A 115343-nucleotide genomic window follows, 5' to 3' on the forward strand; every position below is an offset into this window, starting at 1 on the left:
GGCATAAAAAGGGGACTCAAGAGACCGAGGCGCTTGGCCGATCGCGCGGCGGTTTCACAACCAGGCTCCATGCCCGGTGCGATGCGAAAGGCCGACCGCTCGGCTTTGTCCTGACGCCCGGACAAACGCATGACACCCAAGGCTTCGCGCCTTTGTTCCGGATGATCTCCGACCGGATCGAGGCGTTCCTCGCCGACAAGGGGTACGACGCTGACGCCATTCGCGAAGAGATCGCCCGCGCCGATATCGAGGCCGTCATTCCGACAAAGAGCAACAGACGCCAACCAATCCCGCACGACAAAGCCAAATACAAATGGCGCAATCAGATCGAGCGCCTCTTCAACAAGCTCAAGAACTGGCGACGGGTCGCAACCCGATACGACAAGACCAAGGAATCCTACCTCGGTTTCGTCGCAATCGCTGCAGTCAAACTATGGATACCCTTTGTCCACGAGCGCTAGCCAGTTTTGCGTTCGAGAACATGGAAATTGCTTCATATACTATACTGATCGCGGCTGCCCGGAGACTAAATGAAGAAGATATTGTGCAGGCGTGCGAGCAGAGCCTACAGGAAGAGATCGCCATGGCCGATTGGCTCAAGGCTCACCTCGATGCGACGACCGAGCAGTTTCTGGAGAGAACGTTTGCGGAAAGCGATGCGGCAAAGCGTTAAGATCTACTGAGCTTGTACTAGCTTGTCTGGCAACATCCAAGTTGGCCCATAAAAACAACGTCCGGATAAAACGCACCGCAAACTGCAATGACAATTCGTCCCCAATGGGTTGTTATGTGGATAAACTGGTTTTGCCAGGTGCCTGAGCCTGGCAGGTGATTTTTGTGATCCAATCCTCGCAGCCTTGAGGAGTTTACCATTGCGACGCTGCGGCTAAGATTGTTTTTCCGACACAGTATAAGTGTGGCGGGCTAAGACCCAGGTCGACTTACATAAGGGCTTTGGGAAAGCCAAAACCTTAGTTGCTGATCTTTCGCGAATCTTATCCCGATGCGTTCACCGCATTCTATCCGAAACTCGTGACAACGAGGTTCGAGCGAAAACGGCTCCTCCGCAAGTGAGGCCCCGTCCAGTTTACCGGTTAGGGCCAAGGCAATAGAGAGTTTACCAGGTCCAGAACACAAATCAGAGATACGGTTGGTGTTTCTTCGCTTTTCCATCAGTTCTATTCCCTTCAGCGGAGCAATCGCACGAAGAAGCACGGCGGAAGCATTGGCACAAACGAAATTCATGCACCAGTATAAGCCGTAGATTCGATAGATATATGACCTTCCGTGAGTACCAAACATCGATTTGTTTTTGAGACCCGGGCCTTTGAAGCTATGAGAAGCAGGATCGTGTCGGCCATAGGCTTCGGTTTCGACAATCATGCCTCCTACCCCGTCAACGAAAAACTTCCACCCAATAAGTTCCGGTGCAACGTATTTTGCGTCTCTGTCAAAAAAATCTTGCAACATTTAGCGTCTCGATCCAGAAGTATCTTAGGTCTTTTTACTGCGCGAAATCAGTTCGGCGGATCGGTCTGCAGGGAATGCGGTGAGTTTTGCTCGCTAATCGAATTCCGGTCGATTCCGCGCAACAACGCCACTGCCATCAACAGGACCATTATGCCCAGAAAAACCCAAAGCAGGAGTTTCATTAGTATCTCCAATCCGGAATGCAGTTAGCGTTCTTTGTCCATGTGTCCCACTTTGCCAGCCTGATCCCGTTTGGTAACAGTTCCATCGAGAGTCTCGAGAAGGCTAACAAGTTCTGGCTCATCGATCAGAAGCCGAGCTTCATCCGGGAACAGCCATTTACGATAACGTTCCTTGTCTTCCCGCCAGTTGGCGAATTCCCTCCTTACATATAGCGGAAAAACCCTTACTTTGACGGGGACAAACACTTTTTGTAGACGCTTCCAATAGAAGAAATGACCGATTGGGTCGGTGGAGAGATCACCTTCAAGCCCTGCTTCTTCCCGCGCTTCTATGCTTGCTGCTTCACCAAGGCTTTTCTTTTTCATTGGCCAACCCTTAGGCAAGGTAAACCTCCGGGTACGGCGGGTTGTCAGGAGCAAAATCTCCAGCCGCCCGTTATCGAAGCGATAAGGAAGTGCGGCGACCTGCTCAAGCTCTGTACCCGCTTTTGCCTTCCGGAGACGACTTTTCCATTTTCCCGAGCTCATATTGAATGTCCTCGTCAAAGGCACCCAACTTTTATTTCAGTCGCCGGTTCCATTTCCAGTGCAAATCCCGAGGGGGCCATTACTTTTAGACTATCTGGCGATTACCGACTGCAGCCCGCTTCTTAAAGGCGGAACAATCTTGAACTGTTACAGTTAAGAGATGTACACGCATCAATCATCGGACGCCGGCCTTGTTGCCTGATCTACGTCCGTCTTGCCGGCAACGTGGCAACCATATGGGTGCTCGGTACAAAGTTGCATTTGTTTGCCCGCGCTCTGAGCCACCGGCTCAAACACGAATGCAGAGACGGCTGCGAGCGCAAGAATGGGAGTTATCTTGAAATGGGTATCCGCGATATGGTTGGAGAAACGATGGAAGCAAAGGCCGCAAACGCCGTCATCGAAGAGCTCGAACGGCAAGCCGCTGAGACACACTTCGCCTCAGCGTGCAGCGGCAAGAGGACCAGGTGGCCGTCAAGGGTTTAATCGACGTCGATTCAATTGTTTTGGTCGTTGTCGGCGCAATGGCTGGCGGACCATGAAGTTTTCTCAAGGGTGAACATCACGTACCAGGCGTTTATTGAGCGATTAAACTCTCCATGTCGTCATCCATGGAGACGAATAGCAGTATTCAGATTTCTGATCAGCCATCTGGTTTCTGCTCCGGATCCAGGCGTTTCGACTTCCGGGCAGCGTTCTGAAATAGTGACAGTGGAGCTCATGTATGTGCCTCCCCTCAGCGCTTACTCTCACAATAGACTGAGGAACCGACCAAGTTTTCGCAAGTTAGAGGTGCGATTACATTTCGTATTAAGGAGCCGATCGTGACAGCTCAATCACACAATGCCTCCGACGTTCTCGTCGAGACCCTTATAGAGTGGGGAGTGAAAGTCGTTTTTGGCCTGCCGGGTGACGGGATCAACGGGATTATGGAGGCGCTTCGCATCCGACAACATAGAATCCAGTTCGTGCAGGTACGCCATGAGGCGTCTGCAGCCTTCATGGCCTCCGGCTATGCCCGTGCAACGGGTCGACTGGGTGTCTGCCTTGCGACCTCTGGACCAGGCGGTACAAATCTTCTGACAGGCCTTTACGATGCCAAGCTTGACCAATTGCCGGTACTTGCCATCACCGGCATGCAGTTTCATGATCTCCAGCATACCTTCACTCAGCAGGATGTCGATCTAGTCCAGATCTTCAGGGATGTCTCGCTATATAACGTAGCTGTCCAGGATGCGGCCCATATGCAGAATGTCGCGAGCTTGGCCTGTCGTTCTGCCCTTTCAAAGCGCGGTGTCGCGCATCTTTCCATCGCCAGCGACGTGCAGGAGGTAACACTTGCGGAAAGCAAGCGATCACGCCGTAATCGCCCCAGTCATGTACCGAACGTGACGTTTTCCGGGCTCCCAGTACCTGATCCGGACGAGCTTGATCGTGCCGTTGAAATCTTAAACAGTTCCGAACGAGTGGCGATCCTCGTGGGACGTGGCGCTATCGGCGCTCGTGAGGAACTCCAGTGCACTGCCGATCTGCTCGCTGCTCCGGTCGCCAAGGCGCTGCTCGGTAAGACGGTGATGGCGGATGCGCATCCGCACTGCACCGGCGGCATCGGTATTTTGGGAACCGAACCTTCGCAGGCAATCATGAAACGTTGCGACGCGTTGCTGATCGTCGGGTCGACCTTCCCCTACATTGAATACTATCCCGATCCGGACGAAGCTCGCGCAGTGCAGATCGACGTCGACGGACAGCGCTTGGGGTTGCGTTATCCCATTGAAGCCGGCCTCGTCGGAGACGCAAAAGCGACGCTTTGCAAGCTTAACAAACGGTTGCATCGAAAAGAAGAACGCACATTTCTGAACGAGTCTCAACATAGAATGCGCGATTGGCGCGACAAGCTCATCCAGATAGAGGAGCATGCCGGCACAACGCTCAAGCCTGCGGCTGTCGTAAAAGCCTTCGGTCAGCGCATTGCAGATAACGGTATACTCGTGGCCGATTCCGGCCAGAACACGGAACTTGCCGCGCGACATATACATCTCAGTCTCGACAATGATTTTGCCGTCTCGGGCGCACTTGCCTCGATGGCCTCTGCCATCCCATTTGCGATCGCCGCGGGCATCGCTTATCCGAACAGGCCGCTTTACGGTGTAGTGGGCGATGGCGGTTTCGCTATGCAGATGGGTGAGTTTTCGACCGCCGTCCGCCACGGACTGTCACTCAAGCTATTGGTTATCAACAATGGGATGCTCAATCAGATAGCTTGGGAACAAATGATGTTTCTTGGCAACCCGCAATTCGCATGTGAACTGGCGCCTATTGATTTTGCGAACGCCGCGGTATCCATGGGTGCCCGGGGTTTCACCATCGAAACATATGAACAAATCGAAGCCGTGCTGGACGAGGCGTTTGCAATCAACGGGCCTGTAGTCATAGAGGCAAAGGTCGACCGGTACGTGCCGATGCTGCCGCCGGTATTGCCCACAGATTACGCCCGCAATCTAGCGAAAGCGCTGCCGAATACACCCGGTAGCACACGCATTCGCGAGAATATCGAAAACAGCCCGTTGGTGCGTAAAGGGCAGCTCGCACTGGCGGCTGATGAAAAGCAGTAATACCGGCGGCTTACTCCAATTATTCATCGCCGCCAGTTTGCTTCAGAAATCGTGCCGCGACTGGGCGGTACGCTATTGAAGCTAAGTAGCTGGTTCTGGTGGAAACGACATCCAACCGCGACAGCTATCTTGATGGCGAGCAGCCAGTTCTAAAATCGCCCGTGTCGGAGAGACGAAGCTACCCAGACTATTAACGCTCGAAAGCGGCTGATCCGATTTTGATCTAGAACCCAATATGCTCCTTTTCTCGATGATGTCGAACTCGGCCCCACCATTGCTGTGGTCCGTGACTACAGCGATGTAGCCGAGCGTCGCTGAAACAATATCATTCACCGAGTAGCCAGATGCAGCGGCCACGTCGTATTCAGCATCAGCGCCATCGGCGCAGACAAGTCCCGAACCCGTCTAAAATCCGGATGGACTGCACCACCCTTAACGCTTGCTAACGTGTACACCCAAGTTGCGTTGTATACTTCTCGCCTGGCAAACGACCGCTTTTGAAGGAAGTTTTAGTATGGCACACATGCACAAAAGCCAGTTCCCTGTTTTGCATGCGAGCCACCTGTATTTCAGATCGACGCGCCTAGCTTGCCCATGCAAGTATATTATTTAGGAAACAGAAATGTGACGCTGGTCCGAAACCCCCATCCATCAGCCCCATTGTCAGGCGATTTCGCCCAATAACGCGCACCCACTTGTAGGTTGACCGGCTGTTCGCCAAACTTGACAAGTTTCGCTACAGTGAAGTTGACGGGAACGCTCCACTCGTTCTGTTCCCAGTCATAGGTACTCTCGGTATTCAATGCGAACGTCCAGGCATCCTTTGTAGTGTACGAGACGAAAGGCTGGAGGAATGTCGAACTAACGTTGGCTCGTTCATCGTCACCAGCAACAGACCAGATGTGGTTTGCCAGTGCACCATATGTCCACGGCCCGTGTTGTTTTAAAGCAACAGCCGTCGGGCCGATGCCGAATTTTTCGCTTCCCAGCAGTTCGTTAGTACCCGTGGGCAAGAGAAAGGCAGGACCGGCGCCCCAGATTACCCCGTTCGGGCCGGGTTTCTTTGGAGAAAAGAAGAAACTCTGCATCGTATCACCCAGGCCAAACTGATAGCCTGAATCTCCAGCTACGTCGGATTGCCACACCACCGGAACGACAGTACGAGAAATCAGGTTCCAATCTTCGTTCAGGGATATCGGGATTACCGGCTGGATATTAAGAGTGGTCCGGTGACCGTCAGAGGGACCGATCCCACTGTCATAGTTCAACTGCATCGGAACACTGATAAGCGATGCTATCGGATTTGAAAGTTGTTTGGCCAGATCCGCATCCTGCGCGTGAGTCTGAACGGGAACAATCAGAAGGGTTGTAGTAGCCACCAGTATGCGATTCCAGTTCCCCACTTCCTTTTCTCCATGTTACGAGCCGACTGAGCCGGGTCCATCTGAACAATTCAGGTTCACCCATTCTGCGTCGGTGCCGTTTCCACCGATCCACAGGTACCGTCAAGCACGACCATTCGGTCAAACAACATCAACCCGTCGATCGTCATCTGCTGGCATGTCCTGGTGATTTGATGCCCCGGCAGAGTCCGGCGCGAGTATCGACAAACTCGATAATAAATTTTCATTCACATCAAAACTCTCCCTGAAAACGTAAGCGCAATTAACGTCCAGCGTCACGCTCGAAGCAACAAAGCTCTGGACCTCGGACAGGCTGAGGCATAGATACCGCTCAGGGAAGTACGTAACGGTAAATTCCGGCCCAACCCTGCTGAGAAACCTAGGGCTGTCGGATAAATCTGGGCCTGACGTGCTAAAAAACCCACCTGTCAGTTCGAGCAGCACCCCTTTCTGGACATCGGCTCCGACCGCCTCCTTGCCTTCCGTGGGCTTACCCAATAACTCGACCTCAGCGGTATCTTTGCGCGCTACGGATAATCCTACGTTCGCCGCATCAGTTGATTCCACGCCCATTTGGATCCTGCTCACATAGGGTTGCGACCGAATGACGACTTTCGGACATTGATTTGCAAAAGACGCCATTCGAGGTCGCCGTCGTTTACAGTACGGGACGATTTGAAGGCTGAGTTTCCTCTATTCAGCGGGCGCTACTGAATATACGTTGCCGGCACTTGCCCGGGCAATGACTGCCAAGGCGAGTGCCACAAACGACAAGATCGCACCCGCCCAATTCGGAGAGGCTAAACCAAATCCAGCTGCAATAGTCGCCCCACCCGCCCATGCACCGATCGCATTGCCCAGATTGAACATACCGATATTCACTGACGCTGCCATCGTGGGCGCACCCGCACGGCTGGCGCGGTCCATCACAAGTTTCTGGATCGGCGAAACTGTGGCAAAACCGAACGCTGCCATCAGGAAGACTGACACGAAGGCCAAGATACCACTGGTGACGCCAAGCCATAATATCAGCAGGATCACTGCCTGAGCCGCCAGAGTCACGAATAATGTACCGAATAAAGATTTATCAGCGAAGCGACCGCCGATCCAGTTACCAACAGCCAGCCCGAGACCAAAGGCCACCATCAGCCACGCGATACCGGTGTCTGAAAACCCGGCTTCTTCGACCATCATAGGAGCGATGTATGTGATGGAAGTGAAAAAGGCCGCGGGACCGAAGATTGTGATGCCCATGGCAAGCAAAACCTGCGGATCAACAAAAGCACTTAGTTCAGCCTTGATGGCGACGGCTTTGCCAGCTTCGATACGTGGCACGAGCAGCGCGATGCTGAAAACTGTGACAAGTCCAATCAGAGCGATCACCCAGAATACCAATCGCCAATTATAAACCTGGGCAAGCCACGTGCCCACAGGTACACCAAATAGGTTGGCCAATGTCAGGCCTGAGAACATGAAGGCGATTGCGCTTGCTTGTCTGTCCTTGCTAACCAAGGAGGCTGCAATGAGGGAACCGATGCCGAAAAATGTGCCATGATTGAATGCCGTCAAAATGCGGCCCGCCAGTGCGATAGGAAAGGTTGGCGCAAGCGCGGTCAGAACATTGCCAAGAGTGAAAATAAGCGCAAGGCCGATTAACATCGCCTTGCGCGGTATTCTAGCGCCTAAAGCCGTTAGAACCGGAGCGCCGACAAAGACGCCCAAAGCGTAAGTCGTGGCCATCAAACCGGCAGTTGGAATATCGACGCCGAAATCATTGGCGATCTGCGGCAGTATGCCGGCGATGACGAATTCGGTCAGGCCAATGCCGAACGCGCCAATCGCCAGCGCGAATAGCGCGGCTGGCATGGGAAGTCTCCGTAAATCATTTCATTCCGAACGATGTTCGGCTATTATGCCCATATGAGACATTTCATTCGGAGGTAAACCTCTTTTGCCCACATCACATAAAGAAACAGATATTGTTCGGCAAAAGCGACACCGTCCGGTCGAACTTGATATAACCGACCGAAAAATATTAGGGCTTCTCGCTGAAGATGCTTCTCGAAGCTATGCCGAACTTAGCAAGATCGTAAACCTTTCCGCTCCCGCTATTCACGATCGAGTCAAGCGCTTGAAGCGCGATGGTGTAATCAAGAATACAGTAGCTATTCTCGACGGCTGCAAGCTCGGACGGACCCTCCTCACCTTTCTTGTCGTCGATACGAGTAGCTACAACGCCACCCGCCAACTGTTGGCTTTCGTCGACAAACCCCAAGTTGAGGAACTTCACACGGTTGCTGGAGACGGTTGTGTGCTGGTTAAGGTTCGGGCAGAAGATACGGAATCCCTTGAGAACTTCCTTATGGAAATTCAACGCCTCGACGGTGTCCGGTCCGTGAGAAGCTATATAGCTCTCTCCACTTTTCTCGAAAGAGGACCATCTCCGGACTGATTGTGGACCGATGGCACGGAGATAGAACCAAGGAAGTTCCGCTCTAGACCCGCTCTATTGTCGCGAATGGCAAGCAGTATGTGAGATTTCAGCAACAAAATGCGCGTAAGGGATAAGCGACCTCTCGTCCGCACGTTGGCAGCGTCTTACGTGATGCGGAGAAATCAGAGCCATATGAATTTGCAAAAGCGAACTGCGTGGGTTAGTTAACTTCATCCACAAGGACCCGGTGAAATTCCGGGTGGCTCTTCTGGCCGCCGATCCGCCAGACAACACAGCAACGCAACCTCTTCCAATTTCGTGGACCGGGCTTTGCCCGGCCCGTTGCATCAACTGTGAAAAATCTCAAATGCGAACTCTTTCAAACTACCGTCAGGAATGGTTCTCCAACATCCGTGGCGATGTACTCTCGGGCATCGTTGTCGCTCTAGCGCTTATCCCAGAAGCGATTGGCTTCTCAGTGATCGCGGGCGTCGATCCCAAGGTCGGTCTCTACGCATCCTTCGCAATTGCCTGTGTGGCGGCCTTTGTTGGCGGTCGGCCGGGCATGATCTCTGCCGCCACGGCCGCAACCGCGGTTGTAATGGTTACATTGGTTAAGGAGCACGGCCTTCAGTATCTGTTTGCCGCAACTATTCTGATGGGCATCATTCAGATCGTCGCGGGTTGGCTCAAGCTCGGCCGCGTTATGCGCTTCGTCTCCCGATCAGTCATTACGGGCTTCGTCAACGCACTTGCGATCCTGATCTTCATGGCCCAGTTGCCCGAACTCATTGGAGTTCCGACGCTGACCTACGCGATGATCGCGTGCGGCCTCGCCATCATCTACCTCTTCCCCTACTTGACCAGGGCTATTCCATCGCCGCTCGTGGCCATCGCAGTCCTTACGACCGCGGCGTGGTGGTTTGGCATGGACCTGCGCACCGTCGGCAACCTCGGTGAACTTCCGTCTTCGATCCCCTTCCTCATGCTTCCTCAGGTACCGCTGACCTTGGAGACGCTGCAGATCATCTTCCCATATTCGGTCACGCTCGCCGCTGTCGGTCTGCTGGAATCGCTGCTCACCGCGCAGATCGTCGACGATATGACTGACACGCCGAGCAACAAGAGCCAGGAATGTGTTGGTCAGGGCGCCGGAAATATTGCATCGGCATTGATAGGTGGCATGGGCGGCTGTGCCATGATTGGCCAGTCAGTCATCAACGTGACATCAGGTGGCCGCGGACGGCTTTCGACGTTTGTGGCAGGCGCCTTCCTGCTCTTCCTGATCGTCGTTCTCAACGACCTCGTCCGGATCATTCCGATGGCCGCGCTTGTTGCAGTCATGATTATGGTTTCCATTGGTACGTTCTCCTGGCAGTCGATCCTCGACCTGAGACGCCACCCGCTTCCGTCCTCCGTTGTGATGCTGGCGACAGTCACCACTGTCGTCGCAACACATGATCTGGCAAAGGGCGTGATCGTCGGCGTCCTGCTGTCTGGCATTTTTTTTGCTGGCAAGGTGGCACGACTGTTCAGGGTCACGCGGAAGGAGGACGCAAAACAAAACAGTGTCAACTATGTCGTTGAGGGGCAGGTCTTTTTTGCATCGGCAGAAGCTTTCATCCATGCGTTCGAATTCACAGAGAAGGGTAAGCGGATCATCATAGATCTCACAAAAGCCCATCTCTGGGACATCACTGCAGTTGGCGCGTTGGACAAGATCGTATTGAAGTTCCGTCAGGGGGGTGACGAGGTCGAGGTCCTCGGCTTCAACGAAGCGAGTGCTGACATGATCGACCGCTTCGCACTACACAACAAGGATGAACGGCTTGCAGCAAGCACCTCACTGCACTGAACAACGGGGCTGCGTACATTCGTGCGCAGCCATCGGCTGTGTCGCAAATTTTCGGTCAGTTAAAAGCGTGTTGATCCTTGCGCACACTGACGCGGCGAGCTCTGCATGTGGCGGTGAAGCAGGCAATCCAACTCGCCGCCATTGGGTTCGACGCGGTCAAACATCTGAACCTGTGCCGGCTGGAGCATCGATCGCCACGTCAATATCCTTGAAATGAACAGCAACAGCCGCGCCGGAAAGGCTGGCTAAAATTCACCTCAAAAAATCGTCGCGCGCGTGTGAGCCTCCGCTTGGACTGCGCCCTCCCGGCGGTCTCATACCCGCGCAGCGTGACCAATTTTTGCGTCGCCGCATGGTCGGTTTAGACGAACTCAATCGCGACTTAGCGCGAATTGATGGTCCAGAAATCCTGCCAATCCTGAAGCTTTGAATAGTCGCTTTCAGCGGTCTCGGAATGTGGAACATAGAGCTGGTCGATGACTTTCACGATGCCAGACACCTCGCTTTCTGGAATCTTCGCGTCCTTGTTCGACGAAATCTTTCCGTCTGCCAACTGCGGAGCCATGCCCTCTTCCGTCATCATGTAATGCACGAAGAGCTTCGACGCATTCGGGCTTTTCGTACCCGATGCGATAACGGCAACGCGTGGAGTAAGCTGTCCGGCCCAGGGTTTCATGCCTGTACAAATGCCCATCGAGTAGCCATTCTTCTTGGCATCACGGAAAATCGAGGTGCTGAGGAAGCCCATAAATGGCTTTTCCTGCCCCTTTGCACCGATGATCGGACCGACTTCCGTATCGCTCCGCGTAACGCTCGGGCGGTTCTTTGCGAAGCGCTTGACCCACTCAGCAGTCGCGCTTGCTTCGTCAGTTTTCAGAGGCTCACCGAAGAACTCTTCATATGCCTTGCGCATGGCTTCATCATCATGCTCGGCAATCTGATTGAACCAGAACATGGTTTCGTTGCGCAGTAGCGGATCAGGGATAGCAATGCGGCCCTTCCATTCTTCCGTGGTCAATGCCCAGATATTGTCGATCGGACACTTATCGCCATGGACATCCGAGTTATAGGCCCACACCCATGGGTTAAGGCTGGTGATTGCCGGGTTCTGATATTCCACGGGCACCTGACCCTTGAGATCGACGGGAAGCCAGCTGAGACCTGCGCCCTGAACGATGATTTCCGACGTAACTGACGGCAGATTGCTCATGTTGAAGACGTCCGTGCGAACATTGTTCGCAGCCGCTTCGCGCAGAATGACCTGCTCCTGGTTCTGGCCGTTCATCTTCACGCCTGTAGCCTTCACACCGTATTTTGCGGTGAAGGCTTCAGCCATGGTGACGATCTTGCCAGTGGCATCCACAACGGTAATGCCAGGCTCTTTCCTGGCCGCTTCAATCAGTGCTTCGAGCGAATAATCCGCATCCTTGATACCGATTTCAGCGACAGGCTCTGCGAAGGCAGCCGTGCTTGCCAGAAGTGCGGCGCTCAATGAAAGGGCCGCACATTTGCGAATGGTTGAACTCATTATTTCCTCCAACGTTGATGATTATTGTTTGAAAGTGAAAGCATCGACGCGCATTCGATGCGCCTCTTTTCAGTCGCTGATGCGCTTGCCTTCTTTGCAGAACACATGGACGTGGCTCCGTTCGACATGGAACCAGATTTCATCGCCAGCCTTCCGGGCTGGAGCATCTGCAGCGATTGCAAAATACTGCTCGCCATGAATTGACATTTCGACGATCCAGCTACCACCGGTGGGCACGATATCGACCACTTTGGCCACACATCCGTGCTCGACAGGCTTATGGCTGAGACGAACGGATTCCGGCCGAATACCGACGGAACCGACATTGCTTGCCGCAATGCCCTGCGCCTTGAGGTAATCGCGTGCCCATGTCGCCAGCGCACCGTTATTGCTGTCGTTAAGCTCGATGATATTGATCGGCAGATTGCCGATGAATTCGGCCACAAAGCGATTGGCCGGGCGCTCGTAAATGTCGTCAGGCGTGCCAAGCTGTTGCAACTCGCCTTCGCTCATCACCGCAATCGTGGTTGCCAATGTCATGGCCTCCCATTGATCGTGGGTTACGAATACGACCGTCGAGCCCATTTCCTGATGAATACGCTTGAGTTCCGCGCGCATTTCAAGACGCAGCTTCGCATCGAGATTGGAAAGTGGTTCGTCGAGCAGAATAATATCGGGCTTAAGCGCCAGCATACGCGCAAGCGCTACGCGCTGCTGCTGACCGCCAGACATCTGTGCTGGCAAACGGTCGTGATAACGCTCGATGCCAAGCTTCTGCAGAACGTCGTTGACAATACGCTGACGCTCAGCCTTGGCGACCTTATGCAGCTTCAAACCGAACTCGACATTTTGTTCAACCGTCATATGCGGCCAAAGGGCATAGTTCTGGAACACCAGCCCCATGCCACGCTTTTCTGGCGGCACATAAATGCCGTCATCGACCGACACGATCTTCTGACCATCAACGAGGATCTGACCTTCGGTTGGGTATTCAAGACCTGCAATCATGCGCAGCGTCGTCGTCTTGCCGCAGCCAGAAGGTCCAAGCAGGCAGAGAAACTCCGACTTTGGAATTTCGAGTGAAAGCTTTTCAACTGCGGCGCGGGCGGCTTTGCCGTAGCTCTTTCTGACATCGCGAATTGTAATGCTCGACATTATTTGCCTCCCAATCCGTCAGACAATTTGCTGTTGGTGAGTTTTTGAACGATGACCGTGCCGCCAAAGGCGATGACGCAGATCATCAGAACGACTGCATTTGCGGCCTGGCTGTAGCTGTAATCCACGAGGCGCAATGCATAAGTGGTGAGAACATCCGTGCCCGGCACAGCCAGCACGACAACGAGGCTCAAGCCTTTGATGCCAGAGATAAACGGCAACAGAATACCTGAAACCAGTGAGCCTTTCTGGATCGGCGCTACAATCGAAACCAGACGACGCCAGAAACCGGCACCCACGATCTGGGCCGCTTCTTCAGGCGCTTTGCCAAGCTGCATCATCGCCGAGATACCCGCACGCGATGCGAATGGCATCTGATCGGCAAGGATCGCGAGGACCAACAGGATCGGCGTTCCGTAAAGGGCTGGAAGCGGACCACGCTGCACTGCAAACATCGTGAGATAGGCTGCAGCAAATGCAATGCCCGGAACCAGATAAGGCAGGAATGTCACCTGACGCAGAAACGTGCCGACAAGCGAAACCGGCGTGCGAGCCACGACATAACCGACCAGAAGACCCAGCAGCCCCGCACCCAAGGCAGCCGAGCCGACGATCCAGAGCGTGTTCCAGGTCGCTTTCCAGAACTCCCCGGTCAGGAGGATGCCATTGCTCATCGCAGTGGTGTTAAGATCGGTGCCGATCCAGAAATCCAGCGTGAAATTATCAAGTGTGAAAACGCCGGGCACGCGCATAACCGTCGTCAGCAGAAGCGCCATTAGCGGAATGAACGCGCTGACAACGAACATGAGTGCGGCAAAGCTGAACGCAGGCACACGGAAGCGTCTGAGGTCTGTCTGACGATTCATAGAACCCTTGTTGCCAATAGTGACGAAACGGCGCGCTTCCTTGAGCAGATACATATCGAGGAAGATCGAAATGCTCCCGAGCACGACAATGGTTGCCGCAAGAACGGCACTCATGCCGGCCTGACTGGTCGAAATTGCGCGGAAGAGAGACGTCGCCAGCACGTCAAAGCCAACCGGCACGCCAAGAATATAGGCGACACCGAAGTCACCGAGACATTTGGCGAAGATCAGCGTTGAAGCCGACACAAGCGAGGGCAGCATCAATGGAAGAATGATGCGACGCGCGATCAGCAATTTGCCTGCGCCCATGACACGGGCTGAATCTTCAAGCGTGGAATCAAACTGCCGCAACGCATTGCCGAAAAGCAGGATCACGAATGGCGTATAGTGCATGGCCAGAATGAGTGTGATTGGCAACATGCCGTAAGCAAGCCAATCAGGTGGCGAGAAGCCCAAAGCTTCCATCCAGCTTGGCTGACCACCGGTGGTGCGATTTTTAAACAGCGTCAGCCAAGCCAACGCGAAGGTCCACGACGGCAGCATGTAAGGAACGATCAATGCTGTCGAGAACCACTTCTTGCCCGGTAAGTTTGTGCGGCTCAAAAGCCATGCCAGCGGAATGCCCGTGACAAGCGCAAAGGCAATCGAACCAAGTGCGATGATTGCTGTGTTCCAAAGCGGACGCCAGAACACATCCGTCGAAATCGCTGAGAAGAACGCACGGTTGAGATAATAGAAGGTCACTTCACCAATCTGCTGGCCCGAGCGTGCCCGATCAGCAAATTGGACAATCATTGCATCTGACAAAAGCAGCACGATTGGCGCTGCAATCAGATAAGCAAAAGCGATTGCCAGAATAATCCCGATCAGTGTCGTGGGGTCGGCATTATAGACCTTGTATTTGTAGGTTAGTTGCTTGTAAAAGCTCATTATTTTATCCACTTTGAGCCGAAGTGACCCCACCGTAACCCAATCGGGTTGCAGTTGACTGTGTTCTGGCTTGCTGCGGGAGCTGGCACTCAGAGACATGCCATGCGAATTGGTCGCTTGCTGTGAAGCGAATTATGGAGGCGGTGCGCCAGCCTTCTCGCTCACCTCGCGCACCAGGGACCACGCGGCTGCGTAATCTATGGGAATAAAGTGATCGTCACCCTGAAACTCGGCTCTCATTTCAGGCGTGAATGTGAAGTTGAAGAAGCAGCGCTTCATCTCCGCCACGAGATACGGCGCAAGATTGTGAGCATAGGCAAATGAGGAGGTTGGAAACAGGTCGCTCTGATAAATCAGACGAACCGCATCACGCTTCACAAGCCCCCGCTCGATCATGCGTTCAAGCACATCGGAGGCTACAGCCGCCATATCGTAATCACCGGCGACAACGCCGAGGATCGATTTATCGTGCCCGCCTGACATGATAGGCGGATAGTCTTGCCCCGGCGTGAGGCCTTCTTTTGGGAAGAGTGCGCGTGGCGCGACATTGCCAGAATTCGAGAACAATGATGCATGGGCGACGCGATGTCCTTTAATATCACCCAGCTTTTGATAGGGCGAGTCCGCGCGCACGACCGCGACCAGCCGATAGCCGCGCATCTGATCACCAGTGCCTTTGGCGGCAAAAGGAACAGCACCCGCGCGATTGACTGCCTCAATTGTCGGTCCTGTAGAGAATCCGGCAAAATGCAAGCGTCCTGAACGCATCGCCTCAACTTCATCAGCACTGGACTGAATCGGATAATAAATGATCTGCCGTCCAAGGCAGGCTTCAAGATGCTGGGTGAACGGCTTGAAGAGCCGCGCATAAACCGCCGGGTCTTCGATGGGCGAATAAGCCCATACGAGTGTTTGCGGATCACGCCACTGGGAAGCGTCTTTGGGAGTATCTGCGACAAGGTCGCGGTTCTCGTCGCAATAGCGCTCGTCCAGCGCACCACGATAAGCACAAGCAGCATCAGTGGCATTCGCATAAGCGATGCACAGCTGAAGCCCAAACAAGGTCATGCCGATACGACATGCCAACCCGCACCAAAACATTTTTTCCTCCCTGGACACTTGCTATGATACAAGCGCCACAGCCTCATCCCGTATTGTCTCAGATACTAGCAATTTTAACTGTCAGAATCCTGTCGTCCCGAAAACCTTGAATAGAATCGTCGAACACCACATGCGTATCCTTCTTGTAGAAGACACAATCGATATTGCGTTTGCTATTGCTTCAAAGCTTGAAAAAGAAGGCCACTCTGTCACGACTGTCTATGATGGCATACAGGGGGAAGATCTGGCTGTGAATGGCTCCTTTGATCTGGTCGTACTCGACATCAACCTTCCCGGACGTGACGGTTTTGCCATCCTGCGCAGTATGCGAGAACAATCCTTGTCATGCCCGGTATTGGTAATCACAGCGCGCAATCAGATTGCCGACAAGATCGATCTTCTCGAGCTTGGCGCTGATGATTATCTGGTCAAACCCTTCGATCTCAGGGAGCTTGTTGCCCGTATCAGAGCAGTCGCACGACGGCATATGGGCGTGGCGCAACCAGTTTTGCGGATCGGCGAATTATCGATCAACCTGACACAAAGGTCAGTGATGCAGGGGGACGATCCACTGGATTTCGGGCGGCGGGAATTCGACGTTCTGGAAATGCTTGCCACCCGTTTCAATGTCACGGTTCCAAAAGATATGCTGGTTCTGAAACTGTTTGGCCATGAAGATACCGGCACACCCAATGCTATCGAACTGCTGGTTTCACGCGTGCGGAAGAAGCTCGAGAACAGCAAAGTTGAGATTGTTACACAACGCGGCGTGGGTTATTTGCTCCGGCTTAAAGCGCCGCAACTCTGATGGTCAAAGGAGCCGCAAACAGGGAATATTCGATCCAGCGCCGCATTTTGGTGGGCAGTGGATTGACGCTGCTTGCCGTCACCGTTCTGCTCTTCTTTCTTGGCCGCTGGTATGCGCATCGTGCAGCCGATGAAGCATTTGACCGTGTTCTTGGGGCGGCGGCCCTATCGATCGCAGACACGATAACTCTGCAGGATGGTGCGCTCAGCGTCGATCTTCCACACTCGGCCTTTTCCATTTTGGGCACTTCGCGCCTCAATCGCATTTTCTATCGTGTCGTGGCACCCGATGGCAGCCTCCTGACCGGTTCGCCTACTCTCGGGCTCGAAATTCCGCATGGCAACAATAGCCGCGTTCGCCTCAGTGACAGTGTTTATCGCGGTGAAAAAATACGAATTGCCGCAGTCGCACGCTATCACAGCGACGCAAGAGGCGGCGGCTGGGTCGATGTTCTGGTGGGTGAAACGCGCGAAGCGCGGAGGCAGCTAACCTTGCAACTAAGCCTCAACACTCTCTTGCCTGCGCTTGGAGTGGCTTTGCTCGCACTGGTCCTTATCTGGCTCGCAATCCGGTTTGCATTCAGACCGCTGCGGACGGTTGAGTCTGATCTGCGCCAGCGCTCCTCATCCGACCTTAACCCGGTTGCTGGTCCTATTCCCAAGGAAGTCAGCGCACTTGTCACAGCGCTCAATGATTTCATGGGGCGGCTGAACGATGTGCTTGCCGGATTAAAGCTGGTCACAGCCGATGCAGCTCATCAGATGCGGACCCCACTTACCGCCTTGCGTGCCCTGACCGAACTGTCGCTCGAAGAAACTGATCCAGACCGGCAAAAAGAAATCCTTGCCCGTGTCCATGCCAATTCCATAAGCGCAAGTCTTCTTGCAAATCAGCTTTTATCTGAGGCGACTACACTACACAGTATTCAGTCACGGAGACTCGAAACGCTCGATCTGCGGCAGGTTACACAGGAAGCAGTCCGAAGACTGCGCGCTGAAGGCAGTTATTTCGATTTGCAACAAACCATCAGCTTTGATATGCCCGATGAGCCGCTCTATGTGAATGGCGAAACCATCAGCCTCAGAGAAATGATCCGCAATATCGTCGAAAACGCACTTATTCATGCGCGCGGCCCTGTTACTATCAGCCTTAGCCAGAATGGAGCTACGATCACCCTTGGTGTTCATGACAGAGGCGCAGGGCTTGCGACCGACATGAAAGACCGTGTCTTCGAGCGTTTCGTCCGAGCGGATCAATCAAAGCCCGGTTCCGGCCTTGGTTTGTCGATAGCAAAAATGGTTACGGAAGCGTTGGGCGGCCAGATTAAACTGCGTGACCGCGAAGGTGGTGGAACAAGCGTGCTGGTGACATTGCCCGCAACGACACCGGAGCAGCGCGCATGAAACGCATTATCCTGCAATTCTGTGCCGTTCTGATATTGATTGTTCCTTCATGGCATAACACGCATGCGCAAAATGACCCGGTTTCAAAACCCGAATTTCAGATTGTCGGCGACATCGCACCCGAAACCATAGCCCCCGTACAGGCTGGTCTTGCGCGTCAACTGCCCGGTGTGAACATTGCTTATCGGCAGATCAGACCGGGTGAATGGACTTCGCGGCTTCTTGCTGGCGCTGAAGAAGCGAGCACCGCCGATCTCGTTATCCTTTCGACGCCCGATCTTGCGGTGCTCATCGCCAATGAAGGCGGCGCGCAACCAAGAAATGGAATTGTTCGCAATGCAGGTTTAACACCACAAGCTCATTGGCGTAGCGAATTGTTCAGCATCGGTTTCGATCCAGCGGTGAGCGTTGTCAGGCGTCGCGCGCTCGACAATGAACTGCCAACGACACGCATTGAACTTGCACGATTGTTGGAGCAAAACGCACCGCGTTTTCAACGCCGTGTCGGGGTCGTCAATATTGGCATTGATAATGTCAGTTACACACTGGCAGCTCAGGATTCGATCCGATCACCGCTGTTCTGGCGTATCGTCCGCGCCTTCGGCGCATCACAAGCGCGAATTTTCGATACGAGTGAAGAACTGTTACAAGCGTTGTCAGCTGGCAGCATCGATCTTGCCTATAACGTGTCGTTGTCAGACGTGAGCAAATGGCAATATGACGCACGAAATTTTACAGTGATCATACCACAGGATTACGTTGTCGCTCTACCCTGGACCGCGCTCATCCCGGATCGAAGTAGACACGCAAACATCGCGGAACAGGCGATCACATTTCTTCTGTCTTCTAACGGTCAAGCGATCCTTCAAGAAACTGGCCTTGTATCGGAAACAAGCCCTACCGACGTTGCATCATTGCAACCTGTCGAGCTTGGGCCGGAGCTTCTGGTTTATCTGGATGGATTAAAGCGAAGCCGTTTTTTGGATACATGGTTCCAACTTATTGTACATGAATGATATTTCATATCACGATATGCAATCGCATAACTTGATGGAGCGATAGGCAGCAACAGCGTTATAGCTGATTTCCAGTTCAGGTGACATCGGAATGTCAAGGTCGCAAAACGTTCGCTGCTCAAACATGAGCCCGATGCTGCACTAAAACGTCTATGCACAACACACAAACTTCGCGACCAGTTCGGGTTGTGGAAGAAGCATGGCGTCGCCGGTGACGATCCGGCATCCCCGCTTCGAGGCAATTTCCAGTAGAGGCGTCATTTTCGGATGGATGATGACTTCGGCAACTGTAGTTTCCTCCCTCAATCCGGCAAGATCGAGCGGCAATGGTTCGCCCGCGTGCATGCCGAGAGAGGTCGCATTGATGAGAAGGTCGAGATCATCGAATTTATCTTTTGCATTGACCGCCACTGCGTGCGCAGAAGCATGAGGAATGGCTTTCACAATGTCCGCTGCCAGTTCCTGCGCCTTTTCATGGGTGCGGTTGGCGATGAGCAGCTCCGCAACGCCTGCCTCTACCAAGGCGAAAGCAATGGCACGACCGACACCGCCCGTGCCGACCATCATGGCCTTCTTGCCCTCCGGCAAAAAGCCATTCTTCCGCAAACCGCAAATGAAGCCCTCGCCATCTATGTTGTGTCCAGTAAACGTTCCATCTGCGTTCCGGCGTACAAAATTTACCGCGCCTAGACGGCGAGCCGTATCGGTCAGTTCGTCCATCAGCGAAACCGCCGCGATCTTATGGGGAATAGTAATGCCCAGACCAACAACATTCTTGATGCGACTGATCATATGCAAACTTGCAGACAAGTCCTCCGGCGCGACGTGTAGCGGAACAATCGCCACATCCAATCCCATCTTATCAAAATGATCGTTGATGAGGGCCGATCCCCGTATATGGCCCACCGGGTCAGCCAACATCAGCATTATCTGCGTCTTGCCAGTAATTTCCATCATTACACCTTCAAGCTCATCTTGCGCGTGGAAGCACAAACCCGCCTGAGAAGAAACGGCAAAGGCGATTGTGCTTAAAATTATGCGGTCGAGGTTTCCTGGTACTGACGGGGAAACGATCAGGTAACCGGTTCCGGTGTCATAAGTCCCGCGGTTTCCCCGCCATCTACGCTCATGACAACTCCATTGACATAAGAAGAGGCGTCCGAAAGTAGCCATGCCACAACTTCCGCGACCTCCCGCGGTTGACCAACACGGCCTGCTGGAATGCGCTGTTCGAGCTGGCGCTTGCGGAGAGGATTGGACAGAACCTTCTGCATCATACGCGTTGCAATCTGTCCCGGACAGATAGCGTTAAAGCGGATCTCGTCGCCGAATTCCAGCGCGAGTGCTTGCGTTAACCCGATGACTGCCGCTTTCGACGCACAGTATATGGCGAGGCCTTCCTCGCCCTGCTTACCCGCGACGCTGGCAATGTTGACGACAGAACCACGTGCCTTTCTCAATCCTTCCAGCGCATGGCGTGTAAAGAGGAAGGCGCTACGGGCATTGATGCTCATCACTTCGTCCCAATCAGCACTACCTGCGGCGCCAAACGGCATCCGGCGCCCGACACCTGCATTGTTGACGAGCCCGGTAATGCTTCCATCGCCAAGACAAAGCGCTTCTTCAACGACGCGGCGGCAATCATTCTCGCATCCGACGTCGCCTTGTATGAAACTGATCATTTCACTGGAAGCCGCCAGTTGTTCGCCTGCCTCGGCATCTCGCCCGGTTGCCAGGACACGATGCCCCCGGCCAACCAGCAGCTCCGCGCAAGCTCGGCCAATACCATGCGTTGCGCCGGTAACGATAATCATTCTAGCTCCTCCCACAGCCATCATGGCGATTCTGGTCAGTATGGTGCCGTTCGAACCGCACCATCCATTTGCTTTCAGGCGCATCTTTTCGATAACCGCTTCGAAAATTCCGCGGTGCGCTCTTTACCCACGAGCACGCTCCGTCCACTTGCGCCCCGGAATATGGACAGCGCTTCTGCATGAAGGCTCCTTTACTCTTTGGTGAGAGCCGGATGAGGTGTCCGGGTCATTGCCCGAATAATTGCGCCGTCAGATTGCTCTGCCTAGAATTATGATATATCATATATTTAAATGTCGGACGCAAGCGCTATTTCGTGGTCATGTGAATTCCAGTAACAACGCTGCGGTACTCATCTCCCTCGGCTGGGGATATTCCAGAAAAAGGAGAATTGTCCTCACAACGGGAAATACGCCAGAGTAAATAGTTGGAGCTTCTGCCTGCTCACTTTTCATAGGACCAACCTGAACCGGATCGCCTTGGTATTCCAACGCATACCTCCGTACTCGGCACAGGAGATTGCCTTTTTAGATTAACGTGGGCGGCGCCTCATCTATATGATATGCGGAAACTGAATGATTTGAACCGAGATTGAATGATGAGCGATATTGAACAGCCGTCCGGTGAGAACGAAAAGGGGGTTGGGCCTGTTGCCCGAGACAGCCTGACCGGGCTGGTTTACAACAACCTTCGGCAAGCGCTGATGGAAGGGCGTTTTTGGCCCGGTCACCGGTTCAAGATCCGGGAACTGGCAGCAGCAATGAGTGTTTCAGAGACACCAATACGCGAAGCCTTGATGCAGCTCGTGCGGGGTCGCGCGCTGGAAATGCAAGCTGGCAAGTCCATCATCGTCGCCCACATGACGGCCAAACAGTATATCGAGCTTCGCACGGTGCGACTTTTTCTGGAAGGGCTTGCGGCAGAACATGCCACAACGCGAATTTCCGAATCTGCTATTGATCGGATTGAGGTCGTCCATGAAGAGTTGATCCGCGCTGAGCAAGAGCGGCGTTGGTCGGACGCTGTCAAGGCGAACTGGCAGTTTCATCGAGGTTTGTACGACGCCTCCGAACTGCCCGAAGTGCTGGCCATTCTCGATGATATATGGATGCGCAACGGCCCTCTTTTGAACTTTCATTATCCAGATGCCCCGCCAACATACCCGGCGGAACATCAGCATTTGGCGGTTTTGAAATATCTTCGACAACGCCGATCGGACAAGGTGCGGGAATCCATTCAGGCCGATATGATGGAAGGCGGCCAGAACCTCGTGCGCCTTCTCGAAAAGTCCGGAGGTACACGCTTCATGCCCCGGCGCGAAGAATGAATAGCGAAACGGGATTTGCGGTCTCCAATGACCTCAATGCCAATCCATGATAACTTTACCAGAGTTGCCAGAACGCATTGCTTCAAACCCGTCGCGAAATTCAGTGACAGGAATGCGATGGGTAATGACTGGCGCCAGATCAAGCCCGCCCTGGACAAATGCAATCATTTTGTACCATGTCTCGAACATTTCACGGCCATAGATGCCTTTCAACGTCAGCATCTTGAATATGACTTTGTTCCAGTCGATCTCGAAACCGGCCGCGGGAATACCAAGAATGGCAATTTTGCCGCCGTTGTTCATCTTGTCGATCATATCTCTGAAAGCGGAAGCGGCGCCCGACATTTCCAACCCAACATCAAAACCTTCCGACATGCCAATTGATTTCATCACATCGGCAAGATTGTCTTTTGAAGCATCAACCACATGATCAATACCGATCTTACGGGCCAGTTCTAGCCTTATCGGATTAATATCGGTGATCACCACCTTGCGGGCACCGGAACGCTTGGCAACCATGGCACCCATGATACCGATCGGCCCCGCACCAGTGACCAGCACATCCTCACCGATCATGTCAAAGGAAAGCGCTGTATGAACCGCATTGCCAAAGGGATCGAAAATGGCGGCGACTTCATCTGGCACATCTTCGGGAATAGCGACAACGTTATATTCAGGCAGGCAGAAAAACTCACCAAAGGAACCCGGTCGATTAACCCCAACTCCCAACGTATTACGGCACAAATGCCCCCGACCGGCACGGCAATTGCGACATTTGCCGCACACAATATGGCCCTCACCTGAAACGCGCTCACCAACCTTATACTTCGTGACCGCCGATCCGATCTCGACAATCTCACCCATGAACTCATGACCGACTACCATTGGGACGGGAATGGTCTTCTGCGCCCATTGATCCCAGTTCCAAATATGCACATCAGTACCGCAGATCGCCGATTTCTTGACTTTGATCAGCACATCATTGGGGCCGATCTCGGGAACCGGCACATGCTCCATCCAAAGGCCAGGTTCCGGCCTGGCCTTCACCAGTGCTTTCATCATATTGGTCATATCAGGCTCCCTGGATAATACCGAGATCGCGGCCGACCTGTTCAAACACTGCAATGGCCTGGCGCACATCCTGCTCTGAGTGGGCAGCCGACATCTGCGTACGAATACGCGCCTGCCCCTTCGGCACAACCGGAAAAGAAAAACCTATGACATAAACGCCCTTGTCCAGCATCCGTGCGGCCATTTCCTGCGCAAGCACCGCGTCGCCCAGCATTACCGGAATGATGGGGTGATCTCCCCCTGCCAAAGTGAAACCCAGCCTGGTCATTTCTCGACGAAACAGTTCGGCATTAGCCTTGAGCCGGTTACGCAAATCTCCGCCCTGTTCGATCAGATCAAAGACCTTCAATGAAGCGGCCGCAATGACAGGCGCAAGCGTATTGGAGAACAGATAGGGACGTGAGCGTTGACGCAGCCAGTCGACGACTTCCGCCTTGGCCGAGGTATAACCGCCCGACGCACCGCCCAGCGCCTTGCCAAGTGTGCCGGTGATAATTCCGACCCGTCCCTCTACCCCGCAATATTCCGCTGAACCGCGACCGTTTTCGCCGACAAAACCGACGGCGTGGCTGTCATCTACCATGACTATGGCACCATACTTGTCCGCCAGATCACAAACGCCCTGCAGGTTGGCAATGATGCCGTCCATGGAAAAAACACCATCAGTGGCAATCAGCTTGAAGCGCGATCCCTCGGCTTTTTTCAACTCTTGCTCAAGTGATGCCATATCATTATTGGCATAACGGAAGCGTTTAGCTTTGGACAACCGGACACCGTCAATGATCGATGCATGATTGAGTGCATCCGAAATGATGGCGTCATCTTCACCCAGTAAAGTTTCGAACAAGCCCCCATTGGCATCGAAACAGGAGGAATACAGGATGGTATCTTCCATTCCGAGGAAGGACGAAATTCGAGCCTCCAGCTGTTTGTGTTCTTCCTGGGTCCCGCAGATAAAGCGCACCGATGCCATGCCAAAGCCATAGCGGTCGAGCGCTTGTTTGGCGGCTGCAGTCAATTCCTCATTATCAGCCAACCCGAGATAATTATTGGCGCAAAAATTAAGCACCCGCTCTCCAGAGGCCACTTCAATGGTGCCCGACTGTTTTGACGTAATGACGCGTTCCGACTTGTAGAGGCCATCGGATTTCAAACCGTCAAGCTCGCGACGGAAATGCTGAAGAAAATCCTGGTTCAATTTCGCAACTCTCACCTTGATGTGTGGCCGGACCTGGCGACGGGCAGAAATATAGAAATGCAATAAAATTGCCAAATCCCGCAATTTTATTACGGAAGCATTCTATGATTTTCCATTACGGGTCAAGTGCCTGCAGGATAACCATTCTTGCAAAGCAAAACCAGTTCTTCGAGCACAAGGACATCCATTGTGAGTGCAGAAAGCAAGTCGTTTTCAGCGGAAAAGTCGCGGCCATACATGGCCGAGAAGACCTTTACACCGGTTTCGTGTAATTCTGCCGGCTTTCCGACCAGACGCCCGAGCTTGGCAGTCATCGCAAGACCGAATGGCACGTCTTCGGTAACATAGCGGCTATCCGCGGTTGCTTGTCCGGTACCGCCATTGCCCGCTGTATGCATCTCCTGGCTCATCTGCGAAATTGAACTGACGGGGAAATGAAATGAGAGATGGAAATGTTCAAAAATTGTTCGAACCTGCGGACCAAGTGTCGAAGCGATATCAATACGTTCCTGATAAAGGACTTCCAGCAATCGACCTTCAAAAAAAGGTCGAGATTTTGCCGCGTGGCTCGGGCTGACTCCACTCCAGCGATCTACCGGCGGACAGCAGAAGCTCGGCGCAACATCGAAAATGGGCGAGCGAACGCTACGACGCTTGCTTGTTCTCGGTGTTAGTTCAGTGGTGTGGCAAGCCACCTACCGTGTTTGCCAGAGGGCTCCAGGCTTGGAAGCATGTTGGCACGGAAGCTTCGTATGCTAGTGATCGTCGCCCTTGCCAATTAGCTCGCCCGCATCGTCTGGGCGCTGCTGGTGAAAGGTGGAGCTACGGAACTCCCACAGCGGGCAGATAACCTGGTTGTAAGGCGTCGAAGGTATAGGAGGGTGTAAAGGAGAGTATGGCGCACTGTCGATTGAGACAGGAGGGAAAACCAGACCTGAACAAAGTGCCTCAGAGCACTTTAATGATTTTGAGCCGATCCGCGAAATCCCATACAGGCCCGCGACAACTTGAAGGCTGCATCGGAGGCCGGACAAGCCAACCTCAATGCACCAAGAAGGCTGGAAAGAGTTGCAATCCTGACCTAATGTAGTAACATAACTACAAAACAATTCGATATAGGAGGTATGGTATGACCATCACGACCCTTTCGAGCCGCGAGTTGAACCAAGACGTAACTCGCGCCAAAAAGGCAACAAAGTATGGACCGGTGTTTATCACAGATCGTGGTAAGCCCGCGCATGTCCTATTGAGCATCGAAGAATATCAACGACTAGCGAGACAGCGGCGCAATATCGCGGATGCACTGGCAATGCCCGGTGTTGCTGATATTGAATTTGAAGCGCCTCGGGCGACTATCGGTATCAAGCCGGCCGACTTCTCATGATGTATGTCCTTGATACGAATGTGGTGTCGGAACTGCGCAAGGTCAGGAATGGCATGGCCAATCCGAAAGTCACAGCATGGTCTGAAAGCGTCGATGCTGCCGATTTATATGTTTCCGTGATCACTGTCATGGAACTGGAACTTGGAATCCGTCAGATCGAACGAAAGGATTTCAGCCAAGGGAAGATGTTGCGGTCGTGGTTGGATCAGCACGTTTTGCCTGAATTCGTTGAGCGAACCCTTCCTGTTGATACAGCCGTTGCCATGCGATGTGCTCGACTGCACGTTCATGACAAGCGTAGTGAACGGGATGCGCTCATCGCGGCAACCGCCCTCGTACACGGTATGACTGTCGTCACGCGTAACGTCGCGGACTTTCAGCCCACTGGTGCAACCATCCTCAACCCTTGGGAAGACTGTCCATGACCAAAAACGCTATCCGCTCGCGGCAGCAGCGGCGCAATAATCGACCATTCCCGTTCTGTGAGTTCATAGCGGCGATGTGACATCCAACACCTCCAAATCCGAGACCTTTTAATAACTAATCCATTCAAATAGCTAGCCTATTTATGAGTGCACGGCCTAGATTAGTGACCGCTTCCAAGAGCGGTTTAGCAACGCGGCAAATGTCAGCGACAGAAGCGCTAGTTGATGGGACGCGTTGCTCGAAAGCTTTCACGAACGCGTATGCCATGCCACCATCCCGCGAGATTCTCTTTTTTAAAGAACATCTCCGGTCCCTCTGGCACCATCAAGAAGTAATCGATCATCGGAGCTACATAAAGATCAGCGAGCGATATGTTATCACCGCTAAACCAGGTGTCATTTCCTAAAAGGCTCGAAAGCACATTCAGGCAACCGGGCGTATTAGCCCGCGCTGTCGCTATTCGGGTATCGTCAGTTGGCTCGCCTTTCACTGCCTTGGAAACAAGCTCAACATACATTCCCCAAACCAGCTGAGGGTAAATGTAGTTGTCTGCAATGCTGATGATCTGATTCACACGAGCCCGTAACTTCGGTGTCGATGGCTGGAGCGGAGATCCTTGAAACGCTTCATCGATATAGCGGGTAATGGCTCCAGTCTCATACAAGCGAAAACCATCATGTTCGAACGCCGGAATTTTCCCGAACGGTTGCCTCTCAAGATAGTTCGACGCCACTTTATCCAGAGCAAATATGTCGATAGGGATCAGTTCATAATCGACACCTTTCTCGTGAAGAGCGAGGCGCGAAATGCGGACATAAACGCTGTAGTCAGCGCCGAATAATATTGGCTTATTCATTCCATCACCCAAAGTCGACTATTCGCGAAGATGGCAATTCTTGCGAAAACCCCCGCTATCCTACCGTCCACCTTAAACGATGTCATTGACCAGGATAAACGACCGCCATGAAGGTCGAGAGCAGCTAAGAAGGAAGCGGCTCTTCGGCCAGTTGCGAAACGCCTCGCGCTAGCAACGTGCGAACTCTGCCAAGCTAACAAGCGCCCTCTATCAGGCAAGCCCTATATGATTCCAGCTCTTTGATGCGTTGGTCAATCACCGATCGATGCGGCGTTGCGCGACATCAACGATCTGGTTCAGCGAGACATCCTGACGAAAGATCAGGGCGGCGGTCGCAGCACGAGCTATCCGCTAGCGATCGCTCCCGGTGATGAGGACGCCGGGAACTGAGGGCCGATCGGAGCGGATGCCGGTGATTAGGCGGTCGAGATGACTGCGCGACTGGACAAAGACTGTGCTGGAGCCGTAGCCTCTTCTTCGGCGCGGCGTCGTTGCCTGGCCTCATCGACGCCAGGCGTCAGCTCAATGGGCTGCCCGGCATTCCTCAACAGTAGAATTTATTTTCCGGTAATATATCAGATACTTAGGGCGGAGCAAATATTAGATGAGAATGCTCAATGAACATACGGTCCTTAGAGCATTCCCATAATGCAGAGTTTCAAGCCTGCAAGAAGGTAACAAATTTCGTGTTCTGATAGGCTTCAAGTGCGTCGGCACCACCTTCCGTCCCATAGCCGGAATCGTTGATCCCGCCGAACGGCACTTCCGGTAGGGCAAGACCGTAATGATTTATGGTAATCATTCCACTGCGAACCGTGGACGAGATTCGAGCAGCATTTGCCGACGATCCAGTAAATGCATAAGCCGCCAGGCCATAATTCAGACGATTGGCTTCGCTCAGCGCTTCGTCCAGCGTATCATACCTGTTCAACAACGCTACCGGGCCAAACGGCTCCTCGTTCATGATAGCAGCTTCTTTTGGCACATCGGCGAGGATTGTTGGTTCGAAAAAATTGCCGAGGTTACCAATACGCTCGCCACCAGTGACTACTCGTGCCTTGTGCTCCCTTGCATCCTGCACCAGCCGTTCCATGGAGTTCACGCGTTTGGCATTTACGAGCGGTCCCATCGTCGTACCAGCTTCAAGCCCATCTCCGACCTTCAATGACTTTGCATAAACCGTCAGTCCCTCGACCACTTCGTCATATACTGAATTTTCGATCAGGAAGCGGGTGGGCGAGATACAGACCTGCCCCGCATTTCGGAACTTCGACGCAGATACAACCTTGATTGCCTGCGCGACATCGGCGTCGGCCGCTATGATGACCGGCGCGTGTCCTCCCAGTTCCATGGTGACACGCTTCATGTGCAGGCCACTGAGTGCCGCCAGTTGTTTGCCGACCTGCGTAGAACCTGTAAAAGACACTTTCTTGATGATCGGGTGGGGGATGAGATAGGCGGAAATCTCAGCTGGATCGCCATAGACAAGGTTGATCGTGCCATCAGGCAGGCCAGCCTCTGCGAATGCCCTGACCAGTTCTGCAGGGGCAGCGGGGGTATCTTCAGCGCCTTTCAGGAGGATGGAGCACCCCGCCGCCAAAGCTGCCGAAATTTTACGAACAGCCTGATTGATTGGAAAGTTCCAGGGCGTGAACGCCGCGACAGGACCGACTGGCTCCTTGACCTCTGCCTGCATGACATAAGCCTGACGTGGCGGTACGATCCGACCGTAACTGCGGCGCGCCTCTTCCGCGAACCAGTCAATCAAATCGCAGGCAGCAGAGGCTTCGATCCGCGCTTCGGCGAGCGGTTTGCCTTGTTCCATCGTCAACAGACGCGCTACCTCTTCACCGCGACTGCGGAATATGTCGGCAGCGCGGCGCATGACTTTATAGCGGTCGAAAGCGGAAACCTTGCTCCATGTCTCAAATCCACGATCGACAGCAGCCAGCGCATCGTCAAGATCAGACGTCGTGGCCTTGGAGATATGGCCAATGACCTCATCAGTCGCGGGATTGAGGACCTCGATGGTTTCGCCACGCGATCCATCGCGCCACGTTCCGTCAATGAAGAGCTTTACATCTGGATACTGGGTCTGCATTTCCATTTTCCTTATTCGCAAGCGGTGGGCTGATACTGATAAATGACACCGGCTGCGATCAAATCAGCCAGCTGTTCTTCATCCAGCCCGAGAACTTTCTCGAGTACAGAGACACTGTCTTCACCAAGCATCGGCGGCGCCTTGTAGGCAGCCTTTTCCTGCGCTTTCAGACCTTGCGCGGGGCGCACCAGCGAGATGGGCCCCAGATACGCGCTCTCCAGTTTTTGCACCACATGCCGGGCTTTTACGTTCGGGCTTTCAAAAGCCTCCGGCACCGTTTTTACCTGCCCGGCAGGGACGCCCATCTTCAGGCATACTGACATCCAGTGCTGGCGGGTATTTGCCCGAAAGCGTTCCGCCATTGGCGGGATCAAGGCGGCCCGGTTCACAGCACGTCCACTTGCCGTTCTGAAACGCTCGTCCGCTGCCAGTCCGGGCAGACCGATGATTTGCTCACAAAGAATTGCAAACTGGCGATCATTGCCGACCGCAAGCGCAAACGCACCGTCGGAACATTCGAAAATCTGGTAGGGAACGACGGTTGGGTGGGCATTGCCGAAACGGGCAGGAACATGGCCCCCGTTCAGATGCGCGCTGCCAACATTGATTAACGTATTAAGCGCACATTCATAAAGTGAAACGTCTATATATTGACCAACCCCGGTCGTCCTGCGCTGATAAAGGGCTGCCAGGACGGATTGCGTGGCAACCATCCCGGCAACGATATCGGTCATGGCAACGCCGATACGCGTCGGCTCACCATCGACCTGCCCCGTAATCGACATCAGGCCGGATTCTGCCTGCACGACGAAATCGTAACCCGGTCGCTGAGCCTCCGGGCCGGTTTGGCCATAACCGGAAATCGAGCAATAAACGATGCCTGGATTGAGCGCTTTCAGGCTTTCGTAATCGATCTTCAGCCGTTCGACCGTCCCAGCCCGGAAATTCTCGACAACCACGTCTGCCTGTTTGGCCAGTTCGTAAATGATTTCCAGCCCTTCACGGGATTTGAGATCGAGAGCCAGGCTTTTCTTGCCGCGATTGGCACACAAAAAATAAGTGCTTGCTCCCTTGTAGTTGGGCACTGACCAGGCACGGGTATCGTCACCGCCCTGTATGTTTTCGATCTTCCAGACCTCGGCTCCCATGTCCGCAAGGCTCATCGTCGCCCAGGGCCCGGCGAGCACCCGCGACAAGTCCAGGACCTTTATCCCCGCAAGTGGCAACGCCGCATTGCTTTCGGGCAAGCCCGGCTCTTTTATTTCATTCATAATTTTCAAATTCGTATCCTTCTCGAGCGGTCGCCCGTTCAAATTGGTGAAACAAAATCAGGAAGCTGCGCGCCATTCGTCCGGAAAGTGACATGCCACCTCATGTCCGCCTCCCCGGCTCTGCAATTCAGGCCTCACTTCGGCACAGATTGCCTGCGCCTTGAAGCAACGGGTACGGAACGGACAGCCGGAAGGCGGATTGATCGGACTTGGCACGTCACCTTTAAGCAATATCTGCTGCCGCGTGCGCTCGATCACCGGATCGGCCAGAGGCACAGCCGACATCAAGGCCTGCGTGTAAGGGTGCAGCGGATGCCCATAAAGCCGGGCTTCGGGAGCCTTTTCCACGATGCGGCCAAGGTACATGACGGCGACGGTATGCGAGATATGGCGAACAACCGACAGGTCATGGGCGATGAATACATAAGACGTCCCGAACTGCGCCTGAATATCCTGAAGGAGGTTCAGGACCCCTGCCTGAACAGAGACATCGAGTGCAGAGACGGGCTCATCCAGCACCATGACTTGCGGATTGAGCGCCAATGCTCGTGCAATCACGACGCGCTGGCGCTGCCCGCCGGAAAGCTCATGGGGATAGCGTTTGCCATGTTCCGGGTTGAGCCGCACAAGACCCAGCATTTCCTGCACACGTTCCTTTCGCTGCGTCTGCGTGAGATCGCTGATGCGCAACGGCTCCGCGATACTTTCCTCGATGCGCATACGCGGATGAAGGGAAGCGAAAGGGTCCTGAAACACAAACTGGAGGTGCTTGCGCGCAGCGCGCATTTCACGCGCATTGAGCTTCGTAATATCGTTACCCTGGAAAAGGACTTGCCCATCCGACGGCTCGACCAGTCGAAGAATGCATCGGCCAAGTGTGGACTTTCCGCAACCGGATTCTCCTACCAGGCCCAGGGTTTCTCCCTTGCGCAAGTCGAACGAAATGTCATCGACGGCTTTGACCTCGGCAATGTCTCGCTGAATGATCGTGCCACCTTTGACGGGAAAACTCTTTCGCAGCTTTCGAACCGAAAGTGCGGTTTCCGCCCCTGTTGGAGAGAATGAAATTGCCGTGGAGTTTTCACTCATGAGTGCACCCCTCCATAAGTTTTACTTTGACGTCGCGTTTGAAGGGCGGCAAGCTTCCGGCAAAATGGCACGCCGATATATGTTCCTCGAACCGTTCATAGTCCGGGGCTTTTTCCCGGCAAATCGCCTGCGCATGGGGACAGCGGGGATGGAAAGCGCATCCTCGGGGAAATGCACCGGGGACCGGAGGTGCTCCATCAATGGAAAAAAGCTTTCCGCCGCTATCGCCAAGTGTTGGAATGGAGGCGATCAGGCCACGTGTATAGGGATGACGCGGGTTTTCAAAAAGCTCATATATCCCGGCCTTTTCCACGACCTCACCGGCATAGACGACTGCCACCTTGTCGGCATGACCGGCGAGCACACCAAGATCATGTGTGATGAGTATCAGTCCCAGGCCCAGCTTGTTCTGTTGATCGCGCAAGACTGCCATTATCTGTGCCTGAACGGTCACGTCGAGGGCAGTGGTAGGCTCATCAGCGATAAGAAGATCCGGATTGTTGGCGACGGCCATCGCGATCATGACACGCTGGCGCATACCGCCGGAAAACTCATGCGGATATTGCTTGATCCGCTGATCGGGTTGCGGGATCGAAACCAGCTCCAGCAATTCCACCGCACGCGCAAGCGCCTGTTTACGGCCCAGCCCCTTCTGGTGAAGTTGTAACGCTTCGACGATTTGATCGCCGATTTTCATCACCGGATTCAGCGATGATAGCGGGTCCTGAAAGATCATGGCGATCCTTGAACCCCTTAAACCGCGCATTTCCCTGCGGGACCTTCCCACCAGTTCCTGCCCCTGAAAGGTAACCGAGCCGGTTACTTTGGCATTTGGAGGCGCCAGTCCAATCGCCGCCAGCATGCCTATGGATTTTCCCGACCCGGACTCGCCGACGATCCCCAGCACTTCGCCGCGTTCAAGTTCGAGGTTAATGCCCCGCACTGCATCCAGGATCAATCCATCACGACCGAAACCAACCCGCAGGTTATCTATACGAAGCAGACTGGCGCTCTTATTGAGGTTTGACATCTTATTCCCCGATCATCTGGAGCGCGGATCGAAATAGTCGCGGAGACCATCGCCGATGAAATTGAAGCCCAGAACAATTGTCAGAATCGCCAGCCCCGGCCCCATGGCGATCCACCAATTGTAAAAATAGACTGCGCCTTCAGCGATCATCGACCCCCACTCCGGCGTGGGCGGCGTTGCGCCGAGGCCAATGAAGCTGAGTGAAGCGGCCAGCAGAATGACCTGACCCAGATCCATGGTGGCGCTGATTAATACGGGGGTCCAGCAGAGCGGAAGAATATGCTTGAAAAGAATGCGCCCGTTGCCAGCACCAGCGGCAATGGCAGCTTCGACATGCTCGCGTTCCCGGACTTCGAGCACCTGTGCCCGCATCAAACGGGCATAAACCGGCCACCAGACGATGACCATGGCAATCGCCGCATTCTCCAGACCGGGGCCGAGCGACGCGGCCACGGCCATGGCAAGCAACATTGGCGGGAAAGACAGTGTTATATCAACGAGCCGCATGATGGCTGCATCGACCCAACCGCCTCGATATCCGGCAACAGCACCGGCGAGCGCGCCGATGATGACTGCGCTGACCACTACGACCAGTGCAATCGGCAACGAATGGCGGGCGCCATACAGTGTGCGTGCCAACACGTCGCGACCAAGAGCATCCGTTCCAAGCCAATGGGACCAGCTTGGCATCTGCAAACGACGGCCTGCCATTTGAAGTGGATCATAGGGCGTCATATATGGCGCAATGAACGTCGCTATGAGCCAGAAACCGACGACGAGAATGCCGATCAGAAGAGGCAGTGTAAACCAGCCCGGTATTCTGAACTGGCGTGTTATCGTATTTGATAAAGCAACCATAACTCCCCCTTAACCCAGGCGCACGCGCGGGTTGGCCACCACATAGGCGACGTCAGTCAACAGGTTCGTCATGAGGAACATGATCCCTCCCACGATCGTCACACCGATAATGGCAGGGAAATCGAGCGCTCTGGCTGCCTCAACGGCATAAGAGCCCAGGCCAGGCCACGCGAAGATTGTTTCAGTCAGCACGGCCCCGGTGATGAGATAGGCAAAGGAATAGCTGACGACTGTCAGAACCGGCACCAGGATGTTGCGCAATGCATGGCGGAACACCACCCGCAATTCCCCTGCCCCTTTTGCGCGTGCCGTGAGGATAAATTCCCGCCCGATCACATCCAGCATGTTCGCACGGACAAGACGGGAGATCGTACCGGCAACCGCCCAGCCGAGTACCATCGAAGGGAGGATCAGGTGGGCAACAGCATCACGGAAGGCTGCGACGTCACCTGCCAGCAGACTGTCGATGGTCATGAAACCCGTCACTGCAGCTGGTGGCGTCATCCTTGGGTCGAGCCGGCCCGGCCCTGGCAGTATCTCGAACTGAACGGAAAAAACGAACAGAACCGCAAGGCCGAGCCAGAAAACGGGCAAGGAAGATCCGAACAGTGCAAAAAGCCTTGCCAGATGATCGATGACACTATCGCGATAATAGGCGGCGAGAATACCGAGTGTGATTCCGATCACCGACCCGATGATCATCGCCACGATCACCAGTTCCATGGTGGCAGGTAGCCGCGCAAGCAAATCTGTGCTCACGGGACGCTTGGTCACGAAGGACGTGCCCATATCGCCAGCTGCGAGATTTTTCAGGTAGATGAAGTAACGCTCCGGCAGGCTGCGATCCAGACCCCACTTGGCCTTTGCTGCGGCAACCACTTCCGGATTGTTCATCTGCTGCTCTGCGACGATGGAGGTGAGCGGATCACCTTTTGTTATCGTGGTCAGGCCGAACGCAATTGTCACGATGCCCAAAATCAAGAATGGCATCGCAATGAGACGTCTGAAAAGATAGTTCGACATGCTTGGTTCCCGTCTGGATATTTTTGTTACCGTTCTCCGGCGGCTTGTACTTAGTATTGACAACCAAAACGGGAGTCGTCAATATAAATGGAATTAAATTTCATTTTTGTTATTTCCCCTTCCCAAACTCTGCACTTGCACCGAAAACGCCAGGAGAAGCCGTGAGAAAAAGAGTGAAACCGACGCCGCAGGACCTGGAAAAAGATTCCGCTCAGGTTTCGAGCGCACTCGTGCGCGGGCTGGAGATATTGCGCAGCTTCACACCTCACGACCTGTCGCTGGGCAATCAGGAACTGATCGATCGCACGGGGCTTCCCAAAGCAACGGTTTCACGTCTGACCGCCACCCTGGTCAGTCTGGGTTATCTCAACTATGATGAAATGCTCGGGCGTTATCGTATCGGTCCGGCAACAATTGCACTCGGTTATTCCGGTCTTAGCGCTAATGTCGTTGTTCATATTGCGATGCCGCTAATGCGCAAGCTGGCCGAAAAAACCGGAGTTGCCGTGGCTATGGGCCTGCGAGAACAACAGGAGATGGTTTACATCGCCAACGCACGCTCGGAAAATCCCGTTTCCCTGCGCCTGAATGTCGGCTCGCGGCTCCCTCTCTGGAAGACCGCAATGGGTCTTTCATATTATGCCGGTATGGAGGAAAGCCAGCGTGATGCTCTGCTGGAGCGAATGCTGCAATCAGAGCCGGAACATTCGGAACGAATTCTGCGACTGACCAACCATGCGCTCGATGATTTCGCACGAGATGGCTTTGTTGTCTCTTGCGGCGACTGGTACAGCTATATCAATGCAGTTGGGGTACCGTTCCGCCCGACCGACGGGACACAACTCGTCGCAATTACCTGTGGCGGCATTACCGATATTGCCCCGCGCGGCCTTTGTTACGGCGAGATCGGACCTGCCTTGAAGGAACTTGCTGCCGAACTGCAGGAACGGCTCCTGGGTAATTCCAGAGAGGCCCTTTGAGAGAGCATCCCCCCGTGAAATTCTGATGGCTACGAAAGCCAAATTGTTGCAGGACACCCCATGGCCACTGAAATTATATATCCAAAAGTCAGTCTGGAGACCAATTCGGGAACGATTTCGCGCTGGCACGTCAAGGATGGTGACGAGGTCAAACAGGGCCAGCTCCTGTTCGAGATAGATAATGACAAGACGGTCGTGGAGGTGGACGCGCCCCATGCTGGAACGGTGAAGATACTGAAATCTTCCACTACTGATGAAATCGAAGTTGGCCAGAGCGTGGCCAGCCTGTTCGCAAAGGGAGACGCTGTCAGGGCAGCCCCGGCAGCTTCCGCACCGTCCACACTGCAGAATGCACCACAAACAGCAACAGCAAATATATCGGCGGCCACCACTGGAACACCCGTAAATAGCGGTCAGAATGGACGAGCCATTGCAACGCCACTTGCCAGACGTATGGCCAATGATGCCGGAATCGACCTGGGCCTGATCGACGGCAGCGGGCCAGGCGGACGCATCCAGAAGAAGGATGTCATTGCAGCACTGGAAGGCCTCCCGTCCGCTCCTGGAGCTATTGTCGCTTCGAGGCAGCCACGGTCGGAAGGCGAATCCATACTCAATGCCGTATGGCTGCGCAAAGGTGAAGGGACGCCACTCGTGCTGTTGCACGGCTTTGCCTCGGACCATAACAACTGGCGGGGGCTTTTTGCCGGCACTCAATGGCAACAGCCCTTGTTGGCGATTGATCTGCCGTCACATGGCGCTTCCCCACTGGTGGCCGTCCAGGACATCGACACTATTGCCGCCATGATAGAGGCCACGCTTAAGATGTTCGATATCCAGCGTGCGATCCTTGTGGGGCATTCCTTTGGCGCCGCGGTCTGTGTACGCCTTGCCAACCGTGGCAATATCGACATTCGCGCTCTGGGATTGTTTTCACCTGCCGGAATTGGTCCGGAAATCAATGTCGGGTTCGTCCAGAGCTTTGTTCGTGCAAAATCGAAGGAAAGCGTCACCCCATGGCTGCACGAGCTGGTTCATAACAAGGCGAGCATTTCCGAGACATTCATCAATGCTGTTGTTCAGCAACGTGAGGACCAGCAGCTGAGCGATGCCATGATCGTATTTTCCGAACATTTCTTCGCGGACGGCACACAGACGATCTCCATTCTTGACGATCTCGCGTCGCTCGAAATTCCCGTTCGCGTCATATATGGCAAACAGGACAAGATATTGCCGTTCCGTTACACCCGAAACCTGCCCGAAAATGTCGCGCTCCATGCGTTTGATGCTTGTGGACACATGCCGCATCTGGAAAAGCGCGGGCTGTCCCTTCGTATCCTGGCGGAAGTTTCCGCCTCCGTGGCAAACTAGGCGACACGTAGCCTGAGACAGCATCTCCCCCAAAGCGGCAGACGGCTCGGGGCTGAATACAGTTGTAAAATCAGGGTAGCTGGTCTGCCATAGATTCGCTTGATCGCGTCGCGTTGTTTATGCACCATGCGATCATATTCGATCTTCACCCGATGGTCTGATCTACAGGGAATTACCAGCCCGTGGGTTCGAGATATGCCTTGCTTGGGGTGATTTCGTCTCTGCTGTGTCAGACGTACGTCATCTCGCTGATATGCTATCGCCAGGGGGCGGAATGATGAACTTAAGAAGGCTCGTCATATTTGGGATCTTTTTCGCGACGTTTATCGGCTTGACGAGCGTGATCAATGGTTGGCCGAAGACAGCCTATGCATGTGGCGGTCTGGTGATCGCTTTATCTTTATTCTGTATTGTAATGGACATCTGGGTTCGCCGCTATTGGCAAAAACAGTCTTGAATCTCGCTTCGTTCAATACCTCTGCCAACTCGTCCACGCCGCCTGGCAAAAAAGCCACCGATACGATATCGGTGGCTTTTTGTTTTCAGATCATGGGATGCCATTCACGCACAGAGCATTTCCTTTTCTCAACTGAAACATTGGAAAAGCTTTATTTGGAAACCGAAAGCTCCAGCAAAGGCAGATTGCAGCAGGCCGAATAGCGCACGCCGTTCACCCTGTTGTTATATGCCAGAATAACGTCCGGGCTCAGCATTGGAATGATGACATTTGCCGATGCCATGGCCTCACCTGCCTTGAACCAGACCTTGTCCGCTTCATCCAGCGGTGCTTTCAGAGCATCCGCCGTGATCTGCGGAATTTCATTGTTTACGAAAGACGGATCACGTGCCTCCCCGGCCCGTTTTGCCCAGAGACTGCCCTTCGCCAGTCCGAATGCATCCACATATTGGGATGTACCGAAGAAATCCGGCGCATAGTAAACAGCGGTCATTGGAATTCCGTCGCCATTGACCTTTTCACGCCAGCTTGCAAACGGTACCGGCTGTAGCTCGACCTTTACATTGATCTGGGAAAGATCCTGCTGGATCTTTTGCATCATCTGGGTGAAATCGACGCCATAGACATTCAGGTTCGGATAGACGGCTTCCAGCGTGAAGCCGTCAGGATGACCGGCCTTGGCGAGCAGCTCCTTGGCCTTTTCGGGATTATATTCGGGAATTTTCTGCCCTGTCCCACCCGGGAAGCCAATCGGGATCGCAGTTCCGATCAACTGGCCTTTATCGCCAAGCATGAAATCCAGCAGCGTTTCGCGATCGATCGCGACAGAAATAGCCTCGCGAACATCAGCGGTCAGCGGTACGGCATTTGATTTTGCACCGGGCGAGAGTGCCAGATAGATGAAATTGTAGGAATGGATGGAATCGACCTTGATGTCCTTGTTACGGAAGGTCTTGGCCGTCTCCGGATCGATTTGCATTGCAATGTCTGCTGTTCCGTTTTCCAGCATCTGTGCCTGGGCCACGGCGTCCTTCACCTGACGGAAGATGACTTCATCCACCTTCGGCGCTTCCCGCCAGTACTTTTCGTTTCGCTTCAAGCGAAGCTCGGAATTTGGCTCATAGGCGCTTAGGACAAAGGGACCGCTGCCGGCAGAATGCGCGAGAAACCATGCTTCCGCATTGTCTTTTTCTGCGGCATCCGCGCCATTTTCCGCCTTTGCTTCAGTCGTGGCGACATCACTGTTCACGATACCGAAGTAAGGCGAAGCGACTACGTTGAAGAACTCCGAATTCGGCGCCCTGGTTTTCACAACGACCGTTGTTTCGTCAGGTGTTTCTATCGAGGCAATAGTATCCGCCAGGAAAGACGGGCTGCCCTTGACGTTTTTAAGCCGTTCCCACGACCATTTGACGTCTTTTGCTTCCACCCGTGAACCATCCGAGAATACGGCCTTCGGATTGATTTTGAACGTGAACTCGGTCTGGTCGTCACTGGATGCATAGCTTTCTGCAAGCACCGGCACAACCTTGTTGTCCTTATCCAGTGAAAGCAAGCCCTCATAGACGGCTGAATCGTAAATCTGGCAGGTATCGCAGAAGGTTCGGTGCGGATCGAGCGAGTTGATATCCATATTTCGCGCGATAACAAGCGAATTGGCACTTTGTGCCGAGGCAATGCCCGAGAATGCCGTCAGCAAGGTTGCCGCCATCATCAGGCTTCGCAATGTTTTCAATGATCCGGACCTTGTTCCCATTGTCTTGAATAGCATTTTGTTCTCCTCGTATTTTACGTTTTTTATCATGCGGAACGTGTAATCTGCTCAAGGGCCGACCGAACTTTTTCGGTCGATCCAAGGGCGGCTTTATTCAGAACCAGCGATACCACTGGCGATGCCATACTCCCCGTCACATGCAGGACTTCATGGTCGAGTTCGTTGAAGAAACGTTTCTGGATTTCGGCTGTCCAATGCCGACCGAGTGACAAGCCGCTTGCAACCTGCTCGGCAATCACCACCCTGTTGGTCCTGGCGATAGAAGCTCCGATCAAAGCCCAGTCAATTCCGAACATATCGAGGCTGCGCATATCGATGATTTCGGCATCTATGCCTGCCTCCTCTGCCGCCTTGACTGAGGCCTGCACCATGACGGATGTGGCAAGGACGGTGCAGGCAGAACCCGGTCGCACAATCCTGGCTTTTCCGAGCGGGATACAATATTCCCTGTCATTTCCTGGAACGAGGCTTTCGCGCTGGTAAAATTCGACATGTTCGATGACAGCAACGGGATCATTCGATTTCAGCGCGCTGTTCATCAGGCCAATATAGTCAAAGGCATTTGTGGGGGAGACCACGCGCCATCCAGGAAACATCCCGAACAGTGCCGATGGATCACCGGAATGCTGCGAACCGTAGCCAGTGTGCGGCGAAACCCGCACCCGCATGACGATGGGGACTGGAAAACCGTCACCAAACATATGACGGACTTTTGAAATTCCGTTCGCGATCTGATCGGCCGCAACAAAGCAAAAATCACCGAACATGATTTCGACGACCGGACGCAAGCCCCGAAGGGCCGCGCCAAGCGCTACGCCGGTAAAGCCGTTTTCGGCGATCGGCATGGCAAGAACCCGTTCGGGAAAATGCTCGAGCGCGTTTCTGGTAAAGCCGCTCACACCACCGGCGAAACGATGGACATCCTCGCCCATGACGATAATGGTCGGGTCCTTTTCCATAGCCCGTCCAAGGACATCTGAAGCCGCTGCGGCAAAACGCATCTTTTCCAATTCGTCGGGCTGATAATCTTCAACCTCGCGAAATTCCACATCGGAAAATTCGTTGCCATCTCCCACGATCCCCTCGTCCACGCTGGATGCAGACGGCCAAAGGGCATCGGGAATACGCAGAACATTACTGCCGGGGGCCGTTTCGGTCAGGCGCTCTCCGGCTGCCTGAACCGCGGCGGTCACGCGCTCGTCAATTCTTGAAAATTCGACATCGCCAGCAATTCCCAGTTCCTTCAAGCGCCGTTCGGCAAGAGCGATTGGATCGCGGCTTTTCCACTCATCTTCTTCTTCACGCGTACGATACCCAAAATCGCTACCCGATTTGCTGCCGCTTTGATGCAGGTATCTGTAGCACTGCGCCTCAATGACGACAGGGCCACCCTCCTCCTCGATCATGCGACAGGCTTCACGCATCGCCTGATGGACGGCAAGAATGTCCATGCCGTCGCATTCTATGCCGGCAAAGCCGAGCATGGGGCCGCGCGAAGCGATGCGGGTCTCGCGTGTTGCGTCCTGAATGTGGGTCGATACCGCGTAGAGATTATTCTCCACGTAAAAAATAACCGGAAGGCGGTAGAGCGCGGCGATATTCATCGCCTCATAAGTGGCGCCTTGCAAGGAAGCGCCATCGCCGAAGAAGGCAACAGAAATGCCTTTCCGGTTGAGAATTTTGTCTGCCAGAGCATAACCGGCTGCATGGGGAATGTTCCCCCCCACGATCGCGCTGGTTCCGGCAATGCCCGAAGCTGCATCACGCATATGCATCGAACCGCCCCGCCCACCGCAATAGCCGGTATTCAACCCCATGATTTCTGCCATGAGGCGATAAACCGCGTCATTCATTCCATCAGTGAAATCAGATTGAAGAATATCGAATTCCGATGGTGTCCGGGCATTGATCAGCTTTGTCAGAACCTGATGATGGGCACGGTGCGTGCCATTGATCTGGTCATCGGTTTTCAACACCGACATAGCGCCCACCGCGGCAGCTTCCTGACCGATGCTCGCGTGAGCCGGCCCATGGACCAGACCCGCCTTTTCAAAATCAAGTATCTTTTCTTCGAACCGGCGGATCAGCTTCATCTGGCTATACCATTTCAGCAGATCGGCCGCTTCTGCATTTTGCCAATCCTCGTCCGTGGTATTCAACCGATACCAGGGTGCCGATGGTTTCAGATCAATTTTCTCTGCCATTGTGAGAGTTTCCCCTAATTGTAGTCTGCCAGTCGCAACCCAAGTTCAGCCCGGCGCCGCAGCCAGAGGCTTGCCCGGTATCGTGGATCGAGTGTTCGTGCGTGAATGCTGTCCAGAATACGGACGATGACGTCTGCGCCGATGCGATCACCCCATGCAAGCGGGCCAAGTGGATAGCCCAGCCCGAGCTTGACGGCTGCGTCGAGATCATCGGTACAGGTGATGTTCTGCTGGATAATATCTGCAGCGATATTCACGATCATCGCCAGAACGCGCTGGCAGATCGTGCCACACGTGTCATTCACGATGGATGCGTTGACACCATCGATAGTCGCCAGAGCCATGGCCTGTGCGCGGGCATTCTCGCTACTGGCTGGAGACGCTACGAGGGTCCGGTGCGTATCAAAGCCGAAAAGCGGGTCAAAGCCGATGACATTGGCCGCATCAAGGCCCAGTCTGACAACAGCGGATGTCAGATCGTCTCCGACAAGTCCTGCGAGAACCAATCCATCCGGCCCGACATTTTCCCTGATTTGAACTTTTGCGTGCCCGGCAAGGCGGTGAATGTCACCAGACGCCGTATCGTTGATGATCTTTACAGCGTTCGGCAAAGGCCCTTTTTCCGGTTGGGTGTTTGCATTCGATCCGGCGCTGCTGTCTGGATAATCGTAGAAGCCCCGCCCGGTTTTGCGGCCCAGCAAACCGGCCTCCAGACGGCGGCGCGTGATCAGCGACGGGCGATAGCGCGGTTCCTCATAATATTGATGGTAGACCTCCTCCATGACGAGATGGGACACATCAAGTCCTGTCAGATCGAAGAGTTCGAAAGGCCCCATGCGAAATCCCGCCGCATCTCGCAGGATGGCGTCAATCATTGCAAAATCAGCCACCCCTTCCTTCACCATCGCCAAAGCTTCCGTTCCGTAGGCACGGCCTGCATGGTTGACGATGAAACCCGGCGTATCAGTCGCACTGACCGGCCTGTGACCGACCCTGAAGGCAAGCTCCTTAAGGGCATCCACCACCGCATCACCCGTCAGTGCGCCCTTGATAACTTCCACGACGCGCATCAACGGAACCGGATTGAAAAAATGGAAGCCCGCGATACGCTCTGGATGTTTTGCGCTGGCCGCTATAGCCGTCACCGAAAGGGAGGACGTATTGGTCGCTATCACGGCCTGTCGGGGTAAAATCGCTTCCAGAGCAGCGACAAGCTCTTTCTTGACTGTCAGATTTTCAACGATCGCCTCGACGACCAGATCAGATGAAACGATCTCGTCCAGTTGCTGTACCGGCACAATCCGTTCCAGTATCTGTGCCGCCCGATCGGCCCCGATCCTGCCTCGCTCAACGCGGCTTTGCAAACGGTGCGAGAGGGCGAGCTTGGCCGCACTTGCCTTGTCGGCCATCTGGTCGAAGAGCAAGACGTCAATGCCACCGGATGCCATAGTCTCGGCAATGCCTGCTCCCATGATACCGGAACCGATGATCGCGACTTTTGCGATCTGACCGTAAGTCACTGTTTCAATGACCATTTCAGCGCCCTTTGAATGCCGGCTTGCGCTTGGTCAAAAATGCATCGATGCCTTCACGCTTGTCTTCCGTATCGAACAGGAGCTGAAATGCCTTGCGCTCCAGCCGGAGTGCGGTTTCCAGCGGCGCATCCTCGCCGTACATGACCGCCTCCTTTATCTGTTCAGCGGCCAACGCAGGCATAAGGGCGATTTTCCGTGCCAGTTTCAACGCCTCTTCAAGCGCTTCACCTTCTTGCGAGAGCCGGCTTACAAGTCCGTATTTTTCAGCTTCCGTTGCCGGAAGCATTTCGCCTGTCAATGCGAGCAGCATGGTCTTGTACTTGCCGATCGCACGCAAAAGGCGCTGTGTGCCGCCTGCTCCGGGCATCAGTCCCAGCTTGATTTCTGGCTGGCCGAAACTGGCGGTTCTTGCGGCCACGATGATGTCGGCGTGCATTGCCAGTTCGCATCCGCCACCCAGGGCATATCCTTCTACGGCCGCGATAACCGGTTTGGGACAACGGGCGAGGCTTTCCCAATAGCGGTGCATGCGCTGTGCGAGCAGACTACCCGCCCCGGTTTGCGCAAAAACCTTGACATCTGAACCCGCAGCGAAATTACCGCCACGTCCGGCAATGACGATCACCCGGATGTCCGGGTCCTCAACGAGCCTGTCGGCTGCTGCAGCCAGTTTCTGGCGCACATCCATGTTCAAGGCATTCAGTGCATCAGGGCGGTTAAGTTCCAGGAGGGCAACACCGTCAGCCGGACGGGTTTCTATCACAACATCAGTAGCTTCGCTCATTCTGTTCCCCATGCCGCCCCACATCGTTCCCGAGGTGGAACTTCCAATAATGGAATTAAATTTCATTTTATGTTGAGTTGAACAATATTCTATGAAACATTCGCTTAGCAATAGGAGATTTCAGCAATCGAAAAGCGTTTCCGCCCCGGGCAGGAAACTGTTCGATTTCTTGAGGGAAAGTTGATGATCCGCGATCCGGAAACACTCGAGGCGCTTGTCACAACGGTTCGGCGTTTCGTGCGCGAACGTCTGGTACCGGCGGAAAGTCGCGTCGAAGAGACGAACTGTATTCCTGATGACATCATTGAAGAAATGCGGGCCATGGGCCTCTTCGGTTTGTCGATCCCGGAAGAGTATGGCGGTCTTGGCCTGACGATGGAGGAGGAAGTCCTTGTCGGGTTTGAACTTGGATATACCTCACCAGCCTTTCGCTCCGTCATTGGTACCAATAATGGCATCGGCTCTCAGGGCATCATTGCCGATGGCACAGACGACCAGAAGAAATATTGGCTTCCGCGGCTGGCCAGTGGCGGGATAATTGGTTCATTCGCATTGACTGAGCCTGATGTCGGTTCGGATGCCGGTGCAGTACGCACCACTGCCGAACGCGACGGAGACAGCTATATCATCAACGGCACGAAGCGGTTCATTACCAATGCGCCGGTTGCCGGAGTTTTCACGCTCATGGCTCGTACGGGTGGTTCGGGCCCATCGGGAATCAGCGCCTTTCTGGTGGAAAGGGATTTGCCCGGCCTCAGAGTCGGAAAACCCGACCACAAAATGGGCCAGAGAGGCACCCAAACCTGTGACGTCTATCTTGAGAATGTACGCGTTCCTGCTGCAAGCATAATTGGCGGGGTCGAGGGACGCGGTTTCAAGACCGCCATGAAAGTGCTCAATCGCGGGCGTCTTCATATATCGTCCGTCTGCGCCGGTATGGCGGAGCGTCTGATCGGGGAATCTGTCGGCTTTGCCGGCAGCCGCGTGCAGTTTGGCAAACGTATCGCCGAACATCAGATGATTCAGGCGATGCTGGCCGATATGAGCACAGAAGCCTATGCGGGACGTTGCATGGTTCTTGATGCCGCACGGGCCTTTGATGAAAGCAACGTCGATATCATTCGCAAAGCTGCAAGCTGCAAGCTGTTTTGTTCCGAAATGGTTGGAAGGGTTGCAGACAATGCCGTGCAGATTCACGGCGGCTCGGGATATATGCAGGACTATCCGGTCGAGCAATTCTATCGCGATGTACGTTTGTTCCGTCTCTATGAGGGAACCTCGCAAATCCAGCGAATTATCATAGCGCGCGAAATGATGAGGGAGTGAACCGGGAAGCACGCAAAATGCAGCGGGAAGAAAAACATCTATACGCTCGAAACAACTGTCCGACGAGAATTACCGGCATAGGAAACAAGCCGGTTTTCGATATATCATAGTTCAGAAAGCTGTTTCGACGAACTGTATTCATTTGCTGTCCTGAGGTACCGTGCGCTAACGACGCGCGCTATTTTTACTCGTTCTATCAAATACTTAAATAGAGATCTGGATCTCATTCAAACCATCCATTTCCCATACACAAAATGCAAGTTTAGCTTGACACAGCCGTTATTCTTATATCGGATATATCAAATACCAAAAACGGGGAAAAGTTATGAACGTCGCGAGCGCCCGACCGGTCGTTGCCCAGCAAATAAGCCTGCAAGGCCTTTCTGATACCGTCGATATTGACTATGACATCTGGGGCATTCCCCACATACATGCACACAGCACGGATGACCTGTTCTTTGCCAATGGCTATGCACACGCCGCCGATCGGTTATGGCAGATGGACGCCGCGCGGCGCCGTGCCCTCGGTCGTTTTGCGGCGTGGGCGGGCAAGGAAGCGTTGAGTTCGGACATGCTCATGCGCCGCCTCGATCTCGAAACAGTTTCCCGGGCTGATTACGCCGCACTGTCCGCCGAAACGCAGCGCATGTGCGAATGTTATGCGGAGGGCGTCAATGCCTGGATCGCCTCGGGACAATTGCCAACCGAATACAGGCTCCTGGGAGAGAAGCCCGAACGCTGGGAAGGCTGGCATTGCGTACTGGTCATGCGCCAGCGCGGCATCCTCATGGGATCGCTCTGGTTCAAATTATGGCGTGCCGCAGCATACGCCCGGATAGGACCTGATTGCCTGCACCTGCTTCGTTACGAGGACGGCGGCACCGAAAAGTTCGTCGTGCCACAGGACAAGAGTGCAGACCGCTGGAGCATTTCGCTCGAGGAACTTGCCCCGGCTATTGAAGGACTAATGAAACTGTTCCCTCACGATGCGACGGGCGGTGGGTCCAACAATTGGGCGGTCGATGCCCGCCATTCAAAAACGGGAATGCCTATCGTTGCAGGCGATCCGCACCGGACGTATGAAATTCCGGGCATGTATGCCCAGATCCATCTGACCTGCGACACCTTCGACGTCCTGGGCCTTTCCGTTCCCGGTGTACCCGGCTTTCCCCATTTTGCCCATAATGAAGAAATGGCATGGTGCGTCACCCATGCCTTCGCCGATATTCACGACCTTTATATCGAGGATTTCAGCGATTTGCCCAACGGGGCCTATCGCACGGAGAACGGTACGGAAAACGCGGAACGCCGCGTCGAAACAATTCAGGTGCGCGGCAGCAAGGATGTGCAAATCGACGTGTGGACAACACGCCACGGGCCGTTGATCCTGGGATCGCCGGAAACAGGGACAGGCATTGCCCTCAAATCCGTGCAGCTGCAGCCGGGAGATCGCTCACTGGATTGCCTGCTACCCATGTTGACCGCCTCCGGCATCACCGAATTTTACGACATGATGGAGCCATGGGGCCTCATCGACCACAATTTGGTTTCAGCGGACCGAAAGGGAAATATCGGTGTGCTGGTGCGCGCAAAAATACCGGTCCGCGATCGTCTGAACGGATGGTTACCCGTGCCCGGCTGGACCGGCGCGCATGAATGGCAGGGTATGCTCCCGTTCGAGCGAAGCCCGCGCGAGGAAAACCCCGCATCTGGCATCGTCGTGACAGCAAATAACCGAACGGTTCCCGATGACTGGCCCGACTACATCTGCACGGACTGCCATCCGGCCACGCGGGCCAAACGTATCCGTTCCCGACTTGAGAGCGAAACGCCTTTCTCACCTTCGGATATGCTCTCCATTCTCCATGACGATGTATCCGCACCTGCAGCCGAAATTGCAGAACGTCTGCGAGCATTAACGCCTAAATCCGAAGCTGCGCGCCAGTTGCTGTCAATGCTGGCAGGCTGGCAAGGCGACATGGCCCCCAACAAGCTAGCTCCGACTGCCTATATGGCGATCCGCCAGGAAATGACGCGCATCCTCGCTCGCGTGTCGGATCTGGCGGGCGTGGCCGATACGGAAATCTCGCGCCTGCCTCCCGGTGTCAGTCCGTTCACGCATCTTTGGTGGGCGTTGCCCGATCAGCTCAGGCGAAATGATACAAGCCTTTTGGGTGGGATGAGTTGGGACGAACTGCTCTCCGAGGCGATTGAAACCGTCGCGAAAACAATTGATCCCCAACCGTGGGGTGACGCGCACCGACCGATCTTCCGTCATCCGCTGGCTGGTACGTTTCCTGAACAGGCAGCAGCTCTTGCTCCGAGTTCACGCTATGTGGGCGGCGACGGCGATTGCGTTCTCGCAACAGGTTCCTTGCCGCAATCCGGCGCACCCGCAGCCTATGGCCCGGTTGCAAAGTATATCTGGAATCTTGCGGACTGGGACGCCTCATCCTGGGTCGTTTTCCATGGAGCGTCAGGCGATCCGGCCAGCCCGCATTACCGGGACCAGAATGAGCGTTGGGCGCATGGGGAACAGGTAACGGCCTTCTATTCGCGTGAAAACGTAAAAGCCAACAGCGCAAGACACCTGATTTTGCAGCCGTTCTAATACAGAAAACGGGGAGGACATCATGACAATCCGCACCTTATTCAACGCCATTCTGTTGTCGACGACGCTGCTCGCAGCTCCTTCTCTGGCGGAAACGCCGAATGAAGGCGGCACTTTGGTTTACGCCAGCAATGCAGGCCCCGGCACACTGGACCCGCATATGGGCAACTCGCTGGTGGAGCTGGAAATCGCCCATCAGATCTATGAGGGCCTGGTCACCATCGACGCCAACTACAATACCGCGACGATGCTCGCTGAAAGCTATGACGTCAGCGAAGACGGGAAGACACTGACTTTCAAACTGCGCAAGGGCGTCAAATTTCATGATGGCTCCGATATGAAGTCAGACGACGTGCTCGCCAGCTTCGAACGTTATGCAAAGGTGAGCCCCAACGCCAAAGTTCTCAACATTGTCGATCGTTATGAAACGCCGGATGAATACACCTTTGTCATTTATCTCAAGGAGGTGAACGCAGCTTTTCTCGACACATTGAAAAGTCCTGTCTATCCCTTCTCAATCATCCCGGCCGAACAGAAAGACAAACCCGCGCGCGAACTCGACATCATCGGCACAGGCCCTTTCAAGCTTGGTGAATGGAAGCGTGACAGCCACCTCTATCTGGAGAAATTCGCCGACTACGTTGCCGATAAGGGCAAACCCGCCTCCGGTTATGCCGGCGAGAAAAAGGTCTATGTCGACAAGGTCCGCGTAAACTTTCTGAGTGAAACCAATTCTCGTGTTGCAGCGATCCAGACCGGCGAAGCGCAGGTCACCACACAATTGACTGTCGATGCCACCAAGAAGCTGGAAAACGCTCCCGGTGTGAAGCCGATCGAGATTATTCCCTTCTGCCAGCAATATCTGATCGTCAACACGCAGCAGGCTCCGACGAACAATTCCGCGATCCGCAAAGCCTTGCGAACGGCGGTGAATGCAGATGACATTCTCGTCGTCAGTGGCGAAGCTGCGACCATGGACCCGTCGATGTCCTATCCGGGCGGCGCTTATTACTCAAAAGAAAATGCCGAGCCCTACTATAATCAGAACGATCCGGACGAAGCAGCCAAATTGCTGGCGGATGCTGGCTATAACGGGGAAGAGCTCGTTCTCCTGACGAACTCCAATTACGACTATATGCGTGACAGCATCGTTCTTCTTGCAGAACAGCTGCAGGCTGCAGGCTTCAATGCCCGCGTGGAAATGACCGACTGGGCCACCAACTCCACTGCCATGCAGACAGGCTCCGGCAAATGGAACGTCTCGACCACGTCCTTCTGCTCCAACCCGCTCCTCGGGCCACAGCAATGGCAGTCGGTCGTCTATCTCTTCCCGCAGGTCAAGTCGGACGAGGTGATGGACACGGCCTACAAAAAATTCTTCACTTCGTTGAAAGTGGAGGACCGTCGCGCAGCGTGGCTGGATATCGAGAAACGCATTCTTGACGAAGCCTATATGATCAAAATCTCCAATCGCGCTTCGAGCCGAGCCTACCGTCCCGACGATATCGGTGGTTACCCGGAATACTATATGAACTTCTTCTGGAACGTCTGGATGAAGAAACACTAGAGCGGTTCTCGTTGCATTGAAAACGACGAAGCGTTCTGGCCACTGGTCCCTACGCATTTTCGGGCCGGAACCGGTTCACATTTCCGGTTCGAAAATGCAAAAGCGCGTCGCTGACGACAATCCACAGACCCGGCTTACACTTCATGTGGAGGGGTGATGACAGCTCTTATTCTTAAACGCGTGGCACAAGCGATCCCGGTGATGCTGATCGTTGCCATATTGACCTTTCTGCTGATGAAACTGCTACCGGGAGATCCTGCTATCCTTATCGCTGGCGACGGCGCGAGCCCCGAGACAGTGGAACGGATCAGAGCCGAACTTGGTCTCGATCAGCCGACGATCGTTCAGCTCGGCCAATGGTTGTGGAATCTTTTCCATTTCGATCTTGGCCGCTCATTTCTTCTCAGCCAGCCTGTCTCGCAGGCTATAGCAGAGCGACTTCCCGTTACAATTTCGCTCGCACTTCTGGCATTCGCCATCACGATTCCGGTGGGCATAGTAATGGGTGTCGTAGCGGCATACTGGCGGGATAGCTGGTTTGACACCGGCGTAATGAGTCTTGCGCTTCTGGGCGTTTCCGTTCCCAGCTTCTGGCTCGCCATCCTTGCCGTCATTCTATTCTCGGTGACGCTCGGCTGGTTTCCCTCTGCCGGATATGTCCCGTTTCTCGACAGTCCGCTTGGCTGGTTGCAGTCCCTCGTTTTACCCGCATCCATCCTCGCGCTTTTCCAGATCGGCTATCTGGCGCGAATGACACGGTCCGAAATGCTGGAAGTTATGGACCAGGATTATATCCGTACTGCTCGTTCAAAGGGAGTGTCGGAATATTCCGTTCTCTCGACCCACGCATTTCGCAATGCGCTGGTCTCGGTTCTCACCGTATCGGGCTATATTTTCAGTCTCCTGATCGGTGGCTCCGTGGTGATCGAACAGATTTTCGCCCTGCCAGGACTCGGTCGCCTGCTCGTACAGGCCATTCTGGCGCGCGACCTGCCCGTCGTGCAGGGAACAATGCTGTTCCTGGGCTTCCTCTTCGTTGCCATCAATGTGCTGGTGGACATCCTTTATACAATCGCAGATCCGAGGGTACGCTATGACTGATCTGGCAAACCCTGCCTCTTTCTCGATGCCGGAGCTTGGTAAGAGTCCCATCATCATGACTGCACGACGCCTGATGCGGCATCGTTCGTTCCGCATTGGTCTCGCACTTTTGCTGATTGTGGTTCTGGCAGCCATTCTCGCCCCCTGGATAACCAACGGCAAGCCCAACGCCACATCTGTGCGGATGCGTTTTCAGCCTCCCGGTCTTGACCATCTGTTTGGGACGGACAATTTCGGCCGTGACCTGTGGACACGCGTTCTTTACGGCGCGCAGGTTTCCTTGTGGATCGGGCTAACCGTTGCGGTTTTATCCGCTATTCTTGGCGCGATAATCGGCGTCGCTGCCGCGTGGTATCGCCGTTTCGACACTTTGCTCATGCGCGTCATGGACGCCTTGATGGCTTTTCCCGCCATCCTTCTCGCCATTGGGATAAGTGCTGCTCTCGGGCCCCATCTGTCGTCAGTTATCATTGCCCTGACTTCGGCCTATATTCCCAGATGCGCCCGCATTGTACGCGCATCCGCCCTGGTGCTGCGAGAAACAGATTATGTCGATGCTGCCCGGCTGGCGGGCGCTTCCGACCTGCGGATCATCACCCGGCACATCCTCCCGAACTGCCTCGCACCGCTTCTCGTGACGCTAACCTTCGTCTTCGCCTATGCCATTCTCGCGGAAGCCACGCTGAGTTTCCTTGGCATCGGCACCCCGCCACCCCACGCAAGCTGGGGAAGCATCGTTGCGCAGGGAAGAGACTATTCGGTCGACGCATGGTGGATCATGCTCTTCCCTGGAATTGCGATCACCATATCGGCTCTGGCTATCAATCTTATCGGCGACGGTTTGAGAGATGTTCTCGATCCGCGGCTAAAAATGGAGGGTTGACTATGACTGAACCCCTCAAGACTGCCCCGTCCCCTCTCCTCGAGGTCTCCAGTCTCAGCGTGGAGTTTCGTACCGACGGCGGCTGGATCAATGCCGTGGATGATGTAAATTTCTCGTTAGCACCGCGCGAGGCACTGGGTCTGGTGGGCGAAAGCGGTTCCGGGAAAAGCGTAACCGCTTTATCGCTCCTGCGTCTTCACGACCAGCGCAACAGTCGAATGGGCGGTTCTGTGCGCTACAAGGGCGAAGACCTGTTCACGCTCCCGACCAGTCGCCTTCGGCAAATCCGCGGGCATGAAATCGCCATGGTGTTTCAGGACCCGATCCATACATTGAACCCGGTTCTCACCATTGGCAGGCAAATCGAGGAAAGCCTGCGTCTGCACCATGGCTTGCAAGGCCGCGATGCGCGCAAGCGCGCTATCGAATTGCTTGACCGCGTACGCATACCCGATGCCGCCCGCCGCATCGATGATTATCCTCACCGCTTGTCGGGTGGGCAGCGCCAACGTGTAATGATCGCTATTGCGATTGCCGGCGATCCGAAAATCCTGATCGCCGACGAACCGACGACCGCGCTCGATGTCACGGTTCAGGCGCAGATCATGGAGCTACTCCGCAATCTGCGCGATGAGCTTTCCATGTCCGTCATCCTGATTTCCCATGACCTTGGACTGGTATCGGAATTCGCGGATCGGGCAATGGTCATGTATGCAGGCCAGCCGGTGGAAACGGGTCCTATCGACAAGATTTTCGATGAACCGCTTCACCCTTATACGGAAGGCCTTCTCTCTGCTATTCCGGATCTGGATGACGATCTGGACCGGCTGCCAACCATTCCAGGTTCCATCCCCGAACCGTCGCGTCGCCCGCCTGGATGCCGCTTCGCCCCGCGCTGCACCTTCGCACAGGCAAGCTGCGTCAAACCCCAACCCATAATGAGCCTGACGGGCGGGCGGGCAAGCCGCTGTCCGCCGCGGCTGCCCACCGAGGAGTGTGTCCTATGAGCGATGTTATGACAGCCGATCGTCGCTCTTTCCTTGCCGAAGATGGTAAAGAAACGATCGTTCGTACCGACGATCTGGTCCGTGACTTTGATCTCGGGCACCGTCCGGAAGGTGGCCGACTGGTTCTACGGGCAGTAGACAAGGTGAGCCTGACAATCAGACGCGGTGAGACATTGGGGCTGGTCGGCGAATCCGGTTCAGGCAAGTCGACCATCGGGCGAATGCTGGTCGGCCTTCTGCCCCATACCAGCGGAAACATCGAACTTTTCGGCCAGAGAATCGAACCCCGCGCCAAGGCTGCGGCATGGAAACCGCTTCGCAGACGCGTGCAGTTCGTCTTTCAGGACCCGCATGCGGCTCTCAATCCACGTATGCGGGTGGGAACCGCCATTGCCGAACCGCTGGATGTCGCGGGAAACCTTACGCGCAAGGAACGGTCGGCAAGGGTTGACGAACTGATGGAGCTGGTTGGCTTGCCGACGTCATTTGCGCGCCGCTTTCCGCACGAGTTTTCCGGCGGCCAGCGCCAGCGCATCGTGATCGCCCGCGCGTTGGCGCTAAACCCGGAAATCCTCGTTTGCGACGAAGCAGTAGCGTCTCTCGACGTTTCGATGCAAGCCCAGATCGTCAATCTGCTCAAGGATCTGCAGGACCAGCTAGGATTAAGCTATCTTTTCATTGCGCATGATCTGGCCGTCGTCAGGGCCGTATCGCACCGTGTTGCCGTGCTTTATGCAGGACAGATTGTTGAAACTGGTCCGCGAACCGCCCTTTATAGTGACCCGCTGCATCCCTATAGCCGCGCGCTCCTCGATTCCGTGCCGCGTGCACGCCGCGGCGCGCCGCGTTCCATTATTGCGGGAGAGGTGCCCAGCCTGCTCAACAAGCCTAAAGGCTGTGCTTTCTGTCCTCGTTGCCCGAAAGCCATAGATATATGTCGGGACGTTCCGCCACCTTTGCGCGTGATCGGAGATCGCGAGGTCGCATGTCATCTCTATTGAGGAGGCAGCTTTCGCAATTCTGGATATATCATAATTGCGAGAACTTTTTGCAATTTTCGACGATTTCCCGGTTCAAGCTGAGTATCTGTGAGAGAGTCTCCCGTACGTCGATTCACCAGGGCGAGAATCGGACTGGATAGCTTGAATTTCGCCGCTTGACAGAAAATGATTAGCGGAATTTGATATATCGAAATAATCGCTACCAATGCTCGGAGCAAGTTACATGAATGTCATTAAGGCGCCCGATGCGCTCCAGCAGGAAAAGAGTGACGGATCTCCGGCAGCTGAAGTTGGAGATGTCCTTTCAAACGCCGTCTACACCACGCTGAAGTCGCAACTCATGCAGGCCCAGCTTCTTCCCTTGCAACGACTGAAAGTCCGCGAAGTTGCCAAGGCGCTTGGCACCTCGGAAACACCCGTACGTGAAGCGCTGATCCAGCTTTCGCGGGAAGGCGCAATTGAAATCAAGCCACGCTACTATATTCGTGTGCGCAGACTGAGTGCAGCCGAATATGAAGAAATCCGCGCCATACGGCTGGAGCTTGAACCCATGGCCGCCGAGCGCGCATTGCCGCACATCACGCCGGATGTTATCGATCAGCTTGAAGAAATTCATCGCCGCCTCATCGCTTCCGAGCAAAGCGCCAACTGGCCGGAAGCGCTGCAGACAAATTTTGACTTCCACTTCAAACTCTATCGGCTTTCAGGAATGCAGCACCTTCTCGACATGCTTGAAGCATTGTGGATGCGTACCGGGCCAATCCTGTCGGAACTCTACCCCCATGCCATGCCTGCTTATGCAGGTCCTCATCAGCACGAAGTCGTACTAAACGCGCTACGCGAACGGGATTCCTACGCCCTGCGCATGGCGATCCGAATGGATTTGATCGAAGGAGGCGCGGCGTTGATCCGTCATCTCAAATCCGCAACCGGATAAACGATCTCATTCACATCCAGAACTACATAAGCGCCGGCCAAAGGCGCATCAGGGGAACATGAACAATGCTACATCTGGGAACATTCGTCCGTCCTGCATCTCGTCGGGCCATCATCACATCGGTCTTGCTCGCAACCGCATTCCTGCCTGTCACCGCAGTGGCGCAAGACAGTTCTGTCTTCGTTTATGCCGACGCCGGTGAACCCACGACACTGGACCCGGCCCGTACCAATACCAACTATGAGTTCACGGTCACGCGCAGTGTTTATGACCGGCTGATCAACTATGATCTCGACAACCCTTCCAGCCTGCAACCAGGGCTAGCCGTGGAATGGACACAGGACGGGAATGCATGGATTGTCAAACTGCGCGAGGGGGTGAAGTTTCATGATGGCACCTCATTCGATGCGGAAGACGTGAAGGCAACTCTTGACCGTTTGCTGAAGCTCAAGCTGGGCCAATCCTATCTGGTTTCCGAAATCACCGGTGTCGCTGTGATCGACCCCGCTACCGTGCGGATCGAAACCGCACAACCCAATGTCTTCCTGCCTGCTAATCTGTCGAAGATCGAAATGCTTTCTGCCGATGATATCACGGCACATGGCGGCGATGGCGATACCTTCTTTGCCGAAGGAGGAAACGGCACAGGCCCCTACAAGTTCGTAGCCTGGAAACGCGGTGTTCAAATCGAGCTGGAACGCAACACCGACTGGTGGGGTAAATTCTCTGAGAAGCCGTTTGACCGGATTGTCGACCGCTTTGTTGAAGACGGAGCCAACCGTGCCCGCGGGGTGGAAGGCGGCGAGTTCGATATGGCTAACTTCATTCCCCTCGACGATGCGATCCGCATAGCTACTCAGCCGGGTTTCAAGCTAATCGAAGGAAACAATCTGTGGGCCTGGCCAGCCATCTATCTCAACACTCAAAAGGCCCCCACAGACAATGCGGATTTCCGCAAGGCGCTCGTAAAGGCTTTCGATTATCAGGCCATGCTCGATTTCTCACATGGCAAAGCCACGACGCCACGCGGCCCGATACCCGATTGGTTCCCATTGAGCCCCGAAGCGCAGGAACCCGAGATTGTCACCAATCTTGACGAAGCCTCTGCCGCACTTGAAAAATCCGGTATTCAGAATGCCACGATGAACTGCTCCATCCCTGCTGGTTTTCCGGAGTTCCGCTTTGCGGCAACCATTTTGCAGGCAAGCGCTGCACAACTCGGCGTCACCGTAGAGGTTGACGAACGTCCAACTGTCGAGGCGCTGAAAGCGATCAAGAATAATGAGACCAACTGTTTTGCGATAGGCAACGCCAATCTGTCGCCTGCTGATGCCACGAAATTCTTTGCGGCACATTATTCCAGGAATGGTCACTACAATGCAGCGCAACTTGATCTGCCGGAGCTTGAAAAGATCATAGCCGACATGCCCACCGTCACGGAACAAGGCGAACGCTCCGCACAGCTGAAGCGCGCCTTTGAGTTGATCGTCGACAGTAATGCCATCATTTGGACCGCCCGCCCGAAAACGCTGGTGATCCAGCCAGACCGCATCACCGGCTATCGCGTTGACCCAGCCGAGTATATCAACATTCGCTTCTGGGAAATCGGACAGGCCAAGTAACCCTTCCGCGACCTAACCAGAGAATTCGGGGGGCCGAATGGCAGCCTTTCTTGCAAAACGTCTGGGATGGGGTCTTGCGGTCCTGTTCAGCGTGGGAGTTCTGACCTTCGTGTTGGCCCGTTTGGTGCCCGCAGATCCGGCAAGCTTTCTTGCCGGACAGAATGCCTCTACCGAAACCGTGGAACGTATTCGCAGCGAGCTTGGGCTGGATCGCCCGGCTCCTGAACAATTCCTAAGCTATTTCACGGGCATTCTCCGGGGAGATCTGGGACAATCCATTCGCACCGGTCGCCCGGTAGCGGAAGACCTCGCGCAATTTCTGCCAGCCACACTTGAACTGATGATCGCAGGCTTTTTCCTCTATATGCTTATCAGCTTCGGACTGGCTCTTCTTGCCCTGCGCAAGCCGGATGGCATGCTGGACAAATCCGTGCGGCTCGTAACGATGCTCGGCACCGGCATTCCTGTTTTCTGGCTGGGAATGGGATTGCAATTCATCTTTTTCTACAAGCTCGGTTGGCTTCCGCTCAGTTCTCGCTTTCCGGTAAGAGAAATTGCGCCAGCGGGACCGACAGGCTTTCTTCTGATCGACACTTTGGTCGCCGGGAATTTGCGCGGTTTCGGATTGGCTTTGCAGCACCTCTGCTTGCCCGCGCTCACCATCGTCATGAACCTTCTGGCCGTTGGCACCCGGCTTACGCGTAGCACGCTGCTGGATGAAAGAGAACAGCCATACGTCCGCACTGCTTTGGGCAAAGGGCTGACCGGGCGGAGCATATTGTTGAAACACATGCTCCGAAATGCTGCCAACCCGATTCTGGTCACAACCTCGATGCAGTTCGGCTACCTGATCAGCTGGATATTGATGGTCGAAGTAATCTTCGAATGGCCGGGTATCGGCCTCTATGCCTATAAATCATTCCAGCTCTTCGACTACGCTCCGGTTATCGCGCTGGCGCTGGTTTCGACTGCCGGTTTCGTCATCATCAATCTCGCCGTCGATCTCATTCAACCGCTTATCGACCCTCGTATACGGAAATCGACATGACAGCCGCCTCGCTCATCAAGCCTTGGCTGCCAAGCCGTTTTCGTGTCCTTCCGGCCCTGGCCGTTGTGTTCGTGGTGTTCCTCGTCATATGCATGGCGTGGCCCGGTTCCATCGCCGGGCAAAGCCCGATCAAGCTAAACATCATCGCCCGGCTGCAGCCTCCGAGCTTCGAGCATCTATTCGGCACCGATGAAGCGGGGCGGGATATTTTTTCGCGCCTCATCCATGGCACGCGTTATTCCCTTGGTGTAGCGCTGGCCGTGGTGTTGTTCGCCGCTTTGTTTGGCGTGATCTACGGTGCGATTGCAGGATTTGCGTCGCCGCGCATCGATACTTTGATGATGCGGATCGTGGATGTCTTCATGGGATTTCCATCTCTCATCTTTGCACTTGCCGTTGCTGCAGCTCTTGGGCGTGGGCTGGGAAGCGTTACCCTGGCGCTTTCATTGATGTGGTGGCCGGGATTTGCACGAACCGTGCGCGCGGAAGTCGTTCGCCTTAAGGAGTTTCCGCATGTTGAAGCTGCCCGTGCGCTGGGCGTAAAACCTGTTCTGATTTTCATGCGGCATATCCTTCCCTTTGTAGCCGGACCGGTAAATATCCGTATCACGACAGATATCGGTTACGCGCTCGTTGCGGTGACGGCCCTGTCTTTCCTCGGTCTTGGTGCAAAATCACCGACCCCTGAATGGGGCTTGCTGATCCGGGATGCGCGCCCCTATTTCGGCACTGCATGGTGGTATCTCGTGTTTCCCGGCACCGCGATCATGCTGTGTGCGGCCGCCTCCTCAATTCTCGGCGACAGCCTGACCGCGCGCAGGGGCAAATGATGCTGGATGTTACCAATCTTTCCATCAGTTTTCCTCACACAGCCGGCCGGTTACATGCCGTCGAAAATATCGACTTCAGTATCGAGAAAGGGAAAGTTCTCACCCTGATCGGTGAATCCGGGTCGGGCAAAACATTGACCGGCCTGTCGTTGATGGGACTTCTGCCGGGTGGTGCGCAGGCGACTGGAAGAATTGTGCTCGAAGGGCGCGAGATTTCCGGCCTCAGTGAAGAAAAACTTCGCCATATTCGCGGGCGCGATATCGCCATGGTGTATCAAAACCCGCTTAGTGCGCTCAACCCCGTCTGGCCGGTCGGTGAGCAGATCGCCGAAGCTGTTCTGGCGCATGGGCTGGCCACACGTCACGAGGCCGGGCAACGGGCAATTGCCCTGCTAGGGCGGGTTGGCATACCGGGGCCGGAGCGGGTTTCTAAGCTGTATCCTTTTGAAATATCGGGAGGCATGCGTCAACGCGTGGTCATCGCTATGGCTCTGGCATGCAATCCCCGGCTTATCATTGCCGACGAACCAACAACGGCGCTGGACGTAACGATCAAGGCCCAGATTCTTGACCTGTTGGCTGACCTTGTTGCTCAGGAACAGATCTCGGTGCTCCTCATTACCCATGATATGCATGTAGTTGCCCGACTTGCCGACGATATTCTGGTTCTTTACGCAGGCCGCATGGCTGAACGTGGCCACGTCCGCGATCTACTGGATCATCCGGCTCATCCCTACACTGCCGGCTTGCTGCGTTCAGCAGACATCCGCTCCCGTCCTCCCCAGACAGATCTCGAAATATTGTCAGGCCAGCCTCCACGGATCGGGAATTTTCCGACCGGCTGCCGCTTTCACCCGCGTTGCCCTTCCTCGGGCGCCCTGTGTCCGATCCGTTCACCGGATTTCACTCAACTTTTCTCGTCGGGACAGGCTGCCGCCTGTCATTATCCAGCAATCTCCGCCGACAGACTGCGACAGGAACAGCTTTCATGACAGTCTCACTATTAAAGGTTCAGGACCTGGTCAAAAGCTTCCCCTCTCGCCACGGGACTGATCCCGTTCGCGCGGTTGACGGTGTGTCGTTTACTCTTTCGCGGGGAGAAACACTCGGTCTCGTCGGTGAATCGGGTTGCGGAAAATCCACCCTGGCGCGGCTGGTGCTGAAGCTCATGCCGGTTTCCGATGGAAGCATTTCGATCGAAGGGCACGATGTCACGTCCATGCCAGATTCAACCTTCCGAGGCTGGCGGAAACGCATCCAGATGATTTTTCAGGATCCCTACTCCACACTCAATCCTCGTCATTCGCTTAGGCGGATATTCCAGGAAGTCTTCGAAACACATCGCATTCCGACCCCCGAGGGTATCGAAAACCGCATTATGAAGCTTCTGGCAGATGTGGGACTGGGAGAAGTGGATTTATCCAAATTGCCGCATGAATTTTCCGGCGGCCAGCTTCAACGCATCGGGATTGCCAAGACACTCGCCCTCGATCCCGACCTTATCGTGGCAGACGAACCCACCTCTGCGCTGGACCCCTCCATTCAGGCGCAGATAATGAACCTCATGCTTAAGATCAGACGCGAGCGTGGAGTCGCATTTTTGCTGATTTCGCACGATCTGGAAGTGGTTGGCCATTTGGCGGATCGGATTGCCGTCATGTATCTCGGCCGGATTGTTGAAGAGGGCCCTGCAAACGAACTTCTCGCTTCCCCGGCTCATCCCTACACAAGGGCGCTGCTGTCCGCTTCACCAACGCTTGCGGATATACGTCTGGGTCGGGATCAGCGCATTCGGCTGCAAGGTGACCCACCCAATCCTGCGAATGTGCCAGATGGCTGCCGTTTTCATCCACGCTGCCAGCACGCCACGGATATCTGCAAACGCCAGGATCCGCACTTTACACCAATCGCCGAAGGGCGCAGATGCGCCTGTCATCTATGGGCTGAAGGAGGCAAGACCGCATAATGAACACCCTTCAGTTTGTCACCCACGCCGAAGGCCTGGGCTTCCCCGAAGGACCCGTCCACATGCCGGACGGATCGGTTGCTTTCGTCGATCTGCTCCATGGCGTTATCCGCAGCTGGAATGAACACGATGGATTGAACGTTTTGGCGAAAGTAGACGGCTCGCCGAACGGCATGTGCCTTGGGCCGGACGGTAGGCTCTGGATAGCGAATAATGGCGGCATTGCGCCGGAAGCTCCAGGCAAACTGAAAGTCGCCGAACGCTCCCTGCCGCATGGCGCCGTGCAGGCGCTTTATCTGAAGTCCGGCCAACTGGAAACACTGACGACCGGTGGCATCAGACCGCATCGACCGAACGATATCGTTCCAACCCCTGAGGGAGGTGCGGCTTTTACCGATCCGCAGAACTGGGAATGCCTGCGCGACAAGCCAGAAAACTATCTCGGCGGGCGTGTGTTACACTGGCGTGGCGACGGCGAGACCGAACTCCTCTGTGAGCTTCCCGGTTTTCCTAACGGCATAATCTTCCATCCTGATGGCAGCCTTCTCGTCAATCTGACCCGACGCCGGGAAATCATACGCTTCCCCTGGATCCGCGGACGCATTGGAAAGCCGGAGCTCTTCTGTACTTTCCCCGAAAGCTTCGCTCCTGATGGAATGTGCCTCGCAGGCGGCTTTCTCCTCGTTGCCGGCAGCGTCGGGGACATGATCGCCGCCGTCAATCTCGATGGCTCACCCCGAGGGCTCGTCGGGACAGGCCATCACACAGACCCGACGAACCTCTGCCTTGCAGATGATCGCATCTTTATTACCATGGGCTTTGCCCATTCTCTGGTTTCGTTACAACTCGACGCCTTGCTTGCAAGCTTCTGACAGGAGTTAACTCTTTGGACCTGACCAAACTTTCTGCCTCGCTCCTCGTAGACATGATGGCGAAAAGACAGACTTCACCATCCGAAGTGATGATTGCGCATCTGGATCGTATCGAGCAGCATAACGGAGCCGTCAATGCAATGGTCGCTATGCGTTCCCGTGACGAACTCATTGCCGAAGCCCGCTCGCTGGACGACAAACCAGTTTGCGGGCCACTGCATGGATTGCCCTGGGCGATCAAAGATCTTCTGCCAACAAAAGATATTCGCTCCACCTGGGGCACTCCTATTCATGCTGATTACATCCCGGCAGAAGATGCCCTGGCAGTGAGCCGCATCCGAAAGGCCGGAGCCGTCATCATGGGCAAGACAAATACGCCCGAATGGGGCCATGGCAGCCACAGTTTCAATCCCGTCTACGGCGTCACCTGCAATCCCTACGATACTCAATTAAGTGCCGGTGGCTCCTCGGGCGGAACTGCAGCCGCGCTTGCCGCCCGCTTCATGCCCCTGGGCGACGGATCGGATATGATGGGAAGTTTGCGCAATCCCGCAGGCTTCTGCAATATTTATGGCTATCGGCCAAGCTGGGGACTTGTGCCCAATGAAATTGGCGGCGATCTCTTTGTACACACCATGGCCACTCTGGGCCCCATGGCGCGTGATATTGAGGATCTCGTTCTGCTGCTTGACGTTCTGGCCGAGCCGTATTCACTGAGCCCTTTCGGACAGAAGCACACGGGTTTTGCCACGCACCACGCACCCGCCGACCTCCGGGGCAAACGCATTGCCTGGCTTGGCAACTGGGGAGGAGCCTATCCGTGTGAAGCAGGCATTCTGGAAACTTGCGAAAACGGCCTTTCCGTCCTGAGCGACCTTGGTGCCGAGATCGTCGCGCTCGACCCACCGTTTTCTTCAGAAGCCATCTGGGAAGCATGGGTTACACTTCGTTCGCTGGTGATCTACGGTTCCAAGCGTGCTTTATGGGAAAGGCCGGAAACCCGAAAGCTCATCAAACCCGAGACACTTTGGGAAATCGAAAACGGCGCTCGGTTAACACCTGAACAGATCATGCGTGCGAGCCAGATCCGCTCGGATTGGTATGTGAGCGCCCATAAGCTGTTTGCCGAATATGACGCGGTGATTATGCCGACGGCCCAGGTCTGGCCATTCCCGGCTGGCTGGCGCTGGCCGCAACACATCAACGAACAGCCGATGGATACCTATCATCGCTGGATGGAAGTCGTTATTCCGGTTTCATTGATCGGTTTGGCCGCACTCAGTGTTCCCGTCGGTTTCGATCAGCGTGGGCGGCCCGCGGGAATGCAGATTATCGGCGCCAATGGAACGGATGCCCAGATTCTGGCAATCGGCGAAAGCTATCACCGCGCGACCTTGTGGCCGCAAAAGAACCCGCCGGAGTTGGGTACATAAAAAACAAAAGCCGGCTCCTTTGAAAGAAGCCGGCTTTTTTCGCTGTTGCGTGATTATTCGGCCAGCCAGTTTTGCCAACGCTCGCGAAGCATATCGCGGTTTTCACCGATCCACTTGAAGTCCGGCACCATCAGCAGTTTGAAATTCTCAGGCGCCGTCGCATAATTCTTCTGTTCTTCCGGCGGAAGCAACGCCATACCATCCTTGGAATGGGTCGCATAGTTTGCAGTCTTGATGAAGGCCGGGTGCCCTTCAGCGTGACCGTAGAAATAATTTATGAATTTCAGCGCACCTTCAGGATTTGGCCCATCCTTGAGGACGGCGAAATATCCCGTATCCATGATGGCGTCGTTCCAGCTCAGATTGAAGGGCGCGCCTTCGTTCATTGCGGTCAAGGCGCGCCCTGAATAGGACATGGTCATCGCCACTTCCTGATCGCGCATGATCTGCGCAACCTGATTGCCGGTCTTCCACCACACGCTGACATGGGGCTTGATCTCATCGAGCTTCTTATAGGCACGATCCAGATCCATCGGAAAAATCTTGTCGCGCGGTACACCATCCGCCATTAAGGCGATGGCAGGGAGCCACCAATCGCGATCGCCGGTATCGGGTAACCCGCGTGGGCCGGGAAATGTCTTTACGTCCCAAAAATCGGCCCAGGTCTGCGGAACCTTGTCTTTATAGACGGACGTATCATAGGCGAGCAGCATGCCGCCGGTGGTTCGGGCTACACCCTTGTCCTTGCAGGAGCCCTCAAGGCCTTTCGTTTCCACATTGGGGAGTTTCGAACAATCGATCGTCAGCAAAAGTTCGGCTTTGTCGACGAGATCCGGACCAGTTGCCGTAACGATATCGAAGTCGAATTTTCCGGCTCGCTTCATCGCTTCGACACGAGCCCACTGGTCGGGCACTTCAATGTCATATGGAATGACGTCCGTGCCGCTTTCCTTAGCAAAAGACTTGTAGAATTCGCGTTCAAGCGTCTGGCGCATCTGTCCGCCAGTAGTGGCGTAGACGATACTATCCGCTTTTGCCGCCAGCACACCGGTAGCCAGTAGAACTCCAGCCAGCACAGTCATCGTTCTAGTCTTTTTGGTCATGTTTCCCTCTTTCTGCTTTTTTCGTTCAGGGCATCTCCTGATTGAATAAATCATGGGAAATGCTCCAGATGATTGTTTTATGTATGCCTTTATCCCGTCATACCGGGATCAAAAATCGGCCCACTGCACTGATTTCTCCGCTGCGGCGGATCCTGCTTTCGCCGATCATGCTCTAGTCATCGGACACCACTTTTTGAGAGCGTGTTGCTAGCGTACGAAGACCGGCGGCGCCGACCAGCACAAGGATGGAAAGCAATGTTAGCATCACCGCGATAGCCGGAATGATCGGCGTCAGATTCTGTTCGATGTCGTCGAACATCATTCGTGGCAGGGTTTTGTCGCGCACACCCGCCAGGAAGAAGGAGATGACAGGCTCGTCAAACGAGATAACGAAAGCAAAGAGCGCGCCAGAGAGAACATTTGGCCATATCAGGGGCAATGTGACCGCACGGAAAGCTGAAAACCGGTTGGCCCCGCAGCACATGGCGGCGTCCTCCAGGGCAGGGTCAACCTGCGACAGAGCAGCCACAATGGTAAAGACGCAGAATGGAAGCGCTATAATCGTGTGTGCGATGACATAACCTGTCGTCGTCTCTGTCAGCCCTATCGTCTGGAACAGAAGATAAAGAGCGATTGCCAGTGCTATATGGGGCACGACGATCGGGCCAATCAGCAGGGTCTGGAAGACAGTTGCCAGTGCACCCTTCCCGCGAACAATGGCATAGCTCGCGCATAAACCGATAACCGCACTCGCCAGCGCGGTGAAAAAAGCAATTTTGCCGCTGAAGGCCGTTGCGCTCATCCACTGGGAGGATTGGAAGAAGGCCAGGAACCACTGCCAGGTAAACCCCCTGGGTGGAAAGGTGATGTAATCCGTTTCGCTGAAGGCCATCGGAAGGATAATCAGGATCGGCACGACCAGAAAGCACAGCACCAGATAGACATACGCGTTCAGGAGCAGATTTCGCGTTTTCATACGCCACCTCCCATCGTTCGGTTGAACTTGAAAACACGGCTGAAGACCAGGGTGACCACGGTCACCAGCACGGTGAGGATGCCCACCAGCGCTGCTGCAAAGGGCCAATCCAGCGTTTCTCGAAGTTGCTGCGATATCAGAGTGGCGATCATCATCTCCTTGGGCGAACCAAGAAGCGAGGGAGTAATAAAGTAACCGAGGGCCGTCAGGAATGTCAGGATCATCCCGCCGATCACGCCGGGCAGCGTGAGAGGAAATATGACCTCGAAGAATGTGCGCACAGGCCCTGCACCGAGAATTGCGGCTGCACGACCGTAATCCCTGGGCACGTTGCGGATCGCCCCGTAGATGGGTAGCACCACGAACGGCAAAAGCACATGGGTCATAGCTATGAGAACAGCCGTTTGCGTATAGAGCAATTTGAGCGGTTGATCGATGAGGCCGGTCTGCATCAGCCCTTGATTGACCAGTCCATTGCGCTGCAACAGCACGGCCCAGGCAGCGGTACGCACGAGAACCGACGACCAGAATGGCAGGAGGATACACGCTGTAATCAAAATCAGCTTTGGCCCGCTGGAGTGAGCCATCAACCATGCCACCGGATAGGCCATCAGCAACGCAATGACGCTCACCAGCACCGCTGTCAGAACCGTACGACCCAAAACCGTCAGGTAGACGGGATTGGAAAAGACGCGCTGATAATTATGAAGTGAGAGCGTCGGTTCTGTCACCGACAAGGAGAGCAGATTCACCAGCGGATAGAAGAAGAACAGAAGCAAGAGTGAGAAGAATGGCAGCAGAAGGAGGAACATCCCTCCCCTGGAAATATTTCGCCCGTCCGGCTCGAAAAAAATTTTTAGCATAGCCTTACTCCGCCGGACGATAGAGTAGGCCGGCTTCCGGCGAGAAGCCCAGATACAATTTCTGTCCGCTGCGAATATCGGGAAGCACTGCGCTGGCCAGACGGGCACGCAATTCGGTTCCGTCCGCCATGGTTCCCAGAACAGCCGTATCGGGCCCGGCGTAGATCACGTCCCGGACAGTCATTTCCAGCCCCTGCCCGGCCGGCGCCAGTCGTTCAGGCCGAATGGCCATTAGTGCCTTGCCGGTAGACGCATTCATCACGTTGTGCGCCGGAACCGGAACCGTGGTCCCATCTACCGTGCGCGCGGTCTGGCCATCCCAGTCGACCGGAATCAGATTCATCTCGCCAATGAACCTGGCGGAGAACAGGTTTGCCGGTCGATTGTAAAGCTCACGGGCACCCGCGATCTGCTGAATATGGCCACCTTGCAGAATTGCCACCCTGTCCGCCATGGTAAGAGCCTCACCCTGGTCATGGGTCACGAATACAATTGTCATGCCGAGTTCGTTATGCAGACGCTTGATCTCGATCTGCATCTCCTCGCGCAGATTTTTGTCCAGTGCCGAGAGCGGCTCGTCCATCAGGAGAACCCGCGGCGAATAGACGATCGCGCGTGCCAGTGCGACGCGTTGTTGCTGTCCGCCAGATAATTGCTTTGGACTACGATCCGCGAAACCGGCAAGTCGCACGCGAGCGAGTGCTTCCAGCGCGATCTTGTGGCGCTGACTGCGTTCAATGCCCCGCGTCTTGAGCGGAAACGCAACATTGTCGAGCACGCTCATATTGGGAAACAGGGTGTAGTGCTGGAATACCATGCCAATATTGCGCTTATGGGGCGGAATACGGGTATAATCATTATTGCCGAAGAGAATGCGTCCATTGTCCGGGCGCTCAAACCCCGCCAGCATCATGAGGATTGTAGACTTTCCCGATCCGGATGGTCCAAGCAACGCCAGAAATTCTCCAGGCGCAATCTTCATATCCAGTCCATCGACCGCGGTGAAGCTGCCATATTTCTTGGTGACACCCTCAATGCTGATACCCAAACCTGAATCGCGGGAAGTCTTTAGGCTATCCATATTTTCCCCTGTCATTCTTCTTTGGGATTACGATAACCCATCATTCGCGTCTCTGTCTACATTGATATATCATATTTTCGATAGCGAATGGGTCTGGGAGGCATCGAACACTGGCTCGCGGGGGAGCAAGGGGGCTATATAAGCATCGCATTTTTGAATTCTGTGTGATTACGACATATTCGCTTCAAAATTGCAGAAAGCAGTCACAATCCGCTTGACATACCTGGACCAAGTTGATCTTTTTGATATATCATATTTCATAATGGGCGACAGATTCAGATCCGCCGTTTTCGGGAGTGTTGAAAATGAACACGCATTCAGTTCCAGTCACAACGACGGACGCACAATTGCGGGAGCGCGCCGAACGCGTCATACCCAACGGCATGTGGGGACATCAGCGGGCTTCAGCTCTTCCAGAGGGCTATCCGCAATATTTCGCCAGCGGCAAGGACGCTCGTGTCACGGATGTCGATGGTAACAGCTATATCGACTTCATGTGCGCCTGGGGGCCAATCATTCTGGGTCACCGCAATCCATTGGTGGATGCAGCTGCGTTATCGCAAATCAAAGTCGGTGACAGCTTGAACGGTCCGACTGCTCATGCCGTGGAACTGGCCGAACTTCTGGTCGCCACGATACCCCATGCCGACTGGGCCCTGTTCCAGAAGAACGGTACCGATGCGACCACAAACTGTGTCACCATTGCGCGCGGCACCACGAAACGCCGCAAGGTTCTGGTGGCCAGGGGTGCCTATCATGGCGCGGCTCCCTGGTGCACCCCCTCCCTCGTCGGCGTAACCGCCGAGGACCGCACACATCTCATTCATTATGTCTATAATGATGTCGAAAGCCTAACCGCAGCGGCGCGCGAAGCCGGAGACGATCTGGCGGCAATCCTCGTTTCGGCATTCAAACACGATCTCAACATCCCCCAGGAAACGCCGACGAAAGAATTCGCACAGGCGGCCAGGGCTCTTTGCGATGCAGCAGAAGCGGCGCTCATTCTCGATGATGTCCGCGGCGGGTTCCGTATCGATCTTGGAGGGAGCTGGCGCAACACAGGTGTCGAACCGGATATGGCCGCCTATTCAAAGGCCATCGCAAACGGCTATGCCCTGGCTGCAGTGACCGGAAGCAACCGCTTCCGCGAAGCCGCGGGACAGGCCTATATGACGGGGTCGTTCTGGTATGGTGGCGCATCTATGGCCGCAGCGGTTGCAACCATCAATGAACTACGACGCATCAATGGACCTGCGCTGATGAAACATGCGGGCGAACGCCTTCGCAACGGTCTTGACGCACAGGCCACCAGATACGGGTTCGAACTGCTTCAAACCGGCCCGGCTGTAATGCCTATGGTACAGTTCGCAGGCGATACCGATGCCCGGCTTGGCGCGCGCTTCTGCTACGAGGCCTTGAAACGCGGTGTCTATCTACACCACAAGCACAACATGTTCATCTCCTGTGCGCACACTGATGAAGTAATCGATGACGCGCTCTCCAGAACAGAGGACGCTTTCAAGGCTATTTCGGCCAAGTAGGGAACGGGGAAGCGATCAGTCGACCGACGATAGAGGCAACCCGTTGGTATCCGGTTGCCTCAAACCGGGTTGATCGCAGCAAAACCTCGTTGCAAGGCGTCAAGGACGTGACCCATCGGCGCAATGAAGACCGAATCCGATCAACCGACGGGTACTTCCCGCCGGCATTCGACATTTTGATTTAAGGAGGAACCTCAACAATGTCCGGCGATAAATTCAGGTTTCCCGAAATGGGACCTCATGCAATCAAGCCTTGGGCCGTGCGCAAAGGCTATGCAGACGAACATTTCCTGTCCGACTACCGTTACCAGTTCCCGCGCGAGGACCCGTCCCTGCCGGAAGTCTTCGTCTATACGGAAAAGATGTCCTATGATCCGGGCGAAACCGTAGAGTTTCACGGTTCCACCACCGCCCAGACCTGGTCGATCCAGATTTATCGCGATGGGCACAAACCGCAAATGATGGATGAAGCTTTCGAGCTTCCCGGCAGCTTCACCAAAACTTCCGAAACCGCATATATGGACGGTTGTGACTGGCCGGTTCTTTATCGCTGGAAAATTCCCGATGATGCCCGATCAGGTTTTTACCGCGTCGTATCAACATGCATGCGGCCCGATGGGGAGCGTTTCGTTCAACACCATTTCGTCGTGGTACGCCCCACCAGGCAAACCCGCTCCGGGCGTATTCTGCTGATGTTTGCCACCGGCACGTGGACCGCATATAACGACTGGGGTGGTGCCAACCACTATTTTGGAACCTGGGGGCCTGACAAGAACGAAGGCTCCCCCATTCTCAGCCTGCGGCGCCCCTGGTCCAAGGGAATGATCTGGCTACCTAAAGGCGCTGGCCGCGTGACAAACGCCACCTGGCAGGATATGGGCGATGCTACCCGTTACCCCTCCAAGGAATGGGGTTATACGATGGGCTTCTCGCAATATTATTCCTCGGCCGGGTATGCGCAATATGAACGGCACTTCGTAACATGGGCGGAAGCCGAAGGCTTCCAGATCGATTACATCACCCAGACAGATCTCCACTACAATCCATCAATCCTCGATGACTACAACTGTCTCGTCACGGTAGGCCATGACGAATACTGGTCATGGGACATGCGCAAAACCATCGAGGACTTCGTTTCGCGTGGCGGACATCTGGCTCGCTTCGGTGGAAATTTCCTGTGGCAGATCCGGCTCGAGAATGACGGCCAGACGCAGGTTTGCTGGAAGACAAAAGCGCCGACCCAGGACCCGATCATGCAGACCGAACAGAAGCACCTGTGCACCGCCAACTGGGCGAGCGGAGCGGTCAACTGGCCGGGTGCTTCGACGGTCGGTGTCAATGGTGAAAACGGTATGTATGGAAGCTGGGGCGGTTTCTCGCCGCGCGGCTCCCGCGGCTTGACTGTTTACCGGCCGGACCATTGGGCTTTCGAAGACACCCAGTTACGCTATGCGGATATTTTCGGTCATGAAGCTCAGATCTTCGGCTACGAAGTCGATGGGCTCAACTACTCCGTGCAGAACGGCTTGCCATATGCCGTCAGCGAACATGGCGTACCGGCCGACAAGATTGAAATTCTCGCGATGACGCCAGCGTCCATCTATGAGTATGAGATCGAAGGGGAAGGGCAGCGATACTACATTCGCGACAGCGACCTGCGTGGCATTTGCGAAATGGCAGCCGATGGCTATGAATCTGCCCGCAAACGGCTCTCCCATGGCGCGGGAATGCTGGTGTCGATGAAGCAGGGCAAAGGCGAAGTGGTGACGGCCGGCCTTTGTGAATGGGTCATGGGGCTGAAACGTCATTGCGACTTCACAACCACCATAACCCGAAATGTCCTTCACCGTTTCCAGCAATCAGGTCCAGCCGGGAACTAGAACATTTCGCACAACAGTGCCTGGCAGTTTTGCGTGGGATAATGCGAAAAGCAAATGGGGTATCTAAAATGCAGCCTAATTGCGATCCAGATCGTGTGGCCAGGCAATCCATCATCGACGCGATGCGGTCTTTTGAGGAGAAGGGATTCAATCATGGCAGCAGCGGCAACATAAGTGTACGCGAGGGCGAGCATATCTGGGTGACCCCAACGGGTGCGACCTCGAAAATGGACCCGCAAGAAATGAGCCTTGTCTCCCTTGAAGGCGAGCATCTGGCTGGCAAAATTCCCTCCAGCGAATGGCGTATCCATACGGAGATCATGCGGGTGCACCCTGAGGCAGGTGCCGTGGTCCATTCCCATGCAGATGCCTGCGTGGCGCTTTCCTGTTTACGCAAACCTCTTCCTCCATTCCATTACATGATAGCATCCTTTGGAGGAAGCGAAGTGCCCTGTGCGCAATATCGGGTGTTCGGATCGGACGCGCTGGCTTATGAAATAGTACGCGCAATGGGGCACCATCGCGCTTGTCTGATGGCAAGCCACGGCATGGTAGTTTGGGGACGGGATCTCCCGCATGCAAGGCTTCTTGCCGAAAAGCTCGAAACGCTTGCACGGCAATATATCCTGGCTTGCCAGATCGGCACACCGGCTCTGTTGAGCGATGGAGAGCTGGCAGAAGTCCGGGAGCGCTACGGTTTCTATGGCAGTAAACCCATGCCCCGCTGAACCCGCTCCGGCACACGGCAATATCATTACCCAGACGACCAGCCATAACGATAGCCGGCTGTCATCGGCAAAGATGCGGCAACCGGGAGGAACCAATGGACAGATCAGGCAGGATAGGGATCATTGCCGACGATATGACGGGCGCCCTCATGGTTGCGGCTTATTATGAAACGGCGGGCATTCGCGCCATGGTGGTCACTGAAATTGATGCGATCAAGGACTGTGGCGGCGAAACAATCATTATATGGGCCGGACGAACACGGCTGATCGATCCCGTTGAAGCGTGTCGGCAAGCCGACCACGCTGCCGCCGCTTTCGATGCTATCGGATGTGACCAGGTTGTCTACAAGGTCTGTGCCAGTTTCGATTCGACCGAACAGGGGAATATCGGACCGGTCGCCGACATATTGTACAAGCGCTACAAGCCGGATAGCCTCCTGTTTTGCCCCGGTTTTCCGAAGTTCAACGCGACCGTCCACCAGGGTTATCTCTTCTATCGCAGTCGTCTGGTTTCGGAATCGGTCAAGCGCTACGATCCCGCGACCCCGATGAGTGATCCCGATATGGTGCGGTTTATCGGAAAGCAGACGCACCAACCTATCGGTTTGTTGCCCCATTCAGTTCTGCTACAGGGAATAGAAGCAGCTCAGACGCATCTTGATGCCCTGGCAAAACAGGGAACCCGCTACTGCGTCGTGGACGCAAGTGACAATGGAGATGTGGAAATTGCCGCACGATTGGCGGCGCGCCAGCCCACATTTGTCAGCTCGGACGCCACCCTTATCCAGCTCGGGCTTGATCGTTTTGCACCCAATCCCCCCATCGTGGTCGACCCGCCTGCCCCGACCGGGGGCACGGCGGCTGTACTCGTTGGAACGGTTGGTCCCATCGCAGACGCACAGATAGCGGATTTTGCCCGCCATTCTCCTGTGCTGACACTCGATCTCCTGACAGACGGGAGCGTAGAGGATATGGTTGACCGGGCGATGACGTGGGCCAATCCGTATCACGGTCACCAGCCTTATCTGATCTCGACGGCAGTGAGCGACGCGCGGGTGAAGGAAATCCAGTCCGAACTTGGCAAGCGCGGCTCCAGCGAAAAGGCTGAGTTGCTGATGTCAGAACTCGCCGTCGCCATTGTTGCGCGGGGAGTCGATCGTCTCATTGTCGTTGGAGGCGAGACATCAGGTGGCGTCATCGCGCGCCTTGGTTTGAGACGATTGCGCGCTCATCCGGATAACGGTATCGGCACCGGCTTTTGTTATAGTGAAGGCAGCGAGGGCATCGCTTTCTTCTTCAAATCCGGCAAGGTGGGAACAGAGACCGTAATTCGGGATGCGCTCCGCCTAATGTGAATGTCCCGGGTCGACCGCGCCATAATGCTGGAGGAACAGGTACCAGGCTTCGCTCGCTGTTCACCAGAATTGCGGCGGCGCTCGCAAGTAGTATTGGAAAATACGCTGAGCGCCAGCGACCATCCCCTAAGCCAGGGAACTAATGAATAACATCGAGGATGGTTTCTTGCCGAATGGTGGGATCGTCACACCATTTCGACTTTTGACATTTCAATGCGATGCAAGGAGTTCACAGAACAATCCCGTGCGGCCAAAGACTACGGCATAGGCGTGCGCGGAAATTCTTCAACAACCTCGCAACGGGCGCACATGCCGGCTGATTTCCTGCATAATCATCGCGATTTCCCATCGTACCTGCGTATCGTCGCCGACGAAATGGAGGGCAGCCGGCACTAATCGAAAAAGATACTGGATCATACACTGTCTGTATGACCTGCAGCGGCGATGGGTTTGGAATGAAACCACGGTGAGTTTCCTGTGCGTCAGTCTGGCGCGATCAAGTCTCTGCATCGCCCGGTATGATGGCGATGCAGTTGGCCTGCTGCCGTCGATGGCGACCTGCTCTAGCATGCCTTGACTGGTCAAAGCCTTACGCAGAAAGCGTTCCACAGCTTGCAGATTCGCTCCCACTACCGAAACAGATGACCTTTGGACATCCAATGTCAATCTGTTCCCAGAAGGCCGGATTTCTACAATCGATATCATTGGCAAATAGTTTGCAACAAAACCCCCGCTCCCAATGTTTCCAAGTATCGGGTGCAGTTGATCATTGATCCTCGCAGCATCGCGCTTTTTCATTGAAATTTCAACGAGAATGGAGAAATGATGAAGATTACGAGCGGATTGCACCAGGACTGACGCCCGCCAGTAGCCGGATATTCTAATGCTGACAGCATGACCGGGAGTGTTTGCCTGTCAAGTAAACAAGAGACACAATTCCATTGCTTTCAAAATGCAATGACGATGATTTTAACAAAAGGGTGGGGAGCGTGGGGCTATGTTTACCGTAATGAGGCGGAATGAGAAAAAGAGTGATACTTATGACTGCGGTGATCCTGGCGGTTCTTGCCAGCATCCTGCCGCTAATTGTGCTATCAGAAGTCGATAAAAGTAGAACCCTTGAACGTCGAAAGGCAAGTGCTGCCGACTATGCCCGTATGACAGCGCTGCGTGTTCAACAAACACTAGACGATGCCAAGCGGGCACTCGCCCGCGCCCGGTCAATAGCAAGGACGGACTGTTCCCGGGAACATATGCAGGCGATGGAGCGGGTTGCTGCGGAATCACGTGGTATCGCAGGTGTCGCTTATATTCGAAACGGCAAGATCATCTGCACGCGCCTTGGCGTGCTGACGCCACCTACCCCAGTTTATGACGCCGGGGTCGATCTTGGACTGGGATACAAGCTCGATCACAACCGTCGTCCCCGGCTCTTTCAGGCCGATCCTTTGATAGGAATACGTTACGGTGACTACGGCGTACTCGTTGAAAAGGGGCGGTTTACAGACCTGATTGGACTGAACAATGTAATATTCGGCATGGCGACCGATCAAGGGACAATTCTGGAACTCTCGGCACCCACCGAAACTGGCACCATTCAGATACTCCTGAAAGGAAAAGATTCTGGACATAGTGACCGGTATGTTTTGAACTCGTACCCGGTTTCGGGATTGATTGCCTTTGCCCTGATTGATGGCAAGGGAGCCTCGGCAAATCTTACAACTGACAGGCGCTACATCCTCACCATCAGTCTTGCTATTTCACTTGCCCTGATAGGTATCATCATCTGGATATCCAGATTACAGCTCTCACCTGCGAAAACCCTGGAGAAGGCACTTCGGAAACGAGAACTCACGGTTCACTACCAACCGATCATCGAACTCGCGACGGGGCGGTGTGTGGGTGCAGAAGCTCTAACGCGTTGGCGAAAGGGTAATGGCAAGACAGTTCCGCCCGACCAATTCATTCCACTGGCTGAAGCAAATGGATTGATCCCGTTGATCACGGATCTGGTAGTTAGTTCAGTCATCGCAGACATGGCCACCTTGCTTCGTCATGACAAGGGGCTGCATATCTCGATCAACATCCCGGCCAGCGATATTGAGAAGCAAGGTTTTTTACCAGAACTTCATGCTGCCGTTGAAAAAGCCGGGATTGATCCGTCGCAGATATGGTTGGAAGTAACAGAGCGTGGCTTTATGAATGCTCCGATTGCCCGGCAGACCATTGAAGCTGCCCGTTCTGCTGGTTTCCGGGTCGCTATCGATGATTTCGGCACCGGATACTCCAGCTTGTCGTTGCTGGAGGGACTGCCGCTTGATGCGCTCAAAATTGACAAATCGTTTGTTGATGTTATCGACCGCGGTGTTGCCACGAGCGTCGTCACTCCACATATAATAAGTATGGCGCATGGATTGACACTCGCCGTGATCGCTGAAGGCGTGGAGACCGCTGACCAGCAGGCCTACCTCAAGGAAGCCGGCGTCCAGTTTGGGCAGGGCTGGTTTTATTCCAAGGCTCTGCCTCCTGAGCAATTCCATACCTTCTACTCGAGACGACGCGCTGTGTCGCAAAGTTCCGAACGGGATTGATGGGCGTTTGGATGTCGGCGCAGTTACACTGGCAGCTTCGCAACGATGATGAATTCATCCAGGGGTTAAGCCAGTCCTCAATTTTGCTCCGCCGAGCGCCAGTACAGAAAACCAAAGTAATTCCGAGTGTCTGGAATTTGAATTCAAGATCGCCATTCAGAAAAACGTGTATTATGGCCTACTCCGAACCGGGTTAAATGAGGCTCTTTAAGTTTATGCATTAATTATAATATTTCAGATTGTCGGTATTTGCGCCGCACGCGATCCAACCGCAACAAATACAACCGTATACGTTTCAGAACCGACTTGTCCAAGAATTAATGGACTATCGACAGGCAATGACGTCGTCTTAGTCAGGCGATTTCCGGACCATTAAGCCCCTCAGGAGAAATCGATAATACGTCTGCGCCGCATTGCATAGTCAACAATTTCGCGTGCACGTGATAGTCGTTCAAGCGCCCTGTCCCCATACGAAATTTTCAACCGCTAGAATCCCATTTCCACCAGCGGACGACCTGGTTGCAGCTACGAGGGACGTTCATGGCAGATTTCTGTAGTAGTGGAACAATATTCTAACCTCGTTCCCTGCAATGGAATTCTGTTCGTCGTAAAAAGGGTTCTCATTCCTGTAAGTTCGCGTCAGCTTACTCGAAGGAATTCCCACATGATCCCCAGCGTCAAAAATCTCACCAGGACCCTCATTGCCGGCTCTCTCATTGCCATTGCTACGTCGGGGGCAGCCCATGCAGACGCAACTCTGGATCGTATCAAAGCCAAAGGGAAACTGACGGTCGGCGTCATCCTCTCAGGCGCGCCATTTGGCTATATTGACCCCAAGACGCAGGAACAGAAGGGCCTTAACATCGACATCGCCAATGAACTGGCAAAGGGCCTTGGCGTGGAACTCGCGACACAGACCGTTACACCGCCGAACCGCGTACAGTTCCTTCAACAGGGCAAGGTCGATATTCTGATTGCCAACATGCAGTATACTGAAGAACGCGCCAAGTCGCTCGGCTATGTGAAAACGCCTTATGACCGTATGGGCGGCGCGGCGATTGGCCGAAAAGAAAGCGGCATCAAAGACTGGAAAGATCTCAAGGGCAAGATCGCCTGCGTTTCGCAGGGCTCGAATTATACTCAGCCCCTGATTGAAGAATATGGCGCAAACGTCAAGGCGCTGCCCAGTCAGCCTGAATCGTTGCTGGCGCTCAAGGGAGGCAATTGCGACGTTTCGGTTCACGTCAGCGGCACGCTGGGCCTGATGCTCCAGGACCGCGCTGACGAATGGAAAGATTACGGCATTCTGATCCCGACCGATCTGATCCCCTCCGATTCCGTCATCTGGCTGAAAAAGGACGAGAACGAAACTGAAGCCGCTCTCGATAAAATCGTCCGCGATTTGCACGCATCGGGCAAGATGATCGAGATTGCCAGAGCCAACCGTCTGCCGAACCTGGGTTATCTCGAAGAAGAGCACAACAGGCTCAAGGCCCAGTAAGTCTCAAAGCTCTATCCTGTCAGAATATTTGCGGGCGCTCATCTGCCCGCAATTTCAAAGCGTTTTCGAAACGCAAGCGGATCGTTTCAATGAAAGAAGCCCTGATTTCGCGCTTCATTGAGCTCACCAGCGCAATCGGCCTCAACTATGAATTTCTCAATAGTGGCTATGAGCTTGAAATGTGGCTCAATGGCATGATCACGACACTTAAGCTGGTCGTGATCACCGTCCCTCTGAGCCTGGTTTTCGGCGTTTTGTTTGCGGGGGCACTGACATCGGGCAAACGCTGGCTGGCTGTCCCAGTGCGCGGCTATGTCGAACTCACCCGCAATACGCCAACACTGGTGCAGCTGATGTGTGGATTTCTCGTGTTGAACATGCTGATTTCCAATGCCATCGGCGGCGCACAGAACAACCCGCTCACGCCGTTCTTCTGGCTGGTCGCGATCACCGGGTTGCATATTGCAGCACTTCACGCCGAGGCCCTGCGCGGCGGCATCGAAGCTGTTCCCGATACGACGATCGAAGCTGCACGTGCTATTGGTTTCAATTCATTTCAAGTGCTTGCTTATGTCGAACTGCCGCTGGCAATCCGCACCGCACTCCCTGCCGTGGTCAATAATCTCGTTAATCTGGTGAAGCTCACCACCGTTGGCTCGGCCATTGCCGTGGGCGAGATTACCTATGCTTCGATTCTGATCTGGACACAGCGCGATAATGTTGTCGAGCTGATGCTGGTCATTCTTCTGTTCTTCAGCATTATCAACCTCGTGGTGGCACGCATTGGCTACTGGTTCGAGAAGCGCCTTTCAATTCCGGGATATGGCCAATGAATATCGCTATCGAACAAAAGCCGGCTATCTGTCCATCGCCTACAACCCTCACATTCACGACTATCATTCTGGCCACTGCGCTCTGGTTCTATCTTGATCCGTCGCTTGGCACGATTTGGCTCGAATGGCTGCCCTATCTTGGCAGAGGCTTCGCCATGAATGTGCTGATCAGCGTTTTTGCGATCACGCTTGGCACCTTTGCTGGCGTGTTGCTCGGAACCATGGAACTGGCACCCTACAGGATCATTCGCGTACCGGCTGTGACTTATGTGCAGATTTTCCGCAATGCACCGCATCTCGTGCTGATCTTTGCTGCGACCTATATTTTCCCATTCGAGTTGGTGATCTTCGGCAATTACGTTGCCTTTCCGGACTGGATCAAAGCGGTCGTCGGCCTTGCGATTCCGGCAAGCGCACATATCGCGGAAATCACCCGCGGTTCCATTCAGTCGATCCCGACCGCCCAGTGGGAGGCAGCACAGGGCCTCGGCTTTTCGCGCTTGCAATCGCTGCGCTGGATCATCCTGCCGCAATGCGTCAAGCGTTCGCTGCCACCCTGGATGAACCTCTATACGTCAATTACCATGGGTACGGCATTGGCCTCGCTTGTAGGCGTGCATGAGTTGCTACATTCGGCGACCGATGCAAGTACTGCCGTCCAGCGCAATGACTTCACCGTCATCATCTATCTCACCGTGCTGATGGCCTTCTTTCTCTTCTGCTATCCCGTTTCGCGCTTCACACAGCGGCTCGAAAAGCGGCTCTCCACCCGCTGACAAGGATCTGAAATCCACATGAGCGACACCAACAAAACTACACTGGTCGAACTGGAAAACGTTCATCTGTCTTTCGGACAGAATGAAGTGCTTAAAGGCATCGATCTCAAGATCAACAAAGGCGATGCAGTCTCGATCATCGGTCCATCCGGATCAGGTAAATCAACAATCCTGCGCTGCATCAACGGCCTTCTGATCCCGCAATCAGGTAAGATCACCGTGGGTTCGACCCGCGTTGACGAGCTGAAAAACGAAGCCGAGCGCATCACGCTGCGCAAACGTATCGGCATTGTGTTTCAGCAGTTCAACCTGTTTCCGCATCTGACCGCTCTCGAAAACATCACCATTGCGCCGGTCAAAATCCTGCGCACGTCAAAGGCCGAAGCCGAACGTCATGGAAAAGCGCTTTTGGAAAAGGTTCGTCTGGGACATAAGACCGATGCCTATCCTGGTGAACTTTCGGGCGGTCAGCAGCAGCGCGTCGCCATTGCCCGCGCGCTCGCCATGCGTCCGGAACTGGTTTTGTTCGATGAAGTCACCTCCGCGCTTGATCCGGAAACCGTCGGCGAAGTGCTGTCGGTCATTCGGGACCTCGTCAATGAAGGTATGACCAGCATTCTCGTAACCCACGAAATGCGCTTTGCCGAAGAAATCAGCGATACCATCGTGTTCACTGAAAACGGTCGCATCATCGAGCAAGGCACACCGGAACAGCTTTTCTACAGGTCCACGAACCCGCGCATTGGTGCCTTCGTCAACGGCCTTGGTGGCAATGCCAGCCGCGCCAATGAAGGCGGCGAAGGGATCTGACATGATCGATCATGTAACAGACACTTTGAGCTGCGCTATCGTTCGTTCCAAGCCATCGCAAGAGGCAGTCGCTATCGCCCGAACGGCAATCGTTGATTTTCTCGCCTGCGCACTTGGTGGTGCGAATGATCGCAGTACGCGTCTCGTCACGAAAGCTCTCAGTGCCAGCGGGAGTGTCGCACTGATTGGTCAAAGCGGGACCGTCGATCCTTTCACGGCAGCACTGATCAATGGTCATGCAGCACATGTGCTTGACTATGACGATGTGCATGGAAGCGTGCGCGGACACCCGACAATTGCTATCATCCCGGCCCTTCTGTCAGTTGCCGCTGAAGGTAAGGTCAGAGCGGATGCTCTCATCTCGGCTTATATTGTCGGGCTTGAAACCATGGCGCGGCTCGGTCTCGCTATGGGCACCAAACATTATGAAGCCGGCTTTCATGCAACCGCAACACTCGGCACTATAGGGGCTGCAGCAGCAATCGCGCATCTCCTGGAATTCGATGTATCAACCACTGCGATTGCGCTTGGCCTTGCCGCCACGCAATCGGCAGGTCTTCGCTTGCAGTTCGGCTTTGACGCGAAACCACTTCATGCGGGATTGGCCGCGCGCGCAGGTCTCACGGCTGCCCGACTGGCAGAAGCCGGTTTCCTTGGAGCGCCCGATTTCATCGATAATGCAAACGGCTTTTTCAAAGCCTTTGCCTTTGGCGCTGAAGACGTATCGCGCGTTATGCAAGGCTGGGGCAAACCGTGGCAAATCATCGTGCCCGGCTTGACACTCAAGGCGTTCCCTTGTTGCACAGCCGCCCATCCGGTTGGCGTTGGCGCTCTGTTACTGCGCAATGAGAATGATTTGCAACCTCATCAGATCGCAGCGGTTTCCATCACTTTCCCGCCTGGCGGTGATGCCGCGCTGGTAACGACCAGGCCCGTAACGGGCATCGATGCACGATTCAGCCCCGAGTATATTTTTGCAGCTGCATTGCGCGACGGAAAGCTGGCGATTGCTCATTTTGATGAGCGTCCGGTCGATGTTGATCTGGCGCAACTCGCAGCGAAGGTGACGCGACGCCATGACGAAAATGCCCCGCGGCTTTCACCCGATCCGAAAACTCGCTTCATTATCATCGATGTAACGCTCAAGGACGGATCGACGCTTTCGCAACGCGTCGATGGTCTGCCGGGCATCAGCGATCCGACCGACAAGTTCAAAGACGCAACGAAGAACAATCAGCGCTTTGCAGGCATACCGAACCACGTGCAATCCATGACCACGGCGGACGACTTGCAGGCACTCATCTCGTGGCTCAACCAATCCCCGGAGTAAAGAACATGACCAAGAAACAGATGCATCTCGGCCTCTTCCTGCAAGGCGCAGGCCACCATGTTTCAGGCTGGCGACACCCGGACGCGGAAGCGGGCAGCGAAAATTTCGATCTGCTGCGTCGCGTGGTAAAACAGGCTGAAGACGCAAAATTCGACATGGTGTTTCTGGCCGACGGTCTGACCAGTGGCATAGATGCTCATCCATCGATGGTTGCGCGTTTTGAACCGCTGACCTTGCTAGCCTCACTTGCCATGGTCACAGACAAGATCGGTTTAGCCGCCACTGCTTCAACCACCTATGGAGAACCCTATCATACAGCACGCGCATTCGCGTCTATCGACCATCTAAGCCATGGTCGCGCCGCCTGGAACGTAGTCACCACCTCCTATGCTCGCACCGCCAAAAATTTCTCCAAAAGCCATCCTGAACATGATGAGCGTTATGCGGTTGCCGAGGAATTCGTGGATGTCGTGCGTGGTCTTTGGGATAGCTGGGATGACGACGCGTTTCCAAAAGACAAGGAAAACGGCATCTATGCCGATCCTAACAAGGTCCATGTGCTCAACCATGCGGGCAAGTATTATTCGGTTCAGGGTCCGCTCAACATTCCACGTTCGCCGCAGGGTCATCCGGTTCTCATTCAGGCAGGCTCGTCCGGCCCGGGTCAGGAACTCGCAGCGCGTATCGCGGATATTGTGTTTACTGCCCAGCAAAGCCTTGCCGAAGCACAATCCTTCTATGCAAGCCTGAAAGGACGTGTGGTCAAGGCCGGTCGCAATCCGGACAGCGTCGCAGTGATGCCGGGATTCATGCCGATTACCGGTGACAGTTTTGAAGATGCCGCGGAGAAACTCAAGGAACTCAACCGCTGGACAGACATCAAGAGCGCCATGCCACTTCTTGAGGAGCGTATCGGCCATAGCCTTGCCGCTTACGATCTTGACGGTCCGCTCCCCGATCTGCCTGTTTCCGATCAGCTTCGCAGCCGCGCAGAACTTCTGCGTGATCTGGCGCATCGCGAAAATCTCACAATCCGTGATCTGGCGCTTCGCGTCGCTGCTGGCCGTGGACACCACATTGTTCTTGGCACAGCTGAGCAGATTGCCAACCGGATGCAGGAATGGTTTGAGGGCAAAGCTGCTGATGGTTTCAACGTGATGCCATCTTATTTCCCTGGTGGTCTTGAAGACTTCACCAGACAAGTGGTGCCGATTCTTCAGGAGCGTGGATTGTTCCGCACCGAGTATACGGGCTCGACATTGCGTGATCATCTCAATATTGCTCGGCCCGAAATAAAGCATACTTAAAGACGTTAGCCCCATTGCCATTCTCCCACAATACGGTGGGGCTACACCATTCATATCCCCCAGACAAAAGGCCGGAAGCGCTTACAAGGCTTCCGGTTGGCATGATTGATGGCATTTTCCAACAGACTGAATTCTGCGGAGCTCGATTTAATCCCCGGCACAGCCACGGCGGATGAATTGAAAGCCGCGATGCGACAGCTTGCTGCTGGCATCAGCGTACTGACAGCAGGTACCGGCGACGCCAGAACAGGCGCAACCGTGACATCTGCGACCGTACTTTCAGTCGAGCCACCGACAATCATTGTCAATATCAATCTGACGGCATCAGTCTGGCCAACAATCAATGCCGAATGCCGCTTTTGCCTCAACATTCTTTCAAGCGAACAGCAGGTCGTAGCCGACCGTTTCGCAGGGCGAAATGGCGAGAGGGGTGCAACACGCTATGAAGGCGCCGATTGGTATACACTGGGAAGCGGCATAGCATTGGAAGGTGCGCTTGCGTCCATCGATTGCCAAGTTGAAGAGATCATCCCGCGTCACACCCACGCCATCGTCATCGCTCGTGCAATCAAAATCGTCACTACGGGCGGGACACCCCTCATATATTACAACCAGAACTACGTCACCATCGACGATTCCGGAAAAACTTCTAGTTAGTCAATGATTGCCAGTTCATACATACCCATGCTTTCCCGCGTGGCTTTCATCGCCAAGGCGTGCCATTTCCCTACCTGCGATAATGGAATGGGTCCGTATCGTTCTGTGGCGCGACACTGGCTTGCCCCGGGACCCGGAAAGAGCACCGAGTGTGCAATGTATGAAGCGTTCTGAACCGCCCTCGGGCTCATGACAGAGTGTCAAGGCTTTACTTTCTTGCATTTACCAGATGCCAGGAAGCAGTCTCCAGCGTACCCGACGGGAATACTCGTCATATCCCGGCAGCTCAAGCATCAAAAGCTGATCTTCCCACAATGTGCGCAAGACAAGTACTGACCCAGCCAGCGCAGCGGGAATAAGTGCCCACAACGAACCTAGTGCGAGAGCCATACCAAAGAACAACATTAGAGCTGCAACGTAGCCGGGATGACGCACCAACTGGTAGGGACCAGCATCGATTACGCACTGATGTCGTTCGGACTGGATTCGAACGCCGGGCTCGAAGAATGGATTAACCGACTGCGCCCACGCGGTTATCCCGATCCCCGCCAGCAATGCGATATAGCCCGCTATCGTCATCCAGAACGGGATGGCCGACCAGTGGAACCGTCCGGCATCGAACGCCGCAACCGGCATGACCACGACCATCGCCGGCAAAATGACAGCGAGCAACGCCTTGTCCCAGCTTTTCGTGCCCGGCTGGAACCGGCTTCGGGCCCGGTAAATTACAGGATTGACCCGGGCGAGTACGAGGGCAGATGTGCCGAAACCAAAAACCAGAACTGCAAGGAAAATCCACCCCGGCGGCCAAGCGATTGTCCCGGCAGGGAGGAAGATCAATCCAATCAACGAAAGCGGCAAGCCGATCGCATAGGCAACTGCTTTGCGGGGCGACATCGCGTTCGGCTCAAGTGGACCTTCGGTCTGTTCCATTTTTTTCTCCTTCGCGAGAATTGCCTCCAGAGCACGCCCCGAAAGCTGACCGGTCGTTTATTAGGATCCCGGCTTTTTTGAGTGTCAATAACAAAGCGCCGTACCTATTGCGTGGAGCATTGCCACATAGAACTCGGCAATTTCGCCGAGACGATCTCGCGCAGCGCCCGATGCAACGAACCCACGGTGTCTTGTCTGAATTGGCAAACGGGTCAAATGCACGAACTACCCGGCAAGCATGCTCATTCAGAATCTGTGTACGAAACCCGCATGCCTCTGCGTTGAACAGAGCGCAGAAACATGGTCGAGGAGATTAACATCCCTGGCTTTACCGGGCCGGACCAGCGTCTGTTAAATACGTTCAGCATGTCCCGAACAGGCAGGAACAAGGCAGAATTCCAGGTACGAAAATGATCGAGGACGAACCTGTAGCGGCTGGGCATCATACCTGAACGCCAGGAACGCGCCGGCAATGTTTTTCACGCCTTAAAGTTTAGCTGTCTTGAACCCTTGTGACAGAAAATCTCGATTTGCGGATTCGTTGAGCGTGATAGGCTGCGTCTCATCAAGATTAAAAAAGTCTGACACGACAAGCGCTCAGCCTTCCCGCACGGGTGGGTCTCCAGGCGATGTCTCATTCACGAAGTGAAGGAGCGCGAATTCAATGTTCAAAGACACGGAAGCTCGATCAAGCGAAGACCAGCAACTGACGGCGATAATCTCAGACCGCCTTAGCCGCGTTAAAAGCGGCCCGGCTTCTGTTACCATCAACTACGATCAATTCATTCGGGATTTGGCGGGTTTTGATTTCTCCGAGCCCAGGAGTCTTCAAGCTGTAGGTGAGTTCGTTTCGGACGCAACTGCCTTCGGTAGTGTTCCAATGACGCATCCTCGCTATTTCGGCCTCTTCAATCCAGCACCAAGCTATGCTTCGGAGTGGGGCGATCGCATTGCAGCCGCATTCAATCCCCAGCTTGCGGTTTGGTCACACGCACCGGCACCCGTAGACATAGAGGCTCATACCGTGACTGCGCTCGCACGACGCATCGGGTTTGCAGACGGCGCAGGTGGACACTTCACCTCCGGCGGATCCGAGGCCAATGAGACTGCAGTTCTTTGCGCACTGACACGTGCAGATCCACGTTTTGCAACGGAAGGCGCACGATCTTTGACCGGGGAACCGGCCCTTTATGTTTCTCGGGAAAGCCACCTGGCGTGGCTCAAGATCGCTCATCGGCTCGGAATTGGCCGACGAGCAGTGCGGCTTGTCGAAACTGATGGCACCGGTCGAATGTGTCCATCGGCATTGCAAGACGCCATCGATGCGGATCTCAACGAAGGAGCGATTCCGGTTTTCGTCGCATCAACCGCGGGCACGACCAATGCGGGGATGATCGATCCCATGATCGAAGTTGGTGAAATCGCGGCACAACGTGGGATCTGGCATCATGTCGACGCCGCGTGGGGCGGCGCACTTGTCGCCTCGGCAGAACTAAGACTGGCTTTAGAAGGCATGGAGCGTGCCGACTCTGTCACTGTTGACGCACACAAGTGGTTTGCGACCACCATGGGTGCTGGCATCTTCCTGTGTCGTACGCCTAAAATCTTGTCAGAGGTATTTCGGGTGAGCGCCGACTACATGCCTTCCAACGATACTACCCGGGATCCCTATGTCACTTCTGCTCTGTGGTCACGTCGTTTTATCGGTATAAGACTATTTATGAATCTCGCCGTCACGGCCTGGTCAGGCTATGCCCGCCACGTTGAGCGGGCTGTGGCCCTGATCGATCGTCTTCGAATTTCGCTACAGGCCAGTGGCTGGACGATAGCTAATGACTCTCCGATGGCTATTCTTAATGTTATACCCCCACCAGATCTGGGTTCGCCCGCAGACATTGTCGCACGAACGCAGACACATGGAGGGGCCTGGGTCTCTCTTGCTTCAATCGAAAGAAAGCCGACGGTCCGAATCTGCATTACCAACGGCCAGACAGACGAGGCCGACATTGACGCGCTCCATGAAATCCTTTGCTTGCCTGGTGAGCCGATCGGCAACATTTGAATCAACGAGCGCGCGCAGCGGAGAGAAGCGAAGGGGCAGAACACGAGAGCAGTGCTTGCAGGTGGCTTTGCTTTCGAGGGATGCAAGTATCAATCAGGCTGAATATCGGCGTTCCCAAAGCGCATGAGCCACACTGGCCGGCAGGTATCGCCAGATCGCGGAACGTCGTTTCGTTTTCGAATAAACATTCAAAAGGGACGTCCGCGGCGAAGCAAATGCAAGAGTTGGCAAGCTTCCCCACCGGACGAGCGCTACACAGGCATTGACGGCACCGCCTTCACTTGCGACTGAATTTACAGCAGACAACACTCCTGTTCGCAATTGCTATGGTCGTGTGAGCTTTACCAGTTAGCAGGCAGTGGCGGCGGTCCATCGAGGGAGGGAAATAATGGCAGTACCTCTTCTGCGAGTTCCTGTATAATTTCGCGGGCCGGGCGAGCCGAGAACTGAATGCCTAGCGCTGCATGATTAACGCCAGCGGCATTCCATTCCTCGAGTAGGTCAATTAGCCCGTTGCGCCCTGTTTTAAGGACGAACCCTCCTTGCACCGCAGTGCGCGGATAGGACGGATCATCCACAAGATCGATCCATTCATTGGTCATGTGGGGTCGAAAATCGCCATCAGGAAGGAGGGCCCGCCATGCAGCCACTTTTTCGGCGAGACGGCGCGGCCCCGCGCTGTTGTGAGTCAGGCCGGGATAGGTGAGCCAGCCATCTGCATGAGATGCGATCCATTCGAGCGACTGGCGGCTTGAACCGGTCACGATAAGCGGTATGCGAGGCGTCGCCGGCTTCGGAAGGAAATCCACGCCTGAGACTTTACCGAGTTGCGAATTGATTGAAGGGCGACCCGGCGCGATGAGCCTTCTGAAAAACGCAACGGTATCCGCGAACCGGGAACCACGGCTTTCCATATCAATACCGTAAGCCGGGAACTCGACCGGCCTGTCGCCGGAAGCAATTCCCATTACGAGGCGACCACCAGAAAGTTGATCAATCGTCGTCGCCATCTTGGCCAGGTCTACTGGATGGCGCAGGGTAAAAACCGCACTGCCTGTTACAAGTGCAATTTGTTTGGTCCGTGCCGCAAGCCAGGCGAGATAGGTAAATGGATCGAAGAGTTGTCCTGCATCGCCAAAATCTGGGTCAAACAATGGTACATCACGCACCCACACCGCTGCAAAACCTTGTTTGTCTATATGGCTTACAAGATCTCCCTGTGCTTCCAACACTCGCATATCGCCCTGCCAGAAACGTAACGGCAGGAAAATACCAACCGTGAGCCGATCGGGAGCAAACATGCGCCGATAACCGGGATGGCTGGCAAAGGCGTCCGCTGAGGCCCCTTCTATGGTATTAACCGGTACGCCGGATTGGTTCACTACATTCATGATTTCGTTCTCCTGCACAACTGGGATCATGGACCATTCGCCGGAGCGGGGAGTGAAATACCGCGCTGGACAGCGGGCCGGTTGGCGACACATTCGTGCCAGCGAGCGAGATTTTTGTGATGGCCAAACGGAAAATCACAAATCGACGCGATATGGGTCCATCCGAAAGTGGCAATATCGGCGATAGAGTAGTCTGCACCTGCAAGCCATGGGGAGAATGCCAATCGCGCGTCGACTACCTTGAATGCCTCCTCCGTCAGCCGGCGATAGCGATCGATGGCAACCGCGTTCCTCTGTTCAGCAAACATTTCGAAATAGACACGCTGACCGAGGATCGGCCCCATACTTGATGCATGGAAAATCAGCCATTTAATCGCTTCCCATCGCGCAGCAGATTCCTTCGGGAGCAACTGACCGGTTTTTTCTGCAAGGTAGAGTAAGATTGCTGCAGACTCGAACATGGTGATACCGGTCTTCCGGTCTACTATGACTGGTATACGGCCATGTGGATTGAGTGCGAGGAAAGCTGGCTGGTGGTGTTCGCCTTCCTCAATGCGGACATGATGCAGATGATAGGGCAGCACCAGCTCTTCCAGCGCAATGGTTATCTTGAAGCCATTAGGGGAAGAATCCGTATAGAGGTCGATCATCGAACAATTCCCTCGGTTATGACTATGCGGACAGGTACACGACCAAACGGAGAGCGCCGGTTGCTGTTATATTCGGGGCAGTTGGAAAGCATCAAAATTTCTCACCACAGAAAATAGTCTTGCTAAACTATTGTGAAAGTTCCACATACATCATTAGTCGATGTTTTTAGCGGTCGAAAACGATACGATCTGCTTTTAAAGTTTAGATGGCCTATATTATGAATCCCGTTCTTCCACTCCTGGCTCTCCGTGCCTTTGTAGAAACTGGACGACATTGCAGTATCAAGCGTGCGGCCGAAGCCATGGGCGTCACCCCGGGTGCAGTCAGCCAGCAAATTCGGCAGTTGGAGGACCGTCTCGGCGTCGAGCTGTTTACGCGCACGCGATACGGCGTTCGCTTGACCGAAGCGGGAGCAAGAGTTCATCCCGACTTACTGATCGCATTCGACCAGATCGGGAAAAGCCTGGACACGCTGGAGGCGATTAACGCGCGACCAACGCTGATCATCAGCACGGTTCCTTCCTTCGCCGCATCATGGCTCGTGCCGCGCCTCGGTCGCTTCACCGACAATCGGCCTGACGTAGAAGTGCGCGTTGAGGCTACGTCCAGCCTTGTGGATCTGAGGCGTGATCGTGTGGATATCGCCATAAGGCACGGCCTTGGTGATTATCCAGGCCTTATAGCCGAACTTCTGATGGCACCTGTCTTGTTGCCGGTAGCAAGTCCGACGTTACTCGCCGCAGGGAAACCTATAAAAGAGCCGGTCGACTGCCTTTCATGGCCACTCCTTCAGGATTCGGACAGGTCCGACTGGCATTTATGGTTAAAGGCTGTCGGAGTGGAACACGATCCACGCGCGGAACGCGGGCCTGCTTTTGGGGACGATTATCTTCTCATTCGCGCAGCGATTGCCGGACAGGGGCTCGCTCTGGTGCGAGACATTTATGCGGCAGAAGAAATCGCATCCGGTCGTCTCGCTCTTGCGCTCGATCGTCCCTGGCCGACCGGTTTCGCATATTATGCACTAATATCTCCGGACACTGCGAAAAAGCCGCTAGTGCTGGATTTCATCAGTTGGCTGAAAGATGAGATACGGTTCGACGCTGTACCCGAGGAGGATACAAAAGCGTGTTGAGTTACCGCGTTTAATCCGAATGACTTCAGCATTCCCTGGAGCCTCAAATGAAATCCGAAACCGGCGATCGGGCACACGCAGCATCATAGTCGATGGGTCAGGCGATAAAGACACGGTGATTGTCCATAGGAATGGACCTGTTAACCAGTCAGAATCTCAACACGCGACACGAAGATCAAGTTGATGACCGCGTCTGCGTCCCATGTGATGCTTTTCAAGTCATGCAGCAAGATCCTCAACTGCTCCTTGAAGTCATTTGCTCGTTTCCGTGAAAGGGACATCCTCTAGCGTTTCCTCGTCCTTATGGCGTGATCACCTTCCGATCCATTCCTGTCACGCGAACACAAACATTGGCACTCCCATAATCGCGCATCAAAATTCTTTAATTAATCATATCTGATAGGTTCAAAGACATTTCATGCCATATATGGCGATTTACATCTGGAGAGCGATATTTATTTGGTCATTGGCAAAAGCCGGTTCATAGTCACGAAGCAGCGCACCGACGACACCTTCTTGTCGGAGCGGCTCTCGCCATCCATTAGAGATTCTCTCGATCTTTTCCCGGATCATCTGGCGAGCGTAGCACCCGGTTAACTCAAAGAATTCGCAGGCTTCTCGCGCAAGCTGGTTGGTTTCGCGCGATAACCCGGTCCCGACCGCAAAACCGGATCGTCTGAATCAATTAAAACCAAAAGGCTATTTTTGTCATCACTACGTACGAACGTCAAAATTCGCAGATCAGTCCTTCATATGCCTTGTTAATCTCTCTCACATCCCGCCTATATTCATCGACAACCCATTCGCAAATATCGCGAATGAACCATTCATCCGGTTTCTTCGAAGTCACCAGATCGCAGCGTCTGCCTGTTGAGATAACAACAGGATGCGATGGAACGAGGGAGCCATTGGCCAGCAGCGTCGACACCACACTTAACCAGCCGATAGCGTTGCCCTGCCCCATGAGTGCAGCCTGTACGACCACATTGTAATCCGAGAACTGAAGTTCCCGGGCTATCTCTTTCAGCGCGTCAACGGAATACAAATCAGCCCATCTGAACTGCGACCCACTAAGCGTAATCACCTGATTCAACCCCGCCTGGGACGGTATCGAATTGAAGTCGAAAGCAGGAGATCGCACAGGCAACAGAAGCTCTGGCATAAGCGGGTAAATTCGATGCCGGTCATCCTCTTTCGGGTCGAACCGCATCGCAATATCGGCATCGTTAACGGGACAATCAAGCGGCCCTATGATCAATTGCCACTGGATGTCTACATCTGGAAACAATTCCTGAAATTCGTTCATACGCGGCATAAACCAATGCGTAGCGAACGCTCCCGAGACTGATATTCGCACCGTTCGTCGCTTCGTTTGCGTGTTTTGCGTTAATCCACTTAAAACGCGTTCAATATTTGAAAAACTTTTCGAGACTTCTGCAAAAAGCTCGCCGCCATGTTCCGTTAATTCTGCTCCCGTTGGCGTACGCTTGAAAAGCTGCATTCCGATATGAAGCTCCAGCCGCCCGATGGTGCGGCTGACTGCGGGACTTGTAACTCCAAGTTCTCGTGCCGCATTTGCAAACGTACCGCACCGAACCGCTGCTTCGAAAGCAACAAGGGCATTGAGCGAGGGAAGGAGCCGCCGAATATGTGACATTACAAAATGTAACCCCAGAGATGATTATAATTGGTATTGATGGATTTGTCCCGGGTATCCCAAACTAGCCAGACAATTCGCTTTTGCTCGGAACGGGAAAGGAAATCTTCATGGCTTTCGAAAACTTTAAAGTTCTGACTTTTGATATTGTCGGAACCTGTATCGACTTCGAAAAAGGTATTCTGGACGGTTTCCGTGCCGCAGGCGGAGAGGCTGCGAAGACGCTGACTGATGATCAGATTTTCCAGCCCTATCTGAAAGCAAGAGAGAAATTTCCAGGTCGCGCAAGTGAGGTCATGCGCAGCGTTTATCTCTACGCTGCGAAGGAAATTGGACTGACGGACGACAGCGCCGCGGGTGATAAATTCCATAGCCACTTCTTTGACTTCCCCGCATTTGAGGATTCCGCTGAAGCGCTCAGACGACTGCGCAGGCATTTCAGACTGGTTGCCATGACCAACTATGATCGCGTTGGCTTCAGTGCTAACTCGAACAAGCTCGGCAATCCCTTTCACGACAGCGTCACGGCTGACGATGCCCAGTATCCCAAACCAGATCCGCGCTTCTTTTCCTACAATCTTGGACGCCAATCGGCGTTCGGCTTCAAGCAAGATGAGATCCTGCATGTGGCCCAGAGCCAGTATCATGATATTGGCGTCGCTAAGGAGCTCGGATACAAGGTCTGCTGGATCGAGCGTCGCAAGGGCCTCAAGGGCTTCGGTGGAACACCCGTTCCCAAAGAAGTCACGGTGCCGGATTTCCATTTTTCGACCTTGCGAGAACTCGCCGATGTTGTCGAAAGCGAGAGAAAATAACTTGTAGGTAATCTCAGGTATTTTCCAGATGCGAAAACTCAATCTGCCTCGATCTTTGTGGCGCGAGACCGCAACGCCACCTCTGAATTGCAAGGCATTGGAGGACGACATTTCCGCCGATGTCGTCATCATCGGAGGTGGGTATACCGGCCTATCTGCAGCCATAAGAGCAATTGAACTTGGTTTGAAACCAGTTGTTCTCGAAGCCGAAGAAGTCGGCTTCGGCGCCTCTGGAAGAAACGGCGGCGTGGTATCGACGAAGTATCGTGTATCGCTAAGCGCCATGGCGCAAACTCACGGTCGGCAAATCGCTCAACGCATGAACGTGCTCGGTCACGAAGCGATGGATTGCGTTGAAAGCTATGTCGAGCGGTTTCAGATCCGGGAAGCGAAACTGACGAAAACCGGGAACATTCGCTGTGCGCTTAACGAGACCGCATTCGCGGCGCTGGTGAAAGAAGCGAAGACGATCAGGGACATGTTCGGCGATATGAGCATCGCAGTGCTTGGAGCTAGTGAAGTTGCGACAGAGACCGGAAGTACGCGCTTTTACGGAGGAGTTTTGAACTCTCACGCTGGCACCATTCATCCTCTTGGTTACTGTCGGGGTTTGGCCAATGCCGTGCTTCTGACCGGAGGCCTCATTTATGAGAATAGCCCCGCTCTTCGCATTGTGAAACACGGTTCGACAAAACTCGTTTGTACCAAAACCGGATCGATTAGCTGCAAACAGATTCTGATCGCAACGAATGCCTATTCCGACATCACGACCGCTACCAGTAATGTCCGTAAGACGATCATACCGTTCCGGAGTGCGATCATCTCGACGGAAGCGTTGCCCAGTTCTGTTTTTGATGAAATTCTTTGCAACAATCGGAGCTACAGCGAGACGCGGAGAATGATGCGTTGGTTTCGACGAAGCGGGGACTGCTTGCTTTTCGGCGGCAGGGGCGCATTCGGCAGAAATGACTCGGCAACCGCCTACGCGACCCTTGAGAGAGCAATGTTTGAAATCTTCCCGCAGCTGAAAGACTGCAGGATCGCCAATCAATGGTCGGGGCTTGTCGCTATGACGATGAACAGTCTTCCGCAGATCGGGTTGATTGATAAGAATATCGGGTTTTCGCTTGGCTACAATGGAACAGGAATCGCGATGTCGAGCCTTCTCGGACGCTACGCGATTGATCTTTTGCAAGGCCAAAAGCCTGATCTGGCGCTGATGCAGCGCCAGAAACCGGGAGACATCCCATTTTTCTCTATGAGAGCGCCAGCTGTCCGTACAGTAGCCGCATGGTATCAGCTGCTGGATAAATTCGGACGCTGAGTGTGCTCCCAAAGTTTTCAAAGCGAGCTGCATATTCTAATTGCATCCAACATCGCGGAGTGAATGTTTCGGCTGGCCAGAGCATCTCCTATCCTGTGAAGTTCAAATCCAGGTCTCTCCTGGTTGGGCTGCGGCCTGGCATCAACCATGGCCCGCAGGTCGGTCACACCGTCGTTCGAAGAACTGGATCGAAGCGCTTCAAAAACTTCGTTGGACGGAATACTCCCCTGCTCCACAACAACATGATCGACCACAACAGTTTCTGTTTCCCGGGTAATGTCGTTTACAAGAGTTGCGATCAGGCGGTTGTCCTGGCGGTCGACTGCCGTCAAACGCGTTTCAGTTTTGGGATACAGGCCGAATTTCAAAAAGAGTTTTTTCCAGCGTACCCGTTCGGCATAAGTCAGTTCTTCACAGATTTGGGCATCTATCGTGACGAATTGTACCCTGGCTCCTACACCAACGGCCTTCTCGACCGCCAAGGGGGCTGGATGTCGTCCGGTACCATCAACGACAAGAACTTCACCTGATAGTCTGGACTGACCAGCCAGGATATCCCAGGTAGAAACGCATAGATCACCGCCATGCAGAAGATCAATTTGCGGCATACCGCCCGTTGCTAGCAAGACAACATCTGGGTTCAGTGCCAGGATTTCATTTTCATCCACATAGGCATTCGTTTGAAGCGACACACCAAGACGATTGAGTTCGCCCACCCGCCACTCAACGATACCGATGAGGTCACCGCGCCACGACCCCTTCGCGCCAAGAAGAAGCTGACCGCCGAAATCGGGTGCCGCTTCAAACAACGAAACCTCATGACCCCGTTCCGCACATATTCTGGCTGCCTCAAGGCCTGCGGGCCCTCCGCCGACCACGATGACCCTACGTTTGCCGCTGTCGGTTTTTGTAAAGACCTGAGGCAGGACTGTTTCTCTGCCCGTTGCCGGATTATGAAGGCACGCAGGACGATGCGGCGACTGGCAATGTGTAGCACCTACGCATGGCCGGATTTCGTTTTCCCGTCCCGACGCTATTTTACTTGAAAGGTATGGATCAGCGATTTGCGCTCTGGTCATGCCCGCCATATCCATTTTGCCTTCTCGGATAGCGTATCGGGCGGAAGCGGCGTCGGAAATACGTGCGGCATGAAATACCGGAATATCGAGCTCCTGCCGGAAGCGTCCAACCGGCTCGACCCAGGGCGCTAGTGGCGACCCCATTCCTGGCATAGCGTCCTCAGCCAGACCACGGGTCGTGTCCATCATGCCATAAATCGCATTGAAAAAATCAATCCCGCCAATATCGCGAAGTGCTTGCGCAACTTTCAGAGATTCCTCAAAACCCATACCGCCATCGGGTCCCTCATCCACTGCCATGCGGATACCAACGACAAAATCATCACCGACGGCCTTTCTGATTGCCTCATGCACCATCAGCGGAAACCGCATTCGGTTTTCGAGCGAACCGCCAAAGCGGTCAGTTCTGCGATTGGAAATCGGTGACAGGAATTGCCCGATCATGTGACCGCCGGCATGGGTCTCGATGCCATCCAGCCCTCCCTCCTTGCATCGTACCGCCGCAGCGGCAAATGCCTTCACAACGCGATTAATATCATGGTCGTCCATCTCTCTGGGGATGCTGCGATGAAGCGTCTCCCGGAGAGGGGACGGTGCAATCATCGCCAGCCTATCGCCACCATAACTTTCGCCGCGTCGACCGAGATGGGTTATCTGACACATAAGTGCAGCGCCGTGGCGATGCATACGCTCGGCAAACTGCTGAAAATGCGGGATAATGTCGTCTGTCCCGACATTCAGTTGCCGAAAGACATTCGGGGAATCGATATCGACGTTGGAGGACCCACCGAACATCGACAGGGCTAGTCCGCCCCTGGCCTTTTCTTCGTGATACCGTTGATAGGCTTCAAGCGGCAGCCCATGGACCTCCAGTCCACATGCGTGGCTGGTGCTCATGATGCGATTGCGAAGTTCAAGATGTTTGATTTTCAGCGGCTGCAGCAGTGGGTCATTTTTGACACCGTTGGAGGCTTGCTGGTACATCGCTTTTTCCTTTAGCTTACAGAAACCCGTTCACACCTGGCACTCGGCCTGGCATGCTCGTGATGCTACTGATGATTTTCGTATCGTTATCCGGTTAGAATATCTGACTTAAGAACTGCTGGGTCCGAGGATCCTTGGCTGAGGTAAAGAACTCTTTTGGTGGAGCGTGCTCGACAATCACACCTCGATCCGTGAAATAGATGTGATCGGCCACTTCGCGTGCAAAGCCCATTTCATGGGTAACCAGGATGCAGGTCATACCGTCTGACGCGAGTTCCTTTATCGTCGCCAATACTTCCTTGACGGTCTCAGGATCGAGCGCAGCGGTAACTTCATCGAAAAGCATAACGTCAGGACGCATGGCCAGACTTCGCGCGATGGCGACGCGCTGCTGCTGGCCACCTGACAACTGACCGGGATACTGGTCTTCCTTGCCAGTAAGTTTGACTTTTGCAATCAAGGCGCGCGCTCGCTCCTCGACTTCCCGTTTAGGTTCACGCAGGACCTTGATCGGTGCCATCATCACGTTCTGCAATAACGTTTTATGTGGAAACAGATTGTACTGCTGAAAGACTATTCCGACCTTTCGCCGCAATGCGAGCTTGTCGAGCTTGGGATCATTCACCTCTTGCCCGTCGACGATTATCGAGCCTTTGTGCACTGGGCTCAGACCATTGATACATCGAATGAGAGTCGATTTGCCCGAACCCGATGGGCCGATGATGCAGATCACCTCGCCCTTGCGAACATCTAGACTGATCCCTTTGATAACTTCCAGATCACCATACGCCTTATGCACATCCTTTAGAGAAACCAGAGGGGGCGCTTCGGCATTTTCTTCAGGCAGCATATCTTTTCTCCAGTTTTCTTGTCAGAAGCGCGATTGGATAGATGTATGCAAAGAACAGACAGAGAAGAAACAGATAGAACGGAAAGAGAAACTCTGGTCGTCCACCCGACGCTTCCATTGCCGCCTGTGCGTTGGCAACAGACTCTCTGACACTGAAAATCGAAGCCATCGGAGTGGAGAGCGTAAGTAGCGCATACCAGTTCATCCACGGCGGTATTGAACGCCGGAAGCTTTGTGGCAATATGATATTCCAAAGTGTCTGAACACGGGTAAAGCCGAGACTTTCGGCCGATTCCCACTGCCCCGACGGAATGGAACGAACGGATCCACGGACAATCTCGCTTATGTTGCCCATGACGGGCAGTGCAAAAGCGACGGTTGCTTTCATCCAGCCCGGGAACGGTATTACAATCCCGCCCGGAAGACGAAATTCCTCTGGCATCGTATACATGGCGATGAAGAGAATGACGAGCCAGGGCGAGTTTCTCAGGAGATGAGTCACCAGACGTGCAATCGCTCTTACCGGCCAGAACAAACTGATTTGCATGAGACCGAGTAAAATTCCGAGAACCGTGGCCAGGGCCATCGCCAGAAAACTCATATAGAGGTTCAACAAAAAGCCACGCAAGATAAACGGAATCCAGCCGAAAAGTGTCTCTACTGCAGTCGGCGTTCCGGCATTGATCGTTTGCGCATAAGCAACACACAAAGATCCGAGGAACAGTACAACGAGAACAATTCCGTACCGCAGCGACAGAGCGGTAGAGAATGACGCTATGCCATAGGCCGACGGTGCGATTGTGAATGCACGCTTATTCATGTCCATACCCCGGCAATGCCAAACGGCGTTCGAGGGCATGGAGGCCCCAGGCGAGAATACTCACTATTGCGACATAGAACACGAAAAGCACGAGGATCATCTCAGGCACATTGATGTTGTCCGACCAAACCTGATTGAGGACATAAGTCATCTCCGGAACGGCGATAACGTAAGCGAGAGAGGTTGTTTTGGCCAAACTCACCAGGTTATTCGTCAAGGCTGGCAGGCTAATGCGAAAAGCCAGTGGAAGTGTCACATACATATAGATTTGCCAATTCGAAAAGCTGAGGCTTTCAGCAGCTTCTTTTGTCGTTTCAGGAACGGCTTCCAGGCCAGCCCGGAATATCTCGACATTGAACGCCCCGCCGAAGATACCAAGTGAGATCACGGCCCACCCAAAGGAAGAGATAATGGGCTCGTAATATCCCCCCATGTCCACGGCCGGAGTGAACGCGCCCAGGCCGAAGTAAAAGAACAAAAGCTGGATCATCGGAGGTGTATTTCGAAACGCCTGGATATATGCATCGACCGCCACGCGAATTATCGCGCTTCTTGACGTTTGTGCCCAAGCTCCCAATACGCCGATCACCAGCGACAGCAGGATGGAGAACGCCATAAGCCGCAGTGAAATCAACGCCCCTTCGAGAAAGCGGCTGAACTCGTAGTCGTCATAGAAGACGATAAAGTTCAAACCCGCTGTCTCGTTCAGATTGCGGAAGAAACTTGATATATATTCGATCATCACCACTCCGAGCTACTGCTGATCAGAAATCACCGGACTTACTCTTTCGGCTCGAGGTAGGCGGTATCCCAACGGAGTTTCTTATTCTGCTCGGTGAACCAATCAGACGGAGCAACATTCCATTTCTTGGCGAGTTCAATCAGTGTACCGTCAGCTTGCCAACGGTATGCCATACCCGCCATGAACGCACCCCAGCCCCTGTCGCGTTCTTCAAGAGGGACAGCAGCAGCCCACGGATTATTATAGAGGGCCTGAACAGGCATCTCGTAATCTTGCCATTCCGGTGTCTCGAGATCAGCCATGATGCTGACGTCATCGTAGACCCATGCAATGCAACGCCCGGCACGCAGAGCTTCTTTACCTTCGGAGTTTCCGGTAAAAGCAATCAGCTTCGCTTTCAATTGCCGTTCGACCTGTTGATTATAGTAGTTGCCCTGCTTTCCGCATACAGGCTTTCCGGCAATGTCGTCCCAGCTTTTGATGACACCCTTCTTGGCAAGCAAGGTCGGTCCAGAAGCCCAGTAAGCGGGTTCAATGATGCCGATGACCTTACGGCGTTCCGCAGTATCATACATACCGCCGACAATCAGATCGATCCGGTTCTGCTGGAGGAACTGCATGCGGTTTGCAGATGTAATAATGACAGGCTCAAGTTTGACACCCAGTGCATCCGAGACGCTCTTGGCGAGATCAACTTCAATGCCTTGAAGATTACCGTCTGCACCCGGGAAAGACCAGGGCTTGAAAGCCCCTTGCAAACCAACACGCAGAGTGCCGCGCTCCAGGATTTCCTTCAATCGCTCACCATCAGCGCGAGCCTGGCTTGCAAAAAGCGAAATCGCCATAGCAAGTGTGGAAACTGCCACCAGAGCAAGATTTTGATGTCTGCGCATACCCATTTTCAGTTCACTCCTCTTTTTTGTTTCGTCAGGACTTTGCAGGCTCTCCCGAACGGTGGATTTCCCGTTGGTACTGAAGAAAGCTGTCCACTTCCCGCTCGACCTGCTCTGGCTCCCATCCAAGCAGATCGGCGATTTCATTGGCCGCATTAGTGGCAGTGACCTTGTCTATTTGCCGCCCCCAACCTATGCCGCTACGGGTATAGAAGATTCCTTTCAGATCCTGGGCGTGTTCCCGCAAGACATAATGTCGTAACGAAGAGGTGCCTTCATCAGCGCCCGATTTCGGGTTCGTCTGTTGCATTTGACTTATGTGCCGGTCACGCCGGATCGGAATAGCTGCTTCTACCGTTGCCAGTAGTTCCCTTCCTGCACTCATATGGCTCATGACCGGCCCGGCAGTCATCGCAAAAATCCCCGAATGGCCCTTGTCGTTCAAATCATGGATTTGCCGAACTCTGTCGCCGTCAGGGTTTTTGGGATTGAAGGTCAACGGTCGCACACCAGCCCAGGTGAATTCGACATTCCGTTTCGTTAATTTGAGAGCAGGGAGAAGAAAATTGATTTCGTCGAGTAGAAACTCGATATCGGTATCATCGGCCCTGACGTTACTGGCGTCACCTTCGAAAAAGGTTTCAGTCGGGCCAATATGATACAGCTCATCCCTGAACGGCAGACAATAAATCGGCAGTCCCAATCGGTTAAGCGCCGCAATTCCGTGGCCACGATAATAATCGGGAAGGCGAACGACTATATGCGCGCCCTTCGTCCCATGAATCAGACGATCATTCCCCTCTTTGAACACGGGCTGCAGAACATCATCGATCCAGGTCCCCGCTAAATTGAGAATGACAGGTGCGAACACACTGCTCATTCCACGAAGCTCCGAGTCCAGATCAACCTGCCACAACCCATCAGAATTTTTCGCTCTGATGCTCGCCTTGGTGAACAAGCGGATATCAGCGCCAAGCTTTTCAGCTTCGATGGCCGCATCGACACAAAACCTATCGGGCCAGTCCATGATGTATTCACGGTAGGTCGCTATCGACTTCAGTTGATTCCGATCCCTCAGGTCCTTTGCCAGAGGCACTGAGCTATCAAAGTTGCGCTTGTGCCGTTGATAGTCCAGCGGCAGTCGACCCGATCCAAACAGGTTCAGGAGCGAAAGCCCAATATCCAGGTGCCATCCACGCAAATCGTCCTTTTCGTATAAAGGAAAGCACATTTTGAAGGACTTGCATCGAATTGGTTGGAGACGCACCAGTTCCTCACGCGCATTCATAGCGGCACGGGCCATGGAAATCGCGTTCTTCAGCTTCAAAGGCGACGATGCGAACGTACGGACCGGATGCCTCGTTTCAAAATATCTGAGGCCGCAGTGCAGTATCCTGGACGACCTGCTTGATGCGCCGTTTGCGAAATCGCCCTTTTCAACGAGCAGGGCCTTATACCCGGCGGCGCAGAGTTCACGGGCGGCGCTGGTGCCGTTGATACCGCCACCGATGACGATCACATCATAACTTTCGTTCCGCGCCGCCTCCATACTCATTTAACAGTTCCCTTTCTCAGCGTCGGGCGAGTACAGCAGCTAATTCGGAATGCTCAAAATAGAAAAATCGGCCACCATTATGCAGTAAATGCATAATGGATTAGATACAGGGGATTTTGGCAACTTACCGATTCCCAGTCAGTTAAACAGGCGGCAACTTTGCCAAAACTGCGTCTCGCTCGCTGAACAGGAGGGCCAGAAGTGCTTCCGACACGCGACTTTGCGGACGGGAGTAAGGACGAAGAAGCGCCACGTTGAACGGTATTTTGGGCAGGAATGGCACGAGCTTTACCCGATCATCAAATTGGTGAATGGCTGTGTAAGGGTCTATAAGCGCGACTCCCAGACCGATTTTGGCAAATTCATAAGCCGCAGCGGAAATCGTTGTTTCATACGCCGGGTCCAGTTTTTCTCCCGCAGCGCGGAATGCCTGCGCAATGATCGGGCCTGCTGCGGTGAATGAGGCAAATGATACAAATGGTACGTTTCGAAGATCCGGTGGTTCAATTTTGTCGCGGCTCGCGAGATGGTGGTCACGTGGAACCGCAGCAATATAAGGGGCATCGCTGAAAACTTCTGTTTGGAACCCCGATCTGCGGAACGGGAGCTCCGCAAGACCAAAGTCCAGCTGTTGGGACGCCGCCCATTCTTCGATCTTGGCAGAAAGCCGTATATTCAGCTGTATACGTGTTTGGGGCCAGCTATCTTTGAACTTCTTTAGCGCCTGGGGCATGAAACTTATCCCAAGTGCAGGCATAACAGCCGCAGTTATGCGACTTGTCTCGCCTTCGGCAACTGTTGCCGCAAAATTTCGCAAAGAATCGAGAGATGTATACGCTCGATCGATTTCATCCAGAAGAAGGTGGGCAACCGATGTCGGCGTGATCAATCCTTTTCTGCGTTCAAAAAGAGTGACGCCCAACTCGGTTTCAAGCTTGTTGAGTAGCCGACTTACGGCGGGTTGACTTCGCCCTATAAGTTCCGCAGCGGCACTCACCGTTCCAGTTAGCATTACTGCCCGGAAGGCTGAAAAGTAGATGAGGTTCATCCCTACTTCCCAGTTCTGTTTCCCTGGCTTTTTCATCAGATATCATCCCCAGCACGTCAGTTGTGGCACACACTCGCCTACAACAGTGCCGAGGGCAAACGAAAATAGCGGACGATAGCGATGCCGGATTGCAGCCTACCCATCAGTTTGAAATTACGGCGTTCATCGGATAACAGCCCAAAGATGTTCCTTCACGACAGCCTCATTGAGTTCGACTCCAAACCCGATCTGTTCCGAGATCGGAATGCGTCCATTCCTGGCCTTTTGCTCAAAGGGCACGGTAGCCACTTCAATATATCCGGATATGCCTGTCCAATACGGGAAATGTTCTTGAATATAAAAATTGGGCAGACATGCGCTCATATGGGTTGCGATGTTGGCTGCGACAGAGCTTCCACAGACATGCGGCTGCACCTTCAAACCATAGGCGTCAGCCATCGCTGAAATTTTATGAACCTCCGCGAAACCACCGGCATTGCCTATATCCGGCTGCAATATGCTGATCACGCGCTTCTCAAGAAGATCGCGAAAACCTTGTCTGAGATAGTGCCGTTCTCCAGTTGCAATCGGAATATCAATCGACGAGGCGACTTGAGACAATGCACCGAGATCGCCCGGATCGGTGATTTCCTCCACAAATTCGATATCATATTCCTTGATACGCTCACAAAACCGCATGGTGTCTGCGATAGACACGCCGCCACCGAAATCGAGCATAAGTCTGATATCTGGCCCAACCACTTGCCGGACGGCACGCACGAGTTCGATCCCAGCTGTGACCGCATCGAGATTGTCAGAATATCGTCCGGTTGGATGCCGCAATGTTCCATTTGGTTGGATCTGTGCCAGTGGATACATCTTTAGAGCATAATGACCGTCGTCAACTGCGTCCGCTGCCTTTTTGATCAGCTCTGAAGCAGATTTTGCGCCGAAATACCATCCGTTCGCGTAGTAGTGTAGTTCGTCGCGAATTTTTCCGCCAAAGAGTTCATATACCGGCACATTCGACGTCCTGGCGCGAATATCCCAAAGGGCCTGTTCTATGGCACTCATTCCGGCACAAGCAATTCCTCCGGGGTTCTTTAACCAGAACGCCTGGTCGTACATATTCGAAACGATCTGATTAATGGACAGCGGGTCAGCCCCCAGCAAAAACCGTTCGCTCAGATCTTTAATCATTCCCGCGACAGCTGTGCCACCGCTTCCATAGGAAATGGCGGCTTCGCCTAATCCCGATATGCCTTCATCCGTCTGAATTTTCACCAGAACGGGCTTCAGGCCTTCTCCGCGCACATAGTAAACGTTGACGGACGCAATTTTCATTGTTCCATACCCACCCTGCCCGGGAAACTCTTACGCCGCCGCGACACCTGCTTGCCGAAGTTTCAACATGAAATCTTCCAGCGTTCCCTTATATTCCCACGTCTGAACGGTGTTGTGCGGACATTCAATAAAAATGTAGTCTTCGGTAACCGACAAAATTCTTGAGACCTTGATGAGTTTTGTCACAAATTTGTCTGCGCCAAGATCATCGACGACAGCTTTCCGTTCCTCATCATATCCATGATATACTTTCGAAGCTCGAATTTCTGCAGTTACATATGCCATATATTCATGCTCCTTTGGCTTTTTTTTGCCGCACCGATGAATGATACATCTTTATACGAGCGGCACCCCGGAAACAGAAATCGAAAGTACGCTGATCGGTATGCCGATTTTGCATACCTGAATTTTTATGGAAAGCCGTTGATCGGGTTCGGTTCAACTGGGTTCTACTGAGATGGATCAGGCAATTAACGTCCTTGTCCGAAAACAAGAAGTTCCATGAAACCCTGGAAATTGCGGGAAGTGGTTGAACGTCTCATGCACTTGCCTCGGTCGAAGCAGTCCGCCTGTCAGAGGGTTATGACCACTGGCGACAACGCCAGTCGCTGACTATTCGTCGGAAGTCATCTTTTTACCTGTCCGAAATCACAATCCGCCTCATCTTTAACGCGATTGCCAAGCTATCCTTGCTCGGCGACGTGCCAGGTATTGCAACCCGGATAGCCGCAATAAACTAGTCAACCGCATAGGACATGAACGGTAACTTCTGGGGGGTCCTGCCGTCGCGTGCATTCAAATTGATTGCGCGGTCGCAGACGTCCCTCATTATCTGCTCCCCAAAATCCTGTTTTACGAGATACAACATCATGTCGATCGTGGCCGATCCTCCTGCACAGGTCCAGATGCCCTCATCCGCTTGATAGATTCCCGGGTCCACAGACGTTGTTTCGAAACTACGGGCGAAGCCTTCCACGTTCTTCCAGTGTATCGAACAGGTTTTGCCATCAAGTATGCCCAACTCCGCCAGTATATGGGAACCACTCCCAATGCCGCCAATTGCAACATCCATTATGTTGCATTCCAGCAACCACGACTTGAAAGTCTTACCAGCAAAGCCGACCGTAACATCGTCGCTACAGATACAAACCATGTCAGGACGCAAATCGTTGAAGAGATATCGGCGCTCCTCTGCCACTGTACTGGTCGTTGTAATTGGCACACCGCAGCTGGAGCTCACCTGATTACCGGTTTGCGATGCAATACGCCAACGATAAGCCGGGCAACCTAGCGCCTGATTTGCCAGTCGGAGCGTCTCCACGGCAAGGGAAAACTCCAGCAAGGAAAAAGTTGGTGTCAGATAGAAAACGATCATCACCGGCTGTTGCGCGTCAGGAGCCATGATACCGCCTTTGGATGCGATCGATAATTCATGCCGCTATACCCCCACTTTTACACGACCGATAGGGTGCGAGCAGCAGGCGAGGATGTAACCATCGTCTATGTCATCATCCGTGATTCCACCGTTGTGCACCATATGGACCTGTCCTTCGAGTTTCTGGATCTTGCATGTCCCGCAGATTCCCATGGTGCAGCCGGAGGGGATCATCACACCCGCTGCGCGGGCAGCAGCAAGAATACTGTCTGCTTCCGAGCACGTCGTCGTGACGCCGGACAGTGCAAAGCAGATTTCGGCACTGTTTTCCTGTTCGGGCGTTACATCTTCTGGCACCACTTCGGTTTCCGGCAATGGCGCGTGGAAGCTTTCCTGATGGTAGCGATCCATGTCATAGCCGAGCCCGATCAACGCTTCGCGCACCGCTTGCATGAAGGGTTCCGGGCCGCAACAGAACACTTCCCGCTCAAGATAATCCTGGGCCATCAAGCCCAGCATCAATTGGTTGAAGAAACCCTTGTAGCCGGTCCATGGACTATAGCGATCACTGTCTTCTACGACCCATTTGAGATCTATCCCGTTGACGCGGGAGGCCATATGCTCCAGTCGCTCACGGAAAATGATATCTGACGGGCGGCGCGCGCAATTGACGAACACCACGTCCATGTCGCGACCGGAATCGTAGAGACAAGTGGTCATTGCCATCATCGGCGTAATACCCGATCCCGCCGAGATGAAGAGATATTTTTCGGCCGGGTGATGCGCGATGGAGAACTTTCCGCCAGGGCCAATGACCCGCAGCCGCATGCCTGGCCGCATGTGGTCGAACATCCAGCGCGTGCCAACGGAATCCGGCTGCGCCTTAACAGTCATGGTCAGCGACGTCGGTCGGGACGGCGACGACGAGATTGTATAAGTACGATAGACCGGTCCGCCGGGAACAGGCAGTTCCCATGTCAGGAACTGCCCGGGATCGAAGCTGAACAGCGCTCCAGACGGTGACTGGAAGCAGAACGTCATAACATTAGGCGCTTCCGGCAAGTAAGAAACGCATTCAAGCTCCTCCGCATCAGTCCAGAATGCGAGCTTCGGCCTCGTCACCACATGCATGAGCTCACTCCGCAGCCATCTGAAACGGTGTCAGCGAACGCTCGAGCCATTGCGCATACCAGTCCACGAATTGGATCACGCCGCTTTCTTGATTGGGCGAATAGGGTCCCGGCGTGTAAGCTGGAGTGAATATCCCGCGTTGATTGGTCTCAACCACCTCCCGGTCTTCATCATTGGTGGCGACCCACACTTCTGTCAGCCGCTTGAGATCGTAATCGACGCCCTCGACTGCATCCTTGTGGACAAGCCATGTGGTCGTCACTTCCGTTTCCGTTGGACTAATTGGCGTGACGCGGAAAGTCAGTGAATGATCCGGCAGGAAATGGTTCCATGTGGTGGGATAGTGAAACATGAGAAGCGAGCCCGCGTCCGGTATGGCAACGCGTCCAAGCGGTTTGGTAACTCCGGCTTTGCCATCCATCGTGTAACTGACAGCCTTGTCCTGTAGCGGAATACGCGTAACACGATATTGCCCGTCATCCGACAGGCGGAACTGTGCGGGAGCACCGGCTGCCTCACACCGATCGAAATGCGCCTGAAGGCCAGGCGATACAGAGCCATCCGGCGACACGCCAGCTACTTCGGGATCCAGCGGGAAGGACCGGCACAGCGCAGGATGATTACTGCTGCAATGATAGCATTCGCGATTGTTTTCCCAGACCAGCTTCCAGTTGCCGTTCTCCACAATGGTGGAGCTATACGCAACCTTGGCATTCTCAAGGTCGTGTACGTCGATATAGGGGCGCGCCATTTCCGCAAAAGGTTCGAAGGAGGGTGGTGTCGTGGACAGGCAGATGTAGATCAACCCGACAAAATTGCGCAGCTGCACTGATTTCAGGCCATGAGTAGATGGGTCGAAGTCCGGCCCCATATCATTGGCCCACAGAAGCTTGCCATCCAGTTCATAGGTCCATTGGTGATAGGGGCACACAAGTTTCGCGACCTGACCTTCGCGTGCCTTGCAGATGATGGAACCCCTATGACGGCAGGAGTTGTGGAAGGCGCGGATTTCATTATCGCGTCCCTTGACGATAATCACATCATAGGCACCAACGCGCATGGTCACATAACTGCCGGGTTTCGCTAATTGGCAAGCCGGAATCGCATAGAGCCATTCCTTGTAGAAAATCTGTTCCAGATCCATCTGATAGATGTCAGGCGATGTATAGAATGGTTGTTCCAGAGCATGGCCAGGCTTTCGACGGGCCAGCAATTCTGGTACCGAGACTTGAGCGTTCATGATGACGAGTTCCTACCATTTGTTTTGAACCAGTCTAAAAACTGTCAGGCTCGTCTCACATTTTGACAATAGCACTTTTTTTCAACCTGGATTAGTTTAAGTAATCTCAAGGTTCCCCCGCCACTTTGCTGGCTTCACGACTGCGGATGAGGTTTCTGTGGCCAGACCTTATGACCTTTCCTCCATAACCGCGCTCATCTGTTTTGAGGCTGCGGCACGTAATCTCAGTTTCAAGAAAGCCGCGCAGGAACTGAACGTGACACCTGCGGCAATCAGTCACCAGATAAAGGCGCTTGAAGCGGACCTTGGATGCGTCCTGTTCATGCGGCAAAACAAGGGTGTGGAGCTGACGGAAAAAGGCGCATTTTTATTCGTGGCGCTGCAGCGAGGCTTTGAATCCATCTCCGAAACCGTCAGCCAGTTGAGGGAGAGACCGGAAACTGTGGACGTTACCGTGCGCTCCACGACGGCTGTGAGTTCATTATGGCTGACACCAAAGATTTCAGCGTTCTGGAAAAACCACCCCACAGTTACAATTGCGCAGATTGTCAGCGACGTTGCGTCCGACACCAGCCGCTGTGACCTCAGCATCCATTATGGCATCCCCGACGAAGGCAGCGAATGCTGCAGCCTCTTTCGCGACCGCATCGTGGCGCTTGGGACACCTCGCTTTGCAGAGCAATATCGCATTTCCACAATCGAGGATCTGGTTTCGGCCCCGCTGATCCATTCCAGCGGCGAAGAAACCAATTGGACGAAATGGTCAGACTGGTTTTCTTCGCTTGGCCAGCCTGCTCCGAAGGGTCGTAATTTCTACGTCAACAATTACATGATTGCACTACAGACTGCGCAAGACGATCTTGGCGCGGTTCTGGGGTGGGATGGATTGGTCAAAAGCCTGTTGCATGAGGGAAGGTTCGTACAACTCGTGCCAGATTGCATCACTTCGCCAATGCCGTTCTATCTCAAAATTCATCCGCGTGCCTCAGCGAAGGCGCGCGTTTTTGCGGAATGGCTCGTAGGAAATGTCTGAAACCTTTATGCCTAAATCCTTTCCCATGGGAAAGTATCAAGTCGTTCGGCACCATTATTCGTGACCAGGATCTGGGTTTCCAGCTTGATGCTTTCAGAACCTTTTTCGGCAATCAGGCTTTCAACGTTAAGCACCATATTCTCCTCAATCGTCCCGCTGAAATCATTATCGAAATCCGGATGCAGCAGGATACCTGGCCATTCGTCGGCCATCCCGGTCCCATGGACTGCCAGCGAATAGCGATAGGGGATGTATTTCTCAGGTATGCGCCAGCTTTTCTCGTTGAACTCAACGAAGCTCACACCGGGACGAATGATTGAGAGATTATGGTCGATCTGGTCCCGGGCAGCGGCGTAGAGCTCCTTCTGCTTCGCATTCATCGCGACATGGCCGCAGGTCCATGAGCGCGACAGGTCGGCGCAATAGCCGTACGGACCTATCATATCTGTATCAAAGGCGATCATCTCGCCTTGTTTAGTGACGTAGTCGGAGCATTCCTGATACCATGGATTTGTCCGTGGGCCCGCTGTCAGCAGTTTGGTTTCGAGCCATTCGCCGCCGCTGCGTGCATTTTCGAAATGAAGCTCGGCCCAGATTTCGCGCTCTGTGCGGCCCGGTTCGGAGAACTCGTACATGCGCGCCATACCTGCCTCACATACGCGAATGGTCCAGCGCATCAGTTCGATTTCTTCCGCACTTTTTATTGAACGCGCCCGCTCGGCCAGTTCCTGACCATCCAGCAAGACAAAGCCGCGTGCCTGCAATTCAAACGCCGGCCCCGGTTCCAGGCGATCCACGGCAACACGGTCATTGACGCCATGTTGTTTGATAATACCGGCGATCTCATCAGCCCAGGATTTCATGCGCTGTTCAACCAGATTGCCGGCTGTGAAGAACAGAAAGGATTTGGCTGCACGGACCTCATCGACCCCAGGCAGCCCGTTATTGACATGTTCCGCGCCTTCGAATTCGAACATGATGGCAGGTCCTTCTGCCAGAATAAGCGCGTAGCGTGAGGGATTGTGCATTGTCCATATGCTCATATCGGACGAATCCAGCGCATAACGAATGTTGACGGGATCGTAGAGCAGCAGCGCTCCACAATCTGCCTGGCGCATCTTGAAGCGGAGGCGGCCCAGGCGATAGCGTCTTGCCCTATCGAGTGTTTCGATGGGTATCGGGCTGATTAATGGTCGATCCGCACCATCTGGATTGAGATAAGTGAGTTTTCGCTCATCTTTGAAGACCGCTGCACTTTGTCCGGTCATATGGTCGTCAGGCGCCATTTAAATATTCCTCTTCAAGCAAAGCGCCAGGAACTTCGGATGCCAGTTTCGCATCCGAAGCAATCGTTTAAGTGGCGCTCGCGGGTTTCTCAGGAACAAGGAGAGAATTTCGAGCAATACAGCAGATGGAACAGGCGTCCGGTGATCAGTGCAGGACGCCGTTCTTTTTTGCAGTCCAGGTCGCCAGATAATCCATCAACGCTGGCGAGAGGCAGTCATAGGGTTCAAGCCCGATCTCTTTTAGCCGGGCCCTTATGCCTGCCATTTCATCGGGATCAACGCCGCCTTCAATGACCGAGGATACGAAGGCTGCGAATTCCGGTCCTGGCCAGTCTGCGTTTTCGAACCGTTCCGGATGGATGAAGGATAGCCCCTGGAATGCATGTTCACGCTCAACGGGACCGTACATGTGTACACCGCATTCCTTGCAGGCGTGGCGCTGAATCAAGGCGCCAGGATCGACGACGGCAAGCTTGTCGCCATTTTCAATAACACTAACTTTTTCTGTCGGTGCGACAGCGACGACAGAAAAGGCAGCACCTTCCGGCTTCCAGCATTTCGTGCAGCCACAAGCATGGTTATGGGCGATCGGGGCTGCAACTTTAACCTTGACTGTGCGTTCGGAACATTTGCAGGCAAGTGTCCCGCCGGAAAACTGACTGTTACCTTTTCGTTGTCCGTCCTGTATGGCAGGATGTAAAAGTCTCGTGCTCATTTCTTCCTCCCGTGATGTTATGTTTCATTTTTTTCGTCGACCGGTCGTTTCACCAGAAGCGCCCAGAAGGCGAAGAGTGGCATATCGAGCGAGCGCATGGCGTGCTTGATACCGGGAACATTATAGAACGAACCACCGATGCCCGGTGAGAACCAATCACCGTCCGCCTGACTGAATTCGCCATCGGAGCAAACGAGATAAACCTCTTCAGGAGCATGGTTGTGATCGGGATAGCGGACATTGGGGGCAAGCAGCGTCGCGCCGATCCACACATCGCCACGCTGTTCAATTCCGCCAGCACCGACTACCATAGCATTGCCATGTCCGTCCGCATAGTTGGCGCTGGCCGAGCTGTCGGGATCGACACGCCGCCGCCAGTCAAGGCGAGGCGCGATCGCTTGGAAGGTTGCGATCAGACGGCGGAGCAATGGATCCTTGACATCGATGGCAAAGGCAGCATCGAGATGCTGGCAGACAGGCAGTTGCGTCCCCTCGCCCGCGCGCTGTTCCCCTGGCGTTTTGAGTACATCGAATATCTGACCGATTGAACGTCTGGATTCACCATGACCGGCGAATTGACCGAACGCGGCCTCAGCCGCATCAAGGAAGGCCTGCAATGCTTCATCACGAACTGTCATGCGAACCTCCATGAAATTCAGATCGGGAATTATTTTCGGATCATATATCCTTTGCCAGCCGCAGACCGTCGTATATCGCGGCATGAGTGTTACGGGCTGCGACAGCGTCACCGATCCTGAAAAGCTGGAATGTTCCGTCTGGATTGCGAACGACCGATTGCGGCTGGCCAGCCAGCAATTGTTTATAGGACGTTTCGCCGCCATTGGACGATAGCGGTTTGAGTTCGAAATATAGTTCATCCAATGGAGTGGTGCCGTGGTTGACGACGACCTGATCGACAATTCGTTGCTTGACGACACCACCATAGTCGCTTCCAATTTGCGCGACTAGCTGGTTGCCGGTCTTTTCGACCGACTCCAGACGGAACGTCACGGTGAACGTTACATCAAGCTTTTGCAACGAGCGCATATAAGGAACGAGGTTCATGGCCATGACCTCTGGCGCAAAAGCCCGATCAGGTGTCATGATTTCAACCTTGGCACCTGACTGTGCAATGATTTCCGCCGCCTGCAGGCCTGAATGATCGCCTGCATCGTCATAGACCAGGACATTGGAACCCGGTTTTACATCTGCAGCGATAATATCCCATGCCGAGACGACGAGTTCGTTGCCCTTGGCCAGCACTTCGGTATGTGGCAGGCCCCCGGTGGCGATTATCACCACATCGGGCGCGAGTGCCTGAACCGCTTCGGCATCGGCCCATTTGTTGAAATGAAAGATGACGCCGTGCTTCTCGCATTGAGCCATACGCCAGTCAATAATCGAGATCATCTCGCGTCGACGTTCGCTTTGAGCGGTCAGGCGGACCTGGCCGCCGGGATGTGCGGAAGCTTCAAGGACAATGACTTCGTGGCCACGCTCGGCGGCGACACGTGCTGCTTCCAGACCGGCTGGTCCCGCACCGACAATCACGACCTTTCGGCGCTCAGTCGCCGTGTCGATGACATGTGGCATGGTCAGTTCGCGACCCGTGGCGGCGTTGTGGATACAATAGGCGGCACCGCCCTGATAAATTCGGTCAAGGCAATAATTGGCACCGACGCATGGACGGATATCGTCCTCGCGCTTTTCCATTATCTTTCGCACGATATGCGGATCGGTCATATGGGCCCGGGTCATGCCAATCATGTCAACCTTGCCTGATGCAATGGCATGACGCGCCGTAGCAACATCTTGAATCTTGGCAGCGTGGAAGGTCGGAAAATCGGTCGCCGCGCGTATCTCGCCAGCAAAATCGAGATGCGGCGCGCTGGCCATACCCTGAATTGGTATCACATCGGTGAGGCCCGCATCGGTATCGATATGGCCGCGAATGATGTTGAGATAATCGATCAGGCCGCTGTCCCTCAGGCAACGCGAAATCTCCATCCCCTCAGCCTTGTCCGTTCCCCCGGGCAGGGTTTCGTCGGCGGTATAACGAACACCGAGAATGAAATCGTCACCGACACGCTTGCGTATCGCTCGAAAGACGTCGAAACAAAACCGCATGCGGTTTTCAAGCGAACCGCCGTAGGAACCGTCGAGCTCATTGGTGAGCGGCGAGTTGAACTGGTCGATGAGATGACCATAGGCCTCCAGTTCTACACCATCCATGCCGCCCGCCTTCATGCGTTCGGCGGCATCGGCGAAATCGGTAATGATGCGCTCGATATCCCAGTCCTCGAGTTTTTTGGGAAAAGCGCGATGCGCGGGCTCTCGATGATGCGAGGGCGCGACGACCGGCAGCCAGTCAGCTTTGTCCCAGCGGGTACGCCGACCCAGATGAGTGAGCTGGATCATGATCGCCGCACCTTGATCATGCACGGCATCGGTCATGTCCCTGATCCAGGGAACAATCTCGTCCTTGTAGGCCAGAAGATTATTGAACACGGGTGGACTATCCCGCGACACGGCCGCAGAACCGGCTGTCATCGTAAGGGCTACCCCGCCTTTTGCCCGCTCTACTGTATAGGCGCGGTAGCGTTCCTTGGGCATTCCGTCTTCTGGATAGGCGGGTTCGTGTGAGGTGACGATGATCCGGTTCCTGAGCACGAGATGCTTGAGCTTATAGGGCTGTAAAAGCGGATCGTTCGACATCACACATGTTCCCATTTATGGATATTTTTCGGAACGCTAAGGCGGACTGTACACTTATGTCAATAATGAAAACATGATGGTGCGTTGATCTGACACATATGTACATTTTACTTGCGTTCAGTTCTGTCTTTTTGTTAGGAGTATTGTCATGGACCAGACTGTTCAGGATGGCGGTTGGAGAGGATCAGCAGAAGGTTGGCTGGAAGCGGCCTATCAGACGCTGCTGGAATCCGGCGTGGACTCGGTGAAGATCCAGCCACTTGCCAAGAAGCTCAATCTGTCGCGAACCAGTTTCTACTGGTTCTTCAAGGACAGGGAGGAATTGCTCGACGCACTGATAGCGCGGTGGCGAGACAAGAACACGGGAGGTATTGTCAAACAGTCCGAAGCCTATGCGGAATCACTCGCTGAAGCGATGTTGAACGTCTTCGATTGTTGGTTGAACAAGGATCTTTTCGATTCGAGGTTTGAATTCGCCGTGCGCAGCTGGGCGCTGCAATCGGAGGAGCTTCTAGCCGAGATCCATGAGGCCGACCGCCAAAGAATGGAGGCACTCAAGCGCATGTTCATACGCTTTGGTGTGAGCGAGAACAGTGCCGATGTGCGTGCCAGAACGACCTATCTGGTGCAGATCGGATATATCTCGATGCAATCGAAAGAAGACATTCCAACCCGCATGCTGCGAATTCCCGAATATATCGCGATCTATACCGGACAGGTGCCCGAACAAAGGGAACTGAACCGCTTTTTCGCCAGGCATGGATACAAGCCGGATTGAAGCAGGTGGAAGCGAGGTTACGATGACGGGTGCATTGAAGATTGGCTTAATCGGTGGGGCGGGATGGCTCGGGAGCGCCATCACCTCGGCATTGCTCGAAGCCGGCGTAACCACAGCAGAAAATCTGACACTTTCCTACCGAAGCAAAAAGCCGGATTTTAAAGCGCGGGTGAATTTAACACACGACAACCAGGCTCTTGCTGATGCCAGCGATGTGGTGGTTTTGTGTGTGAGACCCGACGATTGGACCGCGGTTGATGTCGATGCTGGTGGCAAGCTTGTCATTTCCGTGATCGCAGGCGTCAGTATGGAGCGGCTCGTGGGCCGACACAAAACCGACCGCGTCGTGCGCGCTTTACCCAATGCCGCCGCTGAAATCCGCAGGTCTTTCACTCCGTGGATAGCGAGCGCGGAATCAAGTGACAGCGACCGTGCGACCGTCAGAACAATTTTAGGAGCCTGCGGGATTGAAGACGAAATCACCAGCGAACGTGACATCGACTATTTCACCGCCCTAACTGGCTCCGGACCAGCCTTTCCGGCCCTGTTGGCCGACGCCATGACGAAACACGCTATTGAACATGGCCTCACACCGGAAGTGGCGCGCAAGGCTGCACGGATGGTCATAATTGGTGCCGGCGGGTTGATGGAGAGGGACAACCAGTCTCCCTCTGAAATCGTTCGTTCTTTCATGGATTATCGCGGCACGACGGCAGAAGCGCTGGAAACGATGGTTGCCGATGGCTTCAACGCGGCAGTCGCTAACGGGATCAACGCCGGCTTTTTGAAAGCCAAAGCATTGAGAGGCAGCTCCTGATCGGTCCAGGAACGGGATAAACGGCGTCCCGTTCGGAAGAACAAGCCGCAAAAAAGGGAACAATAATGAATAAACTACTTGCATCGACCTGTATGGTTCTTGGGCTGATCGGGGTCAGTTCGGCATCCAATGCTGCCGAATGTGGTACAGTCACCATTGCCAGCATGAACTGGGCGTCGGCCGAACTCCTCGCCAATGTCGATAACTTCATTCTTCACAATGGGTATGACTGCGATTCCAGCATTGTGTTGGGAGACACTGTGCCGACGCTCACCTCCATGGCCGAGAAGGGCCAGCCAGACGTCGCTCCCGAAGCATGGGCTAGCCTTGTTCCGCCAGTGACACAGAAAAACATTGATGAAGGCAAGTTGCTGGTCGCAGGAAAGGCATTTGTGGACGGCGGCATTCAGGGTATCTACGTTCCCAAATTCATCGTTGACGAGCATCCTGACATCAAGACCATTGCGGACGCCGTCAAGCATCCCGAACTGTTCCCCAATCCCGAGGATCCATCCAGGGGCGCCTGGTCAGCTGGCCAGCAGGGCTGGGGCGGCACGATCATCGCAAGCCAATATTACAAGGCCTATAATGCCAAGGATGCTGGTTTCGATCTGGTCGATACGGGATCAGCTGCCGGCCACGATGGTTCTGTCATCCATGCCTATGAGCGCAAGCGCGGCTGGATCGGCTATTATTGGGAACCGACTGCACTTCTCGGCAAATATGACATGGTCCGACTGACCTCTGGCGTCCCTTATGATGAAGCTGAGTGGAACCGCTGCAACAAGGTTGAAAACTGTCCGGATCCGAAACCCAATGAATGGCCGGCTGATAATGTAAATACCATCGTTACCAGGAAGTTCGCCGAAAGTTCCGGTCCGGCCTATGACTACCTGAAGGCTCGCTCCTGGCCGAACGCCACCGTCAACAAGATGCTGGCATGGATGGCCGATAATCAAGCGACGGGCGAAGACGGGGCGAAAGAGTTCCTGAAGGCCAATCCTGACATCTGGACCAAGTGGGTTCCCGAAGACGTCGTCGAAAAGGTCAAGGACGCGCTCTAGGGACCGCCGCGATAACACATGGTGTGGAGCGCAATCTGTTCCCGCCAGCAAACTGGCGCAATCTGATTTGCATTTTACGGCAACGCTCCGGCGTGCTGCGCCAGCCTGTCCGCCAATGGCTGCACATGACGGCCAGATTAAAAGAAGGGGAGCCGAATGGACTGGTTTTACCGATTCCCGCATATGAATGACGACGCGTTACGCACGCTCAAGCAGACGATCGATGAAGGGTTCCGCTCATTCACGCGCGGTTATGGCGACGCTATCGAGAACTTCTTTTCGCCGCTGCAGAAATTTCTGCTCATCTCCGAGCGTTTCATGACACAAACGCCCTGGCCCATCATTCTTGCGATCATTCTGGCCATTGCCTGGGTCGCCAGTCGCAGCGTCAAAGTGGTACTTGGTGCACTTGTTACCCTGCTTCTGATCGGCTATTTCGACATGTGGCAGGATGCCATGCGTACGATCTCGATGATTTTCGTGTGCACCGTCCTTTCCGTCGTCATCGGCCTGCCAATCGGCATCCTCATGGCCCGTTCGGAGCGTTTGCAGCGGGTCATCAACCCGATCCTTGACGTGATGCAGACCATGCCGAGTTTTGTCTATCTAATCCCGGTCGTCATGCTGCTTGGCATCGGTCGTGTACCAGGTCTGATTGCCGTGGTAATCTATGCGATCCCACCAATCATCCGCCTAACCAATCTTGGCATACGCCTCGTCGACAAGGACGTGCTGGAGGCCGCCGACGCCTTTGGATCCTCCAACATACAGAAGCTCTTCAAGATTCAGCTTCCGTTGGCTCTGCCGACCATTATGGCCGGCATAAACCAAACGATCATGATGGCGCTCGCGATGGTGGTCATCGCTTCCATGATTGGCGTACAGGGTCTGGGGCAGCCTGTACTGAAGGCAATCGCAAACCAGTATTTTACACTCGGCATCTTCAACGGCCTTGCGATTGTGGGCATCGCGATCATCTTTGACCGCGTCAGCCAGGCTTACGGTAAAAGACTTCAAAAACATCAGGAGGTGGTCCATGGCTAACGCCGATCTGGATGGGATCAGAATCCGCAACCTTTACAAGATATTCGGTCCCGATGCCGTCAAGCATGTGGAAGCCGTGCAAAACGGGCTCACCAAAGCCGAACTCAACGAGCAGTATGGTCATATTCTTGGCCTGAAGGACATCAGTATCGAGATGCCCGCGGGCTGCATACAGGTCATTATGGGACTTTCGGGCTCAGGCAAATCGACACTGATCCGCCATATCAACCGGTTGATTGATCCTACTGCCGGCGAAGTCTTGGTGAACGGCGTCGACGTGGTCAAGATGAGCGACGGGGAGCTGCGTGAATTCCGTCGTCACCAAACAGCGATGGTATTTCAGAAATTCGCACTTCTGCCGCATCGCAACGTTCTCGATAACACGCTTTACGGGCTTGAAGTTCAAGGCACGCCACGCGTCAAGGCGGTCGATATTGCCATGCGCTGGATCGAGCGAGTGGGTCTTCAAGGCTTCGAAAAGAAATATCCAAACCAGCTTTCCGGCGGCATGCAGCAGCGTGTCGGCCTTGCCCGCGCGCTTGCCAATGATGCGCCGGTTCTGCTGATGGACGAAGCCTATTCCGCGCTGGATCCATTGATCCGCATGGATATGCAATCCGTGCTGCTTGATCTGCAAAAGGAGATAAAGAAGACCATAGTCTTCATTACCCATGATCTCGACGAAGCGTTGCGGCTCGGCGACCAGATCGCGATCTTGCGTGATGGCGAGATCATCCAACAGGGGACCAGCCAGGATATCGTATTGCGTCCGGCGGACAACTATGTCGCCAACTTCGTCAAGGAAGTTAACCGCGGTCGGGTCATCCAGGTAGAGGCGATCATGGTTCCTCTGCACTCCGATGAAACCGGTAGGGCCCCAACAGTAACGGTGGGGACGACTATCGAAGATGCAATAAAGATCCTCGCCCATGGAGACGGCAAGGCAATTGTCGTGGTCGATGCCGCCGGCAAACCGCTTGGCATAGTGGATCTCAAGAAGCTTGCTGCTGCAACAGTCACTGCGCACTGAACTGGCCAGCCGGCCCGGGACGGACCATGTTGGTCCCATTGTCGAAGGCTTCAAGGTCGGGGATACCAGGGCACGACAAGGCCCGTCTTCCCACCTGAAATGTAGTTTGCTGACTGGCAGCCAATCTTTTGTGCTTGACCAACGCTGCCCGGCAACACATGCCGGGCAGCTTCAACGTTCATCAAAGCGCAGCTTCGACTTTTTCTGCGACGTCATCGGAAACCCATTTCGACCAGATATCCTTGTTTTCCTGGAGAAAATGCTTCGAACCGTCTTCGCCCGTCGCCTGGTTTTCGGTCTGCCATGCCATGAGTTTACTCACCGTCTCATTGCTCCAGCCGCGCGTATTGAAGTATTTGACAACTTCCGACGGGGCGCTATCTGCGAACTTCTTGGTCAAGAGCGTATAGATCGTATCGGTCGGCCAACGAACCGGTTTCGGATCCGCGCAATCCAGGTTGGTGATGCAGCG

101 protein-coding genes, 1 pseudogene and 1 other annotated feature (1 of these 103 running past the window's edge) are annotated in these 115343 nt (G+C 54.3%); of the genes and pseudogenes, 51 read left to right on the top strand and 51 right to left on the bottom strand.

Annotation, left to right across the window (positions count from 1 at the left end; translation table 11 throughout):
* Positions 1-461 (top strand): IS5 family transposase (locus AAE521_RS12805; RefSeq protein WP_342061481.1); only part of this gene is annotated, 461 nt, incomplete at its 5' end.
* On the top strand, positions 434-673 hold the full coding sequence (locus AAE521_RS12810; RefSeq protein ID WP_342061482.1) for a DUF892 family protein: 240 nt from the start codon (positions 434-436) through the stop codon (positions 671-673). The genes AAE521_RS12805 and AAE521_RS12810, both read left to right, overlap by 28 nt.
* 251 nt (positions 674-924) lie before the next feature.
* Here the strand turns inward: AAE521_RS12810 and AAE521_RS12815 are convergent, their stop codons facing one another.
* Positions 925-1470 carry a DNA-3-methyladenine glycosylase gene (locus AAE521_RS12815; protein ID WP_342061483.1) on the bottom strand — a complete coding sequence of 182 codons (546 nt, stop codon included), beginning with the start codon at positions 1468-1470 and terminating at the stop codon, positions 925-927.
* Positions 1471-1676: 206 nt separating this feature from the next.
* Positions 1677-2180, bottom strand: coding sequence for an NUDIX hydrolase (locus tag AAE521_RS12820; RefSeq protein ID WP_342061484.1), 504 nt, complete (start codon positions 2178-2180; stop codon positions 1677-1679).
* Between the two features lie 824 nt (positions 2181-3004).
* On the opposite strand from AAE521_RS12820, the gene AAE521_RS12825 reads away from it, so the two are divergent.
* The gene (locus AAE521_RS12825; RefSeq protein WP_342061485.1) at positions 3005-4795 is read left to right on the top strand and encodes a thiamine pyrophosphate-binding protein; all 1791 of its coding nucleotides are present in this window, start codon (positions 3005-3007) and stop codon (positions 4793-4795) included.
* Positions 4796-5400: 605 nt separating this feature from the next.
* Here the strand turns inward: AAE521_RS12825 and AAE521_RS12830 are convergent.
* The 3 genes from AAE521_RS12830 to AAE521_RS12840 all read right to left on the bottom strand — a co-directional run bounded on the left by AAE521_RS12830 (position 5401) and on the right by AAE521_RS12840 (position 8064).
* Positions 5401-6174: a transporter gene (locus tag AAE521_RS12830; protein WP_342061486.1), complete on the bottom strand. Its 774-nt coding sequence runs from the start codon at positions 6172-6174 to the stop codon at positions 5401-5403.
* A 144-nt stretch (positions 6175-6318) separates the two neighbouring features.
* On the bottom strand, positions 6319-6771 hold the full coding sequence (locus AAE521_RS12835) for a hypothetical protein (RefSeq protein WP_342061487.1): 453 nt from the start codon (positions 6769-6771) through the stop codon (positions 6319-6321).
* Positions 6772-6891: 120 nt separating this feature from the next.
* The gene (locus AAE521_RS12840; RefSeq protein ID WP_342061488.1) at positions 6892-8064 is read right to left on the bottom strand and encodes an MFS transporter; all 1173 of its coding nucleotides are present in this window, start codon (positions 8062-8064) and stop codon (positions 6892-6894) included.
* 85 nt (positions 8065-8149) lie between these two features.
* Here AAE521_RS12840 and AAE521_RS12845 point away from each other — a divergent pair, with 85 nt between their 5' ends.
* Together AAE521_RS12845 and AAE521_RS12850 are read left to right on the top strand one after the other, a co-directional pair.
* Positions 8150-8650, top strand: coding sequence for an Lrp/AsnC family transcriptional regulator (locus tag AAE521_RS12845; RefSeq protein ID WP_342061489.1), 501 nt, complete (start codon positions 8150-8152; stop codon positions 8648-8650).
* A 219-nt stretch (positions 8651-8869) separates the two neighbouring features.
* Positions 8870-8925 (top strand) — a sequence feature (sul1 is cis-regulatory element that is thought to sense ions involved in sulfur or methionine metabolism; They are found in Alphaproteobacteria).
* Positions 8926-8999: 74 nt separating this feature from the next.
* Entirely contained in the window at positions 9000-10487 is a 1488-nt protein-coding gene (locus AAE521_RS12850; RefSeq protein ID WP_342061490.1) for a SulP family inorganic anion transporter, read from the top strand.
* Positions 10488-10869: 382 nt separating this feature from the next.
* Here the strand turns inward: AAE521_RS12850 and AAE521_RS12855 are convergent, their stop codons facing one another.
* The 4 genes from AAE521_RS12855 to phnD all read right to left on the bottom strand — a co-directional run bounded on the left by AAE521_RS12855 (position 10870) and on the right by phnD (position 16067).
* Complete coding sequence (locus AAE521_RS12855) at positions 10870-12015, bottom strand: ABC transporter substrate-binding protein (RefSeq protein ID WP_342061491.1); 1146 nt, start codon at positions 12013-12015, stop codon at positions 10870-10872.
* A gap of 69 nt (positions 12016-12084) precedes the next feature.
* Positions 12085-13170 carry an ABC transporter ATP-binding protein gene (locus AAE521_RS12860; protein ID WP_342061492.1) on the bottom strand — a complete coding sequence of 362 codons (1086 nt, stop codon included), beginning with the start codon at positions 13168-13170 and terminating at the stop codon, positions 12085-12087.
* Complete coding sequence (locus AAE521_RS12865) at positions 13170-14966, bottom strand: ABC transporter permease (RefSeq protein WP_342061493.1); 1797 nt, start codon at positions 14964-14966, stop codon at positions 13170-13172. Before AAE521_RS12865 ends, AAE521_RS12860 begins: the two co-directional genes overlap by 1 nt.
* Before the next feature lie 132 nt (positions 14967-15098).
* A complete protein-coding gene (gene phnD, locus AAE521_RS12870) occupies positions 15099-16067 on the bottom strand; it encodes a phosphate/phosphite/phosphonate ABC transporter substrate-binding protein (RefSeq protein ID WP_071633786.1) in 969 nt (322 codons plus the stop codon).
* Between the two features lie 130 nt (positions 16068-16197).
* Between phnD and AAE521_RS12875 the strand changes: the two genes are divergently transcribed.
* The 3 genes from AAE521_RS12875 to AAE521_RS12885 are packed head-to-tail and all read left to right on the top strand — an operon-like array spanning position 16198 to position 19294.
* On the top strand, positions 16198-16875 hold the full coding sequence (locus AAE521_RS12875; protein ID WP_071633785.1) for a response regulator transcription factor: 678 nt from the start codon (positions 16198-16200) through the stop codon (positions 16873-16875).
* A complete protein-coding gene (locus tag AAE521_RS12880) occupies positions 16875-18278 on the top strand; it encodes a sensor histidine kinase (protein WP_342061494.1) in 1404 nt (467 codons plus the stop codon). The genes AAE521_RS12875 and AAE521_RS12880 overlap by 1 nt, the downstream gene beginning before the upstream one ends.
* Positions 18275-19294, top strand: a complete 1020-nt coding sequence (locus AAE521_RS12885; RefSeq protein WP_342061495.1) for an ABC transporter substrate-binding protein — start codon at positions 18275-18277, stop codon at positions 19292-19294. The genes AAE521_RS12880 and AAE521_RS12885 overlap by 4 nt, the downstream gene beginning before the upstream one ends.
* A 150-nt stretch (positions 19295-19444) precedes the next feature.
* Here AAE521_RS12885 and AAE521_RS12890 read toward each other — a convergent pair whose 3' ends face one another.
* Entirely contained in the window at positions 19445-20251 is an 807-nt protein-coding gene (locus AAE521_RS12890; RefSeq protein WP_167375573.1) for a shikimate dehydrogenase family protein, read from the bottom strand.
* A 116-nt stretch (positions 20252-20367) separates the two neighbouring features.
* The gene (locus tag AAE521_RS12895; protein WP_084094399.1) at positions 20368-21108 is read right to left on the bottom strand and encodes an SDR family NAD(P)-dependent oxidoreductase; all 741 of its coding nucleotides are present in this window, start codon (positions 21106-21108) and stop codon (positions 20368-20370) included.
* A gap of 593 nt (positions 21109-21701) precedes the next feature.
* Between AAE521_RS12895 and AAE521_RS12900 the strand changes: the two genes are divergently transcribed.
* A complete protein-coding gene (locus AAE521_RS12900; protein WP_342061496.1) occupies positions 21702-22433 on the top strand; it encodes a GntR family transcriptional regulator in 732 nt (243 codons plus the stop codon).
* Positions 22434-22466: 33 nt separating this feature from the next.
* Here the strand turns inward: AAE521_RS12900 and tdh are convergent, their stop codons facing one another.
* The 3 genes from tdh to AAE521_RS12915 form a co-directional block, all read right to left on the bottom strand.
* Positions 22467-23504, bottom strand: a complete 1038-nt coding sequence (gene tdh / locus AAE521_RS12905; protein WP_071633781.1) for an L-threonine 3-dehydrogenase — start codon at positions 23502-23504, stop codon at positions 22467-22469.
* A 1-nt stretch (position 23505) separates the two neighbouring features.
* Complete coding sequence (locus AAE521_RS12910) at positions 23506-24702, bottom strand: glycine C-acetyltransferase (protein WP_071633822.1); 1197 nt, start codon at positions 24700-24702, stop codon at positions 23506-23508.
* A 122-nt stretch (positions 24703-24824) separates the two neighbouring features.
* A complete protein-coding gene (locus tag AAE521_RS12915) occupies positions 24825-25232 on the bottom strand; it encodes an NAD/NADP octopine/nopaline dehydrogenase family protein (RefSeq protein WP_342061497.1) in 408 nt (135 codons plus the stop codon).
* Between the two features lie 10 nt (positions 25233-25242).
* Between AAE521_RS12915 and AAE521_RS12920 the strand changes: the two are divergent.
* From AAE521_RS12920 to AAE521_RS12930, 3 genes and pseudogenes are all read left to right on the top strand, one after another.
* Positions 25243-25481, top strand: a pseudogene (locus tag AAE521_RS12920) (transposase); the annotation flags it as partial.
* Between the two features lie 350 nt (positions 25482-25831).
* Complete coding sequence (locus tag AAE521_RS12925; RefSeq protein ID WP_071633779.1) at positions 25832-26086, top strand: type II toxin-antitoxin system Phd/YefM family antitoxin; 255 nt, start codon at positions 25832-25834, stop codon at positions 26084-26086.
* Positions 26083-26511 carry a type II toxin-antitoxin system VapC family toxin gene (locus tag AAE521_RS12930; protein WP_342061498.1) on the top strand — a complete coding sequence of 143 codons (429 nt, stop codon included), beginning with the start codon at positions 26083-26085 and terminating at the stop codon, positions 26509-26511. The genes AAE521_RS12925 and AAE521_RS12930 overlap by 4 nt, the downstream gene beginning before the upstream one ends.
* A 218-nt stretch (positions 26512-26729) precedes the next feature.
* Here the strand turns inward: AAE521_RS12930 and AAE521_RS12935 are convergent, their stop codons facing one another.
* From AAE521_RS12935 to AAE521_RS12965, 7 genes are all read right to left on the bottom strand, one after another.
* Positions 26730-27368 carry a glutathione S-transferase family protein gene (locus AAE521_RS12935; protein WP_071632921.1) on the bottom strand — a complete coding sequence of 213 codons (639 nt, stop codon included), beginning with the start codon at positions 27366-27368 and terminating at the stop codon, positions 26730-26732.
* 658 nt (positions 27369-28026) lie between these two features.
* Positions 28027-29469 carry an NAD-dependent succinate-semialdehyde dehydrogenase gene (locus tag AAE521_RS12940; protein ID WP_071632922.1) on the bottom strand — a complete coding sequence of 481 codons (1443 nt, stop codon included), beginning with the start codon at positions 29467-29469 and terminating at the stop codon, positions 28027-28029.
* An 11-nt stretch (positions 29470-29480) separates the two neighbouring features.
* Complete coding sequence (locus tag AAE521_RS12945) at positions 29481-30740, bottom strand: CaiB/BaiF CoA transferase family protein (protein WP_342061499.1); 1260 nt, start codon at positions 30738-30740, stop codon at positions 29481-29483.
* A gap of 57 nt (positions 30741-30797) precedes the next feature.
* Positions 30798-31829: an ABC transporter ATP-binding protein gene (locus AAE521_RS12950; protein WP_342061500.1), complete on the bottom strand. Its 1032-nt coding sequence runs from the start codon at positions 31827-31829 to the stop codon at positions 30798-30800.
* Positions 31822-32859 carry an ABC transporter ATP-binding protein gene (locus AAE521_RS12955; RefSeq protein ID WP_342061501.1) on the bottom strand — a complete coding sequence of 346 codons (1038 nt, stop codon included), beginning with the start codon at positions 32857-32859 and terminating at the stop codon, positions 31822-31824. The genes AAE521_RS12950 and AAE521_RS12955 overlap by 8 nt, the downstream gene beginning before the upstream one ends.
* A 12-nt stretch (positions 32860-32871) precedes the next feature.
* Entirely contained in the window at positions 32872-33717 is an 846-nt protein-coding gene (locus tag AAE521_RS12960; RefSeq protein WP_342061502.1) for an ABC transporter permease, read from the bottom strand.
* 9 nt (positions 33718-33726) lie between these two features.
* Positions 33727-34740: an ABC transporter permease gene (locus AAE521_RS12965; RefSeq protein ID WP_342061503.1), complete on the bottom strand. Its 1014-nt coding sequence runs from the start codon at positions 34738-34740 to the stop codon at positions 33727-33729.
* 161 nt (positions 34741-34901) lie between these two features.
* Between AAE521_RS12965 and AAE521_RS12970 the strand changes: the two genes are divergently transcribed.
* Positions 34902-35720 carry an IclR family transcriptional regulator gene (locus AAE521_RS12970; protein WP_342061504.1) on the top strand — a complete coding sequence of 273 codons (819 nt, stop codon included), beginning with the start codon at positions 34902-34904 and terminating at the stop codon, positions 35718-35720.
* Between the two features lie 60 nt (positions 35721-35780).
* On the top strand, positions 35781-37091 hold the full coding sequence (locus tag AAE521_RS12975; RefSeq protein ID WP_342061505.1) for an acetoin dehydrogenase dihydrolipoyllysine-residue acetyltransferase subunit: 1311 nt from the start codon (positions 35781-35783) through the stop codon (positions 37089-37091).
* A 608-nt stretch (positions 37092-37699) separates the two neighbouring features.
* On the opposite strand, the gene AAE521_RS12980 is transcribed toward AAE521_RS12975, so the two are convergent.
* Genes AAE521_RS12980 through AAE521_RS12995 form a run of 4 tightly spaced genes read right to left on the bottom strand, consistent with a single transcriptional unit; the run spans position 37700 to position 43911 of the window.
* Complete coding sequence (locus tag AAE521_RS12980; protein ID WP_342061506.1) at positions 37700-39319, bottom strand: ABC transporter substrate-binding protein; 1620 nt, start codon at positions 39317-39319, stop codon at positions 37700-37702.
* Positions 39320-39348: 29 nt separating this feature from the next.
* Positions 39349-41526, bottom strand: a complete 2178-nt coding sequence (locus AAE521_RS12985; RefSeq protein ID WP_342061507.1) for a dehydrogenase E1 component subunit alpha/beta — start codon at positions 41524-41526, stop codon at positions 39349-39351.
* A gap of 14 nt (positions 41527-41540) precedes the next feature.
* A complete protein-coding gene (locus tag AAE521_RS12990) occupies positions 41541-43061 on the bottom strand; it encodes a 3-hydroxyacyl-CoA dehydrogenase (protein ID WP_071632932.1) in 1521 nt (506 codons plus the stop codon).
* 1 nt (position 43062) lies between these two features.
* Positions 43063-43911 (bottom strand): enoyl-CoA hydratase, encoded by an 849-nt coding sequence (locus AAE521_RS12995; RefSeq protein ID WP_342061508.1) that lies wholly within the window; start codon positions 43909-43911, stop codon positions 43063-43065.
* Positions 43912-44028: 117 nt separating this feature from the next.
* On the opposite strand from AAE521_RS12995, the gene AAE521_RS13000 reads away from it, so the two are divergent.
* The 15 genes from AAE521_RS13000 (at position 44029) to AAE521_RS13070 (ending at position 62049) form a co-directional block, all read left to right on the top strand.
* Positions 44029-45171, top strand: a complete 1143-nt coding sequence (locus AAE521_RS13000; protein WP_342061509.1) for an acyl-CoA dehydrogenase family protein — start codon at positions 44029-44031, stop codon at positions 45169-45171.
* A 325-nt stretch (positions 45172-45496) separates the two neighbouring features.
* Entirely contained in the window at positions 45497-47782 is a 2286-nt protein-coding gene (locus AAE521_RS13005) for a penicillin acylase family protein (protein WP_342061510.1), read from the top strand.
* 22 nt (positions 47783-47804) lie between these two features.
* Complete coding sequence (locus tag AAE521_RS13010) at positions 47805-49349, top strand: ABC transporter substrate-binding protein (RefSeq protein ID WP_342061511.1); 1545 nt, start codon at positions 47805-47807, stop codon at positions 49347-49349.
* 156 nt (positions 49350-49505) lie between these two features.
* A complete protein-coding gene (locus AAE521_RS13015) occupies positions 49506-50450 on the top strand; it encodes an ABC transporter permease (protein ID WP_071632937.1) in 945 nt (314 codons plus the stop codon).
* Entirely contained in the window at positions 50443-51333 is an 891-nt protein-coding gene (locus AAE521_RS13020; protein WP_071632938.1) for an ABC transporter permease, read from the top strand. The genes AAE521_RS13015 and AAE521_RS13020 overlap by 8 nt, the downstream gene beginning before the upstream one ends.
* Positions 51334-51335: 2 nt before the next feature.
* Positions 51336-52340 (top strand): ABC transporter ATP-binding protein, encoded by a 1005-nt coding sequence (locus tag AAE521_RS13025; RefSeq protein WP_342061512.1) that lies wholly within the window; start codon positions 51336-51338, stop codon positions 52338-52340.
* A complete protein-coding gene (locus tag AAE521_RS13030) occupies positions 52337-53341 on the top strand; it encodes an ABC transporter ATP-binding protein (RefSeq protein ID WP_342061513.1) in 1005 nt (334 codons plus the stop codon). The genes AAE521_RS13025 and AAE521_RS13030 overlap by 4 nt, the downstream gene beginning before the upstream one ends.
* A 223-nt stretch (positions 53342-53564) precedes the next feature.
* Positions 53565-54278: a GntR family transcriptional regulator gene (locus AAE521_RS13035; RefSeq protein WP_071632941.1), complete on the top strand. Its 714-nt coding sequence runs from the start codon at positions 53565-53567 to the stop codon at positions 54276-54278.
* Positions 54279-54343: 65 nt separating this feature from the next.
* Positions 54344-55900: an ABC transporter substrate-binding protein gene (locus AAE521_RS13040; RefSeq protein WP_071632942.1), complete on the top strand. Its 1557-nt coding sequence runs from the start codon at positions 54344-54346 to the stop codon at positions 55898-55900.
* 37 nt (positions 55901-55937) lie between these two features.
* On the top strand, positions 55938-56948 hold the full coding sequence (locus tag AAE521_RS13045) for an ABC transporter permease (protein ID WP_342061514.1): 1011 nt from the start codon (positions 55938-55940) through the stop codon (positions 56946-56948).
* Positions 56945-57778 carry an ABC transporter permease gene (locus tag AAE521_RS13050; RefSeq protein WP_342061515.1) on the top strand — a complete coding sequence of 278 codons (834 nt, stop codon included), beginning with the start codon at positions 56945-56947 and terminating at the stop codon, positions 57776-57778. The genes AAE521_RS13045 and AAE521_RS13050 overlap by 4 nt, the downstream gene beginning before the upstream one ends.
* Complete coding sequence (locus tag AAE521_RS13055; protein ID WP_342061604.1) at positions 57778-58770, top strand: ABC transporter ATP-binding protein; 993 nt, start codon at positions 57778-57780, stop codon at positions 58768-58770. The genes AAE521_RS13050 and AAE521_RS13055 overlap by 1 nt, the downstream gene beginning before the upstream one ends.
* The gene (locus AAE521_RS13060; protein ID WP_342061516.1) at positions 58767-59744 is read left to right on the top strand and encodes an ABC transporter ATP-binding protein; all 978 of its coding nucleotides are present in this window, start codon (positions 58767-58769) and stop codon (positions 59742-59744) included. The genes AAE521_RS13055 and AAE521_RS13060 overlap by 4 nt, the downstream gene beginning before the upstream one ends.
* Positions 59744-60616: an SMP-30/gluconolactonase/LRE family protein gene (locus AAE521_RS13065; protein ID WP_342061517.1), complete on the top strand. Its 873-nt coding sequence runs from the start codon at positions 59744-59746 to the stop codon at positions 60614-60616. The genes AAE521_RS13060 and AAE521_RS13065 overlap by 1 nt, the downstream gene beginning before the upstream one ends.
* A 14-nt stretch (positions 60617-60630) precedes the next feature.
* A complete protein-coding gene (locus AAE521_RS13070; protein WP_342061518.1) occupies positions 60631-62049 on the top strand; it encodes an amidase in 1419 nt (472 codons plus the stop codon).
* A 53-nt stretch (positions 62050-62102) separates the two neighbouring features.
* On the opposite strand, the gene AAE521_RS13075 is transcribed toward AAE521_RS13070, so the two are convergent.
* The 4 genes from AAE521_RS13075 to AAE521_RS13090 form a co-directional block, all read right to left on the bottom strand.
* Complete coding sequence (locus tag AAE521_RS13075) at positions 62103-63152, bottom strand: extracellular solute-binding protein (protein WP_071632949.1); 1050 nt, start codon at positions 63150-63152, stop codon at positions 62103-62105.
* A gap of 172 nt (positions 63153-63324) precedes the next feature.
* Positions 63325-64128: an ABC transporter permease gene (locus AAE521_RS13080; RefSeq protein WP_342061519.1), complete on the bottom strand. Its 804-nt coding sequence runs from the start codon at positions 64126-64128 to the stop codon at positions 63325-63327.
* Entirely contained in the window at positions 64125-64991 is an 867-nt protein-coding gene (locus tag AAE521_RS13085) for an ABC transporter permease (protein ID WP_342061520.1), read from the bottom strand. Before AAE521_RS13085 ends, AAE521_RS13080 begins: the two co-directional genes overlap by 4 nt.
* A 4-nt stretch (positions 64992-64995) precedes the next feature.
* Positions 64996-66072 carry an ABC transporter ATP-binding protein gene (locus AAE521_RS13090; RefSeq protein WP_071632952.1) on the bottom strand — a complete coding sequence of 359 codons (1077 nt, stop codon included), beginning with the start codon at positions 66070-66072 and terminating at the stop codon, positions 64996-64998.
* 305 nt (positions 66073-66377) lie between these two features.
* Between AAE521_RS13090 and AAE521_RS13095 the strand changes: the two genes are divergently transcribed.
* From AAE521_RS13095 to AAE521_RS13110, 4 genes are all read left to right on the top strand, one after another.
* Positions 66378-67613, top strand: a complete 1236-nt coding sequence (locus AAE521_RS13095; RefSeq protein WP_342061521.1) for an aminotransferase class III-fold pyridoxal phosphate-dependent enzyme — start codon at positions 66378-66380, stop codon at positions 67611-67613.
* 200 nt (positions 67614-67813) lie between these two features.
* The gene (locus AAE521_RS13100) at positions 67814-69493 is read left to right on the top strand and encodes a N,N-dimethylformamidase beta subunit family domain-containing protein (RefSeq protein ID WP_342061522.1); all 1680 of its coding nucleotides are present in this window, start codon (positions 67814-67816) and stop codon (positions 69491-69493) included.
* Between the two features lie 68 nt (positions 69494-69561).
* A complete protein-coding gene (locus AAE521_RS13105) occupies positions 69562-70221 on the top strand; it encodes a class II aldolase/adducin family protein (RefSeq protein ID WP_071632955.1) in 660 nt (219 codons plus the stop codon).
* Between the two features lie 95 nt (positions 70222-70316).
* Positions 70317-71576, top strand: a complete 1260-nt coding sequence (locus tag AAE521_RS13110) for a four-carbon acid sugar kinase family protein (protein ID WP_342061523.1) — start codon at positions 70317-70319, stop codon at positions 71574-71576.
* A gap of 285 nt (positions 71577-71861) precedes the next feature.
* On the opposite strand, the gene AAE521_RS13115 is transcribed toward AAE521_RS13110, so the two are convergent.
* Positions 71862-72374, bottom strand: coding sequence for a hypothetical protein (locus AAE521_RS13115; protein ID WP_342061524.1), 513 nt, complete (start codon positions 72372-72374; stop codon positions 71862-71864).
* A gap of 242 nt (positions 72375-72616) precedes the next feature.
* On the opposite strand from AAE521_RS13115, the gene AAE521_RS13120 reads away from it, so the two are divergent.
* From AAE521_RS13120 to AAE521_RS13155, 8 genes are all read left to right on the top strand, one after another.
* Positions 72617-74167 carry an EAL domain-containing protein gene (locus AAE521_RS13120; protein ID WP_342061525.1) on the top strand — a complete coding sequence of 517 codons (1551 nt, stop codon included), beginning with the start codon at positions 72617-72619 and terminating at the stop codon, positions 74165-74167.
* Between the two features lie 664 nt (positions 74168-74831).
* Positions 74832-75668, top strand: a complete 837-nt coding sequence (locus AAE521_RS13125) for a transporter substrate-binding domain-containing protein (RefSeq protein ID WP_342061526.1) — start codon at positions 74832-74834, stop codon at positions 75666-75668.
* Positions 75669-75757: 89 nt separating this feature from the next.
* A complete protein-coding gene (locus AAE521_RS13130; protein ID WP_071632961.1) occupies positions 75758-76501 on the top strand; it encodes an amino acid ABC transporter permease in 744 nt (247 codons plus the stop codon).
* Positions 76498-77277: an amino acid ABC transporter permease gene (locus tag AAE521_RS13135; RefSeq protein WP_143132810.1), complete on the top strand. Its 780-nt coding sequence runs from the start codon at positions 76498-76500 to the stop codon at positions 77275-77277. The genes AAE521_RS13130 and AAE521_RS13135 overlap by 4 nt, the downstream gene beginning before the upstream one ends.
* Positions 77278-77295: 18 nt before the next feature.
* Entirely contained in the window at positions 77296-78087 is a 792-nt protein-coding gene (locus AAE521_RS13140; RefSeq protein WP_342061527.1) for an amino acid ABC transporter ATP-binding protein, read from the top strand.
* A gap of 1 nt (position 78088) precedes the next feature.
* A complete protein-coding gene (locus AAE521_RS13145; RefSeq protein WP_342061528.1) occupies positions 78089-79417 on the top strand; it encodes an MmgE/PrpD family protein in 1329 nt (442 codons plus the stop codon).
* A 5-nt stretch (positions 79418-79422) separates the two neighbouring features.
* A complete protein-coding gene (locus tag AAE521_RS13150; RefSeq protein WP_342061529.1) occupies positions 79423-80724 on the top strand; it encodes an LLM class flavin-dependent oxidoreductase in 1302 nt (433 codons plus the stop codon).
* A gap of 108 nt (positions 80725-80832) precedes the next feature.
* A complete protein-coding gene (locus tag AAE521_RS13155) occupies positions 80833-81381 on the top strand; it encodes a flavin reductase family protein (protein WP_342061530.1) in 549 nt (182 codons plus the stop codon).
* Between the two features lie 222 nt (positions 81382-81603).
* Here AAE521_RS13155 and AAE521_RS13160 read toward each other — a convergent pair whose 3' ends face one another.
* Positions 81604-82314, bottom strand: a complete 711-nt coding sequence (locus AAE521_RS13160) for a methyltransferase family protein (RefSeq protein ID WP_342061531.1) — start codon at positions 82312-82314, stop codon at positions 81604-81606.
* Positions 82315-82978: 664 nt separating this feature from the next.
* On the opposite strand from AAE521_RS13160, the gene AAE521_RS13165 reads away from it, so the two are divergent.
* Positions 82979-84376 carry a pyridoxal phosphate-dependent decarboxylase family protein gene (locus AAE521_RS13165; protein ID WP_342061532.1) on the top strand — a complete coding sequence of 466 codons (1398 nt, stop codon included), beginning with the start codon at positions 82979-82981 and terminating at the stop codon, positions 84374-84376.
* A 341-nt stretch (positions 84377-84717) separates the two neighbouring features.
* On the opposite strand, the gene AAE521_RS13170 is transcribed toward AAE521_RS13165, so the two are convergent.
* Both AAE521_RS13170 and AAE521_RS13175 read right to left on the bottom strand, forming a co-directional pair.
* Entirely contained in the window at positions 84718-85797 is a 1080-nt protein-coding gene (locus AAE521_RS13170; protein ID WP_342061533.1) for an LLM class oxidoreductase, read from the bottom strand.
* Positions 85794-86417 carry a glutathione S-transferase family protein gene (locus tag AAE521_RS13175; protein ID WP_071632968.1) on the bottom strand — a complete coding sequence of 208 codons (624 nt, stop codon included), beginning with the start codon at positions 86415-86417 and terminating at the stop codon, positions 85794-85796. Before AAE521_RS13175 ends, AAE521_RS13170 begins: the two co-directional genes overlap by 4 nt.
* 206 nt (positions 86418-86623) lie before the next feature.
* Between AAE521_RS13175 and AAE521_RS13180 the strand changes: the two genes are divergently transcribed.
* Positions 86624-87553 (top strand): LysR substrate-binding domain-containing protein, encoded by a 930-nt coding sequence (locus AAE521_RS13180; RefSeq protein ID WP_342061534.1) that lies wholly within the window; start codon positions 86624-86626, stop codon positions 87551-87553.
* 727 nt (positions 87554-88280) lie between these two features.
* On the opposite strand, the gene AAE521_RS13185 is transcribed toward AAE521_RS13180, so the two are convergent.
* On the bottom strand, positions 88281-89210 hold the full coding sequence (locus AAE521_RS13185; RefSeq protein ID WP_342061535.1) for a LysR family transcriptional regulator: 930 nt from the start codon (positions 89208-89210) through the stop codon (positions 88281-88283).
* A 110-nt stretch (positions 89211-89320) separates the two neighbouring features.
* On the opposite strand from AAE521_RS13185, the gene AAE521_RS13190 reads away from it, so the two are divergent.
* Complete coding sequence (locus tag AAE521_RS13190) at positions 89321-90025, top strand: HAD-IA family hydrolase (protein ID WP_342061536.1); 705 nt, start codon at positions 89321-89323, stop codon at positions 90023-90025.
* A gap of 28 nt (positions 90026-90053) precedes the next feature.
* Entirely contained in the window at positions 90054-91349 is a 1296-nt protein-coding gene (locus AAE521_RS13195) for an NAD(P)/FAD-dependent oxidoreductase (protein WP_342061537.1), read from the top strand.
* Positions 91350-91366: 17 nt separating this feature from the next.
* On the opposite strand, the gene AAE521_RS13200 is transcribed toward AAE521_RS13195, so the two are convergent.
* The 12 genes from AAE521_RS13200 to AAE521_RS13255 form a co-directional block, all read right to left on the bottom strand.
* Positions 91367-93412, bottom strand: coding sequence for an oxidoreductase (locus AAE521_RS13200; protein ID WP_342061538.1), 2046 nt, complete (start codon positions 93410-93412; stop codon positions 91367-91369).
* A gap of 94 nt (positions 93413-93506) precedes the next feature.
* Positions 93507-94262 carry an amino acid ABC transporter ATP-binding protein gene (locus tag AAE521_RS13205; RefSeq protein WP_342061539.1) on the bottom strand — a complete coding sequence of 252 codons (756 nt, stop codon included), beginning with the start codon at positions 94260-94262 and terminating at the stop codon, positions 93507-93509.
* Positions 94252-95082, bottom strand: coding sequence for an amino acid ABC transporter permease (locus AAE521_RS13210; protein ID WP_342061540.1), 831 nt, complete (start codon positions 95080-95082; stop codon positions 94252-94254). Before AAE521_RS13210 ends, AAE521_RS13205 begins: the two co-directional genes overlap by 11 nt.
* On the bottom strand, positions 95075-95824 hold the full coding sequence (locus AAE521_RS13215) for an amino acid ABC transporter permease (RefSeq protein ID WP_342061541.1): 750 nt from the start codon (positions 95822-95824) through the stop codon (positions 95075-95077). The genes AAE521_RS13210 and AAE521_RS13215 overlap by 8 nt, the downstream gene beginning before the upstream one ends.
* A 38-nt stretch (positions 95825-95862) precedes the next feature.
* Positions 95863-96864 (bottom strand): transporter substrate-binding domain-containing protein, encoded by a 1002-nt coding sequence (locus AAE521_RS13220; RefSeq protein ID WP_342061542.1) that lies wholly within the window; start codon positions 96862-96864, stop codon positions 95863-95865.
* Positions 96752-98272, bottom strand: coding sequence for an FAD-dependent oxidoreductase (locus AAE521_RS13225; protein ID WP_342061543.1), 1521 nt, complete (start codon positions 98270-98272; stop codon positions 96752-96754). Before AAE521_RS13225 ends, AAE521_RS13220 begins: the two co-directional genes overlap by 113 nt.
* Before the next feature lie 142 nt (positions 98273-98414).
* The gene (locus AAE521_RS13230) at positions 98415-99356 is read right to left on the bottom strand and encodes a LysR family transcriptional regulator (RefSeq protein ID WP_235817689.1); all 942 of its coding nucleotides are present in this window, start codon (positions 99354-99356) and stop codon (positions 98415-98417) included.
* A gap of 126 nt (positions 99357-99482) precedes the next feature.
* Positions 99483-100583, bottom strand: coding sequence for a mandelate racemase/muconate lactonizing enzyme family protein (locus AAE521_RS13235; protein WP_342061544.1), 1101 nt, complete (start codon positions 100581-100583; stop codon positions 99483-99485).
* A gap of 90 nt (positions 100584-100673) precedes the next feature.
* Positions 100674-100928: a hypothetical protein gene (locus tag AAE521_RS13240; protein WP_071632979.1), complete on the bottom strand. Its 255-nt coding sequence runs from the start codon at positions 100926-100928 to the stop codon at positions 100674-100676.
* A 451-nt stretch (positions 100929-101379) separates the two neighbouring features.
* Entirely contained in the window at positions 101380-102045 is a 666-nt protein-coding gene (locus AAE521_RS13245; protein ID WP_342061545.1) for an AraC family transcriptional regulator, read from the bottom strand.
* Positions 102046-102081: 36 nt separating this feature from the next.
* Positions 102082-103149, bottom strand: a complete 1068-nt coding sequence (locus tag AAE521_RS13250; protein WP_071632981.1) for an FAD-binding oxidoreductase — start codon at positions 103147-103149, stop codon at positions 102082-102084.
* 4 nt (positions 103150-103153) lie between these two features.
* On the bottom strand, positions 103154-104389 hold the full coding sequence (locus tag AAE521_RS13255) for an aromatic ring-hydroxylating oxygenase subunit alpha (RefSeq protein ID WP_071632982.1): 1236 nt from the start codon (positions 104387-104389) through the stop codon (positions 103154-103156).
* A 157-nt stretch (positions 104390-104546) separates the two neighbouring features.
* On the opposite strand from AAE521_RS13255, the gene AAE521_RS13260 reads away from it, so the two are divergent.
* A complete protein-coding gene (locus AAE521_RS13260; RefSeq protein ID WP_071632983.1) occupies positions 104547-105422 on the top strand; it encodes a LysR family transcriptional regulator in 876 nt (291 codons plus the stop codon).
* 11 nt (positions 105423-105433) lie between these two features.
* Here the strand turns inward: AAE521_RS13260 and AAE521_RS13265 are convergent, their stop codons facing one another.
* The 4 genes from AAE521_RS13265 to AAE521_RS13280 form a co-directional block, all read right to left on the bottom strand.
* Positions 105434-106708, bottom strand: coding sequence for a M24 family metallopeptidase (locus AAE521_RS13265; protein WP_342061546.1), 1275 nt, complete (start codon positions 106706-106708; stop codon positions 105434-105436).
* Positions 106709-106853: 145 nt separating this feature from the next.
* Complete coding sequence (gene gfa, locus AAE521_RS13270; protein WP_342061547.1) at positions 106854-107423, bottom strand: S-(hydroxymethyl)glutathione synthase; 570 nt, start codon at positions 107421-107423, stop codon at positions 106854-106856.
* 17 nt (positions 107424-107440) lie between these two features.
* On the bottom strand, positions 107441-108061 hold the full coding sequence (locus AAE521_RS13275; protein ID WP_071632986.1) for a dimethylsulfoniopropionate lyase: 621 nt from the start codon (positions 108059-108061) through the stop codon (positions 107441-107443).
* Between the two features lie 40 nt (positions 108062-108101).
* A complete protein-coding gene (locus tag AAE521_RS13280; RefSeq protein ID WP_071632987.1) occupies positions 108102-110138 on the bottom strand; it encodes an NADH:flavin oxidoreductase in 2037 nt (678 codons plus the stop codon).
* Between the two features lie 148 nt (positions 110139-110286).
* Between AAE521_RS13280 and AAE521_RS13285 the strand changes: the two genes are divergently transcribed.
* From AAE521_RS13285 to AAE521_RS13305, 5 genes are all read left to right on the top strand, one after another.
* Complete coding sequence (locus tag AAE521_RS13285; protein ID WP_071632988.1) at positions 110287-110916, top strand: TetR/AcrR family transcriptional regulator; 630 nt, start codon at positions 110287-110289, stop codon at positions 110914-110916.
* Positions 110917-110938: 22 nt separating this feature from the next.
* Positions 110939-111733 (top strand): pyrroline-5-carboxylate reductase family protein, encoded by a 795-nt coding sequence (locus AAE521_RS13290; RefSeq protein ID WP_071633012.1) that lies wholly within the window; start codon positions 110939-110941, stop codon positions 111731-111733.
* 65 nt (positions 111734-111798) lie between these two features.
* Positions 111799-112797 carry an ABC transporter substrate-binding protein gene (locus AAE521_RS13295; RefSeq protein ID WP_071632989.1) on the top strand — a complete coding sequence of 333 codons (999 nt, stop codon included), beginning with the start codon at positions 111799-111801 and terminating at the stop codon, positions 112795-112797.
* Between the two features lie 156 nt (positions 112798-112953).
* Positions 112954-113841, top strand: a complete 888-nt coding sequence (locus AAE521_RS13300; RefSeq protein ID WP_071632990.1) for an ABC transporter permease — start codon at positions 112954-112956, stop codon at positions 113839-113841.
* Positions 113834-114871, top strand: a complete 1038-nt coding sequence (locus AAE521_RS13305) for a quaternary amine ABC transporter ATP-binding protein (protein ID WP_342061548.1) — start codon at positions 113834-113836, stop codon at positions 114869-114871. Before AAE521_RS13300 ends, AAE521_RS13305 begins: the two co-directional genes overlap by 8 nt.
* 181 nt (positions 114872-115052) lie before the next feature.
* Here the strand turns inward: AAE521_RS13305 and AAE521_RS13310 are convergent, their stop codons facing one another.
* Positions 115053-115343 carry the final stretch of a glycine betaine ABC transporter substrate-binding protein gene (locus AAE521_RS13310; RefSeq protein WP_071632992.1) on the bottom strand. Its footprint extends 714 nt past the window's final position, so the window shows 291 of its 1005 coding nt (coding positions 715-1005); the start codon falls outside the window, past its right edge — the gene reads right to left on this strand; the stop codon is at positions 115053-115055.

Origin of the sequence: Brucella cytisi (assembly GCF_038433355.1) — a bacterium.
GTDB classification, from domain to species: Bacteria; Pseudomonadota; Alphaproteobacteria; order Rhizobiales; family Rhizobiaceae; genus Brucella; species Brucella cytisi.

Bases quoted from the DNA above. Each gene is read 5' to 3' on its own strand.
- AAE521_RS13155 (WP_342061530.1), top strand. From the start codon at position 80,833: ATGGCATTTTCCAACAGACTGAATTCTGCGGAGCTCGATTTAATCCCC.
- gfa (WP_342061547.1), bottom strand. From the start codon at position 107,423: ATGAGCACGAGACTTTTACATCCTGCCATACAGGACGGACAACGAAAA.
- AAE521_RS13015 (WP_071632937.1), top strand. From the start codon at position 49,506: ATGACAGCTCTTATTCTTAAACGCGTGGCACAAGCGATCCCGGTGATG.
- AAE521_RS12950 (WP_342061500.1), bottom strand. From the start codon at position 31,829: ATGAGTGAAAACTCCACGGCAATTTCATTCTCTCCAACAGGGGCGGAA.
- AAE521_RS12820 (WP_342061484.1), bottom strand. From the start codon at position 2,180: ATGAGCTCGGGAAAATGGAAAAGTCGTCTCCGGAAGGCAAAAGCGGGT.
- AAE521_RS12955 (WP_342061501.1), bottom strand. From the start codon at position 32,859: ATGTCAAACCTCAATAAGAGCGCCAGTCTGCTTCGTATAGATAACCTG.
- AAE521_RS13095 (WP_342061521.1), top strand. From the start codon at position 66,378: ATGAACACGCATTCAGTTCCAGTCACAACGACGGACGCACAATTGCGG.
- AAE521_RS13045 (WP_342061514.1), top strand. From the start codon at position 55,938: ATGGCAGCCTTTCTTGCAAAACGTCTGGGATGGGGTCTTGCGGTCCTG.
- AAE521_RS13195 (WP_342061537.1), top strand. From the start codon at position 90,054: ATGCGAAAACTCAATCTGCCTCGATCTTTGTGGCGCGAGACCGCAACG.
- AAE521_RS13100 (WP_342061522.1), top strand. From the start codon at position 67,814: ATGTCCGGCGATAAATTCAGGTTTCCCGAAATGGGACCTCATGCAATC.
- AAE521_RS13055 (WP_342061604.1), top strand. From the start codon at position 57,778: ATGCTGGATGTTACCAATCTTTCCATCAGTTTTCCTCACACAGCCGGC.
- AAE521_RS12855 (WP_342061491.1), bottom strand. From the start codon at position 12,015: ATGAGTTCAACCATTCGCAAATGTGCGGCCCTTTCATTGAGCGCCGCA.
- AAE521_RS13000 (WP_342061509.1), top strand. From the start codon at position 44,029: ATGATCCGCGATCCGGAAACACTCGAGGCGCTTGTCACAACGGTTCGG.
- AAE521_RS12935 (WP_071632921.1), bottom strand. From the start codon at position 27,368: ATGAATAAGCCAATATTATTCGGCGCTGACTACAGCGTTTATGTCCGC.
- AAE521_RS13005 (WP_342061510.1), top strand. From the start codon at position 45,497: ATGAACGTCGCGAGCGCCCGACCGGTCGTTGCCCAGCAAATAAGCCTG.
- AAE521_RS12980 (WP_342061506.1), bottom strand. From the start codon at position 39,319: ATGCTATTCAAGACAATGGGAACAAGGTCCGGATCATTGAAAACATTG.
- AAE521_RS13190 (WP_342061536.1), top strand. From the start codon at position 89,321: ATGGCTTTCGAAAACTTTAAAGTTCTGACTTTTGATATTGTCGGAACC.
- AAE521_RS13200 (WP_342061538.1), bottom strand. From the start codon at position 93,412: ATGTACCAGCAAGCCTCCAACGGTGTCAAAAATGACCCACTGCTGCAG.
- AAE521_RS12850 (WP_342061490.1), top strand. From the start codon at position 9,000: ATGCGAACTCTTTCAAACTACCGTCAGGAATGGTTCTCCAACATCCGT.
- AAE521_RS13250 (WP_071632981.1), bottom strand. From the start codon at position 103,149: ATGCATGTGGTGACGAGGCCGAAGCTCGCATTCTGGACTGATGCGGAG.
- AAE521_RS13030 (WP_342061513.1), top strand. From the start codon at position 52,337: ATGAGCGATGTTATGACAGCCGATCGTCGCTCTTTCCTTGCCGAAGAT.
- AAE521_RS13125 (WP_342061526.1), top strand. From the start codon at position 74,832: ATGATCCCCAGCGTCAAAAATCTCACCAGGACCCTCATTGCCGGCTCT.
- AAE521_RS12835 (WP_342061487.1), bottom strand. From the start codon at position 6,771: ATGGGCGTGGAATCAACTGATGCGGCGAACGTAGGATTATCCGTAGCG.
- AAE521_RS13205 (WP_342061539.1), bottom strand. From the start codon at position 94,262: ATGCTGCCTGAAGAAAATGCCGAAGCGCCCCCTCTGGTTTCTCTAAAG.
- AAE521_RS12965 (WP_342061503.1), bottom strand. From the start codon at position 34,740: ATGTCGAACTATCTTTTCAGACGTCTCATTGCGATGCCATTCTTGATT.
- AAE521_RS13140 (WP_342061527.1), top strand. From the start codon at position 77,296: ATGAGCGACACCAACAAAACTACACTGGTCGAACTGGAAAACGTTCAT.
- AAE521_RS12840 (WP_342061488.1), bottom strand. From the start codon at position 8,064: ATGCCAGCCGCGCTATTCGCGCTGGCGATTGGCGCGTTCGGCATTGGC.
- AAE521_RS13275 (WP_071632986.1), bottom strand. From the start codon at position 108,061: ATGACAGTTCGTGATGAAGCATTGCAGGCCTTCCTTGATGCGGCTGAG.
- AAE521_RS12975 (WP_342061505.1), top strand. From the start codon at position 35,781: ATGGCCACTGAAATTATATATCCAAAAGTCAGTCTGGAGACCAATTCG.
- AAE521_RS12890 (WP_167375573.1), bottom strand. From the start codon at position 20,251: ATGATGGAAATTACTGGCAAGACGCAGATAATGCTGATGTTGGCTGAC.
- AAE521_RS12885 (WP_342061495.1), top strand. From the start codon at position 18,275: ATGAAACGCATTATCCTGCAATTCTGTGCCGTTCTGATATTGATTGTT.
- AAE521_RS13035 (WP_071632941.1), top strand. From the start codon at position 53,565: ATGAATGTCATTAAGGCGCCCGATGCGCTCCAGCAGGAAAAGAGTGAC.
- AAE521_RS12995 (WP_342061508.1), bottom strand. From the start codon at position 43,911: ATGAAATTTAATTCCATTATTGGAAGTTCCACCTCGGGAACGATGTGG.
- AAE521_RS13215 (WP_342061541.1), bottom strand. From the start codon at position 95,824: ATGATCGAATATATATCAAGTTTCTTCCGCAATCTGAACGAGACAGCG.
- AAE521_RS13050 (WP_342061515.1), top strand. From the start codon at position 56,945: ATGACAGCCGCCTCGCTCATCAAGCCTTGGCTGCCAAGCCGTTTTCGT.
- AAE521_RS13225 (WP_342061543.1), bottom strand. From the start codon at position 98,272: ATGAGTATGGAGGCGGCGCGGAACGAAAGTTATGATGTGATCGTCATC.
- AAE521_RS13085 (WP_342061520.1), bottom strand. From the start codon at position 64,991: ATGCTAAAAATTTTTTTCGAGCCGGACGGGCGAAATATTTCCAGGGGA.
- AAE521_RS13135 (WP_143132810.1), top strand. From the start codon at position 76,498: ATGAATATCGCTATCGAACAAAAGCCGGCTATCTGTCCATCGCCTACA.
- AAE521_RS13150 (WP_342061529.1), top strand. From the start codon at position 79,423: ATGACCAAGAAACAGATGCATCTCGGCCTCTTCCTGCAAGGCGCAGGC.
- AAE521_RS13020 (WP_071632938.1), top strand. From the start codon at position 50,443: ATGACTGATCTGGCAAACCCTGCCTCTTTCTCGATGCCGGAGCTTGGT.
- AAE521_RS13090 (WP_071632952.1), bottom strand. From the start codon at position 66,072: ATGGATAGCCTAAAGACTTCCCGCGATTCAGGTTTGGGTATCAGCATT.
- AAE521_RS12895 (WP_084094399.1), bottom strand. From the start codon at position 21,108: ATGATTATCGTTACCGGCGCAACGCATGGTATTGGCCGAGCTTGCGCG.
- AAE521_RS13060 (WP_342061516.1), top strand. From the start codon at position 58,767: ATGACAGTCTCACTATTAAAGGTTCAGGACCTGGTCAAAAGCTTCCCC.
- AAE521_RS12815 (WP_342061483.1), bottom strand. From the start codon at position 1,470: ATGTTGCAAGATTTTTTTGACAGAGACGCAAAATACGTTGCACCGGAA.
- AAE521_RS13245 (WP_342061545.1), bottom strand. From the start codon at position 102,045: ATGGCTCCTGACGCGCAACAGCCGGTGATGATCGTTTTCTATCTGACA.
- AAE521_RS12930 (WP_342061498.1), top strand. From the start codon at position 26,083: ATGATGTATGTCCTTGATACGAATGTGGTGTCGGAACTGCGCAAGGTC.
- AAE521_RS12880 (WP_342061494.1), top strand. From the start codon at position 16,875: ATGGTCAAAGGAGCCGCAAACAGGGAATATTCGATCCAGCGCCGCATT.
- AAE521_RS13295 (WP_071632989.1), top strand. From the start codon at position 111,799: ATGAATAAACTACTTGCATCGACCTGTATGGTTCTTGGGCTGATCGGG.
- AAE521_RS13175 (WP_071632968.1), bottom strand. From the start codon at position 86,417: ATGATCGACCTCTATACGGATTCTTCCCCTAATGGCTTCAAGATAACC.
- AAE521_RS13130 (WP_071632961.1), top strand. From the start codon at position 75,758: ATGAAAGAAGCCCTGATTTCGCGCTTCATTGAGCTCACCAGCGCAATC.
- AAE521_RS13230 (WP_235817689.1), bottom strand. From the start codon at position 99,356: ATGAAAAAGCCAGGGAAACAGAACTGGGAAGTAGGGATGAACCTCATC.
- AAE521_RS13115 (WP_342061524.1), bottom strand. From the start codon at position 72,374: ATGAAAAAGCGCGATGCTGCGAGGATCAATGATCAACTGCACCCGATA.
- AAE521_RS13010 (WP_342061511.1), top strand. From the start codon at position 47,805: ATGACAATCCGCACCTTATTCAACGCCATTCTGTTGTCGACGACGCTG.
- AAE521_RS12875 (WP_071633785.1), top strand. From the start codon at position 16,198: ATGCGTATCCTTCTTGTAGAAGACACAATCGATATTGCGTTTGCTATT.
- AAE521_RS13110 (WP_342061523.1), top strand. From the start codon at position 70,317: ATGGACAGATCAGGCAGGATAGGGATCATTGCCGACGATATGACGGGC.
- AAE521_RS12945 (WP_342061499.1), bottom strand. From the start codon at position 30,740: ATGAATGAAATAAAAGAGCCGGGCTTGCCCGAAAGCAATGCGGCGTTG.
- AAE521_RS13305 (WP_342061548.1), top strand. From the start codon at position 113,834: ATGGCTAACGCCGATCTGGATGGGATCAGAATCCGCAACCTTTACAAG.
- AAE521_RS12985 (WP_342061507.1), bottom strand. From the start codon at position 41,526: ATGGCAGAGAAAATTGATCTGAAACCATCGGCACCCTGGTATCGGTTG.
- AAE521_RS13145 (WP_342061528.1), top strand. From the start codon at position 78,089: ATGATCGATCATGTAACAGACACTTTGAGCTGCGCTATCGTTCGTTCC.
- AAE521_RS12925 (WP_071633779.1), top strand. From the start codon at position 25,832: ATGACCATCACGACCCTTTCGAGCCGCGAGTTGAACCAAGACGTAACT.
- AAE521_RS12810 (WP_342061482.1), top strand. From the start codon at position 434: ATGGATACCCTTTGTCCACGAGCGCTAGCCAGTTTTGCGTTCGAGAAC.
- AAE521_RS12865 (WP_342061493.1), bottom strand. From the start codon at position 14,966: ATGAGCTTTTACAAGCAACTAACCTACAAATACAAGGTCTATAATGCC.
- AAE521_RS13300 (WP_071632990.1), top strand. From the start codon at position 112,954: ATGGACTGGTTTTACCGATTCCCGCATATGAATGACGACGCGTTACGC.
- AAE521_RS13220 (WP_342061542.1), bottom strand. From the start codon at position 96,864: ATGAAATCGCCGATCTGCTTGGATGGGAGCCAGAGCAGGTCGAGCGGG.
- AAE521_RS13285 (WP_071632988.1), top strand. From the start codon at position 110,287: ATGGACCAGACTGTTCAGGATGGCGGTTGGAGAGGATCAGCAGAAGGT.
- AAE521_RS12940 (WP_071632922.1), bottom strand. From the start codon at position 29,469: ATGCAGACCCAGTATCCAGATGTAAAGCTCTTCATTGACGGAACGTGG.
- AAE521_RS12960 (WP_342061502.1), bottom strand. From the start codon at position 33,717: ATGGTTGCTTTATCAAATACGATAACACGCCAGTTCAGAATACCGGGC.
- AAE521_RS12990 (WP_071632932.1), bottom strand. From the start codon at position 43,061: ATGGTCATTGAAACAGTGACTTACGGTCAGATCGCAAAAGTCGCGATC.
- AAE521_RS13290 (WP_071633012.1), top strand. From the start codon at position 110,939: ATGACGGGTGCATTGAAGATTGGCTTAATCGGTGGGGCGGGATGGCTC.
- AAE521_RS13255 (WP_071632982.1), bottom strand. From the start codon at position 104,389: ATGAACGCTCAAGTCTCGGTACCAGAATTGCTGGCCCGTCGAAAGCCT.
- AAE521_RS13240 (WP_071632979.1), bottom strand. From the start codon at position 100,928: ATGGCATATGTAACTGCAGAAATTCGAGCTTCGAAAGTATATCATGGA.
- AAE521_RS13280 (WP_071632987.1), bottom strand. From the start codon at position 110,138: ATGTCGAACGATCCGCTTTTACAGCCCTATAAGCTCAAGCATCTCGTG.
- AAE521_RS13075 (WP_071632949.1), bottom strand. From the start codon at position 63,152: ATGACCAAAAAGACTAGAACGATGACTGTGCTGGCTGGAGTTCTACTG.
- AAE521_RS13105 (WP_071632955.1), top strand. From the start codon at position 69,562: ATGCAGCCTAATTGCGATCCAGATCGTGTGGCCAGGCAATCCATCATC.
- AAE521_RS13180 (WP_342061534.1), top strand. From the start codon at position 86,624: ATGGCCTATATTATGAATCCCGTTCTTCCACTCCTGGCTCTCCGTGCC.
- tdh (WP_071633781.1), bottom strand. From the start codon at position 23,504: ATGACCAATATGATGAAAGCACTGGTGAAGGCCAGGCCGGAACCTGGC.
- AAE521_RS13210 (WP_342061540.1), bottom strand. From the start codon at position 95,082: ATGAATAAGCGTGCATTCACAATCGCACCGTCGGCCTATGGCATAGCG.
- AAE521_RS13165 (WP_342061532.1), top strand. From the start codon at position 82,979: ATGTTCAAAGACACGGAAGCTCGATCAAGCGAAGACCAGCAACTGACG.
- AAE521_RS13025 (WP_342061512.1), top strand. From the start codon at position 51,336: ATGACTGAACCCCTCAAGACTGCCCCGTCCCCTCTCCTCGAGGTCTCC.
- AAE521_RS12860 (WP_342061492.1), bottom strand. From the start codon at position 13,170: ATGTCGAGCATTACAATTCGCGATGTCAGAAAGAGCTACGGCAAAGCC.
- AAE521_RS13080 (WP_342061519.1), bottom strand. From the start codon at position 64,128: ATGAAAACGCGAAATCTGCTCCTGAACGCGTATGTCTATCTGGTGCTG.
- AAE521_RS13160 (WP_342061531.1), bottom strand. From the start codon at position 82,314: ATGGAACAGACCGAAGGTCCACTTGAGCCGAACGCGATGTCGCCCCGC.
- AAE521_RS13185 (WP_342061535.1), bottom strand. From the start codon at position 89,210: ATGTCACATATTCGGCGGCTCCTTCCCTCGCTCAATGCCCTTGTTGCT.
- AAE521_RS12900 (WP_342061496.1), top strand. From the start codon at position 21,702: ATGATGAGCGATATTGAACAGCCGTCCGGTGAGAACGAAAAGGGGGTT.
- AAE521_RS13040 (WP_071632942.1), top strand. From the start codon at position 54,344: ATGCTACATCTGGGAACATTCGTCCGTCCTGCATCTCGTCGGGCCATC.
- AAE521_RS13120 (WP_342061525.1), top strand. From the start codon at position 72,617: ATGACTGCGGTGATCCTGGCGGTTCTTGCCAGCATCCTGCCGCTAATT.
- AAE521_RS13170 (WP_342061533.1), bottom strand. From the start codon at position 85,797: ATGATCCCAGTTGTGCAGGAGAACGAAATCATGAATGTAGTGAACCAA.
- phnD (WP_071633786.1), bottom strand. From the start codon at position 16,067: ATGTTTTGGTGCGGGTTGGCATGTCGTATCGGCATGACCTTGTTTGGG.
- AAE521_RS13065 (WP_342061517.1), top strand. From the start codon at position 59,744: ATGAACACCCTTCAGTTTGTCACCCACGCCGAAGGCCTGGGCTTCCCC.
- AAE521_RS13265 (WP_342061546.1), bottom strand. From the start codon at position 106,708: ATGGCGCCTGACGACCATATGACCGGACAAAGTGCAGCGGTCTTCAAA.